A 113548-nucleotide genomic window follows, 5' to 3' on the forward strand; every position below is an offset into this window, starting at 1 on the left:
GAGGACGTCGTCGCCCGCCGACCACCGCGACGGCGTCGGCGAGTGCAGCCAGTCCAGCGGAGCGACTCCCCCGGGCGTGCCGCCGTCCAGCGCCAGCCGCAGCGCCTGCGCGAGGTCGGCGTCGACGGCGTCGGTCCGCGTCGCGGGATCGACGGAGACGAAGAGCGCGGTCCCGCTGCGGGCGATGAGGTCGAGGAACCGGCGGTTCAGCGCCCAGTCGGTGGCGGTCGTGCTGGGCACGCAGTCCGCGTCGAGGGTGAAGAACGCGTCGTGCTGGGCGAGGCGGAACGCCAGGGCGTTGACGCCGACGCGGCGGGTGCGGTCCCAGTGCAGGCCCGAGGTGTCGTCGCCGACCCGCTGGGCGTGCACGAGCCCGGCGGCGAGGTGCCCGACGACGTTGCAGCCCAGCACCAGCGCCTCGCCGGCGGCCGCGCGCACCGTCGCGTAGAAGCGCACGAGCGCCTCGGCCGTGGTGACGGAGGGGTCGTGCAGCGCGGGCCCGGAGCCGGGCGCCGCGCCGAAGTCCGGACCCCACGCGCCGAGGAGGTCGTAGGTCGAGAAGTCGTGCTTGATCAGCTCGAAGCCCCAGCCGCCGAGGCGCGCCGTGTCCTCCGCGACGAGCTCGAGGACGGCGGGCGAGCTGGGGTCGAGGGCGAGCGCCCCGTCCCGCCCGGCCCGCACTCCCTCGATCGGCTCCTCGCGCGTCAGCAGCGGCCGGAACCAGACGCCCGGCCGCACGCCCTCGGCGCGGACGGCCTCCGCCGCCTCGGCCATGTCGGGGAAGCGGTCCGGGCGCCCCGCCCGCCAGGGACCCGGTGAGGCCGCGAGGCCGTCGGCGGTCCCGGCGGAGCTCCAGCCGTCGTCGACGACTCCGAACGGGCGCACCGCGTGGTCGCCGACGAGGTCCGCGATCGTGCGCGCGTCGCGGACGACGGCGGCGAGGCCGAAGTCGCGTCCGTAGGCGTAGTACCAGTTGTTCGCGCCGACCAGGGGTCCGCCCGTCGTGAGCGGCTGCGGGCAGAGCCGGCGGAGGAGCGACCGCTGGACGGCGAGCGCCCCCTGACCGCCGGAGACGACGTGCACGATCGCCGCGGTCAGCACGCGGTCGCCGGGGACGACCGCCGCACCGCCGCTGCGCAGGTCGAGCGTCAGAGTGACTCCGCGCCGGTCGACCTGCCAGAAGGCGAGCGAGGCGCCGCCCACCTCGACGCCCCAGCCGTCGGTCCTGCCCGTGCGCGGGTGGTGCACGAGGGCCGTCCAGGGCAGGACCCGCTCGGCGCGGACGCCGCGCCACTCGAGCTCGCCGTAGGAGCGCTCCCACGCGTCCCCGAGCACCAGGCAGTCCTCGGGGATCGCCGCGGCCCAGCGCAGCCGCACCCGCGAGACGGCGGCGACGGCTCCGACCTCGACCCGCAGACCGCCGGAGCCGGTCTCGACGAGGTGGACGCGGACGCCCGAGCCTCGGACGTCGGCGAAGGCTCCGTCGGGGTCGATCTGCACGGCGATGCGTGCGGGATCCACGGGCGGAATCGTCATGATGCTCTCTCTCCGACCCGGCAGCACTGCTCGGAGCCGAGCCCGACTGTAGTTATGTAAGAACAATCATTCAACAGTTGAATTCCTCCCGGTTACTCGTGTAGCTTCCTTCGCAGCACGCTCCCCCGCACCGCGGAACGGGCGCCTCCTCACCTGCTCGGACAATGACGAAGGAGTCATCTCTTGCTGCTTTCACGACGGTCGAACGCGCGACGAACCGGGTGCGCACGATGACGGCTCTCCGCGAGGGGCGCACCCGCCAGGGCGCCGACGCGGTCCGGATCCGCCCGACGATGTCGCTCGGCCGGCGCCGGGCGCGCCGCTCCGAGCTGCTCGTCGCGCTCGCGTTCATCCTCCCCGCCGCCGTCGGCTTCGGAGCCTTCTACGTCGTCCCGACGATCCGCGGCATCTACCTCAGCTTCACGGACTACAACCTGATGAGCGCGCCGTCGTACATCGGCTTCGACAACTACCTCCGCCTGGCGAAGGACCCGCTGTTCTGGAACTCGGTCGGCGTCACCCTCGAGTACGTCCTGATCAACATCGTCGTCCAGACGGTCGTCGCGGTCGGCCTCGCCGTCCTGATGCACCGCCTCACCCAGTCCGTGGTGATCCGCGGGGCGATCCTGCTGCCCTTCCTGATCTCGAACGTCATCGCGGCGATGATCTGGTTCCTCCTGCTCGACTACCAGCTCGGCCTCGTCAACAGCGTCATCGAGAACCTCGGGCTCACCCGCATCCCGTTCTTCGCCGACTCGAACTGGGCGATCCCGACGATCGCGCTGGTCAACGTCTGGCGGCACATGGGCTACACCGCGCTGCTGGTCTTCGCCGGCCTGCAGCTCATCCCGAGCTACGTCTACGAGGCGGCCGCGATCGACGGCTCGAGCGAGTGGCGGTCGTTCTGGAAGATCACCCTGCCGCTGCTGCGGCCGGTGCTCGCGCTGGTCCTCGTGGTCACCGTGACCGGCTCGTTCCAGGTCTTCGACACGGTCGCCGTCACCACCCGGGGCGGCCCGGTCAACGCCACGAGGGTCATGCAGTACTACATCTACCAGGTCGGCTTCGGCGAGAACGACTTCGGCTACGCCAGTGCGATCTCGGTCGTCCTCCTCGTCATCCTCGCCGGCGTCGCGCTGATCCAGCTCCGGCTGCTGCGCGCCGACCAGTCCGACCTCGCGTAAGGAACGCCGATGTCCACTGCAGCTCCCGTCGCCCTCGATCCCGCCGCCGCCGCGTCCGCCGCGCCCGTCCCCGCGCGCACCCGACCGGCCCGCCGCCCCTCCCTCGGCCGCGTCGTCGCCTGGATCGCACTGATCCTCGCCCTCGTCGTCACCCTCTTCCCGTTCTTCTGGATGGTGCGCACCGCGTTCTCGACCGGGAACGCCCTCGCCAGCGACACGACCTCGCTGCTGCCCGTCGACTTCACCTGGGGCGCCTTCGCCCGCGTCCTGGGCTTCTCCACCCAGGAGCAGGCCCTCGCCGAGGGCGGGTCGGGCGCCTCCGTGAACTTCTGGCTCTACCTGCGCAACTCGGTCGCCTACGCGACCCTGGTCACCCTCGGCCAGCTGCTCTTCTGCTCCCTGGCCGCCTACGCCTTCGCGCGACTGCGCTGGCCCGGCCGCGACGCCGTCTTCTTCCTCTTCCTCACCGCGCTGATGGTCCCGCCGATCTTCACCGCCCTGCCCAACTTCGTCCTGATGCGCGATCTGGGGCTCCTCAACTCCTTCATCGGGCTCTCGCTGCCGACGCTGCTGATGACCCCCTTCGCGGTGTTCTTCCTCCGGCAGTTCTTCCTCGGCATCAGCCGCGAGATCGAGGAGGCGGCCGAGCTCGACGGAGCGGGCAAGCTGCGGATCTTCTTCCGCCTCATCGTGCCGATGAGCACGGCGCCGCTCGCGACGCTGGGCATCCTCACCTACATCAACACCTGGAACGACTACTTCTGGCCGCTGCTCGCCGGCAACACCGAGGACAGCCGCGTGCTCACCGTGGCCCTGGGCGTCTTCCGCTCGCAGACCCCGGGCGGCAGCCCGGACTGGGCCGGACTGATGGCCGCGACCGTCGTCGCCGCCATCCCCGTCCTCCTCCTCTTCCTCGCCTTCGGACGTCGCATCGTCGACTCCATCGGCTTCTCGGGCGTGAAGTGACCGACCCTCCCTCTTCTCCGCCCGCTTCCCCTTTTCCCTCTTTCTTCCCCTTCCCCTTCCCCTCTTTCCTCCCCTTCCCCTTCCTCCCTCTCCCTCTCCCTTCCCTCCCGTGCAATGAAGCAGCAGACAGGAACCAGCACCATGACCCGCATCCTCCGACGATCCGCCGCCGTCCTGGCCGGCACCACCGTCCTCACCCTCGGACTGACCGGCTGCGTCGGCGGCTCCGGCGGCGCAGCGAGCGGTGGCGGCGACAGCGCCGACATCGACACCAGCTCCGCCTCCGGCACCATCGACTACTGGCTCTGGGACAACAACCAGAAGGCCGCCTACCAGCAGTGCGCCGACGACTTCCACACCGCGAACCCGGACGTGAGCGTCACGATCTCGCAGTACTCCTGGGACGACTACTGGACGAAGCTCACCAACGGCTTCGTCGCCGGCACGGCCCCCGACGTGTTCACCGACCACCTCTCGAAGTTCGCGGACTTCGTGAACAACGGCCAGGTCGTCTCGCTCGACGGCGTCGTCGAGAAGGACGGCGTCGACGTCTCGCAGTATCAGAAGGGCCTCGCGGACCTCTGGGTCGGCGAGGACGGCGAGCGCTACGGTCTCCCGAAGGACTGGGACACCACCGCGATCTTCTACAACCAGGCCCTCGTCGAGGACGGCGGCTACACCGCCGACCAGATCGCCGGCCTGGACTGGAACCCGGACGACGGCGGCAGCTACGAGAAGGCCATCGCGCACCTCACCGTCGACGTCAACGGCGTCCGCGGCGACGAGGCCGGCTTCGACAAGACCCGCGTCGCCGTCTACGGCCTGGGCCTCGACGGCCAGTCCGGCGGCGGCAACGGCCAGACCCAGTGGTCGATGTACGCCGGCACCACCGGCTGGAGCTACACCGACAAGAACCCCTGGGGCACGAAGTACAACTACGACGACGAGCGCTTCCAGGCGACCATCGGCTGGATGGCGAAGGTCATCGACGAGGGCTACATGCCCTCCCTCGCGGCCGTCACCGGCAGCGACTCGACGCAGACCTTCGGCGCCGGCAAGTACGCGATGATCACCAACGGCTCGTGGAACATCAACTCCTTCTACGGCCTCAAGGACATCCAGGTCGGCACCGCCCCGACCCCGACCGGCCCCGACGGCAAGCGCGCCACGATGTTCAACGGACTGGCCGACTCCATCTGGTCCGGCTCGGACAACAAGGCCGCCTCGGCCAAGTGGGTCGAGTACATGGCCTCCGCCGACTGCCAGAACGTCATCGGCGCCGCCGGCGTCGTCTTCCCGGCCATCCCCTCCGGCTCGGACGCGGCCCAGGCCGCCTTCGCGGAGCGCGGGATCGACGTGACGGCGTTCACCGGCCAGGTCGACGAGGGCACCACGTTCCTCTTCCCGATCTCCGACAACGCGGCGAAGATCAACGGCATCATGCAGCCGGCGGTCGACGCGGTGTTCGAGGGCCAGGCCGAGCCGTCGTCGCTGTCGTCGGCGAACGATCAGGTGAACGCGCTGTTCCAGTAGCCCGTCGGCCAGACTGGCGGAGAGGGGGCGATCGTGTCCCCCTCTCCGCCGATCGTCGCTTACTCGAGGAGACCCCGTGCCGGACACCACCACCCCCCGCAAGCGCCCGACCCGCAACGACGTCGCGGAGCGAGCGCAGGTGAGCTCGGCCGTCGTCAGCTACGTGATGACGGGGGCGAAGCACGTCACTCCCGAGACGGCGAAGCGCGTGCGGACGGCGATGGAGGAGCTCGGCTACCGGCCGAACTCCACCGCCCGCGCCCTGCGCACCGGCCGGACGCACACCCTCGCCCTCATCGTCGCCGATGTGAGCAACCCGTTCTTCTCCGAGTACGCCCTCCAGCTCGAGATCGCGGCCACGGAGCGCGGCTACGCGCTGCTCATCGCGAACTCGCACGAGAGCCTGGAGACGGAGGTGCGGCTGCTCGACGAGATCGCGCAGCGCGGGGTCGACGGGGTGATGCTCTCGAGCGTGCGGCACGCGAGCGACCGCTCCTCCCTCGACGCGATCCCCGTCCCCGTGATGTGGATCGACGCCTTCCATCCCGCGGACGGCGCCGCCAGCGTCGGGGTCGACATCCGCCACAGCGCGCGCACCGTCGTCCAGCACCTCGCCGAGGTGCACGGCTGCCGCTCCGTCGGCCTCGTCATCGGCGCGAGCTCGCAGGACACCACCGACCCGCGGGTGCTGGGCTGGGCCGAGGCGATCGAGGAGATCGGCCTGGAGCCCGGACCGGTGGTCACCACCACCTGGACGCGCGAGGGCGGGATCGAGGCGGCGCGGATGCTCCTGGACACCCCGAACCGGCCCGACGCCGTCTTCGCCGGCTCGGACCTCCTCGGCATCGGCGTCCTCCGCGGCGCGGCGGACCTCGGGCTCCGGGTCCCGGAGGACCTCCGGATCATCTCCTACGACGGCACCGCGGAGTCCGCGTTCAGCGTTCCGCGGCTCACCTCCTTCAAGCAGCCGGTCCGCGAGATGGCCCGCGCTGCGATCGACACCATCATCGACTTCACACCCGACAAGGCGCACCACACGCTGTTCCGCGGGGAGCTGCTCCTCCGGGAGTCCTGCGGCTGCGCGTCGTCCGCGCCCTGACCGGGCAGAACAGCCCCGATCCGGGCAGAACAGCCCCCATCCGGGCAGAACAGCCCCCATCCGGGCAGAACAGCCCCCATCCGGGCAGAACAGGAACACTCACCGTGACACTCGCCACCTCCTCGACCGGAGTCGTCCTCCGCAGCGCCGGAGTCGCCCTCGTGCTGGACCTCAGCGACTCCCGGCTCCCGTCGGTCGCGCACTGGGGGGCGGACTGCGGGCCGCTCGATCGGGCGGCGTTCGACGCGCTGGTGCTCTCGGGCGTCGCCCCGGTCGGCCCGAACGACATCGACGAGCCGATCCGCCTCGCGGTGCTCCTCGAGCACTCCACCGGCTGGACCGGCCGGCCCGGCCTCAGCGGATCCCGCGCGGGGGCGGCCTGGTCGCCGGCTTTCCGCACCACGAGCCTCGAGCTCGACGGCGCCGCCCTCGCGGCCGGCGAGATCGCGGACGCCGGCGCGGGGACGCTCGTGGTCCGCGCCCGGGACGACGTCGCCGCGCTCGGACTCGAGATCGTGATCGTCCTCGACCCCTCCGGCGTGCTGCGGATGCGGGCGGCGCTCACCAACCTCGGCGAGGACGGCTACCAGGTCGACGAGCTGCTGCTCAGCCTGCCCACCCCGGCCTCGGCGAGCGAGATCCTCGACTTCGCCGGCCGCTGGGGCAAGGAGCGGGTGCCGCAGCGCTCGGCCGTCACCGTCGGCGCGCACCGCCGCGAGGGCCGGCACGGACGGACGGGGGCGGACGCCGCCACCCTGCTCAGCGTCGGCGAGCCCGGCTTCGGCTTCGCCCGCGGAGAGGTCTGGGGCGTGCACACCGCGTGGTCCGGCAACCACGTCCACCAGGTCGAGCGCGTGCACACCGGCGTGCAGACCCTCGGCGGCGGCGAGCTGCTGCTGCCCGGCGAGGTCCGGCTCGCCCACGGCGAGACCTACACCGGACCGTGGATCCACGCCGTCTACGGCGACGGACTGGACGAGGTCGCGCGACGCTTCCACCGCCAGCTGCGGGCGCGGCCCGGTCACCCGACGTCTGCGCGCCCGGTCACGATCAACGTGTGGGAGGCCGTCTACTTCGACCACGACCTCGGCGCGCTCGTCGAGCTGGCCGACCGCGCGGCGGACCTCGGGATCGAGCGCTTCGTGCTCGACGACGGCTGGTTCGGCAGCCGACGCGACGACCACTCCGGCCTGGGCGACTGGACCGTCTCGAGCGACGTCTGGCCGGACGGCCTGCACCCCCTGGTCGACCACGTGCGCTCCCTCGGCCTGCAGTTCGGGCTCTGGTTCGAGCCCGAGATGGTCAACCCGGACTCCGACCTCGCCCGGGCGCACCCCGAGTGGATCCTCTCGACCGGCGACCGGATGCCGCCCGAGTCGCGCTGGCAGCAGGTCCTCGACCTGGGCGATCCGGACTGCTTCGCCCATCTCCGCGACGCGATCCTCGCGATCCTCGACGAGTACGACATCGGCTACATCAAATGGGACCACAACCGCGACCTCACCGACGCGGGCCGGCGCCCCGACGGAGCGCCGGGCGTGCACCGCCAGACGCTCGCGGTCTACCGGCTGATGGACGAGATCCGGGCCCTGCACCCGGGGCTCGAGATCGAGTCCTGCTCCTCGGGCGGGGCGCGGGTCGACCTGGAGGTCCTGGAGCGGACCGACCGCGTCTGGGTCTCCGACAACAACGACCCGCTCGACCGCCAGCAGATGAACCGCTGGACCGGCCAGCTGCTGCCGCCCGAGCTGATGGGCACCCACATCGCGTCGGGGGCCTCGCACACGACGGGCCGCGTGCACGACCTTTCCTTCCGCGCCCTGACGGCGCTGTTCGGCCACCTCGGCGTCGAGTGGGACCTGCGCTCCGCCGGCGACGAGGAGCTCGAGGAGCTGCGCCAGTGGATCGCCCTGCACAAGCGGCTCCGGCCGCTGCTGCACGGCGGCGACCTCGTCCGCCTCGACCACCCGGACGAGACGATCGCGGTGCACGGCGTCGTCGCTCCCGACCGCTCGGCCGCCGTCTACGCGTACGTCTCCCTCGCGCGCGCCGGCGTCGTCTCCCCCGGGCGGGTCCGCCTGCCCGGCCTCGATCCGGAGTCGGTGTACCGGGTGGCCCCGATCGTCGTCGGCACGCGCGGCATCGCCGACCGCGAGGCGATCTGGTGGCCGCAGGACGGCGGGGCCTTCGAGCTGTCCGGCGCCCTGCTCGGCCGAGCGGGACTCGTCCCGCCGCTCCTGCACCCCGAGCGCGGGGTGCTCTACGAGGTGACGCGGGTCGGGAGCGTGCGGCCGCTCGCAAGCTGAGGCGGATGACTCCGGTCGTGCGGGCGCGGGCGGCACGGGCGCGGTAGGTTCGCTGCGATGAACACCTCGCGACGGGTCACTCGACGCGACGTCGCCCGCCTGGCCGGCGTCAGCGACGCCGTCGTGACGTACACGCTCACCGGCACCGCGCCCGTCGCCGAGGCGACCGCGGCGCGGGTGCGGGCGGCGATCGCCGAGCTCGGCTACCGGCCGAACGCCACGGCGGCCGCCCTCCGGACCGGGACCTCCCGGACCATCGCCCTGCTCGCCCCGGTCGGCAGCCGGCGGGTGTTCAGCAATCCGCTCTTCACCGAGCTGGCCAGCGCCGTCGAGGACGCGGCGCGCGCCCGAGGACTCGATCTGCTCGTGGTCACCTCGATCCCGGACGTCGACGCCCTGCACGCCCGCCTCCGCGATCTGACCGCGCGGCAGATCGCCGGGGTGCTCCTCCTGGCGGGCGGCCCCGTCGACCGGGGGTCGATCGACTCCTTCGGCGTCCCCTGGCTGCAGCTCAACAGCAGCGACGAATCGGGGGCGAACGGCGTCGGCGTCGACCTGGAGGCCGGCGCGGCGGCGGTGACCCGCCACCTTCTGGAGACGGGGCGGCGCCGGATCGCCTTCGTCGGCGACCTCGAGCGGGACGACCGCGGCCGCGTCGAGGCCCGTCGGCGCGGCTGGGAGTCGGCGTGCCTCGACGCCGGGCGAGAGCCGGGTCCCGCGCTCCGCAGCGACTACTCCCGCGAGGGCGGCCGGGCCGCCGGCCGGGTCCTGGCCGGCCTGTCGCCCCGGCCCGACGCCGTCTTCGCCGCCTCCGACCTGATCGGCATCGGCGTGCTCCGCGCGCTGCGGGACGCGGAGCTCCGGGTGCCGGACGACATCGCGGTCGCGAGCTTCGACGGCACCTGGGAGGGCGAGTACAGCGCTCCACCGCTCACCTCGCTGCGGCAGCCGCTCGATGCGCTGGCCGAGGCCGCCCTCGACCGTCTCGTCGGCGGCGTGACCGGCTCGACGCTCCTCGAGGGGACCCTCGTCGTGCGCGCCTCGTCGAGGTAGGCGGGACGCGCGCGGGCCGCTCCGACGGGTTCAGACGGCGCCCGTCGAGGCCCACAGGTGGAAGGCCGCGTGGGCGCGGTGCGGACGCCAGGCCTGCGAGGCCGCGTCGGCCGCCGCCGTGCTGATGCCGCCGAGGGCACGGCGCAGGACGAGGTCGCCCGCGGGGAACGCGTCCGGGTCGCCGAGCAGCCGGAGGCCGAGGTAGTCGGCGGTCCACGGGCCGATGCCGGGGATCGCGAGCAGGAGCCGGCGCTGCTCGGGCAGGTCGCCCGCGCGGTCGAGCACCAGTCCGTCGGCGAAGGCCGCCGCGACCGCGCGGACGGTCGCCGCGCGGGCCCGGGTCACGCCGATCGCGGCGCGCAGCTCCTCGATCGGTCCGGCGAGGAGGGCCTCGGGCGTGGGGAACGAGTGGAGGCCCCACTCGCCCTTACTGCCGAACGCTGTCACGACGCGCCCGCCGAAGGTCCTCGCCGCCGCGACCGACACCTGCTGGCCGAGGACCGCCATCACGGCGGCTTCGAACGGCGCGGGGTACTGCGTCGCCCGCAGTCCCGGCCGCGCGGCGACCATCGGGGCCAGCAGCGGATCGCGGGCGAGGGCGGCGCCGATCGCCTCGACGTCGGAGTCGAGATCGAACCAGGCGCGGACCAGCGGGAGGACGGCGGGGTCGGTCGTCGTGACCCGCACGCCGGTCGCGGTCAGCTCGAGCGCGAGCGGCACCGCCCGCGACCCGACGGTGACGAGTCGCTCGAGCCGCCGTCCGTCGTCGGAGACCCGCTCGACACCGGGCAGCGCGTGGTGCAGGAGGAGGTTCGCGGCGCCGACGACGTCGAAGGGGCCGTTCGCGACGAGGTCGACGGGGCGCGGGTCCACGGGTCGGGAGTGTGCGGCGCTGGGGTCGACGGCGTTCAGGGGAGGAGCACCACCTTGCCGCCGGCGCGGCCCGACTCGACCATCGCGAGCGCCTCCACGGCCGAGGCGAGCGGGAAGGAGGGGCCGAGCACCACCTCGAGCTCACCCCGGCCGGCCCGCTCGAGCAGCGGTGCCCGGGCGGCGTCGCGCAGAGCGGTGCCCGGGTCGGCCCCGGCCCCGCCGCCCAGCAGCAGGACGCCGAGTGCCGCGCCGCGCTCGAAGCCGGCGACGGTGGCGATCCGGGAGCGGTCGGCGACGAGCTCGACGGAGGCGTCGAGCGCCTCGTCGGTGCCCGCCGTGTCGAGCGCGACGTCGACGCCGTCGGGGGCGAGGGCGCGCACCCGCTCGACCAGGCCGGCGCCGTAGCGCACGGACTCTCCGCCGAAGCGCTCGACGACGGCGGCGCCCCGCTCGCTGGACGTGCCGATGGCACGGGCGCCGCGCTCGCGCACGAGCTGGACGAGGAGGCTGCCGACGGCGCCGCTCGCCCCGTGGATCAGGACGGTGTCGCCGGCGGAGACGTGCGTCGCCTCGAGCAGGTGCACCGCGGTCGTGCCGGTGAGCAGGAGCCCGGCCGCCTGCTCCCAGGCGAGGCCCGGCGGCTTCGGCAGCACCGAGGCGGCCGGGACGACCAGCTCCTCGGCGTAGCCGCCGGAGACGCGGAAGGCGACCACCTCGTCGCCGACGCGGACGTCGCCGAGCGGCCCCGTCGCTGCCTCTCCCACGGCGGTGACCACGCCCGCGACCTCGCTGCCGGGCCGGACGGGGGTGCGCCCACGACCGAAGAGACCGCGGAGGAGCTTCGCGTCGGCGGGGTTGACGCCCGCGGCGCGCACGCCGATCCGCACCCGGCCGGCGGCGGGCTCGCCGGGCTCGGTCGTCACCGCGTGGAGGGCCTCGGGCCCGCCGAAGTCGTCCGCCTGCATCGCCAGAACCACGGGGACCGCCTCTCGCGCGGGCCCCGATCGCCGGTGACGATCAGGAGGGGTCCGAGCGGGGCCGACGCTAGCAGCAGCCGCCGACACCGGGCCGGGCCTCGGGGCGCTGAGTGCCGAACGAGTGTCGGACAACTGAGAACGCGCGTTCCCTCAGCGCCTACGATGGAGGGATGACGCCGCCGACGCTCGAAGCAACGCCTCCCCGCGAGGCGATCCTCGCGGCGGCCGACCGCCTCTACTACGAGCGCGGGATCCAGTCGGTCGGGATGGACGCGCTGCGCACCGCCGCCGGCGTCTCGCTGAAGCGGCTCTACTCGGAGTTCCCGAGCAAGGAGGCGCTGGTCCTGGCCGTGCTCCAGGCCCGCCACGAGCAGTGGACGCTCGGCGTGCGCAGCCGGGTCGCCGCCGCGGCGGGCGCCCGCCCGAAGCTCCTCGCGATCTACGACTTCCTCTTCGACTGGTTCTCCGAGGACTCCTTCCGCGGCTGCAGCTTCATCAACGCCTTCGGCGAGTTCGGCTCGTCCAACCCGGCGGTCGCGCAGCTGGCCCGCGAGCACAAGGACACCTTCCAGCGCTTCCTCGCCGTGCTGACGGAGGAGGTGGGCGGCGGCCCCGAGCTGGCCCAGCAGCTCGCCATCCTAGCCGAGGGCGCGCAGACCACCGCCGCCATCTCGGGCACCCCCGAGTCCGCCCTGCACGCCCGCCGCGCCGCCGAGATCCTGATCGACGCCGCGACCCGCGCGTCCTGACGCCGCGCCGAATCCCCTGCTGATCGAGTCGCCCACAGGGAGACCCCTGCTCGTCGAGATGCCCGCAGGGCGTATCGAGACCCGCCGTCATCAGCAAGGCCGGTCCGCAGGCTCGTCCCTGTGACGCGAGTGGGTCTCGATACGCGCGCTGCGCGCACTACTCGACCAGCAAGAGAGGGGCCCCATGCCGGTCCGGCATCCCGCAGGGCAGCCGTTCATGCTGGTCGAGTAGCCGCCTCCGGCGGCGTATCGAGACCCACCATCGCCGAGAGATCCAGGAGCGAGCCTCCTCCACACTCGCGTTCCGACGGCGTTGTCCCCGATCAGCCCCTGGTTCCGACCATGCTGTCGGTGGCCCCCGCTTCACTACGCGTATGTCAGAAGATGAGAACGCGGCAGCACTCGCGGAGGTGCGGGACTGCTTCACCGACGCCGCGGCCGCCGAGCGCGCCGCGTCCCCGACGCGCCTGAGGGCCGCGGAACGCATCCACCGCGGCTACCGCGTCGCGCTCACCGTCCCGGAGGCGTTCGCCCGCGGCACGTCCCGGAGCGAGACCCGCGATCTCGTCGAGCGCTCGATCCGTGCCGAGCTCGCGGTGACGCTCGGCGTGTCCGAGCCGGAGGTCTGCCGACGGCTCGAGACCGCGGAGATGCTGATGGAGCACCTGCCGCTCACCCGTGCGCTGCTCCGCGACGGCCGGATCCTCTGGGAGGTCGGCGAGGCGATCTGCAGGACGGCGAGCAGTCTCCCTGAGGCCTCCCGCGTGGCCCTTGATGAGCGCGCAACCGACGCCGCGGTCACCATGACGACCACGCAGCTGCGCCGCGCCCTGAGCCGGTGGCGGGAGGAGCTGCACGAGCAGCCCCTCGCCGAGCGCCACGCCCGCGCGAAGGAGGAGCGTGCCGTCTGGGTCACCCCGGATGTCGACGGGATGGCGACGCTCTGCGTCCACGCTCCCGCGCCGGCGATGACGGGCGCGTACGACCGGTTGCGCCGCATCGCGCGCACCCTCCGCGACGACGGCGACCCCCGCACCCTCCAGCAGCTCAGCGCCGACGCCGCTGTCGACCTGCTCTGCGACGGCGACATCGCCGGCACGACCCCCGACCCCGAGAACCGGCCGGACCCGACGTTCGTCCCCGGCATCCGCGCCGAGGTCCGGCTGACCCTCGCCGCGTCGACGGCCGTGGGTCTGGACGACGCGCCCGCGGATCTCGACGGCTACGGACCGGTCCCCGCGCCGATCGCCCGCGAGCTGATCCGCACCGCAGCCTCCTTCACCCGCGTCCTCACCGACTCCGATACCGGCGCGGTCGTCTCCGTGGGCCGCACCCACCGCGTCCCGCCGCCGCAGATGCGCCTGCACCTGCAGCTGCGGGACCAGACCTGCCGCTTCGCCGGCTGCACCCGGCCCGCCGCCACCAGCGAGGCCGACCACACCCTCGAATGGCGCAACGGCGGAGAGACGTCCTTGGAGAACCTCGTCTCGCTCTGCACGTCCCACCACCACATCCGGCACGGGGACCAGTGGAGCTACGTCAGACACGACGACGGGACGATCGTCTGGACGACACCCACCGGCCGGCGGATCAGCATTCGGCCACCGGCACTCCCCGGGCGTCCGCCCGACCCGCCCCCACGGCCGTAGTTCGTCGATGTTCCCGCACCGTTCTGACGGTGGGGGGATCTCGATACGCCCGCTGCGCGGGCTACTCGATCAGCATGCATCGCCCGCAGGACGCGTCCGCGTGAGCCCGCACATGCTGCATGAACGGCGCACAGGGTGCGCCGGCGCACGTCCGCACATGCTGGTCGAGCAGCGCGCAGCGCGTATCGAGACCCACGATGCTCGGGCGGGCACCCGCCGACGTGCTGACGCGGGTCGATCTCGATGCGACCGCTCCGCGGGCGATCCGATCAGGCGCGTCAGGCCTCGCCACCGCCGGGCGGGCCGACGACGAGCAGCGCGGCGAAGACCGCGGCGACGGCGGCCAGGACCAGGGCGGCCGCGAGGACCGGGCGGCCGAGCGCCCAGCGCAGCAGCCGGCTCGGGAGCCTCCGGTCACGCGGGTCGGCGCCCGCCTCGCGGCGCCAGTCGCCCTCGAGGAGCCCGCGCCGCTCGAAGCCGCGCTCCAGCAGGATGGTCGTGTACGGCACCACGGCGCTGGCGAGCGCGAGCAGGGTCGCTCCGGCGGTCCAGCGCTGGTTCACCGCGAGGACGAGCGCGGCCGCCCCGTAGGCGAGGAACGCGAATCCGTGGATCGGGCCGGCGACGCTCACCGGCCAGTCGCCGACTCCGACGGCGTACTTGAGCAGCATGCCGACGAGCAGGAGCGTCCAGGTCACCGCCTCGAGGATCGACAGGATGCGGAAGAGGCGGCGCGGGCTCATGGGATCGGCTCCGTTCGGGTCCGCGGCGGTGCAGCGGACGGTCGGCGTCGGTCGACGGTCAGCGGGTCGACGGTCACCGGGAGACTACGACAGCACTCCTGCCCGCCACCTGGGCGGCGCGGGACCGGGGTCGACGCGTCAGCCGAGGCGACCGAGCAGAGCGAGCGTCGAGGCGACGCCGACCGCCACCGCCGAGAGCGCCGCGATCGCCCCGTGCACGCCGCTGCGCAACGGCGTGGCCTGCGGCTCGTCGCGCAGTCCCGACCACAGTCGGCGCGCGACCTCGTCGGCGCTCGGGCGGGCGGCGGGGTCGAGCCGGGTCATCTCGGTCAGCAGCCCGCGCCAGCGCTCGGGCACCGAGTCGGGGACGACCGGAGCGTGGTGCATCCGCTGCAGCGAGATCTCCAGGGTGGTGCCGGTGTAGGCACGACGGCCGGAGACCGCCTCGAGCAGCACCAGGCCGAGGGAGTAGACGTCGGACGCCGGACCGACCGTCCCGGAGCCGAGGCTCTCGGGGCTGAGGTACGCCGCGGTCCCCACCAGGACGTCCGAGCGGGTGAGCCGCGCGTCGTCGACGGCCCGGGCGATGCCGAAGTCGCTGAGCTTCGCCTCGTGCAGGGCACCGGCGGCGGCCACGGAACGCGTGCGGACCAGCACGTTCTCGGGCTTCACGTCCCGGTGGAGGACGTCCCGCGCGTGCAGGTGCGCCAGAGCGTCGGCGAGCTGAGCGCCGACCTCGGCGAGCAGCCGCTCGTCGCCCGAGGCGAACCAGCCGGCGGCGGGGTCGGCCGGATCGAAGTACTCGAGGACGAGGAAGGCAAGCGCGCCCTCCTCCGTCGCTATCTCGCCCTGGTCGAGGATCTCGACGATCGAGGAGTGGCGGGAATCGATCAGGAGACGCACCTCGCGCTCGCGCCGCGACCGCTCGTTCGGGGTGTCGGCGATCTCGCGGTAGACCTTCACGGCGACGGAGCGCGCCAGACGGACGTCGCGCGCCCGGAAGACCGTCGCGCTGCCGCCCTCGCCGATGCGCTCGAGCAGGAGGTAGCGATCGGCCAGAGTCGTGCCGAGCAGGGGATCCGAGAGCGGGAGGACCGGTGCAGTGTCGAGCATGCCGTCCTCCTCGTCCTGATTTCGCTAGCTCGTCTAACTAGCTTGTCCATTCGTACCGTCTGCGGTCGCCGAGGACAAGCACCAGGACGGGGTTGTACATGACTAGATCTTCTTGCTACATGACTGTCTAAGCTGTGGTGCATGGACGAGGTCGCGCTGACTCGACCGGCTGCCCTCCGGCACCCGGCCGTTCCGAGCGCGCCCGGGGCCGCCGAGGTCCTCGGCGCGATGCGGGCCTTCCGCACGGCCGAGAGCGCGATGCGCCGGCGCACCCGCGGATCGATGGGCATGGGCGAGAACGATCTGCTCGCGGTCCAGTTCCTCATGCGCCGGCAGCAGGGCGGCCAGCACGTCAGCCCGAAGGACCTCGCCGCCTACCTCGGCATCTCCTCCGCCTCCACCACCGTGCTGATCGACCGGCTGGTCAAGAGCGGCCACGTCCTCCGCCAGCCGCACCCGAGCGATCGGCGCGCGATCCGGATCGTCGCCACCCCCACCTCCCACCGCGAGGTGCGCGAGACGCTCGACGACATGAACCAGCGGATGCTCGCCGCGGCCGAGCAGCTCTCCCCCGAGGAGGCGAGCGCGGTGGTCCGCTTCCTGCAGACCGTCCGCGAGATCGTCGAGATCCCCGGCGAGCAGGGCGACGTCCTCGAGGACGACGCCGACCACGAGCTCACCGTCGAGCGACGCCGCGCCTGAGTCGCTCGGCTCCGCCGTACCCTCCGCGTTCTCTGCGGAACACGCGTCCTCGGCGTCGGCGCTCGGACGCTCCGGGCGTTACCGTCCGTTCACCCGGCCCGGCTTGACATCGTTAGTCAAACTAGTAGACAGTCTTTCTAGCGACAGGGACAGGCTCCTGTCTTCGTGCGAACGGGAGAAGACCATGGGCAGCATCATGTACGGCACTCCTCCGGCGGCCATCGAGGTCGACGACCGGACTCTGGCCCACCTGCAGATCGTCATCATCAACAAGTTCCGCCGGGACGAGCGCTTCCTGCTCACCCTCGACGCCAGCCCGAACGCCGGGACCGGCCGCCGCGGCGTCTGGATGCACCCCACCATCCCGCTGCAGTTCGACTTCAAGGGCAGCCGACAGCCCACGATCAACCCCGAGTGGATCGAGGCCCTGATGGAGCGCGCCAACAGCGGCGCCGGTCTGCGCATCGTCCCCGAGCCCGTCAGTGCGACCGCGGTGCCGCTGCGCCGCGCGGAGCCGGCCGCCTAGCGAACACCGCCTGGCGCACGCCGACTGACGCTCGCCGCCTGGCGCCGGCCGTCTCTCAACGACCGGACGGCATCGAGTTCGCCGATATCTGTCGGACTCTCCGAACTGCCTCGCAAGCGCTTGACATTCCGCGCCACGCCCAGGACACAGGCCTACACTTCGAGTGCGGTCCGGGTTCGTTCCGGCGGGCTCGACCCCGTGACCGCGCGCATGACCGGATGCCGGGTAGCGAGCTCCCCCTCTCGTGGGCCCGGCATCCGGGTGCGCGGCGCACCCGAAGCGCTTCCGCGAGGCCTGCCGACAGGAGTCGGCGCCATGCTCGACACGACCACCGCCCCGCGTTCCAGCACCGGGGCTTCCGGCACGGATCCCGGTGACGTCCGGCCCGGCGACGAGTTCACCGCCGTCGTCTCCGACGAGCTCGAGTGGTGGCGCGTCGTCGCCGTGCTCGGCATCCGCGTGCTGGCGGAGCGCCTCGGCAGCGGCGACCGGCACAGCTTCACTCTCCGCTTCGTCCGCTACCGCCTGGCCGTCGCGGCCGAGGGCGGCGCCTAGGCGGCCTGTCCCGCCTGCACCGGGCGCCCGAGCCGGGCGAACATCCGGTCGAACACCCGGCGGCGGTCGAACTGCAGGGCGTACTCGCGTGCCGCGACGGCCCGCTGCGCCCGGTCCTCGGCGGTCAGCTCGAGCACCGCGTGGTCGAGCAGCGCGGCGATCGTGTCCGGGGCGTCGACCGGGGTGATGAACGCGTGCTCGCCGACCGCTTCGCCGATGCCGCCGGTCAGGGTCGTGATGACGGGTCCGCCGCCCGCGAGCATCTTCTCCGCGAGCGCGATGCCGAAGGTCTCGACGAACTCCGGGCGCGGCTTGCTCGGCAGCACGAACGCCGAGCAGCCGGCCATCAGGTAGGGCTTCTCCGCGTCGCCGACGTCGTCGAGGAAGCGGATGCGGTGCGCCAGCGGCGACACGGCGGCGAGGCGCCGCAGCTCCGCCTCCTGCGGACCGCGCCCGGCGATGACGAGCTCCCGATCGGCATGCACGGCGCTGCGCTCGTAGCCGGCGATCAGATCCTCGACGCCCTTCGCCTCCGTCAGCCGGGAGAGGAAGAGCACGTAGCCGTCGGTGCGCAGCCCGCGCGCGCGCACCACCTCGTCGACCACGGCCGGGTCGAGCCCGGTGTAGGCGTCGGAGTCGATCGCCGGGTAGGAGATCTCGATGCGGGCCCGGCACTGCTCGGCGAAGCGGGTGCCGTGCACCGCGTCGATCCGCTCGGCCTCCTCGACGATCAGGTCGCGGGTGTACTCGGAGACGGCGACGCAGTGGTCCTGCGAGAGGTACGAGGCGAAGATGTGCGCGGCGGCGCCGAGGCGGCCCTCCTCGACCGCCCGGCGGACGACGTTGGTGACGTCGGAGCCGACCGCCTCGGCGATCGTCGTGACGTCGACCGGGAGGCCGGTGCTCCAGGCGGCGCGCAGGGCGTCCGCCACCGCGAGGGTGTGCGGGCTGAGGTAGAGGGAGAGGCAGACGGTGGGCACGCCGTCGGTGAACAGCTCGACCAGGCGGCCGACCATGCCGGCGAGGAAGCGGCCGTCCGGCACCTTGTAGTCGCCGACGGGCTCCGGGCGCTCGACGATGATGCCGTCGCTGTAGGGGAGGACGGCGTCGAGCGGCTTGAGCGGGAGGCCGGCGGCCTCGAGCCGCTCGATCGGCCAGGTGACGATCCGCACCTCGTCGAAGCCGCGCTCGAGGGCGGTCTCGGCGAGGTTGCGGGCCTCGACCGAGTGCCCGCAGATCACCGGATCCGCGCGGACCACGATGACGAGTCGGTTCTGCACGGTGTGGGCGTGCGTGCTCTGGTCCATGGTGCTCCTTCAGGGGTGATCGGTGCGGGTGGGTCGGGCGTGGTCAGGGCGTGCGGGGTGCTCAGTGCCGCGGGAACGACGGCGGGCGGTGCTCGGGGGCGCTCCCCCAGCCGGCCGGCTCGGGGCCGAGGTGCAGCGTCAGCTCGCCGCCGCGGTGCAGCTCGGCGGCGGTGATCCAGCTCGCGTCGAGCGGTGCGCCGTTCAGCTCCGCGGACTGCACGTACTGGACGGGGCCGCCCGGTACCGGCTCGACGAAGCCGGTCGTGCGCAGCTCGACGTCCGCCCCGCCCACCGCGATCGACGCCCGCGCGAAGGCCGGCGCGTTGACCAGGATCAGCCCCTGGCCGGCGACCGGGAAGAGCCCGAGGCTCGCCCAGACGTACCAGGAGCTCAGGCCGCCGGAGTCGTCGTTGCCGGGCAGACCGCCGCGGCCGGCGCCGAAGCGCTGGTGCAGCACGCCGTGCACGATCTCGGCCGTGCGGTCGGGGCGACCCGCGTAGTGGTACGCCCACGGCGCGTCCATGTCGGGCTCGTTGTTCAGCCCCTCGAAGCGGCCGAGGGCCGCGCCCGCGAGCATCTCCGCACGATCCGGGCGCAGTCCCGGCTGCACGACGGGCTCGGCGCCGTAGCCGAAGAATTCGTCCAGCTGCGCGATGAAGGCGTCGTCGCCGCCGCTGGTCGCGATGCGGCCGGCCATGTCGTGCAGCAGGCGGAAGGAGTAGTTGTGCCGGGTGCCCTCGTAGTAGGTGGAGTCCTTGAGCAGGCCCGAGCGCAGGTCGTAGGCGTTCACCCACTGGGCCGCCCGCTCCTCGAGCTGGTCGGCGAGGAGGTGGTCGCCGACGTGCCGCGCCACGACCGCGGTGCACCAGTAGCCGTGCGCGAGGTCGAGGGTGTGGCTGATCGGGTGCGCCTCCCCCGCCGCCAGGAACTCCTCGCCGTAGGTGCGCTTGAGGTCCTCGCCCATGTGCACGAGGGCCGCCTCCCAGTCGATGCCGGGCAGGCCGAGGCGGCAGAGATCGGCGAGGAAGGTGTGCGCGAGCGCGCTGCCCTGGCGGGAGAAGCGGTCGCTGCCCTTGGCCATCCGGTAGCCGATCGGGAAGTTGCCCTCCTCCTCGCAGATGGTGAGCAGCGCCGCGCCGATCTCGACCGCGCGCTCGGGCAGGAGGGCCGTGAGCAGCGGGAGCTGGGTGCGGTAGATGTCCCACATGGTGCTGAGGTCGAAGACGAACGGACCGTCGGTCGGCCAGAACGGGCTCTCGTCCGGCGCCAGGCAGGGCTTGATCAGCGAGTGGTAGAGCGCCGTGGCGAAGACGGTCTCGCGCTCGGGCGAGGGCGTGTCCACGGCGATCGTGCGCAGGCGCTTCCGCCAGGTCTTGCGGGTGCGGTCGCGGCGCTGGTCGAAGCCGCCGGTCGTCGGCGGCACGTCGCGGTGCAGGTTCTCGCGGGCGCGCTCGGTGCCGCGGAGGGAGAAGCCCATCCGCAGCTCGACGGTCTGGCCGGCCGTGCTCGGCCCGGCCCACATCAGCCCGAACGGGCGCAGGGTGGTCGGCCGGATGTGGTCGAAGTCGAGCCGGGTGCCGCCGGGCATCAGCCGGCGGTCGTACCAGAGCATCTGACGCCACTGCAGGGCGTCGCACTCGAGGTGGACGGCGAGCGGCGCGCCCTCCATGACGACCTCGCCGGCTGCGACGCCCGGCGAGATCGAGTGCAGCTGCGCGCGGAGCGGGATCGTGGCTCCGGACGGGATCGCCAGGCCGCCGAGCGAGAGGTCGACGACCACGCGGGCGCTGCGGTGCTCGGGGAAGGTGTAGCGGTGCACGACCGAGGCGGGGCCGACGGTGAGCTCGGCGCGGATCCCCGAGGAGAGGGTCGCGGCGTAGTAGCCGGGCTCGGCGACCTCGTCCTCGATGGCCCAGCTGCGGCCGAGCTCGTCGAGCGGCTCGAGCATCGGCGTGACGCGGAGGTAGTTGTAGTACTTGCGGATCGCGCCGGTGCCCGACTGCTGGAAGTGCGTGAAGCCGGAGGCGACGAGGCCGTCCTGGATCGTCGGCGGGACGCCCTCGAGCGCGAGGTCGTAGCGGCCGTAGCCGGTCGGGTAGGCGCCAGAGTAGGAGCAGGCGGACACCATCCCGAGCGGGAAGGTCGCGCCCGGGTGCGTGTTGCCGATCTGCGGCTTGGGTGACCACCAGGTCGCCGCGAGCCCGGTCGCGTCGGGGAGCCGGGTCGCCTCGGTGCCGAGGAACGGGTCCACCCGCTCGATCACCGGGTGCCCACCCGTCCGTACCCCGCCGCCGCCATGCCGTGACGCTAGGCAGCGCGGGGGGACGCAGGGTGTCGGCGGGGTGTCCGCCGGACGACGGGTCGGCGACCGGACGGGGCCGCCGACCCGACACGCTTACGGGATGAGGCGCTCGGCGCGGTAGCGGTCGAACAAGTCCGTGAAGGAGTCGACCGTGCGGTGGTGCACGCCGAAGCCGGCCAGGCGCGACTTGCTGATGTCGGTGACGACCTCGATCTGCCGGCCGAGGTCCGCGTCGGTGTGCCACCAGGAGGCGACGCGCTCGAGGTCGGGCTCGATCAGGTCGTGCTCGCGGACGAGGCGCTGCCAGACATCGTCGGCGCCGGCCATCTGCTGCTCGAGGGGCTGCGGCTCCTCGCCGGGGCCGACGGGCTCGACGCCGAAGTGCTCGGCGATCCGCGACCACATCCAGCGCCAGCGGAAGACATCCCCGTTGACGACGTTGAACGCCTCGTCGCGACCCGCCTCAGACGTCGACGCCCAGACCATCTGCTCGGCGAGGACGGTGGAGTCGGTCATGTCGGTGAGGCCGTTCCACTGCGTGAGCGAGCCGGGGAAGACGAACGGCGTGCCCTGCGCGCGGTGGATCGATGCGGCGACGGCCAGCGTGAGGCCCATGTTCATCGCGTTGCCGACCGCGTGGCCGATCACGGTGTGCGAGCGGTGCACCGACCAGGTGAAGCCGTCGCGCTCGGCGGCGGCGAACAGCTCGTCCTCCTGCGCGTAGTAGAAGTTGGGCGCGTCGAGGCGCTCCTCCTCCTCGTGGAACGGGGTGTCGGGCATCGCGCCCTGGCCGTAGGCCTCGAACGGGCCGAGGTAGTGCTTGAGCCCGGTGACGAGCGCGACGTGCTGGAGCGGCGCGTGCGAGAGCGCGGCGAGGAGGTCGCGGACCATGCCGCCGTTGACGGCGATGTTCTCCTCCTCCGTGGCCTGGCGTGACCAGGCGGTGAAGAAGACGTGGGTCGGCTTCTCGTCGGCGAGCACGCGAGCGAGGTCCTCGGCCGAGCGGAGGTCGGCGGAGAGCGGGGTGACGCCGGGGCGCTCGGCGATGGGCCGACGGGAGAGGGCGGTCACGGGCCAGCCGCGCTCGGTGAGCAGGTCGACGAGGGCGGAGCCGCCGATGCCGGTGGCGCCGACCACGAGGGCGCGCTGCTCAGGAGTGGGGGCCTCGGGAGCGGGGGTCTCGGGAGTGGGAACGGTGGACGGGTCTGCTGCGGAAGTCATCCCTGAGGACAACGCGCGTACCTGCCCGGCATTCCTGGGCGGGTCAGCCGACGGCGGGCAGCGGCTCGCCGTGGCCGTCGAAGGAGAGCTCGACACCGGCCTCGGAGCACTCCTCGGCGATCAGGTCGAGGGCGTTCCAGAAGGACGGATTGCGCACCGGCTTCCGGGCGAGGGTGTTCTGCAGCGCGGACTTCGCCGAGCGCGCCGCGTCGACCGCTGTCGAGGTGGCGTCCTCGTACTGGAGCGCGTCGAGGGCGGCTTCGAACGCCTCGCGGTTCGCCGTCGCGGGGTCCGCCGCGAAGGCGTTCCACGACTCCTCGACGGGCGGGCAGAGAGCCGGGTCCTGCGTCTGCCCAGGGAGAGCGCAGCCGGTGAGGAGGAGGACGGGCGCGACGAGGAGCACTGCCGCCACCCTGCTTCTCCACCTCATCCGAGTGAGGGTACCGTCCGTCCGGGATCGCAGTGTCGGGGGCACGGGGTAGCGTCGGTGGGTGCGTGCTCCGTGGAAGAACCGTGAACCCGGGGCGCGGCTCCCCCGCGACGTGAAGGTCCTCGGGATCGTGGCGTTCTTCGTGATGCTGGGGTTCGGGGTCGTCGTGCCGGTGCTGCCGGTGTACGTGCGGAGCTTCGGGGTCGGCTACGTCGAGGTCGGGGCGGTGGTGTCGGCGTTCGCGCTGATGCGGCTGGTCGCGAATCCGTTCGTCGGGCCGCTGGTCGACCGGGTCGGCGAGCGCATCGTGCTGGCCGTCGGCATCGGGATCGTCGCCGTGTCCAGCGCGCTCGTCGGGCTGGCCGGCGACTACGCGCACCTGCTGCTGCTGCGCGGGGCGGGCGGGATCGGCTCCGCGATGTTCTCGGTCGCGGCGATGACGCTGCTGCTGCGGACGGCGGATCCGGAGCGGCGCGGCCGGTCGATCGGCTTCTACCAGGGCGGGTTCCTGCTCGGCGGCATGGCGGGGCCGGCCGTCGGCGGCGTGCTGACGGCGATCTCGCTGACCGCTCCCTTCTTCTTCTACGCGGGCACGCTCGCGATCGCCGGGATCGTCGGGCTGGTGCTGCTGCAGCGGCCGGACCGGGACGCGGAGGCGGCGGCGACGACGGCCGTGGCGAAGCCGATGCGCGAGGTCGCGCGCGACCGGCGGTACCAGAGCGCGGTGCTGGCGAACTTCGCGCTCGGCTGGTCGGCGATGGGCGTGCGCGCGACGCTCGTCCCGGTGCTCGTCGTCGAGGGACTGGGCGACGAGCCGGCCTGGACGGGCATCGCCTTCGCCATCGCGGCGGTGGTGCAGACGATCGCGCTGGCGCCGGCCGGGCGGTTCGTCGACACGGTCGGGCGGCGGCCCGCGCTGATCGGCGGGTTCGCCGTCGCGGCGGTCGCGATGCTGGCGATGCCGCTGGTGCACGAGCTGTGGCTGCTGATCGCGCTGCTCTGCGTGTACGGAGCGGCGGCGGCGTTCATGGGGACGGCGCCGGGCGCGCTCGTGGGCGACGCGGCCGGCGAGCGCGGCGGGAAGCCGGTGTCGTTCTTCCAGGCGGCGTCGGACCTCGGCGGCGTCGTCGGGCCGCTGCTGGCGGGGGCGCTCGCGGACGCGGCGTCGCCGACGGCGGCGTTCGCCTCGGCCTTCGTGCTGCTCGGGCTGACCGCGGTGGTCGGGCTGCGGGTGCCGCGGCGCTGACCTGGCGGGATCCACTGGGAAGAGACGCCCGCAGGCATGGTGGTCGAGTAGCCGCGGAGCGGCGTATCGAGACCTGCCGTGACCAGCAGGCCGGGTCTGCAGACCATCCGCACGGCGCTGGTGGATCTCGATACGCCCGCTGCGCGGGCTACTCGATCAGCATGGGCGGCTAGGTGTTGTGGCCGCGGGCGTCGACGGGCCAGGTGGCGGTGGTGCCGTCGGCGAGGAGGACGCGGTAGTCGTCGGCGAGGTTGACGGCGACGCAGACGTGGTTGGGGGCGATGCGGATCCGGGTGCCGAGCGGCAGGTCGACGCCGGTGATGGTGGCGTGGTGCTCCGAGAGGACGGTGATGCGGGCCTCGGGGTGCTCGAGGAGGCGGCCGAAGCCGGTCGAGGCGGCGCCGCGGTCGGAGGAGAGCACCTTGCTGCCGGCGTCGGCGATCAGGTGGTCGTCGCGGCGGGCGACGATCGTCGCGAGCACGGTGACGGCGATCGACTCCGGGCCGATGGTGCCCATCTCCCACTGCTGCGCGTCGCCGAGCGCCGAGACGCCCGGGCGCAGCTCGGTGAGGACGCCGGTGTCCACGAACTCGAGGGAGGGGGTCGAGCCTCCGCTGATCACGCGGGCCGGGACTCCGGCGCCGGCGAGCGAGGCGGCGGCGGCCGTCAGCGCGGCGGCCTCGTCGCGGGCCGCAGCACGGCGGCCGTCGAGGGCGTAGCTGTGGCCCGGGAAGGTGAAGACGCCGACCACGTCGAGCCCGGCCTCGGCCGCGGCGGCGGCCACCGCGCCGGCCTCCTGCGGCGGCACTCCGCTGCGGTGGTGGCCGGAGTCGACCTCGACGACGACCTCGAGGCCGGCGGGGATCGCCGCGGCGAGGCGGCGCGCCGACTCCGCGGAGTCGACGCCGACCCGGACCCGCGCCCGCTCGAGCACGCCGCGCAGCCGGACCGCGCGCTCGGCGTCGAGCCAGAGCGGGTAGGCGATGAAGAGGTCCTCGACACCGCCGGCCGCGAACACCTCGGCCTCCGACACGGTCGCGACGGTGAGGCCGACCGCGCCGGCCGCCAGCTGCCGCTGGGCGATCTCGATCGACTTGTGGGTCTTGGCGTGCGGGCGCAGCGCGACGCCCCGCTCGCGGGCCGAGCGGGCGGTGGCCGCGATGTTGCGGTCGAGGATCGCCTCGTCGAGCACGAGCGCGGGCGTGGGGACGCTGTCCGGAATGCGAGGCATGGCGCGATCATAGGGCGGCTCTCCTCTACGGTGAAGGAGACGACGAGCGGCGGGGGCGGCGCCTCGACCGAGCCGGAGACGCGAAGGAGCGCCGCATGCGCGAGCAGGAAGCCCGATCCCACCACGAGGACTCCGCGGCGCGCGCGGCCTCCTTCGGTCGGGGCATGCTGACCGCGACGTACGCGCTCCGGCACGAGAAGGGGCTCGACGTCGTGTTCCTGCTCCGCGGCACCGGCCCCGACTTCCTGATCGGCATGGGCGCCGCCTCGGACGACTTCCGCTCCGTCCTCTCCATCGGCCTCGACAGCCGCGACGGCGTGCTCCGCCCCACCGCGAGCCACACGATCGACGGCCGCCGCCGCGGAGTCCCGGCGCGGGTGGTCTACCGGAGCGACGGAGCCCTGGTCGTCGAGGCGAACCCGCTGCCGTTGCGCGACCGGCCCGCGTCGCTCAAGTGCTGGTCGTTCGTCCGCTCGGGCGAGGAGGAGCACTACTCCGACGTGGTCGGCTTCGTCGCGCCGTCGCTCGCCGCTCTGCCGCCCGTGCCGCTGAAGACGCGGCCGCGGGCGCGCAGGCCCTAGGGTGTGGTCAGGCCGGTCCGCCCCCGGTCGCCCGCGCCCGACGGAAGGCCGAGCTCCATGGATCCCGACGACTCCCCGACCCTCGAGCAGGCGCCGCCGCAGCGGCGGATCGTCACCACCCGCACCGGCGCCGTGGTCGCGGTCGGCGTGCTCGGCGCGGTGATGCGCACCGAGGGTGCCATCTACGGCACGGTGCTCTCGATCACGCTGATCGCCGTCGGCTGGGACAAGGACACCGATCTCGACGTCCTGCTGTTCCTGCTCGGCTCGGTGACGGTGTTCTGGGTCGCGCACCTCTACTCCGGGACGATCGCGCGCCTGCCCGAGTCGGATCCGACTCCGCGCACGGTGCTCGCCGCCGTGCGGGACACCGCCCGGCACTCGATCGGGATGATCGCCGCGATGGTCGTGCCGGCACTGCTGCTCGCGCTCGGGCCGCTCGGGGTGCTGGACGAGTGGACGGCGTACTACCTGGCACTCGGAGCGGGTGTCGTGATCCTCGCGGCGCTCGGCTACCTGATGTCGGCGCGGCGCGGCAGCTCGTGGAAGCGGCGGGTGCTGAGCACGCTCGTGACGACGCTGCTCGGGTTCGTCGTGGTGTGGCTGAGCACGCTGGTGCACTGATCCCTCTGGTGCACTGAGCCCTCGACGCGCGACGGGCGCGGCTGCCAGGCTGACGGGATGACCTCTCAGCCCTCCGCGCTCCGCCCCTTCGGCCCCTCCGGCGCCCTGGTGACCCGGCTCACCCTCGGCACCTCCTGGAACCCCGATCGCGTCGGCTCGCTCGACACGGTGCCCGCGCTCGAGCGCGTGCTCGACTCCGGCGCCGGCCGCCCCGTCTCGGTGATCGACACCTCCAACGAGTACGCGCTCGGGCACAGCGAGCGGCTGATCGGCGAGGCGCTGCGGGCGCGCGGCGGGGTCCCGGAGGGGATCACCGTCGTCACGAAGCTCGACCGCGACCCGGAGACCGGCAGCTACTCGGCCGAGCGGATGCGCCGCAGCCTCGACGAGAGCCGCGAGCGCCTGGGCATGGACGTGCTGCCGCTGCTCTACCTGCACGACCCGGAGCGCATCTCCTACGACGAGGCCTTCGCCGAGGACGGCCCGGTGCGCGCGCTCGTCGCGATGAAGGAGGCGGGCGCCGCGCTCTCGATCGGCATCTCGGGCGGGCCGGCGCCGATGCTGCGGCACTACGTCGACACCGGGCTCTTCGACGCCGTGATCACGCACAACCGGTTCACGCTGGTCGACCGCTCCTCCGAGGAGCTGATCGACGCCTCCGTCGCGCGCGGCGTCGTCGTGGTCAACGCGGCCGTCTACGGCGGCGGGGCGCTCGCGCGCTGGCCCGAGCCGGTCCGCAGCTACGCGTACGCGCCGGCGCCGCAGGAGATCGTCGACGCGGTCGCCGCGATGGGCGAGGCCTGCGAGCGGGCGGGCGTGCCGCTCGCCGCCGCCGCCCTGCAGTTCTCGACCCGGGACCCGCGCGTGACGACGACGGTGGTCGGCGCGACGAGCGCCGAGCACTACGACGCGTTCGTCGCGGACGACGCGCTCGACATCCCGGACGCGCTGTTCGAGGAGCTGGAGTCGCTCGCGCCGCCGAGCTCGGTCTGGCAGGAGGCGCCCGGGGCGACCTGGCCGCGCTGAGCGACGGCGTGGGGCGTCCCTCGGAGGGCCGCGCCGGGCGTCGGCGGAGCGGCGGCGTCGCGTCAGGGGGACGGCCGCCGCGCGACAGCGGGCATACCCGGGCCGCTCCGTCGGTTGGCCCTGAGATGACCGACGCACCTCGCACCACCACCGACTCCCCCGCCCTCTTCCAGCCGCTGACCCTCCGCTCCCGCACGGCGCGCAACCGCGTCTGGGCCGCGCCGATGTGCCAGTACTCGGTGGAGGCGCAGGACGGCGTGCCGACGCCGTGGCACCTCGTGCACCTCGGCTCGCTCGCGCGCGGCGGGGCGGGGGTCGTGATCGTCGAGGCGACCGGCGTCGTCCCCGAGGGGCGGATCAGCCCCTGGGACACCGGCCTCTGGAACGACGAGCAGCAGGCGGCCTGGGCGCCGATCGTCGACTTCGTGCACGGGCAGGGCGCCCTCGCCGGCATCCAGCTCGCGCACGCCGGCCGCAAGGCGTCGACCTACCGCGAGTGGAGCGGGCGCGGCTCCGTCCCTGTCGACGAGGGCGGCTGGGAGACGGTCGCCCCCTCCGCCGTCGCGTTCGAGGGCTACGCGGTGCCGCGGGCGCTCGACGTCGAGGAGCTCCCGGGCCTCGTCGAGGCGTTCCGCGCCTCCGCCCGCCGTGCCGTGGACGCGGGCTTCGACGTGATCGAGCTGCACGCGGCGCACGGCTACCTGCTGCACCAGTTCCTCTCGCCGCTCTCGAACCACCGCGAGGACGCCTACGGCGGATCGCTGGAGAACCGCGCGCGGCTCCTGCTCGAGGTCGTCCGCGCGGTGCGGGCCGAGATCGGCGAGCTGCCGCTGCTGGTGCGCTTCTCCGCCACCGACTGGGCCGAGGGCGGCTGGACGCTCGAGGAGACGATCCGGGTCTCGGAGTGGGCGCGCGACGAGGGCGTCGACCTCTTCGACGTCTCGACCGGAGGGCTCGTGAAGGGGACCGACATCCCGGTGGCGCCGCTCTACCAGGTGCCGTTCGCGCGCGAGGTGGGCCGGGCGACCGGCGCTCCCGTCGGGGCGGTCGGGCTGATCACGACGGCGGAGCAGGCCGAGGGCGTGGTGGCCGGCGGCGACGCGGACGTGGTGCTGCTGGCGCGCGAGCTGCTGCGCGACCCGCACGCTCCGTCGCGGATGGCGCGCGAGCTCGGCGCTCCGCTCGGGCTGGTGCCGCCGCAGTACGCCCGGGCCTGGCGCTGAGACGACGAAGGGCCGGGGGCGTCGCCGCCTCCGGCCCTTCAGCTCGTTCTGCTACTTCTCGTCCGCCTCGCCCTCAGAGTCGCTCGGGGCGTCCTCCTCGGGGTTGAAGTGCGAGTCGCCCGAGACGCCCAGGGCGATCCCGTCCTCGGAGTCGGGGATGGTGCCCTCGGTGCCGAGGCCGCCCTCCTCAGGAGTGCCGGTGTCCGGGGTGCTGTCGTCCGACATCGGGCTCAGGCCTCGACGTCGCCGCGCCAGGCGCCGTCCGGCGAGCCCTTGGACTCGATGTACTCCTTGAAGTTCTTGAGGTCCTTCTTGACCGCGTGGCTGCCGGCGCCGACGAGCGAGCCGACGGTCTCGAGGAAGCCCTCGGGCTCCCAGTCGAGCTGCACGGTGACGCGGGTCTCGGTGTCCGAGAGCTTGTGGAAGGTGACGACGCCGGCGTGGTCGGTCTCGCCGCCGGTGCTGTTCCAGGCGACGCGCTCGTCGGGGTGCTGCTCGGTGATGTTTGCCTCGAACTCGCGCTCGACGGGGCCGACCTTCACCTTCCAGACGGTGAGGACGTCGGTGACCTGCTGGATGGACTCGACCTCGTCGAGGAACTTGGGGAACTCCTCGAACTGCGTCCACTGGTTGTACGCGACGGACACGGGGACGTTGACGTCGACGGTCTCGATGATCTGCGACACGGTAGTGCTCCTTGATGTCTCACTCGGTGTGCGGCAGGCCGCTGCTGCGGTCGCCTCCCTCGACGGTAGAGGCGAGCCGCCTGGGAGTTCACGTGGTTGCGGCTGGACGCAGACGTGGTACAACCCGGGAGCGGGTGGATCTCGATACGCCCTCTGCGAGGGCTACTCGATCAGCATGAGGCGCGGGCCGCTCCGCTTCATGCTGGTCGAGCAGCCGCGGAGCGGCGTATCGAGACCCGCGGGTCAGTCGTCGGTGCCGGCGTAGCGGTAGGCGGTGAACGTCGGGGTGCCGGTCGTCGCGTAGAGGCCGAGGACGCGGCCGGTGAAGGACGTGGCGGTCTCGGCGGTGAAGGAGCGGCCGTCGATGCGGGCGAGGGTGCGGGAGACGCCGCCGGCCTCCGCGCGGAGGACGAGGAAGTCGCTCGTCATCTGGCCGGGGCCGAAGCCGACGCCGGCGTCGCGCTCGGACTCCAGCATCAGCGTCACCGGGCCCTCGGGAAGCTCGGCGGTCCACTCCTGCTCGAAGGAGGGGATCACGGCGCGGGCGGTGACCCGCGTGCTGGAGCCGGTCGACTCCGCCTCGACGGACGCGAAGGTCGTCTCGTCGTAGCGGACGGCGAGCCCGCCGACGCCGGCCGAGACGTCGGCGACGACCGAGGCCTGCATGGTCTGGGTGAGCTGGCGGCGGCCGACGAACGTGGGCTGCGGGTGGCGCAGGGTGCGCCCCTCCCCCGGCAGCGACAGCCGGCCGTCCGCCACGGTGGCGAGCGCGGTCGGGAGGCGGCGGACGCCGATCCAGCCCGCGTCGAGCGGTCCGGAGAAGTCGACGTCGTCGCGCAGCGGACCGCGCGGCGAGAGCGCGACGGGCTCGGCGACCGGCCAGCCGTCCACCCAGGTCACCCGCGTGACGAAGGTCTCGCGGCCGAGCGCCGAGAAGGCGCGGGTCGCTCCGCGCGGGCGGACGCCGAGCAGCACGATCAGCGTCGAGCCGTCGGGGCCCTCCACCAGGTCGCCGTGGCCGGTGTTCTGCACCGGTCGGGTGGTGCCGCGGGCGGTGAGGAACGGGTTGCCGGGCGCGGTCTCGAACGGGCCGGTCGGCGCGTCGCTCCGGGCGATCGAGACGCCGTGGCCGCGCTCCGTGCCGCCCTCGGCGATGAGGAGGTACCAGACGTCCCGGCCGTCGACCGAGCGCCGGTAGAGGTGCGGCGCCTCCGGGAAGCCGCCGCCGGTGCCGGACCAGAGCGAGCGCGGCTGCTCCAGGATGCGGCCGGCCGCGAGGTCGACCCGCACCTGCTGGATGCCGAGGTGCGCGCCGGCCTCCTCGCCGCTCAGGATCAGGCCGGAGTAGGTGACGTACGCGGTGCCGTCCTCGTCCCAGGCGAGGTCCGGGTCGATGCCCTGGAGGGGGCCGCCGTCGGCGTCGGTCAGGACGGTGCCGTCGCTCCACTCGCCGGCCGGGTCCGCCGCGGTGAAGACGACGGTGCCGACTCCCGCGGGGACCGAGACGATCACGTGGAAGAGGCCGTCGTGGTGGCGGATGGTCGGCGCCCAGACGCCGAGGCCGGTGGGCACCTCCTCCACACCGATCTGCTCGGCGCGGGTCGCGACGTTGCCGACGCGCTCCCAGGTCTCGAAGTCGGTGCTGCGGTACACGGGGATGCCGGGCAGGTACTCGAACGTCGAGGTGACCAGGTAGTAGACGCCGTCGGCGCGGACGACGCTGGGGTCGGGGTTGAAGCCGGGGATCAGCGGGTTCGGGAACGGGGCGCCGACCCCGCCCTGCGCGACTCCGCCCGGCACGACGCCGCCGCTCATGCGCGCAGCTCCAGCTCGGTCACCAGCGGGACGTCCTCGAGCGAGGTGCCGAGGCGGATGGTGAACGCTCCGGCCTCGTACTCCCAGCCGTCGTTCCAGGTGGCGAGCAGGCGGGTCGGGACGGTCACGGCGATCTGCGCGCTCGCGCCCGCCTCCAGCGTGGCGCTCTCGAAGCCGACCAGCCAGCGCACCGGGCGCTCGACGGCGGAGTCGCGGCGCTCGGCGTAGGCCTGAAGCACCACCTTGCCGGCGCGCTCGCCGGTGTTGACGACGTCGACGAGGAGCGCGACGTCCTCGCCGCCGCGCACGGGCTCGGGGGTCGAGACCGAGACGAGCTCGAACGAGGTGTAGCCGAGGCCGTGGCCGAAGACGTAGGCCGGCTCGACCTCGCTGCGCAGCCAGGCGCGGTAGCCGATGTGGATGCCCTCGTCGTAGTGCAGCTCGCCGTCGGTCGGCAGCGTGGAGAGGACGGGGACGTCCTCGATCGCGACCGGCCAGGTGGTGGGCAGGCGCCCGCCGGGCTCGACCCGGCCGAGCAGGACGTCGGCGACCGCGTCGCCCATCTCCTGGCCGCCGAAGTAGCCGACCAGCACGGCCGCCACCTCGTCGCGCCACGGCAGCAGCACGGGGGCGCCGGCGTTCACGACCACGACGGTGCGCGGGTTGACCGCGGCCACGGCACGCACGAGCGCGTCCTGCTGGCCGGGCAGGTCGAGCGAGCTGCGGTCGTAGCCCTCGGACTCGACCGCGGAGTTGGTGCCGACGACCACGAGGGCGACGTCGGCGTCGCGGGCGAGCGCCACCGCCTCCGCGATCAGCTCGTCGGCGGGGGTGGCGTCGGGCTCGAGGCCGTAGGTGAAGCCGAGCGCACCCTCGAGGTCGCCCTCGGCATGCACGATGTCGTACTCGATCCGGATGTCGACGGGAGTGCCGGCGGTGACGGTCAGCGGCGCGGAGACCGACGGCGGGGCGAGCAGCGCGGCGCCGAGGTCGGAGCCGACGGCGGCGAGGGTCTCCTCGAGGAAGAGCGCGCCGTCGACGTAGACGCGGGCGGTGCCGGCGACGGCGAAGCCCAGGCGGACGGTCGCGTCGGCGGCGGGGGTGAGGATCGTCGAGAACTCGACGCGGGCCGACGCGGCGATCGGGGCGGTGCCGCCGAACCAGACCAGCGAGGTGGCGCGGCGGTCCTCGACGAACAGCTCCGCGCCGTCCTCGGCGAGGAAGCGGACGCGCTGGCCGGGCTCGCCGGTGATCGGGTTGGTGATCGTCTCGAGGACGAGCGGGGCGACGCCGTCCTGCACGACCGCGCCGAGGGCGTAGTCGACGCGGGCGTGCGGCAGGGCGGCGCGGACGCCGTCGAGCGGAGTGACGACCTTCTCGGGCAGGACCGTCGCGGATCCGCCGCCCTGGGTGCGCGCCTCGCGGGCGTTGTGGCCGATGACGGCGACGGAGGTGAGCGCCGAGGCGTCCCAGGGCAGCTCGCCCTCGTTGCGCAGCAGGACGCTGCCGGCGGCGGCGGCCTCGCGGGCGAAGGCCCGGCCGTCCTCGACGAGGACCGGCTCGGCGACGGCGGGCTCGAAGCCCTCGAGCGCGCCGACGCGGGCGGCGAGGCGGAGGATGCGGCGGACCTTGCGGTCGACGACGGACTCCTCGATCGAGCCGTCGCGGACGGCGGCGACCAGCGCGGCGCCCCACGGGCCGTCGGGGCCGGGCATCACGAGGTCCTGCGCCGCCCGGGCGCTGTCGACGGTGCGGACCGCGGTCCAGTCGCTGATGACGACGCCGTCGAAGCCCCACTCGCTGTTCAGCGGGGTCTCCAGCAGGTCGCTCTCGGTGGCGGTCGTGCCGTTGATCGAGTTGTAGGAGCTCATCACGAGCCAGGCGCGGGTCTCGACGATCGCGCGCTCGAAGGCGAGCAGGTAGAGCTCGCGGAGCGCGCGGTCGCCGACGCGGACGTCGACGGTGAAGCGGTCGGTCTCGGAGTCGTTGGCGATGTAGTGCTTGGGAGTGGCGCCGACGCCGTTCTCCTGCACGCCGGCCACGTAGGCGGCGGCGAGATCGGCGGTGAGCACCGGGTCCTCGCTGAAGCCCTCGAAGTGGCGGCCGCCGAGCGGGGAGCGGTGCAGGTTGATGGTCGGGCCGAGGACGACGTCGACGTCCTTGCGGCGCGCCTCGACCGCGGCGGCGGCGCCGTAGCGGCGGGCGATCGAGCGGTCCCAGGAGGAGGACAGCGCGGTGGCGGAGGGCAGGTTGAGCGAGGGCGAGCGCTCGTCCCAGACCTCGCCGCGGACGCCCGACGGGCCGTCGGAGACGAGCATGCGGCGCAGGCCGATCCTCTCGATCGGCCAGGTGGTCCAGAAGTCGCGGCCGGTGAGCAGCTGCACCTTCTCCTCGAGGTCGAGGCGCCCGATCAGCTCGGTGAGCAGGGCGTCGGCGTCGGGTCCCTCGGCCGGGATGCGGGGAGCAGTGGAGGTGTCGGTCACGGTGACTCTTTCTCTCTCGGGAGGCGACGTCGTCGTCCCTCAAAACCTAGCAGTAGTGGGTTTCTGACGGTGCACCCCGCCCGGCCCCCTCCGCGAGATGCCACTTATGACGCGACCGCGCGGCGTGTCGCGCTCATAAGTGGCATCTCGCGGAGAGGGGAGGGACGCGCGCGCGTCCGGGGGTGGGGGTGTCAGCAGGGGCGTCAGGGGTGGGCGGCCACGAAGGCGCGGCGCTCCTCGCGGCGGGTGGCCTGGCGGACCGGGTCGGCGACGGGGGCCGCCAGGAAGAGGCGCTGGGTGTAGGCGTGCTCCGGGCGGGAGGTGACCTGGTCGCCGTCGCCCCACTCCACGATCTCGCCGTGGTACATCACGGCGACGCGGTGCGAGAGGTGCCGCACGACGGCGAGGTCGTGCGAGACGAAGAGGTAGGCGACTCCGGTGCGCTCCTGGATCTCGGTGAAGAGGTCGAGGACGCGCGCCTGGGTGGAGAGGTCCAGCGCCGAGACGGGCTCATCGCAGACGATCAGCCGCGGCTCGAGGGCGAGCGCCCGGGCGATCGCGATCCGCTGGCGCTGACCGCCGGAGAACTCGCGCGGCAGGCGGTCGGCCGCGGACTGCGGCAGCCCCACCTGGTCGAGCAGCTCGCGCACCCGCTGGGAGGCGACCTTGGCGTCGACCTTCCGCACGGTGAGCGGCTCGACCAGGATCTGCTCGATCGTCAGCGACGGGTTGAGCGAGGTGTACGGGTCCTGGAAGACGACCTGGATCTCGGAGGAGAGCCCGCGGCGCTGACGCCGGTCGAGGTGCGCGATGTCGCGCCCGTTGTAGAGGATCTCGCCGCCGGTGACCGGGGCGAGCCCCAGCACCGCGCGGCCGAGCGTGGTCTTGCCCGAGCCGGACTCGCCGACCAGGCCGACCGTCTCGCCGGGGCGGATGTCGAGCGAGACGCCCTTGAGCGCCTGGAACGGCTTCGCGCGGAAGCCCTTGCCCGGGTACTCGACGACGACGTCCTTGACGTCCAGCAGCAGCTCGGACGGTGCGGCGGGTGCGGCGCTCATCGGCTCGACTCCTTCACGGCGGTGGTGGCGACGAGCGGTCCGCGGGCGGGCCCCTCCTCGAGGATCGCGTCGAACAGGGCGCGGGTGTAGGGGTGACGGGGGTCGGCGAAGATCGAGCGCACGGGCCCGGTCTCGACGATCCGGCCGTCGCGCATGACCGAGACGCGGTCGCACAGGTCGGCGACGACGCCGAAGTTGTGCGTGACGAGGATCATGCCCATGTTCAGCTCCGACTGCAGCTCGCGGAGCAGGTCGAGCACCTCGGCCTGCACCGTGACGTCGAGCGCGGTGGTCGGCTCGTCGGCGATCAGCAGGTCGGGGTCGCAGGAGACGGCGCCGGCGATCAGCACGCGCTGGGCCATGCCGCCGGAGACCTCGTGCGGGTAGGCGTCGAACGTGCGCTGCGGGTTGGGGATGCCGACCCGGGCGAGCAGGCCGAGCGCCCGCTCCTTCGCCGCCGCCTTCGAGAGGCCGAGGCAGATCCGCATCGGCTGCACCAGCTGCGTGCCGATGGTGAAGGAGGGGTCGAGGTTCGACATCGGCTCCTGCGGGATGTACGCGATGCGCTTGCCGCGGAGCTTGGTCATCTCCTTCTCCGACAGGTGCGCGAGGTCCTTGCCGTCGAAGACGATCGAGCCGCCGGTGATCCGGCCGCCCTCGGGCAGCAGGCGCAGCACCGACCAGGCGGTCTGCGTCTTGCCCGAGCCGGACTCGCCGATCAGGCCGTGGATCTCGCCGCGGCGGACCGCGAGCGAGACGTCATGGACGACCGTCTTCACCGAGCCGTCGTTCTGGCCGTAGCCGACCGAGAGGTTCGTGACGCGGAGGATCTCCTCGGCACTGCGGGCGCCGGCCTCCTCCTCGTGGACGACGGTCTTGGGCGCCGCGGCGTCCTCGTCGAGCATCGTCTGGATGCCGATGGTGGAGAGGCTGGTCGGCACCGTCGCGGGCGCCGAGGCCGACTTGCGCTTCTTCGAGCGCTTGGCTCCGGAGGCGCTGCGCTCGAGCTCGTCGCGCATCGCGTTGCCCAGCAGGGTCAGCGCGATGGAGGTGAGCGCGATCGCGAGGCTCGGCCAGAGCATCAGGATCGGGGCGTTGAAGACGTTGGAGAAGCCGTCGTTGAGCATCGAGCCCCAGGTGGGGATCGACAGGTCGCCGAGGCCGAGGAACTCGAGTCCCGCCTGGATCGCGATCGCGATGCCGGCGACCAGCGAGGCCTGGATGATGACGGGAGCGCGGACGACGGTGAGGATGTGCCGGGCGATGATCCGGCCGTTGCTGAGTCCGGAGACCCGGGCCGCGTCGACGAAGAGCTCGCCGCGCACCGCGGTGACGGAGGCGTAGACCAGCCGGTGGAAGGCCGGCGAGAGCAGGACACCGAAGATGGCCATCGAGAGCCACATCGACGGGCCGATGACGGCGCGGGCCGCCAGCAGGACGACGAAGCCGGGCAGCGCCATCACGAGGCCTGAGGTCCAGGCCGAGACGGAGTCGAACCAGCCGCCGAAGTAGCCGGCCAGCAGTCCGCTGGTGACGCCGATGACGACGGCGACCGCGAGCGCGACCAGGGCGCCGGCGAGGCTGAACTGGGTGCCGAAGAGCAGTCGCGAGAGGACGTCGCGGCCGGCGCTGTCGGCGCCGAGCAGGTGCGCGGCGCCGGGCTCGGCGAGCACGTCCTGCAGCGAGGCGCGGTTCGGGTCGGCCGGGGCGAGCAGCGGCGCGAAGATCCCGGAGAGGACGACGATCGCGAGGAAGACGAGCGAGACGAGCCCGACCGGGTTGTGCAGCAGGCGGCGGAAGAGGTGCGTGCGGGCGGCGCGCTCCTCCACTCCGACCGACGGGGTGCTGGCGGGCAGCGGAGTCGTGGCGGTCATGAGAGTCGCACCTTCGGGTTGAGCCAGCCCTGGAGCAGGTCGATGAGCAGGTTGACGATGACGACGATGATCGCGGTGATCAGCACGAGGCCCATCACCAGCGGGATGTCGCCCTGGGTGGTCGCGGTGACCGCGACCTGGCCGAGGCCGGGGATCGCGAAGATCTGCTCGACGATGACGGCGCCGCCGAGGAGGCCGATGAACTGCACGGCGAGGACGGCGAGCGCGGGGCCGCCGGCGTTCCGCAGCACGTGCTGGAAGACGATCCGGTTGGCGGGCAGGCCGCGCGAGCGCAGGGTCCGCACGTAGTCCTGGCGGAGCGCGTCGATGACGGAGCCGCGGACCTGCTGGGCGACGCCGGCGATGCCGCCGATCGCGAGGGCGATGATCGGCAGGGTGACCGTGGCGATCCAGCCCGAGAACGAGTCGGTGAGGTTGACGTAGCCGGTGGGCTTGAACCAGCGGAGGTTGATCGCGAAGACGGTGACGAGGCCCAGTGCGATCAGGAAGCCGGGGATCGCGAAGCCGAGGATCGACACCAGCTGCACGAGCTTGTCGGCCCAGCCGCGGCGGACCGCGGCCCAGACGCCGAGCACGACCGCGACGATCGCGGAGATGATCGTGGCGCCGATGACCAGGGAGAGCGTGACGGTGACGCGGGTGGAGATGGCGGTGGTGACCGCCTGCCCGGTGAACCAGGAGCTGCCGAGGTCGCCGGTGACGGCGTGGCCGAGCCAGCCGAGGTACTGCGACCAGATCGGCTGGTCGAGGCCGAGCTGCGCGGCGCGCTGGGCGACCGCCTCCGGCGTCGCGTTCTGCCCGAGGATGCGGCGGGCGATGTCGCCGCCGCCGAGATAGAGGAGTGCGTAGGCGACGACGGAGATCAGCACCACGAGGATGATCCCCGAGACGACGCGTCGCAGGATGAACCTGGTCATCAGTGGTCCTTCGAACGGAGGAGGGCGCGGGCCTGATCAGCGGATCGGGCGGCGCGAAGAGAGGGAGCGGGCGGGTCGACCGGAGCCGACCCGCCCGCTGATCCGGATCAGGCCGGGGTGATGTTCCAGAGGTACGGGTAGGCGTTGCCCGTCTGGGTCTCGACCTTGGTGTTCGCGTCGGTCACGAAGCTCGACTGCTGGCGGTACCAGGGGGCGAACCAGGCGTTCTCGACCGTGTAGGCGTTGACGGCCTGGACGGCGGCGGCGTAGCCGGACTCGTCCGCGGTGCGGACGGCCTCGATCAGCGTCTCGAGCTCGGGGTCGGCGTTCTTGAAGGGGTTGAAGATCGCGTTGGGGCTGAGCTCGAAGTTGATCAGGGCCCAGTCGGGGTCCTGCTGCAGCGTGAGCCAGGTGGCGGCGTACTTCGGGGCGAGGACGTCGGCGATGAAGTTGTTGCCGGCGTCGGTGTAGGTGACGGTGATGCCGACCTCGGAGAGCTGCTGCTGGATCAGCGTGAAGGTCGAGGAGCCGACGAGCGAGCTCGAGGGCATATTCAGCTCGAAGCCGTCCGGGTAGCCGGCCTCGGCGAGGAGCTCCTTGGCCTTCTCGGGGTCGTAGGGGTAGTCGTCGTCGAGCGACTCGTCGTAGCCCTCGGAGGAGGTCGGGAAGATCTGCGTGGTCGGGGTGCCGTAGCCCTGGCCGATGGCCTTCAGCAGCGACTCCTTGTCGAACGCGTAGTTGATGGCCTGGCGGACGCGGACGTCCTTCAGGGCCGGCGCGATGGTGCCGTCGCGGTCGAGCAGCAGCAGACCGGTCCAGTTGAGCTCGAAGGCGTTGACGGTGAAGCCCGACGCCTCGATCTCCTTGAGGTCGTTGTTGTCGACCGTGTTCGCCGCGTTGACCTGACCGCCCTTGATCGCGTTCACCAGAGCGGTGGAGTCGCTGTAGACGTTGATGTTCAGGTTGTCGTAGTGGACCGAGTCCTCGTCCCAGTAGCCGTCGCGCTTGGTGAAGGCGTAGGAGGTGCCGATGACGGTCTTCGCCGCGTCGAGCTCGTAGGGGCCGGAGCCGACCGGGACGGTCTGGATGTCGGCGGACTCGAAGGCGGAGGGCGCCTCGACGAGGCCGGCGTTCTGGGTCAGGTAGAAGAGGAACGTCGGGTTGGCCTGCTTGAGGGTCACCGTGACGGTCGAGGCGTCGGTCGCGACGGCGTCGGCGAGGTCGGCCATCTTGTTCGTGTCGGGCGAGTTGCCGTCGCGGAAGCGGATCAGGTTCTGCGCGACGGCGTCGGCGTCGAGCGTCGATCCGTCGGAGAAGGTCACACCGTCGCGGATCTTCAGGGTGAGGACCGTGTTGTCCTCGTTGTAGGTCCACTCCGAGGCGAGGCCCTCGGTGATGGTGCCGTCGGGCTCGGCCCGCAGCACGCTGTCGTAGACGGCCTGCATGTACGGCGACTCGTTGGCCCAGTACGAGTCCGCCGCGGCGAACGTCGACAGGGTCTGGATCGCACCCAGCGTGAGCGTCTCGCTCGAGCCGCCGGAGGCGCCTCCGCCGGAGTCGGCCGCGCAGCTGGTCAGGCCGACCATCGTGGTGACGGCGATCGCAGCGGCCGCCAGCCTCTTCCATCGGAACATCTTCGGTCTCCAGGTTCTCCCGGTTCTCCCATGAACCGGTGCCGAGGAAGCTAACACGAAAAACAGACGACCCCTAGGTTTTGGGAAGAAAAACTTCGGCCCGTTAGGTTTTCGTGATTCTCGTGACCGTTCACGTCTCGCGAGGCGCTTGGAACTGGGCGCTGACGGGGAGCTTTCCGAAAGCCGACTCGGCACCAGGTTTTTGACTCGGAAACCTCTAGCGGCTAGGTTTCTCGCACCGGAGGCTCCGTGCCCCCTCGCAACGATGCGCCTGGAGGCACTTCATGGCACTCCCCACCTCTCCCCCGCGGCGACCGCGCGGGCAGTACGCCAAGACCGCCGCCCGGCGTGCCGAGATCGTGGCCGCGGGCCTGGAGGTCTTCTCCGCGAGCGGCTACCACGCCGCGTCGCTGCGCGAGATCGCCGAGAAGGTCGGGCTCAGCCAGGCCGGCGTGCTGCACCACTTCGCCAACAAGTGGGAGCTGCTCTCGGCGGTGCTCACCCTCCGCGACGACCACTCGATCGTCCGGGTGCCCAGCGGCGACGCCGTGCCCGGCATCGACACGGTCCGCGCGCTGATCGACCTGGTCGCCTACAACACCGAGATCCCCGGCCTCGTCGAGCTGCAGTGCGTGCTCTCGGCGGAGGCGACCCACGCCGACCACCCGGCGCACGAGTACTTCGCGAACCGCTACCGCTTCATCGTCGACCTGTTCACCGGCGCGTTCGGCGACATGCTGACCCGCGGGCAGCTGGTGCCGGGCGTGGATCCGCGCAGCGCCGCGATCCGCGTCATCGCGACCATGGACGGGCTGCAGGTGCAGTGGCTCCTCCAGCGCGACTCCCTCGACATGCAGGCCGAATTCCGGCGCACCGTGCAGACCCTGACCACCGTGGAGGTGTGACCGTGGGCTTCTCCCGCGAATCGACCCTGGCCGCCGTCCTCGACCACGGGGAGGCGGGCGACGTCGTGCGCCGCTTCGTCCCGGGTGTCGTCAACTCGCCGCTGCTGGTGCAGCTGCGCTCCGCCCCCGTCGGACTCGTCGTGGGGATGGATCCGCTGCTGAAGGCGGACCCCGAGCGCGAGGCCTCGTTCTGGGCGGCGCTCGACGCTGTCGACGACTCCGGAGTCGCGGCGCCGCGGCCGGAGCGGGTGGCGGTGCTGCCGCGCGCGGACTACGAGGGCGAGGACGTCGCTGTCGCGTCGGCCGTTGTGCGACCTGTCGCGGTGGGGACCGTGTGGGCGCCCGCCGAGGTCGTCGTCGACGGGCCGGCGCACGGCAACCCGTTCGTCGACGTCGAGTTCTCGGCGGAGTTCTCGCTCGGCGACGAGACGGTGCGGGCCGGCGGGTTCTACGACGGCGACGGGGTGTACCGGGTGCGGTTCCTGCCTCCTGCCACCGGCGTCTGGAGCGTGACCACCGCGTCCACCGCGCGCTCGCTCGACGGGCTCACCGCCTCCATCACCGTCGAGGCCGCCCTGCCCGGCGCGCACGGGCCGGTGCGGGTCGCCGACACCTTCCACTTCGCGCACGAGGACGGCACCCGGCACCTGCCGCTCGGCACGACCGCGTACGCCTGGACGCACCAGAGCGAGGCGCTGCAGGAGGCGACCCTCGCGACGCTCGCGGACGCGCCGTTCACCAAGGTGCGGCACTGCGTCTTCCCGAAGGCCTACCTGTACAACACGAACGAGCCGGAGCTGTACCCGTTCGAGCGCGACGGCGACGGCTGGGACTTCGACCGCCCGGTGCCCGCGTTCTTCCGCCGGCTGGAGGAGCGGGTCGCGGATCTCGACGGGCTCGGCATCCAGGCCGACGTGATCCTCTTCCACGCCTACGACCGCTGGGGCTTCTCGGACATGGGCCGGGCCGCCGACGACCTCGTCACCCGGTACGTGGTCCGGCGCCTGGCCGCCTCGCCGAACGTCTGGTGGTCGCTCGCCAACGAGTACGACCTGCTCTGGTCGAAGAGCGTCGACGACTGGGAGCGCCTCGCCGCGCTCGTCGTCGCCGAGGACCCGGTGGGCCACCTGCTCTCCATCCACAACTGCTTCGGCTTCTACGACTACTCCCGGCCCTGGATCACGCACGCGAGCGTGCAGCGGATCGACGTGTACCGGACCGCCGAGAACACCGACGCCTGGCGTGAGCAGTGGGGCAAGCCGGTCGTGATCGACGAGTGCGCCTACGAGGGCGACATCGACCAGGGCTGGGGCAACATCACCGGCGAGGAGATGGTCCGGCGGTTCTGGGAGGGGGCGGTCCGCGGCGGCTACGTCGGCCACGGCGAGACGTACCTCAACGACCGCGAGGAGCTCTGGTGGTCGAAGGGGGGCGAGCTCGTCGGCGACAGCCCGGCGCGCATCGCCTTCCTGCGGCGGATCACCGCCGAGATGCCGGACGGGCGGATCGACCCGCTGCCCTCCGACTGGGACGCGCCCTGGGGCGGGGGCGGCGGCGTGCAGCTGGTTTACTTCGGCTTCAACCGGCCGCGGTTCCGGCAGATCGTGCGCGACCCCTCCGACTCCTGGATCGTCGACGTGATCGACACCTGGGGGATGACCGTCTCGCGGGTGCCCGGGGTGTTCTCCGGGTCGTTCCGGGTGGAGCTGCCGGCGCGGCAGTTCATGGCCGTGCGGCTGACGAAGGTCGTGTCGTGAGCGGGGTGCCGCCGCGGGTGCGGGTGATCTCGGACAACGACTACTCCGGCGACCCGGACGGGCTGGTGCAGCTCGCGCAGCACGCGCTGTCGGAGTCGGTCGAGCTGGCGCTCGTCGTCGGCTCGCGGCTGCGGCCGGGCGACCCGTTCGACGCCTCCGACCGGACCGCCGACAACGCGGCGGCGGCGGCGCGCGAGGTGCTCGCGCTCTGCGGGCGCCCGGACGTGCCGGTGGTGGCGGGGGCGAACACTCCTGATGCTGATGTCTCGGACGCGGCGCGCGCGATCGTGGCGGAGGCGCTGCGGGACGACCCGCGGCCGCTGTACCTCTGTGCCGGCGCCGGGCTGACCGAGGTGGCGGCGGCCCTGCGCCTCGAGCCGTCGATCGCCGCCAGGATGACGCTGGTCTGGATCGGCGGGCCCGAGCACCCGGGCCTGGCCGTCCCTCCGCCCGGCGCGATGCCGATCGAGTACAACCTGCTGATCGACGTGCCCGCCGCCGCCGAGGTGTTCGCGTCCGCGCTGCCGATCGAGCAGTTCCCGCGCGACGCCTACCGGCAGCCGCTCGCCTCCGTCGCCGAGCTGCGCGTGCGGATGCGCACCGCCGGCGAGCTCGGCCGGCACCTCTTCGACGCCCTCGACGGCGTCTTCCGCATGGGCGCCGCGCACGGCCTCAGCTTCGGCGAGACCTACGCCCTCGGCGACAGCCCGCTCGTCCTCGCGACCGCCCTGCTCTCCGCCTTCGAGCCCGACGCCTCCTCCAGCCGCATGGCACGGGTCCCCCGCCCCTCGATCACCCCCGACGGCCAGTACGGCCCCCGCGCCGGCACCGGCCCGGACCTGCGCGTCTACACCCACGTCGACACCCGCCTCCTCCTCGAGGACCTCTACGCGAAGCTCGCCCTCCGCGCCGCGGAGGCCTGAGCGCGGGGCGAGCCCGCCGGACGCGAGTGGACGCGCACCGGGCTCTGCGCAGGCCCGTACGCCGGTCCGCGTCCACTCGACGCACCCGGAGTCACCGACTGGACACTTCTCGGGTCCCGAGCGGCAGCTGGAGCCCGAAACGCGTTCACTCGTGGAACGCACCCACCCCTGCTGGTCGAGCAGCCGCGCGGCGGCGTATCGAGACCGACGTGTCCGAGCGCCGGCCGCACGTGTCGGGCTGGATCCGGCGCGCGGTTCGACACTTTCTGTGGTTTCGAGCCTGCGGAACCAGCAGAAAGTGTCGAATCGGGATGACCGGCGCACGTGGTCCGGCGCAGACGGTCGTCTGCGTGCGTGGCGGACGACCGTTCGTGACGGATCGAGGCGGGCGCGGCTCAGCGCTGGGGGTCGCCGCCGAGCTGGCCGATGGGGGGCAGGGGGCCGCCGTCGTCGGCGCCGGTGCGGCGCCAGCGGGCGACGGCGTTGCCGAGGTGGTAGATCACGAGGGCCGCGGCCGCGCCGAGGACGATGCCGCCGAGCTCGAAGCCGCCGGAGCTGAAGGAGAAGCCGGCGATCGCGATCACGAGGGAGACGGCGGCCGTGTACTGGTTGACCGGGCGGGAGAAGTCGACGCGGTTGTCGATCCAGATCTTGATGCCGATGACGCCGATGAGACCGTAGAGCGCGGTGGTCGCGCCGCCGAGGACGCCCGCCGGGATCGAGTTGAAGACCGCGCCGACCTTGGGCGAGAGGCTGAGCAGCACGGCGGTGACGCCGGCGACCCAGTACGCGGCGGTCGAGTAGACGCGGGTCGCGGCCATCACGCCGATGTTCTCGCCGTAGGTGGTGGTGCCCGAGCCGCCGAACGCGCCGGAGACGGTGGTGGCGATGCCGTCCGCGATCAGGGCGCGGCCGGTGTGCTGGTTGACCGAGGAGTCGGTCATCGTCGCGACGCCGCGGACGTGGCCGACGTTCTCGGCGATGAGCACGAGCACGACGGGCAGGAACATCGCGATGCCGGACCACGTCGATCCGGACGCGAAGTCGGGGAAGCTGAACGGCGGCAGGCCGACCCAGGCGGCGTCGGCGACGGCGGAGTAGTCGATCTCGTTGCGGATCAGCGCGACGACGTAGCCGATGACGACACCGACGAAGATCGAGACGCGGCCGAGGAAGCCGCGGAAGAAGACGCTGCCGAGGATGATCGCGGCGAGCGTGACCGTCGCGGTGACCGGCGCCTGCTGGAAGCTCGACCAGGCGGTCGGGGCGAGGTTGAAGCCGATCAGCGCCACGATCGCGCCGGAGACGACCGGGGGCATCAGGCGGTCGATCCAGCCGAGGCCGGCGAACTGCACGACGAAGCCGACGAGCGCGAGCAGCACGCCGACGGCGACGACTCCGGCGAGCGCCGATCCCGTCCCGCCGACCGCCGTCGCCGCGGTGACCGGGGCGATGAAGGCGAAGCTCGAGCCGAGGTAGCTGGGCAGCTTGTTGCGGGTGATCAGGAGGAACAGCAGCGTGCCGACGCCGGAGAAGAGCAGGGTCGTGGCGACGGGGAAGCCGGTGAGCACGGGCACGAGGAAGGTCGCGCCGAACATGGCGACGACGTGCTGGATGCCGATCGCGACGGTCGCGGGCCAGTTGAGCCGCTCGGCGGGGCCGACGACGGCTCCGGGCGCGACGGTGCGGCCGTCGCCGTGCAGGGACCAGATGGGCATGGGGCTCCTCGGCGGGAAGGGGGATGGGGGCGCTTCAGAGTAGCGAGGCGGCGGGCGGGCGACGGCGGCGGTCCGGCGGACCTTTGGTACGCGGAATCGGCTCCGGCACGCGGGAAGCCGCCGGAACCACGAGCCGGAGCTCGAATCACGAGCCAGAGGTACGCGGGGCGACCGGTGGCGCAGCTCCGGCACGCGGAATCGGCTTCGGCACGCGGGAATCCAGAAGAACCGCGAGCCGAAGCCGGAACCGCGAGCCGGAGGTTCGCGGCGCGGGCGGAGGCGCAGCTCCGGCACGTGGAAACGGCTCCGGCACGCCGGGATCCGGCAGAACGACGTGCCGGAGCCGGAATCGCGAGCCGGAGGTGCTCCGAGCAGGCGGCGCCGCCCTCCCGTGACGCAGCCGGGAGCCGAGTCGGCGCGCCGGTGAAAGAACGGCGGGCGTGCCGGACAGGAGGGAGCATGAGGCACATGCCAGCTCCCCTCGCGGGTCCCGACCGCTTCGCCGCGCTCGCCGGCGTGGTCGCCGACCCCGTCCGCCGCTACCTCTGGCGCCGCACCGACGAGGCCACGGCCGACGACGTGCTCGCCGCCACCCTCGCCGTGCTCTGGCGCCGCGTCGCCGACGTGCCGGAGGACGACCCGATCGCCTGGTCGATCGGCGTCGCCCGGCTGCAGCTGCAGAACGCGCGCCGGATGCAGCGGCGCCAGGTCCTGCTCACCCACCGCATCGCCGTCGTCGACCCGCCGCAGGAGGTGCGCGGCCCGGACGGGCCGTCCGCCACCGACGACGCCGTGCGCTTCGTGCTCTCGCGGCTGCGCGAGTCCGACGCCGAGCTGCTGCGGCTCTGGTCGTGGGAGGAGCTCGACGCCCGCGGGATCGGCGAGGTCCTCGGCATCACGCCGAACGCCGCGTCGATCCGGCTGCACCGCGCCCGCCAGCGCTTCGCGGAGCTCTACGAGAGCCGCGCCGCCCAGGACCCGACGACCTCAGAAGGAGGAGCACGATGACCGCGATCGAGGACTCGGAGCTGCGCCGCCTGGTGCGCTCGACCGACCCGGCGGAGGGGCTCGCCCCGCTCACCCGCGCGCAGCTCGCCGAGCACCGGGAGCGGGCGACGGGCGGGCAGGCGACAGGCGGGCCGGCTGTGGGCGGGCCGGGCACCGACCCCGGCGACTCCGACCCCGCCGCCGTCCGCCGCCGCCGCTCCCCCTGGCTGATCGTCGGGGTCGGCGCGCTCGCGGTGGGCGCCGCCGCGTCGCTCCTGCTCCCCTTCGCCCTCGGCGTCACCACCGGCGGCTCCGCCTCCGCGCTGCGGCTGCCCGCGACCGGCGGGCCGATGGACCAGTGCGCGCCGGTCACCGCCGAGGCGCTCGCGCCGTCGCAGCTCGCCTTCCGCGCCGAGGTCGCCTCGATCGACGACGGCACCGTCACCCTGCGCGTGATCGACCGCTTCGCCGGCGATGTGGGTGACGCGGTGACGGTGACCCAGGCGGCGGAGTCGGCCGTCGACGGCGCCCCGATCGTCTTCGAGCGCGGCATCGACTACCTGATCGCCGCCGACGGCGACACGATCCTCACCTGCGGGCTGAGCGCGGCCGACTCCCCCGAGCTGACGAGCCTGTACCGGGAGGCGTTCGCGCAGCGGTAGTCGCGGATCTCAGGCGAACAGCCCGAGCACCCACCCGAGCACGAGCGGGCCGAAGGCCACGGCGAGCACCCCGAGCCCCAGCACGAAGCCGACGAGGCTCACGCGCGCGCCGCGGAGCGTCTCGTCCGCGCGCAGCCGGTTCCGGGCGCCGAGCGCCAGCACGATCGCGACGACGGCGAGCGCCGACGCGAGCAGCGGGACGCCGACCAGCAGCGCGCCGAGCACCGCGACGCCCGCGCTCGCGAGCGCGCGGGAGTCGACCGGTCGCGGAGTCGTGCGGGTCTGCTCGGTCATGCTCCGAGCCTCGCACAGGGCGGCGAACCGGGGCGAACCACCCGCCCGGTCGCACGCGCACCCCCTCGGTGGCAAGGGGCTCTGCAAACGCCAGGAGCGCGGCGGAGGGTGGGAACACCGACGATCCTTCTGGAGGCAATGGTGTACTTCCACGTTCAACGACTCATCAACGACATCGAGCAGGACGAGCCGGATCCGGCCGCCGCGAACGCGCTGCAGGAGGGCCTCGGCGGGCAGTTCGGCGAGATGCGCACGATGATGCAGTACCTCTTCCAGGCGATGAACTTCCGCGGCGCGGACGCGAAGCCGTACCGCGACCTGATCCAGGGCATCGGCACCGAGGAGATCGGCCACGTCGAGCTGATCGGCACGACCATCTCGCGCCTGCTCGACGGCTCGCCGCGCTACCAGGGCAAGCCGACCGACCCGTTGGACACCCCCGGTGCCGGCGGAGCGACCCCGCTGAACATCGCGCTCGACACGGGCAACATCCACCACTACCTGGTCGGAGCGCAGGGCGCCCTGCCCGTCGACTCGGTCGGCAACCCGTGGAGCGGCAGCTACGTCTACAACTCGGGCAATCTCGTGCTCGACCTGCTCTACAACCTCATGCTCGAGTCCACCGGACGCCTGCAGAAGTGCCGCATCTACGAGATGACGCAGAACAAGACCGCGCGCTCGACGATCGCCTACCTGATCGTCCGCGACCAGGCGCACGAGAACGGCTACGCCAAGGCGCTGGAGACCCTCGGGATCGACTGGAAGAAGACCCTGCCGATCCCGAAGACGAACGCCGAGAAGTTCCCCGAGGTGAAGAAGCTGGTCGACCTCGGCCTGCAGAGCAAGCAGTTCACCTTCGACCTCGAAGGCGCGTCCGAGGCGGGCAAGATCTTCCGCGGAGCCTCCCCCTCGAACGACGGCACCGACCTCTCGGCGAACGAGCAGGCTCCCGAGGGCGTGCCGTCGACGATCGCGCCGGAGCGCTTCGAGGAGTTCTCGCCGGGCCTGGACCCCGAGCTGCTGAAGCTCATCCAGACCACCGCCGAGATGGAGCTGGACGAGATCACCTCGTTCTACGGCCCCACCGCGAAGTAGCACGACCCCTCCGGTCCCGCGCGGTCGCTTCCGCGCGGGACCGGTCCGTTCCCAGGAGACAGGCCCATGCCGACGTTCCGGCTCCTCGAACCCCACCGCGTCGCGGGCGTCCCGCTGCGCGACCTCGGCGACGGACTCGCGCTGATCGGCGACGGCGACGTCCTGATCCGCAGCGTCGCCCTCGCGCACCGCGAGATCTCCCCCGGCGCGCTCTTCGCCGCGCTGCCCGGCCGGCGCCGCCACGGGGCGGACTTCGCCGACGAGGCCGCCGCGGCCGGAGCGGTCTCCGTCCTCACCGACGAGGCCGGGCTCGCGGCCGCGCGGGCGAGCGGCCTGCCGGTGCTGGTGTCCGCGGATCCCCGGGCCGCCCTCGGCGCGATCGCCGCCCGCGTCTACGGCACCGACCGCGACCGCCCGCAGCTGCTCGGCGTCACCGGCACCAACGGCAAGACCAGCACCGTGCACCTGCTCGACGCGGTGCTGCGCCGGCTCGGCGTGCCCTCCGGCCTCAGCTCGACCGCGGACCGCCGCAGTCGCGACACCGTCGTCGCCAGCCGACTGACCTCGCCCGAGGCGCCCGAGCTGCACGCGCTCCTCGCCCGGATGCACGAGGACGGAGTCGCGTCCGCCGCGATCGAGGTCAGCGCGCAGGCGCTCATCCGCTCGCGCGTCGACGGCCTCGTCTTCGACGTCGCCGGCTTCACCAACCTCAGCCACGACCACTTGGACGACTTCGGCGACCTCGGCGCCTATCTCCGGGCGAAGCAGCGGCTCTTCCGCCCCGACCGCAGCCGGCGCGGCGTCGTCGTCGTCGACACTCCGGAGGGGCGGACGGTCGCCGCGGAGGCGGAGGTCCCGGTCGTCACCGTCGGCTCCACCACCGAGGCGGACTGGCACGTGGACGTCCTCGCGCTGAGCGCCGACGCGACCCGCTTCCGCCTGACCGCGCCCGACGGCTGGACCGTGACCACCTCCGTCCCGCTGATCGGCCGGCACATGGCCTCGAACGCGGCGCTGGCCCTGGTGATGCTGATCCAGGCGGGGCACGACCGGGACGCGCTCGCCCGCGCCGTCGCCGACGGCATCGACGTCGCCGTCCCCGGTCGCACCCTGCTCGTCTCCGGCGAGGCCGGACCGCGGCTCTACGTCGACTTCTCGCACACCCCCGACTCCGTCGCCCGCACGGTCGACGCCCTCCGCGAGGTCACGCCGGGCCGGGTGCTGGTGATCCTCGGCGCGGACGGCGACCGCGACCCGAGCAAGCGCGCGCCGATGGGCCGCGCCGCCGCCGAGCGGGCGGACCTCCTGATCGTCACCGACCACCACCCGCGCTTCGAGGACCCGGCGCGGATCCGCCGGGCGCTGCTCGACGGCGCCCGCGACGGCCGCTGCGAGGTGCAGGAGATCGCCGAGCCCGCGCAGGCGGTGCGCGCCGCCGTCGGCCGGGCCGGGGCGGACGACTCGATCCTCTGGGTCGGCCCGGGCGACACCGACTACCGCGTGGTGCTGGACCAGGACCTGCCGTATTCGCCGCGCGCCGATGCGGCGCTCGCTCTGGCGGAGGCGGGCTGGGCGGTCTGAGCCGCCGGCTCCCGCGGCCCCGTGCTTGACTGGCCGGGTCGTCGCGACCGGAGGGGGTGCAGGTGTTCTCCTCCCTCCCCGTGCGCCGGGTGCAGAAGCACCCCTCCGCGCTGGAGTCCGTCGTCTGGCCCGCGACCCTGCCGGCGGTGCGCCAGGTGCTCGACGAGGGCTGGGACCTCGGCCCCGTCTCGGTGATCACCGGTGAGAACGGCTCCGGCAAGTCGACGCTGCTCGAGGCGATCGCGCTCTCCTACGGGCTGAACGCCGAGGGCGGCTCGACCGGCGCGATGCACTCGACCCGCGTCTCGGAGTCCGACCTCTCCCAGCAGCTGCAGCTCGTGCGCGGAGCGGGCGCCTCGAAGCGCGGCTTCTTCCTCCGCGCGGAGACGATGCACGGCTTCTTCACCTACCTCGAGGACATCGGCCTCGGCGATGCGGACTACCACGAGCGCTCCCGCGGCGAGTCGTTCCTCGACATCGTCGTGAACCGCTCCCGGATCCGCGGGCTCTGGCTGCTCGACGAGCCGGAGTCGGCGCTCTCGGTCTCGGGCTGCCTGGCGCTGATCGGGCAGCTGCGGTCGCTGGTCGCGGGCGGCTCGCAGGTGATCCTCTCGACGCACTCGCCGGTGCTGGCGGCGCTGCCGGGCGCGGACCTCTACGAGCTCGGCGAGTGGGGCCTTCGCCGCGCGGAGTACGACGCCCTGGACCTCGTGCGGACCTGGCGGGGCTTCCTCGGCGACCCGCAGCGCTACCTCCGGCACCTGGACTGACCGGGGCCGCGCACAACATCAGCCGAGAAGGGTGGGCCTCCTCTGTGGGGGGAGGGACCCCCTTCTCAGCTGATGTCGTGCGCGGCTCACCGGCAGGCCGGCGCGGTCAGGCCGTTGAAGGCGAAGCTCTCGCCGGGATGGGCGGGGCGGATCGACGTGCGCAGGTGCTCGAAGGCGGCCTGCGTCGTCGCGCCCGCTCCGGGCGTCGCCGCGCACTGCAGCGACGACGAGGCGAAGGAGTCGACGACCGGCCCGGAGCCGTCGGCCGCCTCGGCAGCGATCTCGGCGCCGATCGCGTAGCCGCTCCCCCGGCCGGTCAGCGCCGTCATCGTGCCGAGCACGCGCGGCCAGACGACGGAGTCGCGGAGCGAGCGCGGGGCGGACGCCCCCGGCGACCCCGTCAGCTCGACGTTGAGCACCGCACCGTTCAGGTGCACCGTCGACTCCCGGACCCCCGAGAAGGCGCCGTCGATCTCGTGGGCGAGGCGGACGATCTCCTGGGCCGGGCGCTCCTCTTGCACGCGGATCACGGCGCCGCCGCGCGAGTCGGTCGCGGGCTGCTCGATCGTCCAGTCGAGGTCGCCCTCCGTGAGGGCGGAGCGCTGCTCGAGGAGGAGATCGAGCGCGTCGAGTGCGGTCGCCGCACTGGTCGGGGCGAGGACGATCGCGAGGACGGGGTAGCTCTCGACCGTCCGCACCGAGAGGCTCCCGTCGATGCCGCGGCGCAGGGCGTCCCAGGCCTCGACCGGTGCTGTGCGCTCCCGCGGATCCGCGATCGACAGGACGTCGTCGCCGACCCGCAGCACCAGCTCGCTCGAGCGCCGCCCCGCCGGAGCCGCGCCGAACGCCGCGTCGATCGCCTCGGATGCCGTGGCGGCGACGGCGACGAGGCGCTCCGCCGGGCAGTCCTCCCGGGCGGTGACCTCGACGTCGAAGACCGCCTGCTCACCGCGCACGAGGAGCGGCGCCGGCCGCCAGTCCGCCCTCGCGCTCTCGACGCAGTCGTCGGCCGACAGCGCCAGCTCGAGTCCCTCCGCCGGCCCCGTGCCCGTCGCGACGACCGCGATCGTCAGAAGTACCGCCGCGCCCGTGAGCGCTCGTCCCCGTCGTCCCACGCCGTTCCCCCGCCTTCGCTTGCTGCTCTGTGATGACGGTGACAGTATCGACTTTCGATAGGAAACGCACGTTATTCGATATGCTCGCCTCTCGACACGCACCCCTCACGACCCAGGAGCCCCGCATGCCCCGACCCGTCCTCCTCGCGCTCCGCACCCTCCTGCTGGTGCTGCTGCTCGGCTGCGTGCTCGTGCAGCTCGCCGTCGGCCCGGTCGCCCGGGAGGCGCTCGACGGCGGGCCGGTCGACGCGGTGCTCGTCGCGGTCGTGGTCGCCGGGCTGCTCTGCGTCGAGGCCGTGCTGATCGCGGTCTGGCGGCTGCTCAGCCTGGTCCGCGACGACACGCTCTTCGCGGGCGACCACCGCTCCGACCTCTGGGTCGACCTCGCGATCGGCGCCTTCATCGCCGGCGCGGTGCTGGCCGTCGTCGGCGCCGTCGCCTCGCTCACCGCGGTGCCCGCGCCCCTGCCCGCCCTCGCCTTCGGACTCGTCGCCGTGGCGAGCGCGACCACCGCGCTGATCGTCGTGGTGATGCGGCGCCTCCTGCACCTCGCGGTGGCGCAGCGCAGCGAGCTCGCCGAGGTCGTCTGATGGCGATCGTCCTGCACCTCGACGTCGAGCTCGCCAAGCGCAAGATGTCGGTCACCGATCTGGCCGCCGCGGTCGGCATCACCACCGCGAACATCTCGATCCTCAAGAACGGCCGCGCCAAGGCCGTCCGCTTCTCCACCCTCGACGCGATCTGCGCGGTCCTCGACTGCCAGCCCGGCGACATCCTGAGTCGCGTCCCGGATGAGGAGGGGAGCAGCACAGCGCTCGTCGGTGACGCCTCCCGCTGAGAGCGCTCCCTCGGCACCCCGCGAAGGGGGACACGGCGCGCGCTCGATCGTCTCCGCGCCGAAACAGGCGTGCAACATCCGGCTCCGAGACTGGGGAGGCTCCAAGCCCCCTCCCACTCGATCCGAAGGTTGTCGCTTGTCCACCACCCCCTCGTTCCGGAGGGTCGTCCGACTCTCCGCCGCCACCGCCCTGTGCACCGGACTCGCACTCGGCACCGCTCTCGCCGCCCCCGCGGCGCTCGGCGCGACCACTCCCCCCGTCGACGCGGCCGCCCCCGCGGTCGTCGACCTCAGCATCACCGACGCCCTGGCACTCCTGCAGTCCGGCGCGACGACGTCCGTCGCCCTGACCCAGCGCTACCTCGACCGCATCGCGGCCTACGACGACCCCTACGGCGACCAGCCCGGACTCGCCGCGGTCATCCTGGCCAACCCGGACGCGCTCGCCACCGCGGCCGAGCTCGACGCCGAGCGCGCGGCCGGCACGATCCGCGGACCGCTGCACGGCATCCCGATCCTGGTGAAGGACAACTACGCCACGTTCGACATGCCCACCACCGCGGGCAGCGCCTCGCTGCACACGTACCAGACGAAGCTCGACTCGACGGCCGTGCAGCGCCTGCGCGACGCCGGCGCGATCATCCTCGCGAAGACCAACATGGCGGAGTTCGCCTGGCACGGAACCTACACACTCAGCTCCGAGCGCGGCCGGACCAACAATCCCTACAACCAGGCGAACAGCGCCAGCGGTTCGAGCGGAGGCACCGGCGCGGCCGTCGCCGCCGGCTACGCCCCCGCGGGCCTCGGCACCGACACCTGCGGCTCGATCGTCGGACCGAGCGCGCACCAGAGCCTCGTCGGCTACCGGCCGACCATGGGCCTGACCAGCGTCACGGGCATCGTCCCGCTGTCGCCGCGCCAGGACGTCTCGGGCCCGATGACGACGACCGTCACCGACGCGGCCCTCCTGATGGAGGTGCTCGCGGGCTACGACCCGACCGACCCGCTGACCGTCATCGCGGACCAGCAGGACAGCTCCACCTACGTCGAGGGGCTCAGCGACACCGCGCTCGAGGGCAAGCGCATCGGCTACGTGCGCTGGGACTACGAGGAGGACCCGGCCCGTCCGGGCCTCGCCGAGACCACCGGGCTCGTCGATCAGGCGGTCCTCGACCTCGCCGCGCAGGGCGCCGAGATCGTGCCGGTGCCGACCTTCACCCGCGAGTTCGTGGCGAACACGCTCGTCAGCGGCGGCTACCTCGACCTGCGCCCCGGCATCGACGCGTTCTTCGCGGACACCGAGGCGACCTGGCCCGAGGGCCTCGCGGGTCTCACGGAGCCGGCCGACGCGCTGACCTTCTCGGACGTCATGGCGGACGGGAAGACCTCGCTGCTGCCCGACGACGTCGCGTTCTTCAACAGCAACGCGGACATCCCGAACCCCGCGTACGACGCGGCGATCGCGGCTCAGGACGCGGGCAAGCTGGCGATGGACCAGTTCTTCATCGACAACGACCTCGACGCTCTGGCGATGCCGACCAGCGCGACGGCGGCGACCCCCGACTGGGCGGGCACGACGTTCTGCGACGTCGGCGCGAACACCGGCGTCCCGACGGTCTCGCTGCCGGCCGGCTTCACTTCGACCGGAACCGCCGCCGGCCTCGAGCTGGCCGCCCCGCGCAGCCAGGACGCGGCACTGCTCGCGATGTCGTACGACTACGAGCAGGCCACGCTGAACCGCGTCGCCCCGGCGTCGACCCCGGAGCTGGCCGCCGCACCGACCCCGGAGCCGACGGCCACACCGACCGCGCCGCCGGTCGAGCCGACGGCGGAGCCCACCGTGGCGCCGACGGCCGAGCCGACCGTGGCGCCGACCGTGGCGCCCACCGTCGCGCCGACCGCTGAGCCGACCGCGACCGCCGGTCCCGTCGCTCCGGCGCCGACCGCGACGCCGAAGCCCACGGCGAAGCCCGGTGCCGCGCTCGCGCACACCGGCGCCGAGGGCACGACCGGCCTGGCCGCGCTGGCCTTCGCCCTGATCGCCGGCGGCGCGGGAGCACTCGCGCTGACCGCGACGCGCAGGCGCACCGCCCAGAAGTAACCACCGCACGGCAGGCGGGGTCGGCGGGTTCCGCCGGCCCCGCTTCCGCGTCTCGGCCGCGCAACATCAGCTGAGAGCGCGTCTCATCGCCGATGAGCGACGAGGCCCACTCTCAGCTGATGTTGCGGAGAGCTTCCGCGGCTCGGGCGGCGCTCCATGCTGATCGAGTAGCCCGCCTAGCGGGCGTATCGAGATCCACCACCGCCGGACGTCGAGTCAGCAGACCCCGCACGCTCAGGCGGCCACCGCGACCGGCTGGATCCGCGCCCGCGGCGCCCAGCCGACGGCGATCGCCGCGACGGCGAGCGAGAGCTGCCCCACCCACGGCAGCACCGCCGAGACGACCGACGCATCGCCACCGCTGGTCGCGAACGAGTCGGCGATGGACATCCCGATGCCGAAGCCCGTGAAGAAGCGGAAGAAGATCGCCGCGCCGACCAGCGACAGCATCACGATCACGAGCCGCCGCGGCGTGAGGGCGTCGCCCGCGCGGTGCACGGCGAGCGCCGCCACGAACAGCGCGGGCACCGTCCAGAAGGCCGCCCAGATCGCGGTCGCGACGAGCGTGCCCGTGATCGAGAAGCCGTCGCGCTCGGCCAGCAGCCGGTAGATCGTGGCGAGATCGGTGCCCGGCACCTTGGTGAGCGGATTCCAGACCAGCAGGTCGATCCCGCCGACCACGACCACGGCGACGACCAGCGCCGCCCCGCCCAGCGCGATCGGCGCCCGCCGCGCCCGCGACGCGGTCCGGTGCTCCCACGCGATCGGCCGCGTCCCGCCGATCACCGCGACACCCGTCGCCAGCCCCGCGCTCGACACCAGGAAGCCCAGGAGCGGCAGCCACCACGGCGCCCCCGGCACCAGCACGCCGCCCGCCACCATCGCCGGCCCCGCGATCGCCGCGAGCAGCGACACCCGCGCCGTCCGGGTCTCGGCGGCCCGCGCAGCCCCCGCCATGTGCGCGGCGCCGACCAGCCCGACGACGAGCGCCAGCCCGATCAGCACCCGGCCCGTCGCCTGCATCACCGTGAGCACCCCCGCGGAGACCCCCTCCGGCACGACTCCTCCGCCGGTCAGGTACCCGCCGATCAAGATCACCGCGGCAGCCGTCAGCAGCCCGAGCCCGCGCCGCGCCAGCCGTCGCGGCCGGAGGAACCGCGGCTCCCCGGAGTGCACCGGCAGCCCGCGGTCGAGCGTCGCGCTGAGCACGAGCGCGCCGAGCACCACGTCGCGGCGCCGCAGCCCCGCCTCGCCAGCACCGGCGACGTCGGCCCGCCACTCCTCGAGGTAGCGCTCGCGGGCGAGCGGCGGGAGCAGAAGGGCCAGGAGTCGCAGCAGCAGGTCGATCACGCGCGGGCCTCCGCTCCGGAGAGCCGGACCGGCCGGGCCGCGACCGCCTCGAACCGCACCACGGCGGTCGCCGCCGCCTGCGCCCCCTCGCTCGTCAGCTCGTACAGCCGGCGCCGCGGACCGCTGCGCTCCGTGTCCGCCTCCCACGCCGACGACACCCAGCCGGCCCCCTCGAGCCGCTCCAGGATCGGGTACACACTGCCCGCCGGTCGCCCGGTGCCCTTGATGACGAGCATCCCCCAGGTCGGCCCGGAGGCGTCGAGGAGCGCGCGGAGCACGTCCGCGGTCGCGGCGGTCATGCGGCTGAGCGGAGTCATGCGCCGAGGCTACCTATATAGAGATAGGACGGTCAACCGCGCTGCTGCGATACTCGCGGCATGACCGCCTACAACCCCGCCGTGTATCCCGAGCCCACTCCCGGCACCGGCCCGCAGCCCCCGAAGACCGGGAACGGCCTCGGACTCGCCTCGCTGATCATCGGCATCGTCGCGCTCGTCGGCGCCGTCATCCCGATCGTCAACTACGTCTCCGGCTTCGTCGCCTTCGTCGGCCTGGTGCTCGGCGTGATCGCGCTGTTCCTCAAGGGCAGGAAGAAGGGGACGGCCATCGCCGGCGTGATCCTCAACGCCCTGGCGATCGTGCTCGCGATCATCCTGGCGATCGTCTACACCGCCGGATTCGCGAGCGGCATCTCGAACGCGATCGCGACCGCGCAGGCCTCGGCGACGTCCGGGACTCCCCAGACCCTCGTCTACGAGGTCACCGGAGCGGGCACGAGCACGTCGATCGTCTACTCCACCCTCGACGGCGCGAACTCCGGCGTCGAGCAGGCCGCCGCCCAGCCCCTCCCCTTCACCAAGGAGCTGCAGGTCGACAGCACCGCCTTCCAGGCGTTCTCCGTCACCGCGACGAACGGCGCCGACGACGAGGGCGACATCACCTGCCGGATCACCCTCGACGGCGAGGTCCTCGCCGAGGAGACCGGCACCGGCGCCTTCGGCTCGGCCGTCTGCATCGCGACCCCGCAGTAGGGGCCCGCTGCGCATTCGTCGTCGGTCATCAAGGCGGCGGCTGCCTCGACACTTTCGAGGACGACGGCGACCGCAGCGACGCGACGGCGGGATTCGAACCCGCGTCAGCGGTGTTGCAGACCGCTCCCTGGCCTCTCGGGCACGCCGCGATGGCGGCGGGAGCCGGTGTTCACGCACCGGATCCCGCGTCCATCCAGGGTGCTGCCCGGACGCTCGCGAGCGAAGTCCACTACCCCCGATGACGGGGTGTTTCGCCGTGTGACCCGGTGAGCTGCACGCTCGCAGGCCGGCGGGGGCCTAGCCTCCGAGCGTGAGCGAACGACCCGAAGCGGCGACCAGGACCGGGACATCGAGACACCCCCGGCGCCGTGCCCTCGTGATCGGCGGCGTCCTCGCGGTGCTGATCGCGATCCCGGCCGGGCTCGTGGCGCTCGCGCTCAGCGACTGGGGCGACCCGACGGCCGGCACGGTGCCGCCGGAGGGCGACGGCCGGGTGCTGGTCGCCCGGCTGCTGCCCGTGCTCGACGACGACGCGGCCATCGCCGAACTCGTCCCCGCCGACACCGCGGAGCAGCGGGCGACGATCACGCGGTTCTGCTCAGACCTGGTCGGGACCGATCCGGTCGTGACGATCTACGACGCGATCGTGCCGACGCCGTTCAGCGTCTCCCTGCACACGGTGCCGGAGCCGGGAGTCGTCCCGCACCAGTGCGCGCTCGGGTTCAGCTGGGTGAAGGACGAGGGCTGGCACGTCGGCGCGGAGGCGAGCCGCCTGGACTGACCCCGCGCCGACGCGGAGTGCTACTTGCGGAACATCCGGGCGGTCGTCTCGAAGAGGCCGGCGACCGGGCGCTGCTGCTCGCCCTGCTGGGCGCCGAGGATGATGATGACGGCGGTCAGCACCGGGATCGCCCACTGGGTGACCTTCTGGACGCGGAGCGCGGTGGTCAGCTCGTCGGAGTTGCTCGAGGACGCCTCGGTGACGCCCTTCGCGCCCTCGTCGGCGTGCTTGGCCTGGGTCGCGCCGGCGATCGCGGCGGTGACGGAGGCGGCGCCCGCGAGACCGGTGACGATCGTCTTCACGACCGTGTTGGTGCGGCTCTCCTGCTGGTTCGCCAGGCGGGTCTTGTTGGCGAGGATCAGGCCGATGCCGCCGACGCCGTGGGCGGCGATCGCCGCGAGCTGCACGGGGGTCCAGCGGGCCCAGCCGTTCGCGGCGAGGCGCAGGCGCTCGGACGGGTCGGAGGAGGTGGACGCAGCGCCGTTCAGGCCGACGGCGCCCATCAGGGAACCGCCGAACCAGGCGGCGGCGCCGAGGTCGTGGAGGCTGCGGACGAGCGTGTTGCGTGAGGGCATGGAGGCCTCTTCCTGTGCGGGTCGTCTGAGGGTGGCTGGCTCCTGACGGTACGCGCGTGCCCGCGAAACGAACGGGGCTTGACCTCTCGCCCGCGGCGCGCTCGAGTGGAGCGGTACCGACCCGAGGAGCGAGCACGATGAGCGACGACACGACCGACGACGAGAAGCGCGGGATCCGCGACGACTTCCACGACGCCGTGAACATGACGGCGAAGGAGATCGAGGGGTGGCTCGAGAAGGACGAGTCGAAGGAGGTCGGCCAGAAGCCGGCGAGCGGCGGCGAGTCCGTCGGCCACCACAGCGGGCGCCGGATCATCGACATCCTCGGCACCAAGCAGGCCGACCTGAGCGAGGACGATTACGCGCACATGAAGAAGGTCACCGGCTACGTCGCCCGGCACTCGAAGCAGCGGCCCTCCGGCGACGTCACCGAGACGAAGTGGCGCTACTCGCTGATGAACTGGGGCAACGACCCGCTGAAGGGGTGACCGCGACCCTCGCTGCCGAGGCGTCCCCGAACCGTCGAGACGTCCCTGTACAGCGGGACGCCACGACGGGAGCGGGACGCCTCGGCGGCCGACGTGCCTGCGGTGGGGGATCTCGATACGCGCGCTGCGCGCGCTACTCGATCAGCAAGATGGGGGCGCCCGCCGAGCATGCTGGTCGAGCAGCCGCCGCAGGCGACACCATGCTGGTCGAGTAGCCGCCGGAGGCGGCGTATCGAGACCCGCCCCCTCAGCACCCCCGCCGCAGGCGTCCGCCCGGCGGCCCCGCCGTCAGTCGACCGCGCAGCTCGCGTCGATCGGGCCGATCACGCCGTCGGTCACCGGGACGATGCCGCAGTTCGGGAAGCCCGCGCGCGGCCGGTGCGCGGGGTCGATGGCGCGCAGGAGGCTGCCGAGCACCGTGCCGTGGGTGACGACCAGCACGTCGCCGTGCTCGGCCGCCGGCAGGATCAGCGCGAGCGCCGCCTCCACCCGCTCCCGCACCGAGGCGGCGGTGTCCGCGCGGCCGGACGGGTCGTGCCGGTGGATCGCGTCGATGACGCTGTCCAGGCCCGCGTCGGTCATCCGCGGCCAGTCCGCCGAGGCCGGCACGTACGAGTAGCCGTGGTCGGCGAAGACCGGCTCCCAGAGCGACGCGTTCGGCTGCCCCTCGAAGCCGCCGAAGTGCCACTCCCGCAGCGTCGACGTCGGCACCGGCTCGATCGACGGATGCCCCACGAGCGCCGCCGCGGCCGTGGTCCGCGTGCGCGTCAGGTCGCTCAGGAACGCCGCGACCAGCGGCACCCCGCGCATCCGCTCGCCGAGGACCGCGATCTGCCGCTCGCCCCGCGCGGTCAGCGGCGAGTCGCACCAGCCCTGCAGCTGGCCGTTGACGTTGAAGAGCGTCTGGGCGTGCCGGACGAAGTGGACGGTGCCGCGGGTCATGGTGCTCTCTCCGTAGTGACTGACAGGACTGACAGGACTGAAGGGCGCCTTACTCCGGCGCCGCCCGCGCGATGTGCAGCGCCAGGAACGCCACCTCCTCGTTCGGCAGCTCCGCACCGTACTCCGCCCGCACGAACGCGCGGACCCGCTCCGCCGTCGCGACGGCCCGCGGATACCGCGCGCTCAGGCTGGTGAAGAGGAAGTCGTCCGAGCTGACCAGCAGCCCGCCCGAGAAGAACCGCTCGGCGAAGTACTGCAGGTGCGCCACGAAGCGCGCCGAGCGCAGGTCCTCGCGGTCCAGCGCCGCTCCACTCGTGTGCTGGATGATCGCGGTCACCGAGCGGATGAGCTGCACGATCCGCAGCGAGTCGATGCCGACCTTGCCGAGCTCCGCATTGGCGAGGTGGAAGGCCACGTTCGCCGCCTCGTCGTCCGGCACGTCCACTCCGAGCCGCTCGCGCATCGCCGCGACCGCCCGCTCCCCCACCGCGTACTGCACGGGATAGACGGAGCGCATCTCCCAGGCGAGCCGGTTCGCGACCGCGAGCCCGCGCCGCTGCCGCTCGACCGCGAAGTGCAGGTGGTCGGTGAGCGCGAGGTACACGTGCGGGTCGACCTTCAGCCCCTGCTCCTCCGCGTCGGCGACGACCGCCCGGGTCAGCTCGACGAACTCCGGCGGGATCTGCGCCAGCAGCTCGACGAGGTTGCGCTGGTCGGCGTCGTCGAGCGCGACGAACACCTGGTCCACCGCGGACGCCTCGATCACCTCGCCCGCCTTGGCGCCGAAGCCGATCCCCTTGCCGAGCAGCACCCGCTCGGCGCCGCGCTCGTCGACGACGAGCACGACGCTCGAGTTGAGCACCTTCTTGATGGTCTGCATGCGTGTCTCCGTCGACGGCGTCTGCGCGGCCCGGCGGGCAACTGGAGCGAGGAGGGTCATCCCAGGTCGGAGCCGTTGGACGCGATGACCCGCTGGTACCAGGAGAAGGAGTCCTTCCGGTACCGGTTCGTGCTGCCGTGGCCGAGGTCGTCCATGTCGACGTAGACGAACCCGTAGCGCTTCGAGATCTGCGAGCTGGAGGCGCTGATCAGGTCGATCGGCGCCCAGCTCACGTAGCCGAGGAGCTCCACACCCTCGTCCACCGCCTGGATCATCTGCTCGAAGTGCGCGCGGAAGTAGTCGATCCGGTAGGGGTCGTGGATGCGGGGATCCTCCCCCTCATTGTCCGATGCGACGAGCTCGTCCCGCATCCCGAGCCCGTTCTCGACGATGAACAGCGGCTTGCCGTAGCGGTCGTAGAGATCGATCAGCGAAATCCGCAGGCCGACCGGGTCGATCTGCCAGCCCCACTCGCTCGACTCGAGGAACGGGTTCTTCACCCCGAGCACCGTGTTGCCGGGGGTGCGCTCGGCGTCCGGGCGCACCGACTCCGTCATCGACATGTAGTAGCTGAACGAGATGAAGTCGACGGGATGCTCGCGCAGCAGCTCGGCGTCCCCCTCCGCGAACGGGATCTCGACCCCGCGTGCCCCGAGCGCCCGCAGGGCGAGGCGCGGGTAGGCGCCGCCGGCCTGGACGTCGGTGCAGAGGTAGAGCATCCGCTCCTTGGCCTGGGTGGCCGCGACGTCGTCGGGGTGGCAGGTGTTCGGGTAGGTCGTCAGCATGGTGAGCATGCAGCCCATCCGCGCCTCGGGCCAGAGCTCGTGCAGTGTCTTCGTGACCGACGCCGAGGCCACGAACTGGTGGTGCAGCGCCGTGTAGCAGGCCTGCTCGACGCTGCCCTCGACGGTCTCCTCGATGATGCCGCCCGAGGTGAACGGGTGGCGGATGATCCCGTCGATCTCGTTGAAGGACAGCCACATGTCGACCAGGTGGCCGAAGCGCTCGAAGCAGGTGCGGGCGAAGCGCTCGAACAGCTCGATCGTCCGGCGCTCGACCCAGGCGTTGTGCTTGAGCGCCAGGGCGAGCGGCGGGTCGTAGTGCGAGAGGGTGACCAGCGGCTCGATGCCCAGGCGCCGCATCTCGGTGAAGAGCGCGAGGTAGTAGGCGATGCCCTCCTCGAGCGGCTCCGCCTCCTCCCCCGTCGGGTAGAGCCGGGTCCAGGCGATCGAGACGCGGAGGGTGGTGAAGCCCATCTCCGCGAAGAGCGCCAGGTCACCGGGGTAGCGGTGGTAGAAGTCGATGCCGCGGCGCTTGGGGTAGTACTCGGTGTCGTCGTCCGCCATCGCCGCGGTGATGCTCGCCACCGTGTTCTGATGGTGGATCGCGTACTCCTTGGGGTCGGCCTTCGGCTTGTAGGAGGCGACGTCACTGACGGCCGGCCCGCGCCCGCCCTCGCGCCATGCGCCCTCGACCTGGTTGGCGGCGAGTGCGCCGCCCCAACGGAATCCCTCAGGCAGCGCCATCGGCGAGCTCCTTCTCTTTCTGGGTGACGGTGATGATCGCATCCCCCGCCGACACTCGGTCGGCGGCCTCGATGAGCACGGTGTACTCGGCCGAGTTGGTGATCAGCACCGGGGTGGTGGTGTCGTAGCCGGCGGCGGTGATGGCCACGAGGTCGGCGGTGAGCAGCAGCTGCCCGGCCTCGACGCGCTCGTCGACGGCGACGTGCACGTCGAAGGGGGCGCCGTCGAGCTGGACGGTGTCGAGTCCGACGTGGATGAGGGCCTCGACCCCGTCGTCGCGCCGCAGGCCGATGGCGTGCTTGGAGCTGAGGACGGCGATGACCGTCCCGGCGAACGGCGAGCGGACGACGCCGTCGGTCGGGCGGATGGCGATGCCCTCGCCGAGGACACCGGCGGAGAAGACGGGGTCGTTCACCTCGCTGAGCGGGATGACGTCGCCGCTGAGCGGGGCGGTGAGGGCGGTCACATCGTCGGCGTCCTTCGCGACCACGTCGCCGAGGGCCTGGACGCTGGCGGAGGCGTCGTCGCGCCAGATGATGAAGGAGACGACGAACGAGACGGCGACCGAGATGAGCAGGCCGATGACCGCGTTGAGCAGGTTCCAGGGGTTGAGCCCGTCGATGAACATCGAGATGCTCGCGACGCCCGGGCTGACCAAGGCGAATGCGGCGACCTGGGTGGCGCCGATGTAGGCGCCGCCGACGACGCTGCCCGAGATGACGGAGATCAGCGCGCGCTTGTTCTGCAGGGTGACGCCGTAGAGGGCGGGCTCGGTGATGCCGAAGAGGGCGGAGAGTCCGCCGGAGAAGGCGGTCGCGCGCAGCGCCGCGCTCTTGGTGCGCAGGGCGATCGCGAGGCTGGAGCCGGCTTCCGCCGCGTTGTGCGCGAGGGAGGAGGCGAGGTAGAAGGTGTCCTTGCCCGCGCTGGCCATCGTCGCGATGGTCGGCGGGATGAAGGCCTTGTGCATGCCGACCGAGATGATCAGCGGCAGCACGCCGGCGAGGAGCGCGACGGCCACCCAGCCGAGCGCGCCGTAGAGGCCGATCAGGGCGCCGGTGAGCATCGAGCCCAGCCAGTAGCCGAGCGGGCCGAGCAGGAAGATCGTGGCCGGAGCGACGATGACCAGGCACATCAGCGGCACGTAGAAGGTGCGGATCGGTCCCCAGGAGTGCTTCGTGAAGAAGCGCTCGACGACCGAGAGGAGGAGGACCGCGAGGATCGCCGGGAACACCTGCGCGTTGTAGGCGATCACCGGGACCGGGATGCCGAAGAGGGCGACGCCGCCCTCCTGGTTGAGCAGCGTGGTGAAGGCCGGGAAGACGAGCACCCCGACGAGTCCGAGGGCGAGCGGTCGGTTCACGTCGAGCTTCTTGGCGCTGGTGTAGGCGACGAGGAGCGGCAGGAAGCCGAACACCGCGTCCGGGATAGCGGACAGCAGCTTGAAGTTGTCACTCGCGGGGTCGAGCCAGCCCACCGCGGAGGCGAGGACGAGGAACGACTTGAAGATGCCGGCTCCGGCGATGGCCGGGATGATCGGCGTGAAGACGCTGACGACGAAGTCCATGACCGTCGCGCCGAGGCGCTTGAGCGAGCGCGGCTGCTTCGCCTTCGGGGCGGTCGCCTCGGTGCCGCCGCGCAGCTTCTCGACCGCCGCGTACATCTCGGCGACGCCGTTGCCGACGATGACCTGCGTCTGCGGCCCCATGACGACGCCGATCACGCCGGGCACCGCCTTGAGGGCGTCGACATCGGCCTTCTGGTCGTCCGCGAGCGCGAAGCGCAGGCGGGTCGAGCAGTGCTGCAGCTTCGAGACGTTGCCGGCACCGCCGACGTGCTCGAGGATCGCCTTCGCGCTGTCCTGGGTACTCATCGGTACTCCTTCGGGTGTGTGGGGGACGCGCGCTTCCCTGCGCTGTGCTGCGTCGTGTTCTTGTTGCTTCCGTCGCTGTCCCCGCACCGTCATCGGCGCGTCAGGAGGCGTCCGGGCACAAAAAAAGGACCCGACGACGCTTCGTACGCGTTTCGTCGGATCCTGCCTGCACGACCAGTCACATGTCCGAGAGCGAACATAACACGGGGGTGGCGGGGGCGTCAAAGTGTGGGCGGAGGCGCAACATGCCGGGCGGCTCGGCCTCGGAACTGAGTCTGAGTACCCGAAGAGCTACACACTTCGGCGATTAGCGCCCCTCAGCCTTGGTTGTGAGGGTGCCGCATGATGGAGTCGTGGATGTCCTCGAGGTTGTTGCCGCTGTCATCGAGAGCGACGGCCGCATCCTGGCCTGCCGCCGCCGACCCGAGAAGGACGCCGGCGGCAAGTGGGAGTTTCCAGGCGGCAAGGTCGAGGCCGGCGAAACGCACGAACAGGCGCTCGCCCGAGAGATCAGCGAGGAGCTCGGCGTCGAGATCGAGGTGGGCGAACTCTTGACCGTCGACGACACCGCAGGCTCGACGCGCGTGATCCGGCTCTCGTGCTTCTGGGCGACGCTCTCCTCGGAGAGTCCTACGTCTAGCACCGACCACGACTCGATGCTGTGGGTCACGCGCGCTGACCTCACACCACTGGAGTGGGCACCCGCCGATTTACCTGCGGTCGCTCTCCTGACCGCCTAGGGATCGACGAGGACGAAGCCGTCATCGGTGCGAATTGCGGTGATGATCCCGAGCTTCCTGATGAGGTCAACGAGATCTGCTTCGGGACGACCAGGGAGGAGGATGACCGGTACGGCCGCCCAGCCGAGCCGATTCGCGACGTGTGCATAATCGAGCACCTGCCCGATAGCCGTGCGTACGTAAGAGCGCGCAGTGGACTTTTTTGCCTCCACGATCCAGCCACTGGATTTGACGTACAGGTCCGGCTCGATTCGCGTCGCGCCAACCGGAAGGGGGAGCCGGCTGGGAGGCGTGCCGTTCTCCGTCAGCCACTCGCCGAAGGCAGCCTGAAGCTCAAATTCCACTCGAGACACGACCCGCTCCTCGATGGGGCTGAGATCAGCACCGGCGATAACAACGTCTGAGTACTCCGGTGGCGACCACGCGGCGAGTTCGGCGGTTGTAACTTCGTGACCACCGTAAGCGGGCAGGGTAGAGACGTCCGCGCTGATGGGAACAAGAGTGAAGATAATACCTCGACGCAGCGTTCCCTCGGTGTCAGGAATCGTCTCGTAGCGGTAGGTCGGATCGCCCGTGGTGAAAGCTCCGATGTAAGTGACGCTGGTCCCCTGAACCGTGAACAGTCGAATCACCCGGTTGGTCACCGCCGCATCACGGAGAGCGAGGTTTCCGCGGAGAAACACCTGATCGCCGATCTGACCCTCGCCGGTGTAGGAGTAGGAGCCGTCCTCGCGCAGGCCCTCGAAGCGGTCGTACCCGTAGCGAGCTCCCTTAGCCGGATCAGTGAAGATGAAGATTTCGCCGAGGGACTTCGGAGTCGCAATCCCGCCCTGCTGCTGGCCACCGTACGCTCTGTGAACGGCCCGCCTCAGGACCTGGTCGCCCTCAACGAGAGTGAATCTCGTGCCATTCGCCCCACGCCGTGCAATGCGCGTGCGAACGAAGTCGGCCTGCTCCTCGCTCAGACTCCAGCGCGTCGTCGACGGATCGAGAGTGCCGAATTGTTCGCGCAAGACAGAGCGAATTCGCTTCTGCGAGACGCCCAACTCGAGGGAAAGGGTTGCGGGAGTCAAATCGGGCATGGCCCGAGAGTAGAAATCTCCACGCCATTTATTGGCGAGGTACGCTCGTGTCTCTTTAGTGAAGAGTTGTCGCCATTTCTGACCTGACCTGAGGCGCCGTGCGGCAGTACCCAGCGAGGAGGAAGGCGACGGTTGTGAAGTCACTCAAAACGAGCCTCTTGACCCGCTCCACCATTCAGTGCACCGCCACGAAAACGAGGCCCGACGCGAGCAGGAATGCGAGGACGGCGGCCACTGTGCCGATCGCAGGAATCCACCAGATCCGACGCGACCTGTTCGGTCGGACGAGTGCGACGACCGTCACGAGGAAGGTCAGAGCGACGGCCCCGGGCACCAGAACTGTCGTGGTGTTCAGGAGCCCGTAGTCGCATTCGCCGGGGGCTCCGCCGCACCGATCGGCCGCGAGGTGCTCGATCAGGACGAAGAAGGACAGGACGACGCCGAGGACCAGCAGGAGGACGAGCAGCAGGAGCGCTGTAGCGCGGTCCGCCCGGGCGGAGAGGCGACGGCGGGGCGGCGGAGGAGGTGCCCACTGATCGAACGGGTCGCCTTCACCCCAGTCGGAATCCGAGTCGAAGGCCATGGTGCCGCTCAAGATAGCGGAGCAGGGCGGATGAGCATCGTCGGTCACTTGGCACCAGTGCTCGTCAGCACCCGACCAGCACCGCCTCCGCCGCCTCCCGATCCTCCGCCCCGATCGCCAGCCGGTACGAGCCCAGCACACCCACGAACTGCTCCACGTACCCGCAGCGCAGCTCCGGGGCCGGCGGCAGCCACTCCCCCGGGCCGGCGTCGCTCTTGGACTGGTTCGTGTCGTCCGTGGCGGCGACGAGGTTCGCCGGGTCGTTCGCGAACAGCAGGCGCTGCTCGTCCGTCCACGCCCACGCCTCGTGGTGCCAGGCCCAGCCGAGCGCGACGACGTGGTCGATCTGCACGAGCCGGGACGTGTCGCTCCCGGAGACGAAGGACACCTCGGTGCCGTCGTACGGGTCCACCAGGGTGCCGGAGAGCACCTTGCAGTCGCGGGTACCGGGCTTGAAGACCGGGTCGAGCAGGTCGCGGCCGAGGATGTCGTTGCGGGTGTCGCAGCCGTTGCGGTCGACGTCCTTCCAGGACTCGCCGAAGAGGTCGCGGTCGTAGGGGACGTCGGCGCGGCCGTCGTCCACGGGCAGCGCGGCGAGGGTCGCCAGCGCGAGCGCGGCGGGGTCGGCGGGATCCGCCGTCGGTGACGCGGGGCGGGACGCGGACGCGGACGGCGCGGCCGTCGCGGCAGCGGCGGACGGAGTGGCCGTCGCGAGAGGGGTCGAAGCAGGAGCGGTCGACGCAGGACCAGCAGGGACGCCGGACACAGATCCCGCACCGGGAGCCCCGACCGTCTCCCCCACTCCCACCACCGCGAACGCGACCGCAGCGACACCGACGGCTGCGACGATCCACACCCACCACGGCGCCCGCCGCACCCGCCGATACCGGGCGGGAGCCCCCGGCCGCCCAGCACCGCGCGAGAGCCCAGGAGCCCCCACCCGCCGCACCCCACCGGGTCGCGGCGGCGGCGGCCTGCCGACCACCGACTACACCCCCGAGTCGCCGTCAGCCGGGACGACCGGCGCCGAAGCCCGCACCGCCCCGTCCCACAGCCGGATCGCCGCGCGCGGCACCGGCCCGACCACATCGACCCGCCACACCAGATCCACCGGCGACCCGGTCGACGCCTCGAACGGCACGACATGGATGGGCGCCGACGGGTCGAAGCGCAGCCGCTCCTGCAGCCGCGACGGCGCGACGAGGAAGCTCGTCACGCGCTCGTGGTAGCGCTCGCCGACCTGCAGCTCGGTCAATACCGTGGCGCTCACCGGGGTCATCGGGTCAGCGCGGGTCAGCGAGTCGAGCAGGAAGTCGTCCCACGGCACGTCGAGCTCGACGCCCTCGAAGTCCTCGGGGCGGCGCAGCGCGTTCAGCGGATTCGTGCCCATCGGGCGGACCCGCGGGCGGGCGATCGCCTCCTCGTCGCGCTGCACGGACGCGACGATGTCGGCCAGGCGCGGAGCGGCGATCCGGGTGAGCAGCGACTCGTCGTCGAGGGCGCGCAGCAGCATCCGCCGCGTGTGGTTCGACGAGTGCGGGAGGTCCTCGTCCAGCGCCGACAGGCCGAAGCCCTGGCCGGCGCCGTAGTCCGCGGCCATCTCCTGCACGAGCGACTCGAAGGCCTCGTGCCGCCAGCCGCGGCGGACGAGCTTGGACGTCATCGCGGCGCGCATGCGGGCGACGGCCGCGGTCTCCTCGCCGCTGACGGTCGCGAGGCGCACGGCGAACGGCATGGCGCCGCGCTCCACGTCGAAGGTCTCGTGCTGGAGCCAGACGGGCGGCACGTGCCACGGACGGTGCACGGCCTTGGACAGCAGCACCAGCCACTCGACGGCCTGGCGGTGCACCGAGCGCAGGCGCGCGGCCTCCTCGCGGGCACGGCGGGCACTGCGGCCGTAGTGCGCGAGTCGGGTGCGCTCGAGCTGGATCCGCCGCTCGAAGCGCGACCAGCCGGCGTGGTACCGGACGAGCGACACCAGCGTGATCAGCACCCCGGCGCCGGCCAGACCCACGAGCACCCAGAGCAGGATCGAGGTGATCAGCCCGGGATCGAAGGTGCCGGCGGGCTGCCGCGAGGCGTAGTCGTTGACGAACCAGATGCCGACGCCGACCACGATCGCGAGCGCCAGCACGGTGACCCAGCCGACGAGCAGCGTGCGGTGGAACTCGCGGCGCAGGCCCAGCAGCTCGCCGGGGCGCTGCGGGCGGATCGCGTCGATCTCGCCCTTGAGGTACGCGACCTCGTCCTCGGCGCGGCGGCGCTCGGCGCCGATCCGGTCGAGGAAGCGCCAGACGAACGAGGAGCTCTGCCGGCCGGCCCACAGGTCGTACTCGCCGAGCGCCTGCAGGCGGCCGGAGCGGCGCGCCTCGGCGTCGTACGCGGACACGGGCGGCTCGACGGGCTCGGGAGCCTCCTCCGCGGGGACCTCGATCTGCACGACGGTCCGCGGCTCGGCGGCCTCGCCCTCGACGAGCGTCTCCTGCGCGGGCGGCGCGAACGCGGCGGACTCGGACGGCGCGGGCTCGGGCTCGGGCTCGGGCTCGGGCTCGGACGACTCGGGCTCCGAAGCGACCGGAGCGTCCGCCTCCTGGACCGTCGGCACCGCCGCGGCCGCGACGGCCGCCTCCGACGCCGACACCCAGTTCTGCAGCCTCTCCCGCGGATCCGCGAGCGCCAGCGCGTACCAGTCCACCCGCTCCGGGAACCCCGGCGGCACGTCGTACCCGCTCGACACCCACGGGTCGTCCGGCAGCGCGAGCACGTCGCCCACCCGGCCGAAGACCGGCACGGCCCCCTCGACGGGCGCGAAGCCCGCGTCGCGGAGGTCGGCGCTGCCGTCGAGCGCGCCGAAGACCAGCTCGCGCAGGCCCGCCCAGAGCTGCGGCGTGGTGCGGACGTGCGCCATCGCGGCGGGCGCGTCGGCCTCGGCGCGGGCGCGGCCCTCGTCGTCGCGGAGGTGCTCGAGGTCGGCGACCAGGAGCCGGTCGCGGACGTCCAGCACCTCGTCGTAGTCGGCCCCGACCACGGCCGAGCCCTGCGAGGTGTGCAGGGCGCGGGTGACCGAGCGGTTCGCGCTCGAGGTGATCCAGAGCACGGCCCAGCGCGGGATCTGCACGAGCTTGCCCGCCGAGAAGGCGAAGAAGCGGCCGATCTGCGCCCAGAAGCCGATCCGCTCGGGCTCCGGCACGTCGAGCGAGCCGGCGGAGTCGTAGGTGAGCGCGCCGCCGTCCAGGCGCAGCGCGCCCGCGACCATGCTGTCGACGTAGCCGGCGATCTGGCCGTCGTCGATGTAGGCGGTGCCGGGCGGCGGCGGGCTGACGCTGGGGTCGATCAGCAGCGAGTCGGGGCGGGCGGCGTTCTCGAGCACGCCGGCGGCGACGCGGCGGCCGAGCGACTCGGTCAGTACCGCGTTGAGGAACACCCGCGAGATCCAAACGGAGTCGCCGCCGTCGGACTCGCGGCTCATCAGCTCGACGCTGCCGTCGGTGACGCCGTTCCACAGCCCGGCGACGCTGGCCAGGTGGGTGAGCGTGAAGCCGGTGAAGCGCTCGTCGTCGCGGACGAAGGCGTCGCCGGACCACGGGCTCGAGCGGTCCTCGGGCGAGGCGATGACGACGAAGCCGTGCTCGTGCGCCTCCACCCGCTCGCGCAGCTGGAACGCGGTCGGCGCGCAGATCAGCGTGACCCGGCGCAGCTCGGTGGTCTGGTCGGCGAGGGTCGCCGACGGATTCGGCAGCGGCATCGAGGTGCGCACCCAGCGGCTGACGAGGTCGGCGACCGCGTCCTGCGCCTCGTCGGTCTCACGCTCGGGCAGGGCCGAGCGGAGGGTGACCAGGCGGACGAGGGCGAGCGGCTCCTCCGCGAGCGCCTCGAACAGGTCGACCGCGATCGCGACCGACTCGAGGTCGGCGCCCACGCCGAGCACCACGGCCTCGATCTGCGGCGGCGCGTAGGGCGAGGTCTTGACGTGCTCGGGCAGCACCCAGAGGGCCCGGCCGAGCAGGCCGGTCTTCGTCCACTGCGCCGCCAGCTCGAGCAGGGTCTCGCCCTGCGCGCCGCTGGGCAGCAGGACGATCGCCGCCTTGCCGTCGGGCCAGAAGCCGGCGTGCCCGTAGCCGTCCGGGCGGATCTCCGGGGGCACGCTCAGACTCCGGAGTCGCGCGGACCGGTCGAGACGACCGACGACACCAGGCCGAGCAGCGCCTCGCGGAACTGCTCGCGCATCTCCCAGGTGACCGGGTAGTCGTAGACCGAGACCATGTCGTCCTGCTGCACGATGTCGCTGTCGAAGCGGGCGAGCTCGGCGGTCAGGTAGGCCTGCACGGCGGAGCGGCGCGACGCGAGGTCGCCGTCCGCACTGCCGGCCCGGGACGACTCCGGCACCGGAGCGCCGGTCGGCAGCGCGCCTGTCTGCAGCCACTCGGCCAGCTCGGTCTCCTCGCCGCGGCTGCCGCCGAGCGAGATCAGCACCCGGTAGGCGGCGAGCGGCGCCAGCGTCCCGTCGACGTTGCAGAGCGCCATCGCGATGGCGAGCGACTGCAGCACGACGCCCGGGAAGTCGGCGGGCCGGGCGTTGCGCTCGCTCAGCAGCGGGTGCGGGAAGTCGGCGAGCGCGCGGGTCGACGGGTCCCAGACGGAGAGCTTGGGGCCCTTCTCGCCCTGCGAGGCGTCGACGGCGAGGCGGCCGAGGGCCTTGGCGACGTACCAGCCGCGGATCATCGACTCGATCGCGCGCGGGTCCGCGGGGATGCTCTCGCCGAGCAGGCGGGCGCGCTTGAACTTCCAGAACGCCTCGCGGCTGTCCTGGGTGTTCGACTGCGCGAGCCAGCCGCGGGCGATCGGCTCCATCACGGAGTCCATCACGATGGGCTCGTAGGGGAAGCCGGACATCGCGAAGACCTCGATGCCGTCGACCTTCTGGTCCTGGAACCACGACTCGCTGGTCGCGTCGTCCCAGACGCCCATCTGGCCGAGCACGCCCTTCGTCACCTCGTACATCTCGGTGCCGGCGCGGAACGGGATCGAGCTGAAGACCAGCGAGGTGTCCTCGTTGATCGCCTTGCCGTGCACGGCGCGCAGCAGCGCCGGGTTGAGCTTGACCAGCGGCTCGCTCGCGCCGAGGGCGGCCTGGAGCTGCTCGCGGTAGCGGTCGCGGCGGGCGGCGAAGACGTCGGGCGGCAGCACCTCGGAGTCGAAGAAGCCGAGCAGGTCCTCGCCGATGTAGGCGGCGAACGGGGTGCCGTCGCGCTTCATCCAGGCGCGGGCGCGGCCGACGTAGACCTCCGGGTCGGTCGCGAGCTCGAAGGAGGCGCGCTGGGCCGGGTTGGCGACGGCCGGGTCCGCGGTGACGGTCGGCTTCCAGGTGCGCGGATTGCCGACGAGCGACCAGGCGCCCGCGTCCGACTCGCTGTCCGGGCTGACGCCGACGAGCTGGTCGGCGAGCACGCGCAGGACGGCGTCCTGGTACTTGGCGTCGCCGTCGACGGAGGCGCGCACCAGCTTCTGGAACTCGGCCGGGTACTTCTCCGGCTCGACGAGCATCCGCTCGTTGGGCGCCGGCGAGTACTTGCGCGGCACGGTCTCGTCGACGCGGCGGGGCCAGAACTCGTAGGCGTTCTCGCGGTCGTCGCTGGTCTTCCGCGAGTGCACGCGCTGCAGCAGCGCGGTGCGCGAGCCGTCGAGGTAGTCGGCGAGCGGGCCGAGGAAGGTTTCGCGCAGCTCGGCGAGCAGCGCCCAGGCGGAGTCGCGCAGCGCCGCCTCGGAGGACCACTCGAGCGCCTGGCCGAGCCGCTGGATGGCGAACTGCACCGCCTCCTGGTCCGGGCGGATCGACTGCTGGTTGGCCGAGGTGCGCAGCTCGTCCGAGACGAGCGAGCTGAGGGTGCCCACCCACTCCTCGTGCTGGCGGGCCTCGACGCGCAGCGCGTCGACGGTGCCCTTGAGGCCGCGCTCGAGGCGGCGGAGCATCGCGGTGACGACGGGCAGGCCGTCCTGGGCGACGTAGCGCGAGACGGTCTCGAGGATGTGGCCGGGCATCGTGCGCGTCCAATCGTCCAGACGGCGCTGGCGGGCCTCGCGGTCGCGCTGGAGCAGGCGCGGGCTGTGCCGGGTGAACTCGTTGACGAGCCGGTCGGTCCAGGTGGTGATGTCGGTGCCGCCCTGGCGGTCGAGCGACTCGGGGCGGGCCAGCTCGTCGTCGGCGCCGCGCTGCAGCTCGGCCTTGATCAGGTCGAGGGTGCTCTGGTCGCGCAGCGCGTCGGTGACGTCGTTGTGCTCGGCGGTCTCCTCGTTCAGGCGCAGCTCGCGGAGGAAGCGCTGGTACTCGCTGTCCGCCGACTTCTCGATGTACTCGCGCTCGGTCATCCGCTCGAACTGCGGGTCCTCCTCGGCGTGCGCGAAGAGCATCCGGTCGATCGCGGAGCGGGCGAAGCGCTCGGCGGAGTACTCCAGGAAGCGCTCGCGGCCGAGGGTGACCCGGCCGAAGCCGATCGAGGAGAACGGCGGCGAGTGGTGCGCCGGGCTCATCAGGCCGGAGTTGTCGGGCAGCACGTTGGCGGCCGAGCGGGCCTGCCAGTTGCCGGACGAGTAGGCGATCATGTCGTCCTGCACGCGCTCGTCGATCATCCACGCGGTGAGGCTGGTGGCGACGGCGTCGTAGACGGCGTTCTGGTCCTCGAAGGTGACCTTGCTGTTGCTGCGGCCGACGATGAACGGGTACGCGGCGCCGACGCGGTCCATCGCGGCGCCGTAGGAGGGGGCGACGCCCTTGGTGCGCAGCAGCTCGAGGGTCGCGGCGGAGGGCGTGTCGGTCCAGAAGCCGTTCATCGTCTCGGAGATCGCGGCGAGCGCGTTGCCGGGCATGCCGGCGGTGACCGAGAGCTGATCGAAGACGTCGGGCGCGTAGAGCATGCTGAAGAACTGGTTCGACCACGGGTACTGCTTCGCGGTCGACTTGATGATCTCGATGATGTCGAGGAACTGGCCGGCTCCCGAGCCGCCGGCGACCGACGAGATCACGATGACGATCGGGCTGCCGTCTCCGCCGTCGTCGCGGGCGCGCAGGCGCTGGCCGAGGGTCTGCAGCTCGGCGAGCGACTCGGCGTCGTTCATCTTCCCGATCGCGAGGCGCGCGGCCTGGGCGATCTCCTTGGTGGCGGCGAGCGCGACGGCGCGGCCGACGGCGCGGTACTGGCCGGCGCCCTTGGTCACGTCGACCTTGACCAGGCGCGGGTCGGGCAGCTGGCGCTCGATGTCGTGGCGCATCGCGTTGTTGGTCGCGTGGGCGCTCGTGATCGAGCCGTGCACGATGTCGAAGGTCGCCGCGGTGCTGACCAGGCCGCGGTAGTCCTGCCGGGGCAGGAACGGCGCCTGGTACTCCATGCCGTCCTGGACGGTGGGGGTGTCGAAGTGCAGGAAGCGCCAGGCGGCGGGGATGCCGCCCTCCCAGCCGAGCTGCTGGAGCTTGAGCTCGAGCTGGTACTTGATGCCGCGGAGGGTCTTGCCGCCGGAGCCGCCGACTCCGATCAGGAGGAAGGGTCTGAGCATGAGGTCCTGCTTTCGTCTGGTCGCGCGGTGTTCCTGCGGTAGCGCGGTGTGTCGTGTGTCGTCGTGCGGGCGGTGCTGGGAGGCGGAGCGCCGTCAGCGACTGCGGGGCGGAGGGGTGCGGGGGCCGGCCCGGCCGGGCGGCGGCGGGGGCGGGGTGGAGCCGCCGGGCCGCGGGGGCGGCGGTCCGCCGGGGCGGCCGGGCGCTCCCTGCGTCCGGGGCGGCGGGCCGCCGGGGCGCGGGGGCGAGGAGGGGCGGGGCGGAGTCGCGGTCGGAGTGCCGCTCTGGGCGCTCCGCGGCGGGGCGGAGGAGCGGACCTCGGCGGCCGCGGGCGGGGCGGCGGACACGGGCTGCTGCGGCTCCCGGCGCTCGGGGCGCTTCGCCGCCCGCTCGCGGCGGAGCACGTCGACCGTCTTCCAGGCGGGCTCGCCGGAGTCGCGCAGCAGGTCCTCGAGGCGTCGCTCGTACTGGCCCTCGTCGTCGCGGTCGACGCGGTGGTAGAGCACGGCCGTGGCGCGGACGGGCTCGTCGCCGCGGGGGCGCTCGAGCTCCTGCTCCGAGACCACGATCGCCCAGAAGACGTCGAGCGGGAGCGCGGAGAACTCGACGCCGCCGTTGCCGAGCGGGCGTCCCGCGGAGGTGCCGCGGGTGCCGGTGCGGGAGGCGACGATCTCGCCGCCGGCGGGCGGGCCGACGCGGTAGCTCGGCGCCTTGAGCGGCCACCACGGCACGTGCGCGCGGAGCCGGCCGAGCTCGGGGTCGGGCAGCTCGCGCACGCCGGTCTCGCTGCGGAGGTAGCGGAAGCGCTCGTCGAGGCGGCCGTGGGTCAGCGCCGAGCGGACGCCCTCGGGCGTGATCTCGACGGGGATCGTGCCGCGCTGGAACGAGCCGTTCATCGCGATCTTCGCCTTCGCCCGGTTGAAGAGGTACAGGCCGAGCAGCGGCAGGAGCACGCCGAGCAGCAGGAGGACGAGCGCGACCAGGCCGATCGCCGCGGCGTTCACCGGGAAGGTCGACGGGAAGGACAGCGCGACGGTCTGCGGGGCGCTGCTGCCGCCCGCGGTGCGCACGTCGAGCGGGAGGGTCGCGGCGACCGACGAGTCGGCGGCGACCGGGTTCTCGGCCGAGACGGTCACGGTGCGCGAGGCGCCTTGCGCGACGTCGAGGCAGGCGCCCGGCGCGAGCGCGGTGCCCGACTCGTCGGTGAAGCTCCACTGCCAGGCGTCCGCGCGGTCGGCGTTGTCGCTGGTGACGGTCGGCGCGGCGGAGAGGCAGACCTGGCCGTCGCCGCCCGCGGTCGGCCCCTGGATCGCGAGAGTGCCCTCCGCGCGGCCGTCGGCGCCGGTCAGCTCGCTGAGCACGAGCGGCGAGGCGACGCTCGGGAAGGCGGCGGGCAGCACGGTCGTGATCCGCTGCTGCGTGGTGACCGGGGCGAGCTCGATCGCGTGCTCCGCGGTGGTCAGCGGGTCGAGCGAGGCGGTGACGAGCAGCTCGGAGGCGGTGACGTCGGAGGGCAGCGGGATCGTGATGACGCCGGAGGCCGCGTCGATCGCGGCGCCCGGCAGGTCGGCGGTCGCGCCGTCGGCGGTGCTGGTCGCGGCGAAGTCCGCCTGCCCGAAGACGGAGAGGTCGACCGGCTGGCCGTCCGGGTCCTGGACGCGGGCGGTGAGGGTCGCGGAGAGCGTGCCGTCCTCGCCGCGCTGCACCTGGTTGGCCTCGTCGAAGACGATCCGCAGGTCGCTGAAGGCGAAGACCTCGGTGGTGCCGGGCGAGGTCAGCGTCCACTGCCCCTGGAGCTCGGGCCGGTCGACGCTGATCTCCAGGCGCGAGACGCCGGAGGACTGCGTGACGGTGACCTCGGGGGCGGTGGCGGAGGCGGAGAGGGTGCCGAGGCCGGAGGCGGCGGGCGCCTGCAGTGTCCAGCCGTCCTTCACGACGGCCTGGATGCGCGCGACGCCCGGGTCGATCCAGAAGGAGCCGTTCGCGTCGAGCGCCTCGGACGCGCCGCCGGCGATGCGCGCGCCGAGCTGGAGGAAGACGGAGGCGAGCGCGTCGGGGTCGGAGGCGTCGACCACGGCACCGCGGACGGAGCCCTCGGGGATCGTCGCCGGTCCGCAGGTGGCGGTGCCGCCGCCGTAGGCGCCGCTGCCCTCGACCAGCGGCCACATCACGCGGGCCTCCTCGCGCTGCTCGCCGTCGGCCAGGAGCGTGCCGAGGACGACGACGCCGGCCTGGCGGAGCGCCGCGAGCAGCCCGTTGCCCTCGGGCTCGTCGCCGTCGGGGTCGATCCGCACGCCGCAGAGCGCGTTGGTCGCGTCGGCCGTGGCCTGCGCGGAGCCGAGATCGATCTCCCCGTCGGTCAGCCAGATCACGAGCTGGCAGGCGGAGCCGGCGCTCGGCTGGCTCTGCAGCGCGGTCTGCACGCCCTGCAGTCCGGCCAGCCAGTTGGTGCCGCCGCCGGGCGTCTTGTCGCGGATGACGCCGGCGAGGGCCTCCGGGCTCTCCTGCGACCAGGGCCGCCAGTCGACGGCCGGCTCGAAGGCGCGGCTGAAGAAGGCGGCGCCCCAGTTGACCGTGAGCGAGTCGCGCAGGCCGCCGAGCTCCTGCAGGCTGCCCGCGAGGATGCCGGCCCGCTCGACGTCCGGGTCGGAGCCGCGGCCGTCGTCGCCGCCGGTGTTGAGGGAGCCGGAGCTGTCGACGAGGTAGTAGACGTTGAGGACGTCGGAGGAGGAGAGGCAGGTGCGCAGGTCCTCGATCGCGCCGCGGCCGATGTCGGTGAGCGAGGCGGTGCTGGTGGCGGTGCCCGTGGTCGCCGCGCTCGCCGGCTGCGCCGCCGCCCCGAGTCCGAGGACGAGCAGGAGCGCGGTGACCGCGATCGCGAGGGCGCGGCGGATCACGTGCCCAGCCACTCGGAGATCGGGACGCTGATGTTGAGGACGTGCCAGGCGCCGAGCACGAGCGCCGCGGCCGACAGCCAGTAGAGGGCGCGGGTGAAGCGCGCGTCGGGCACGAAGCGGCGGGCGTCGCGGAGGGAGTGCGCGCGCTGGGAGGAGAGGTCCCAGCCGGTCGCGAGGAAGACGAGCAGCGGCGTCAGGACGTAGCCGGCGACGCTCAGCCAGACGGCGCTGCCGCGCACCAGCGGCAGCGGCAGACCGAGCACGCGGACGGGGGCCGAGGCGACGGAGGCTGCCACGACGGCCAGCGCGAGGCTCACCACGAGCCCCGCGGCACCCACTGCGAGAGGCAGGATGCTGGCGGTTCGTCGGGCCGCGGGGGCTCGGTCACGCACGGTCGACACCGCTCCACCCTCCGCTGTCGCAGCTGAACGCTCCCTGTTGGGGGCGGTCCTCCAGTATGCGGACCCCGCCACGAGCCGCCAAACCCCGCGCTGGGCCGCCCGGGTGCCGAGCATGCTGATCGAGTAGCGCGCGGAGCGCGCGTATCGAGATCCACCACCCCCTGCACGCCGGGTCTCGATACGCCGCTCCGCGGCTACTCGACCACCATGGCTCCCCCACCACTCGACCAGCGCGCGCAGCCCATGCTGATCGAGTAGCCCGCACAGCGCTCCCTCCATGCTGATCGAGTAGCGTGCGAAGCGCTCCTCCATGCTGATCGAGTAGCGCGCCCCGCGCGCGTATCGAGATCCGCCCCGCCCGCACCCCCGGCCGCACGCCCCCGCCCGGATGGTTGACTGGCCCCATGGAGATCGTTCTCGGAGTCGTCGGCCTGCTCGGCGGCCTCATCGTCGCGGCTGCCGCCGTGGTCGCCGTCGTCATCGGGCAGCGCCGCGCGAAGCCGGCCTCGCTGGTCGACATCGACGTGCGCCTCTCGCACGCGGGCGACGACTGGTGGCGGGTCACCGCGACGGTCCGCAACCTCGGCCGCACCGACCTCCCGCCGACGACCTTCGTCGCCGACCGCCCGATCTCCTTCGTCCTCGCCGGCTCCTCCTCCGCCGAGTGGTACGGCGCCCCGCCGCAGACCCCCGAGTGGTCGATCGACCCGTCCGGCTCCCTGCTGCTCGCGCCGCTCCTCCTCTCCCGCGGCGTCCCCGTCAGCGCGACGGCCGTCGTCCGCGGCCGGCCGGAGGTGCGCATCGACGCCCCGCTGCGCTACATCCCGGTCCGCGAGAACGTGGTCGAGACGACGGGGGCAACGCCCGCGTGGGGCGAGCCCGCCGCCGCCTCCGCCACCCCTTCTCCCGCGTCCCCCGCCCCGCCCGCTCCGCAGCGCCTCGTCGACGCCCCCCTCGAGCCGCGCCCGGAGCGCGAGAGCGTGCTCCGCGGCGGCTTCGGCATGTGGTCGGCGATGGCGGCGGGAGGGCTCGGCGCCGTCTTCATCGGCGTCGGGATCGCTCTGTCGCTGGCCGGCCTGAACTCGACGCCCCTCGGCTCCTCCGGCGTCGTCCTGATCGGCGCCGGCCTGACCGGCCTCGTCGGCACCCTCGTCGTCCGTCTGCTCCGCCGCTGGCTCGAGCCGCCGGCCCTCTGGCGCACCCCGCGGCAGCGCCTGCGCCGCCCCGGCACGATCATCGTGCTCGTCCTCGCCTACGCCGGCCTCGCGCTGTTCTGCCTCGAGTTCCTGGTCGAGAACGTCAGCGGCGACACCACCTGGGTCGCGGGAGTCGCCGTGCTGCTGCTCCTCGCCGCGCTGCTGGGCACGGGCCTCGTCGGCTTCCTCCGCCTGGTCGTGCTGCTCGGCGTGCGGCGCGCCTCGCGGGGCGCGACGGCCTGACCGCCGCCCGCACCGAGCAGGGGTCTAGGCGCGCGGCGGGGCGGTCGACTCGCGGACGACGAGGCTGGTGGCCAGCTCGATGCGGTGCGAGAGCGGGGGGATGCCGTCGTGCATCCGGACCAGGGTCTCCAGGCCGAGACGGCCGAGGTCGTGCATGGGCGTGTGCACGGTCGAGAGGAGCACGGCGGTCGGCAGCGCGGCGAAGGTGTCGTCGTAGCCCATCACGCTCAGGTCCTCGGGGACGCGCAGGCCGGCCGCGATCGCGGCGCGGATCGTCTGCAGGCCGTCGATGTCGTTCGTGGCGACGACGGCGGTCGGCGGATCGTCCAGAGCCAGGAGCTCCGGCACCACGTGCTCGGCGGATCCCATCCCCCGCTCGGAGACGAGGGCCGGGTCCTCCGGCAGGCCGGCCGCGGCGAGCGCCTCTCGGTAGCCGCCGTAGCGGGCACGGAGGCCGGGGTTGCCGGCGTCGCCGCCGACGAAGGCGATCCTCCGATGGCCGAGCGAGACGAGGTGCTCGGTGGACTGCTGCCCGCCCACCCAGTGGTTCGAGCCGACGCTGACCACGGACGGGTCGAGCGGGTTCGGTGCGTCGACCGCGACGAGCGGCAGCCCTGCCTCGGCGGCGGCCGCCACGATCTCGGCGTCGATGGCGGTGGTCACGGCGAGGATCCCGAGGTGCCCCTTCGCCGCGACCGAGCGGACGAACGCTGCGTCGAAGCGCAGCGTCTCGTCGGCGGAGCCGCTCGGCGCGAGGACGCCGGTCGTGACGTCGACGCGCTCGCTCTGCGCACCTCCGACCACTCCCTCGAGGACGCGCAGCGAGTAGACGCTGAGCAGGGTGTCGAAGACGACGGTGACGCCGCCGCCGACCCGGGGCGCCCGGGTGCTCGGGCTGTAGCCGAGCTCGCGGAGGGACTGCTCGACCCGCGCGCGCGTCGCCGCCGACGCGCCGGGCCGCCCGTTGAGCACCTTCGACGCGGTCGCCTTCGAGACGCCCGCATGCGCCGCGACGACGTCCAGCGTGACGCGCGTGTCCGGCGTGCGGGCCACAGGCCCTCCTCTCAACGGTGCCCCGACCCTACCGAAACCGTTTCCTCCCCGCCCCCTGACCTGGTGCGTGCCCCGTCGCGCGCCGCGAGATGCCTCTTGTGCACGCGACACGCCGTAAGAAGCGTGCACAAGTGGCATCTCGCGGAGGGGAGGGGAGGACTCGGGGCGTCATATCGATTCGACCGGCAGGGGCCCCGCTGGTTGGATACCGAGTATGAGTAGGCATGTCGTCGTCGTCGGGGCCGGTCTCTTCGGGGCCGCCACTGCGCTGCACCTCGCGCGCGGAGGCGCCCGGGTCACGCTGGTCGAGTCGGGGGACGCGGCGCGCGGCACCACGGCGGCCGGCGCCGGCTTCGTCGGCCTGTGGGCCGCGGGCTACGCCTGGTACTGGAACGAGTCCGAGCGCGACCTCGAGCAGTACGGCCTCGACTTCTACCGCGCCCTCGCCGTCGATCCCCACCGCGGCGGCGTCGACATCCTCCTCCGCGAGACCGGCAGCGCCTGGCTCGCCGTCACCGAGGAGGGCGTCCGCGACCACCTCGGCCCGCTCGTCGAGCACCCGCTGCGCCCGGAGGGCTCCCGCGAGCTCTCGCCGCAGGAGGCCGCCGAGCTCGTCCCCGGCCTCGACGCGACGGCCGTCACCGGCGGCTTCCTCCAGCCCGACGGCATCCAGATCAGCGCCCCCGACGCCGGGCTCGCGCTGATCGCCGCGGCCCGCGCGGCCGGAGTCGAGATCGTCGAGCACGCGCCCGTCACCGAGGTCCTCGCGATCGACGGCCGCGCGAGCGGCGTCCGCACCGCCGACGGCCGCACCTTCTCCGGCGACAGCGTCGTGCTCGCCGCGGGCTCCTGGACGAACGAGCTGCTCGCCCCGCTCGGCCGCCGCCTCCCGCTGGCCCGCGTCGTCGCGAGCCGCCTCACCACCGCGCCCTTCGGGCTCCCGCACCTGCCGACGCTCATGCTGCCCGAGCTCGGCGGCCTCTGGGTCCGCGAGCACCTCGGCGGCCTCACCTACGGCAACGGCGTCGGCTACGAGCCGCTCGGCGAGTCCGCCGCCGACCGCCGCCCGCAGCGCACCGACCTCGTCGAGGCGATGGACGCGCACCTCGCTCCGCAGATCTCCCGCCTGATCCCCGCCTCCGCCGACGCGCTGCGCGAGACCGAGTGGACGCAGGGCGTCGTCTCCTACACCGCCGACCGCCGCTTCCTGGCCGGCCCCGTCCCCGAGCTGCCCGGGCTGTTCGTCGCCGCGGGCGACAACGAGTCCGGAGTGACGCACGGGCCCGGTCTCGGCCGTCTCGTCGCCGAGCTGGTCCTCCACGGCACCACGACCCTCGGCGACGCCGAGCTCTACGCCCCGGCCCGCTTCGCCGCTCAGCAGTACCCCGACGAGGCCGCCGTGCGCGCGGCGATGCCGGCCCGGCGCCTGGTCGACGCGGTGACCGCCCGATGACAGGCCGCGACGTCGTCGTCGTCGGCGCGGGCCTCGTCGGCGCCGCCGCCGCGCGCTCCCTCGCCGAGCGCGGCGACCGGGTCCTGCTGTTCGAGCGCTTCGAGCGCGGCCACGACCGCGGCTCCTCGCACGGCGAGACCCGCATCTTCCGCCGCGGCTACGCGGAGGACGACTACCGAGCGCTGACCGGACGGGCGGCCGCCGAGTGGGCGCGGCTCGAGCGGGAGTCGGGCCGGAGCCTCTTCACCGCGACCGGAGCGATCGACCACGGCGACGCCTCCGCGCTGCTCGCGATCGAGGAGGCCTTCGCCCGCGACGGCATCCCCTGCGAGCGCCTCGACGCGGCCGAGGCCTCCGCACGCTGGCCCGGCCTGCGCTTCGAGACCGACGTGCTGCTGCATCCCGAGGGCGGCCGGCTCGACGCGGCCGCCGCGATCGAGGCGCTGCTCGCCTCCGCGGAGTCGCGCGGGGCCGTCGTCCGGGCGAGCACCGGCGTCCGGGCGATCGAGGAGCGCGAGGGCGGCGTCCGCGTCGTCACCGACGAGGGTCCGCTGCTCGCCGACGCGGTCGTCGTCGCGGGCGGCTCCTGGACGCCGGGACTCGTGGGCGGGCTGGTGGCCGCGGCCGGCCGCTCCCTCCCTCCGCTGCGGATCACGCAGGAGCAGCCCGCGCACTTCACGACGGACCTGCCGCTCAGCGCCTGGCCGAGCTTCGTGCACCACCGCGGCGACGAGCCGACGATCTACGGCCTGGCGACCCCGGGCGTCGGCGTGAAGGTCGGCGAGCACGGCACCGGGCGCGTCGTCGATCCGGACCACCGCGACTTCCGCGCGGAACCCGAGCGGCTCGCCCGGCTCGTCGAGTACGTCGCCGACTGGCTGCCGGGCGTCGACGCGGCGAGCGCCGACCCGATCTCCTGCCTCTACGACATCACGCCGACGGAGGACTTCGTGCTCGACCGCGTCGGCCGCGTCACCCTCGCGACCGGCTTCTCCGGCCACGGTTTCAAGTTCGGGCCCGTGCTCGGCGAGCTGCTGGCCGACCTGGTCGACGGCGCCGACGCGCTCGACCGCTTCCGGCTCGCAAGCCTCTAGATCTCCACCACTCCCCCGCACCACGGACGAAAGCAGCAGCATGCAGACACTCCGCGCCCTCGGCGCCCTCGCCGCCCTCGGCACCGCCGTCGCCCTCGCCGGCTGCACCGCCCCCGGCAGCTCGAGCGACTCCGCCTCGGGCGAGCGCCTCGTCATCGGCACGACCGACTCGATCGTCTCGCTCGACCCGGCCGGCGCCTGGGACCGCGGCAGCTTCACGCCGCAGAACCAGATCTACCAGCACCTCCTGAGCTACGCGGACGGCTCGACCACACCCGTCCCCGAGGCCGCCGAGGAGTGCGGCTTCGACGACGCGACGACGTACCGCTGCTCGATCGCGCCCGGCCTGACCTTCTCGAACGGCGACGAGCTGACCGCGTCGGACGTCGTCTTCTCCTTCCAGCGCGTCGTCGACATCGCCGCGGACAACGGCCCCTCGCCGCTGCTCGCCAACATGGAGTCGGTCGCGCAGGACGGCGACGACGTCGTCTTCACCCTCGCGGTGCCGAACGACCAGACCTGGCCGTACGTGCTCTCCAGCATGGCCGGACCGATCGTGGACGAGGAGGTCTTCCCCGCCGACGCGCTGCTCGACGACGCCGATGTGATCGGCTCCGGGCCGTACTCCGTGCAGAACTACGAGGCCGGCGGACTGCTGCAGCTCGCGGCGAACGAGTCGACCTCGAGCCCGGCGCCGAAGACCGCCGACGTCGTGCTGCGGCCGTACACCTCGTCGACGAACCTGCGCCTCGACGTGGAGAACGGCGCCGTGGACGTGGCCTACCGCTCGCTCACCGCGACCGACGTCGAGGACCTGCGTGGCAACTCCGACCTGCAGGTCGTCGACGGCCCCGGCGGCTCGGTGCGCTTCCTCACCTTCAACGTGAACACCCAGCCCGGCGGCACTCCCGAGCAGAAGCTCGCGATCCGCCAGGCCATCGCCTCGCTGGTCGACCGCGACGAGCTGTCGGAGCAGGTCTACCGCGGCACCTACACGCCCGCCTACTCCGTCGTGCTCGACGGGCAGACCGGCGCGACGCAGGCCTTCGCCGACGCGTACGGCACGACCCCCGACGCGGACGCCGCCGCCGCGATCCTCAGCGCCGCCGGCGTCTCGACCCCGGTGACCCTGCCGCTGCAGTACACCTCCGACCACTACGGCCCCGACTCCGACCAGGAGTACGCGCTGATCAAGTCGCAGCTGGAGTCGTCGGGCCTGTTCACCGTCGACCTGCAGTCGACCGAGTGGACCAGCTACGTGAAGCAGCTCTCGCCGGACGCCGGCTACCCGGCCTACCAGCTCGGCTTCTTCCCGGACTACCCGGACCCGGACAACTTCCTCCGCTCGGCCTACTCGACCACCGGCGCCTCAGTCGCGAACGGCTACTCGAACCCGGCCGTCGACGCCCTGATCGACACCGAGGCGACCGCGACCGACCCCGCCGCGCGCGCCGCCGCGATCGAGGCCATCCAGGCCCAGACCGCCGCGGACGCCCCGATCGTCCCGCTGCTCCAGGGCCGCGAGACCGTCGTCGCCGCCTCGGGCGTCACCGGCATCGAGGACACCCTCGACGCGACGTACCTGTTCCGCTTCGGAGCCCTCGCGAAGTAGGAGCGGAGCGACCGCTGCATGCTGGTCGAGTAGCCGCGGAGCGGCATATCGAGACCCACGCTCCGGCAGACGGCGGATCTCGATACGCGCCCTCCGGGCGCTACTCGATCAACAGGATTCGCCGTCAGCGGTCGACGAGCTCGGCCTCGGACCAGCCGTCGGGGGCGTCCTGGCCGTCGGGCGCTGCGGGCCGCCTCCGGCGATGCTGCGCCGCCGCGACCGCGAGCACCACGAGCAGCCCGAGCGCCGCGGTCATCACCGGCCCTGCCGCCTGGGACAGCGCCGCCCGCCAGACGATCTCGATCGGGGCGGTCAGCGAGTCGCCCTGCCACTGGTTCGGCAGCACGAGGATGATCGCCGGGATCGCGAGCAGCGCGGCCCAGAGGACCAGATCGAGGACGACCGCCCCGATCCACCAGGCGCGACCCGGCGTCATGCGCGCGACCGCCGGACGGCCTGCACGACGACGGCGGCGGCGAGGGAGGCGAAGCCCACGGTCAGCAGCGGTGTGGCGCTGAACTGCAGCAGCAGCCGGACGTACTGCTCGTACTCCAGCCGCTCGTAGACGGTGCTCGTCGTGTAGATGGCGAGCGTCGACCACCACAGCGCGGCCAGCCCGAGCGGGATGAGCGCGACGCCGGCGATCGCGAGCGTCAGCGGGACCCGGCGGCCCAGAGGACGCACCGCCGTCGGCGCCTCGGGCTGCGGCGTCTCCGCGACGTCCTGATCCTCGGCGGCCTCGACAGCGGCGGGCTCCGGTACGGAGGAGAGGGCGGCGAGCGGCGACTCCGGCTCGGCCGCCTCCACGCGCGGGCTCGGATCCACGTGCGGCACTCGTGCGCCCGCACGCCGCGGACGCCGGTACGCGTCTTCCTCGCGGCGGCGCACCTCCGGCGCCGGCCCCTGGTACCCGCGCTGATAGGCGGCGTGGAACCGCGGATCCGTTCTGCTGCTGTCGACCATGACCGCCCCCGCCTCGTGCACTCGGAGTTCCATCCTGTCGCACGGCCGCCTGTGGAGGGGACCGCATCGTCAGGAGGGTCCGCGACCGCCTCCCGCGGGCAGCAGCTCGACGAGCACACCCTCGCCGAGCTCGACGTCCTCCTCCGCGTCACCGTCGACATCCTCGGCGATGGCACCCCGGCCGGCGCGCAGGAGCCCGATCGCGAGGGCCGTCGCTGTCATGGCGAAGGCCGCTGTGCCGAGTGCCGGCGCACCGGGCCAGAGCAGAGTGGACACGATCGCGGCCAGCGGAACCTGGTCGCCCTCGGTGTAGCTCCAGTTGTCGGGTTGCACGGCCGAGACCCAGCAGGCCCCGAGCGCCAGCGCCCAGAGCAGGGCGGTGTAGCCCAGGAGCAGGGGCCACCAGCCACCGCGGCCGCTCATGAGCGTGCCGCCCGCAGCGCGATCGCCGCGCCGATCGAGAGCAGCCCGATGGTGATGGCAGGGCCGGCCAGGTAGTTGGTGATCGCGCCGACGAACTGATCGAACTCGTTCGGCTGGACTCCGATGCTCCCGTAGATCGACGACGTGGCGGACCAGATCAGACCCACTCCGGAGACCAGGAAGAGCACGCCCAGCACAGCGAGCGCGATCGGGATCCGGCGATCGAGCGCGGACGGCCTTCGCGGCGATGCCGGACCGGACTCCGTCGCGACGTCGTCGATCGGCACCTGCTCGCCGTCCCCCACGACCGCAGCGGAGGTACTCGGCAGCGGCGGGGCGGCCGACGGAAGGACGGGCTCTGGACGCAGCGCGGAACTCGGTCGCCGCACTCGAAGCGGTCGAGCGTCCTCCACGGTCGTCGAGCGGCGCCGGCCCTCGGTCGTATCGCCTCCGCGCGGCCGGCGGAACCGCTCCTCCGCCGGCGCCACGGAGGCGCTCGGCGCCCCCTGCCCCTGATACCCCCGCTGATAGGCGGGATGGAACCGCGGATCCGTCCGGGTGCTGTCGGTCATGAAGTCCCCCACTCCGTGCGCGAGCCCCCATCCTGTCGCAGACCCGCGACGAACGGCGAGCGCGGCGCTCAGCGCACGGAGACGACGCTCGCGCGGCTCGGCAGGCTCACGCAGCCGGCGCCGACGAGCAGCAGGGCGATCATCACCGCGGTCAGCGCGCCCCAGCCACCCGCCTCGACCACGAAGCCGAGCAGCCAGCCGCCGACGCCCGAGCCCAGGTAGAAGGCGATCGTGTAGACGGCGCCGGCGTGGCCGCGGAGGGCGGGGGCCGCTCGCGCGCCGGTCCAGGCCGCGCCGGTGGCGTGCACGGCGAAGAAGCCGGCCGAGAAGAGGACGAGCCCGATGACGACGACCACGATCAGCTCGGAGAGCATCACGAGCAGCCCGACGATCATCGCGGCGACGCCGATCCGCATCACGACTCGCGGGCCCAGGCGCGGCGCCCAGACACCGGCGAGCCGGGAGGTCGCGGTCCCGGCGAGATAGGTGAGGAAGAGCAGCGAGACGAGCGCCGGCGGCAGCGCGAACGGCGCGGCCTCGAGCCGGAACGCCAGGTAGTTGTACACCGCGACGAACACGCCGACGACGAAGAACGTCTGCGCGGCGACCGCGAGCAGGACCGGGTCGCGGAGCACCTGCGCGATCTTCCCGCGCCAGCCGCCCTCGCTCCGCGGCGCCCGCACGACACCGCCTCTGGGAGCGAGCAGGACGAACGCGACGGCAGCGAGCGCGCAGACGATCGTGACGGCGAGCAGCGCGCCCCGCCAGCCGACCGCGCTCGCGAGCGGACCGGCGAGGAGCCGTCCGGCGGCTCCGCCCAGCGTCGTCCCGGAGACGTAGGCCGCCGCGGCGGCGGTCGCGCCCGCCCCGCCGACCCGGTCGTGGATCGCCGCCACGGCGAGCGCCGGCACCGCGCCGAGCGCCGCTCCGCTGAGGAACCGCAGCACGAGCAGCACCTCGAAGGACGGTGCGACGCAGGCGAGCAGGGCGAGCACCACGGAGGAGAGCACCGCGATCCGCATGGACTCCAGCCGTCCGATCCGCTCGGCGATCGACGCCCAGGGCAGCACCATGAGCGCGAGCCCGACGGTCGCCGCCGAGACGGTCAGCGCGGCGTCCGAGGCGGAGATCCCCCACTCGCGCGAGAACTGCGGGAGCACGCCCTGCACGGCGTAGAGCTCGGCGAAGGTCGCGAGCCCCGCGGCGAGGAGGGCGATCGTCAGCCGGCGCTGGGAGACGGGAGGAGCGTCGACGGCGGGGCGGACGCTGGTGCTCATCCTCCGAGGCTAGAACCGCGGCGAACGCATGACCAATGCCTGTCGCGTGCCGACCTATACGCTGGAAGCATGGATGAGCCCGCGATCCTCCGGTTGCTGCCGACGCTCGTCGCCGTCGCGCAGACCGGAAGCGTCACCGCCGCGGCCGCCGAGCTCGGCGTGCCGCAGCCCACCGCGAGCCGCTCGCTCGCGCGCCTGTCGGAGCTGGTCGGCGCTCCCCTGGTCCGCCGCGAGGGCCGAGGCGTCGTGCTCACCGAGGCCGGCCGGCGGCTCGCGGACGTCGCGCAGGACGGCCTCGCGCTGATCCGCGCGGGCCTGACCGAGGTGCAGCAGGCCCGCGACCTCGAGGACGGCCGCATCGCGATCGCCTTCCAGACCCTGCTCGGCGAGACCTTCGTGCCCGACGTGATCCGGCGCTTCCGCCGCCGCTGGCCGCGCGTCGGCTTCGGCCTCCGCCACGGCTCGCGCGCGCTGTGCCTGCGGGCGGTCGCCGACGGCGAGTCGGAGCTGGCGATCGTCGCCGACCCGCCGGAGCTGCCGGGCACCACCACGACCACGCTCTACATGGAGCCGCTGCTCGCCGTCGTCGACGACCGGCACCCGCTCGCCTCCCGCCGCTCCGTGACGGTGGCGGAGCTGCGCGGCCTCGACCTGATCATGCTCTCGCCCGGCTACGGACTGCACGAGTCGGCCCGGCGACTGCTGACCTTCGAGGGGCGCGATCCCGAGCCGGCCTTCGAGGTCGGCGACTACCGGGCCGCGCGCGGGCTGGCCGCGGCGGGCCTCGGTCTGACGATCCTGCCGCCGAGCCCGTCGTCGATCGAGGACGGCGTGCGCGAGATCCCGATCGACGACCCGCGGGCCGTCCGCGAGATCGGCGTGCTCGTGCGCGACACCGGGAATCCGGTGGTGCCGGAGTTCGTCGAGGCCCTGCGCGCGGCGGCCGGTGCGCGCGCCCGGGTGCGCTGACGCGCGAGGACTCTTCTGTCAAGCACAGGCGCACGGGGCTCCTGTGCAGGATGCTCGGAGAGGATCCACTTCCCCCCCTCACCGCGCACCACCAGCAGCCAGGACGGTCCCGGTCATGATCCTTCTCCGCACCCACTCCAACCGCTGGATCGCCCGCGCCCGCCGCACCGGTGTCGTCCACGGCCTGATCACCTTCGCCGACGACCTGCCGCAGCCCGTCTTCCGCACCCTGCGCCTGGACGCCGCGACCGGCGAGCGCGTCCTGCTGCGCGACACCGACACCCTCGAGGTCGCCTTCGCCGTGCTGATCGCAGCGGTCGAGCGCGTACGCCTGGCGGAGGTCGCGGCACCGGTGCGGGACGACGCGGACTCCGAGGCTATGGCCCCTCTGGCGCCGGTCGCGGTCCTCGCCGAGCCGGACTCCTTCGAGCCGGACGAGCCTACCGACCCGCTGGAGGACGCCGTCGCGGCGTGACGCGCGACGCGTTGAGGACTACCCAGCAAACAGTCAGATATAATCTTCTGAACAGAATCGTTCAAACGGTTATATCCTGCCTTCATGACCCGAGTCGACGCTGCGATACCGCTCCAGGAGCTGCTCTCGGACGCAGGAGCAGCAGCGCGCATCCTCAGCCCGCGCGACGTGCAGATCACCCCTCCCTCCGGAGCGCGGATCGATGTGCGCCTCGTCTTCCTGTCCCGTCCCCCCACCGCGCGCGAAATGCGCCAGCAGGTGGCGGCGGCGGCTGCAGGAACGACGATCGGATTCGTGACCCCCCGGATCAACAGCATCAGCCGACGTGTCGCGCTCGCCGATCCTCGAGTGGCGCTCTTCGGCACCACCGATGGAGTCGTCATCCTTCGCGGAGAAGAACTCACCCCGGCAGCGGACGATCGGCAGCCGAACAGCGGGCACCGGCGCGTGTCCTCCGCGCTCTTCGCGCTCCAGCGAGTCCTGACCAGGACGCCCGAACCTCGGTTCCAGACAGACCTGGCGCGCGAGTGCGGCGTCTCGCAGGTGACCGTCTCGAATCTGCTCGCAGCCGACTCGGGCCTGGCGGAGAAGACCACCCGAGGATGGATCGCGCGCGACCCCCGCTCACTCCTCGACCGGTTCCTCACGGACTATCCGGGCGCAGGCGGCCTCTCGCAGCTCTGGTACTCGAGCCGGCCGGTGATCGAACAGGCTGAACGCGCTTGGAAGTCGGGCCCGAGGGCACTGCTCTCCGGCGACAGCGCCGCCGACGCGATCGCCCCCTGGAGGATCCCGACGTCCGCCGTCCTGTACGCGGAGAGCAGCCTCCCGCTGGAGTCGTCGGGCTTCGCGGAGACGGATTCCCCTGAGGCCACGCTGCGGGTCGTCGTTCCGGCGGACCGGACTCTCTGGGCGACGGCGACCGCGTGGTATCCGACCGGGAGGACGGTCGACCCGCTCATCGCCGCCTGGGATCTGAAGCGGACCGGCGGTTCCGACGTGGACGAGGCCGTTGATCGCCTCCTCGACAAGGAGCTGGCGTGGTTCAGATGAGGTCCGTCGTCCTTCCCTCGACGTCCGGAGCCGATGACGCCGCGCTCCACGCCCTGAAGGACGCGTCGCTCGCGATCGCCGACATGGAAGACGCTTGCATCGTCGGCGGGCAGATGGTGGCACTGCTCTGCGGTGCGTACCCGAGTCCGGGATCGATCGCGCGCCGGACCGCCGACGCGGATGCCGCCGTGTCCCCGCTCATCGCCGCCCAGGGGACGCTGCACGACGTGCTGATCGGGCTCGGGTACACGCCAGGTGCAGGCAACCACTACACCTCGGGTGCGCGGGTGATCGATGTCCTGGTGCCGTCCCTGACGGGAAGGTTCGAGAGCACCGAGCACGGCGGCCGGGGATTCGACAGCGCGCCCGGTCTGGATCTGGCACTGCACGGAACGCTCGAACTCGGCGTGACGGCAGTCCTGCTCGACGAGACGCACCTCGCGTTCTCGACTCGGGTCCCCGGCGTCGAGCGAGCGCTGATCATCAAAGCACTCGCCTACGAGTCGCGCCGCGCCCAGAAGGATCTCGTCGACATCTACAACCTGATGGAGATCAGAGATGCGCACCGAGCGGAGGACATCGGCGGGTGGAGGATCGGCGAGGATGCGCAGTCCGGGGCGCGGCGCGATGCGGCAGTGGCACTCCGGCGCATCGCCGGATCGCCCGGGCTCAAATTGATGCTCCGCGGTTCTCCCGTTCCGAGAGGGCGATTCGGCACCCTCGTCCGCGACCACATCGCGGAGGTCTGAGGGAGAAGGGCCCGACGCTCGGAAGCGTCGGGCCCTTCGCACTCAGAGCGTCAGCGTGTGCGCGCCCGAGGCGAGCTCGCGGTCCTCGGTGCCGGCCGTGCGGACGACGGCGGTCGCGCCCTCCGGGACAGTGACGGCCAGCTCGATCGCGTCTCCGCGGCGGTCCCAGCGGACCGAGGCCAGGCCGTGCGGGGTCTCGAGCGTGGACTCCGCCCAGTCGAGGTCGGTGCCGGGCTGCGGTGCGACCAGCAGGCGGGAGTAGCCGGGCTCCAGCGGCGCCAGGCCGCCGACAACGCGGTGCAGCCAGTCGGCGACGGCGCCGAGCGCGTAGTGGTTGAAGCTCGTCATCTCGCCGGGGTTGATGGTGCCGTCGGGCAGCATCGAGTCCCAGCGCTCCCAGACCGTGGTCGCGCCCATCGTCACCGGGTACAGCCACGACGGGCACTCGCGCTGCAGCAGCAGGCGGTAGGCGGCGTCGATGTGCCCGGTCGAGGAGAGCGCGTCGGTGATGAAGGGCGTGCCCGCGAAGCCGGTCGAGATCGTGTAGCCGCTTTCGGCCACCAGCTCGGCGAGGCGGACGCCGGCCCAGCCGAGCTCGTCGTCGTCGAGCAGGCCGAAGACGATCGCGAGGGAGTAGACGGTCGTGCAGTCGCTGAAGACGCGCTGATCGGCGACGTACTTCGCGCGGAAGGCCGCACGCAGCTCGGCCGCCATCTCGGTGAACTCCCGCTCGTCCTCGGTGCGGCCGAGCACGGCGGCGCTCTCGGCGACGATGCGAGCGGTGCGGTAGGCGCAGGCCGTGGCGACGACGCCGGTGTCGGCCTTCGCGTCGGCGGGCTTGTCGGGCGCGGCGTCGGGGTCGAGCCAGTCGCCGAACTGGAAGCCGGTGTCCCAGACCCCCGAGTCGGAGAGCTTCGAGCGCACCCGGCGGGCGTGCGAGGCCATCGACGCGAACGACTCCTCGAGCACGACCGGGTCGCCGTAGGCCTCCCAGACCGCCCACGGCACCCAGGCCGCGGCGTCGCTCCACAGCGCGGTGGAGTCCATGGGCGGGAAGCTGGTCTCGGCCGCGCGGCGCTTCAGCACGTCCGGCACGACGAACGGGACGGCGCCGTCGTGGTGCGCCTGCTCGAGGGCGAGGTCGCGGAGCCAGTCGCGGAGGAAGTCCTCGGCGTCGGCGAGGTAGACGGCGGTCGAGGCGAAGGCGGCGATGTCGCCGGTCCAGCCGAGGCGCTCGTCGCGCTGCGGGCAGTCGGTCGGCACGTCGAGGAAGTTGCCGACCATGCCGCGGTAGACGTTGTCGTGCAGCTGGTTGACGAGGTCGTCGGAGCTGCGGAAGGTGCCGATCCGGCGCAGGTCGCTGGAGACGACGACCGCGGTGAGGGCGCCGTCGGCGATCTCCGCTCCAGGCCAGCCCTCGACCTCGGCATAGCGGAAGCCGTGGAAGGTGAGGGTCGGCTCGAAGACGTCCGCGCCGCCCGAGAGGGTGAAGCGGTCGGTGGCCTTCGCCTCGCGCAGCGGGCGGACGCCCAGCTCGTCGTCCTCGAGGACCTCGGCGTGGCGCAGCGTGACGACGCTCCCCTCCGGGCCGGTGACCTCGACGCGCAGCCAGCCGACGAGGTTCTCGCCGAAGTCGACGAGGGTGCGGCCGGACGGGCTCGTCCAGATCTTCTGCGGCGCGACCTCGCGCAGACGGCGGACCGGCGGCGCGATGTAGGGCTCGAGCGTCGACAGGTCGACGTCGAGCTCGCGGGTGGGCGTCCAGGCGGAGTCGTCGAAGCCGGCGCTCCTCCAGCCCTGCGGCTCGAGGCGGGCGTCGATGTCCTGGCCGTCGTAGATGCTGTCGGCGGTCGTCGATCCGGTCGCGGCGCGCCAGGAGTCGTCGGTCGCGACGACCTGCTCGGCGCCGTCCGCGAAGGTGATCCGCAGCTCGGCGAAGCCGGCGATCTCGGTGCCGTAGGGCTCGGCACCCTCGCCCCAGGTCAGCCGGCCGCGGTACCAGCCGTCGCCCAGCGCGAGGGCGAGCACCACGGAGTCGCTGGAGATCAGGCTCGTGACGTCGTGCTCGGAGTAGCGCAGGCGCCACTCGTAGCTCGTCCAGCCGGGAGTGAAGAGCTCGTCCGAGACGGGCTCGCCGTCGATCCAGGCCTCGACGATGCCGAGCGCCGAGAGGCGGAGGGTCGCGGAGACGACGTCGCCGTGCCCGGTCTCGAGGGCGGTCTCGCGGCGGAGCAGCGGGGCGGCGTCCAGGGCGGCGGCGGGCGCCGTGAAGCGGGCGGTCCAGTCGATCATCATCGTCCTTCTGTCAGGAGTGGTCGGGGTGGTCGGGGTGGTCGGAGTGGTCGGAGTGGTCGGGGTGTCAGGGGTGGTCGTGGGCGGTCGGCCGGTGGCGCGGGGCGCCCGGCGCGGAGGAGGAGCGGATGCGCAGCACGGGGGTGAGCTGGAAGTGCACCGGCTCGGTCCGGCCCTCGAGGCGCTCGAGCAGGAGGCGCACGGCGCGGTCGCCGAGCTCCTCGCCCGACTGGTCGACGGTCGTCAGCGAGATCCCGGGGTGCCCGGCGACCTCGATGTCGTCGTAGCCGACGATCGCGACGTCGGCCGCGGTGAGCCCGAGCTCGTCGCGCGCCCAGAGCGCGTCGAGCGCGAGCGCGTCGTTGCCCGCGAAGACGGCGGTCGGCCGGTCGGGCGAGCGGAGGAGCTCGAGCGAGCGCTCGTAGGCGTCGAGGCGCTCCGTGCCGAGGTGGACGACCTGCAGCTCGTCCGCGAGACCGGCCGACACCATCCGCTCGCGGTACCGGACGAGGCGCACCGAGTGCGGCGCCGCGGCGACCCGGCTGGTGATGTCGTCGCTGATGGTGAGGTGCGCGATGCGGCGGTGCCCGAGCTCCAGTAGATGATCGAGGACGAGGTCGGTCCCCGCGACGTCGTCGTTGGTGACGGTGTCGTAGCCGGTGGAGTCGTCGTGCCGGCCGAGCATCACGATCGGCGTGCGGGCGGCCAGCCGCTCGAGCCAGGCGGGCTCGACCATCGGCGAGACGGCGATCATCCCGTCGACCTGGCGGTCGAAGAGCGCCTCGATCGCGCGGAAGCCCTCGCCGGAGTCGCTCTGCGCGGGAGCGACGATCAGCTGGTAGCGGCTGCCCTCGAGCGCGGCGGAGGCGCCGGTGACGATGCGGTTGAAGAAGGAGTTGCCGAGCGAGGGCACCTCGACGCCGATGGTGAAGCTGGCCCCGCGCATGGCGCGAGCCGCAACGCTCGGCCGGTAGTCGAGCTCCTCGATCGCGGCGGTGACCCGCTCCCGCATCGAGGCGCTGACGCCGTAGGCGTTGCGGATGACCTTGGAGACCGCTGCCCGCGAGACGCCGGCGTGCAGCGCGACGTCCTGGATGGTCGCGGGGCCGGTGTGGCCGGTCTCGATCGAGCTCATCATCGCCTCCTCGCGCTGCCTGTCGTGCTGTGCGTGCCGTGGCGGACGCGCCCCGATCGGGGCCTCCGCGAACGCCACTGTAACGGTTCATTCTCGATCGTGTAGATCGATCCACGAATTTGCCCGATTTCGTTGACACGTTTCACGACACGGACGTAGGTTCTCCCTGCGTCGCCCCGCGGCCCGGCCTTCCGAACGGCCCGGCGAGCAGGACGACAGCCCCCGGGCACCCCCGCAACGAAGAAGTTGTCCCTACATGGAGGTAGTGATGTCGACCCGACAGAACCGGCGAGCAGTGCTCGCCCTCGGCGCAGGAGGAGCGGCTCTCGCTCTCGCGCTCACCGGCTGCAGCACCGGAGGAGGAGGCGGCGATTCCGCCGACGGCTCCACGCTGAGCGTGCTCATCGACAACCAGACGGCGACCGTCGAGCTCTGGGACGCGCTGAAGACGAAGTTCGAGGAGGAGAACGACGGCATCACCCTCGACATCGAGACCCGGCCGCAGGGCAGCGAGGGCGACAACCTGATCAAGACGCGCCTCGCCACCGGCGAGATGAACGACGTCTTCGCCTACAACTCGGGCTCGCTGTTCCAGGCGCTGAACCCCGACCAGAACCTCGCGCCGCTCTCGGACGAGCCCTGGGTCGACTCGCTCGACGAGGGCTTCCGCACCGTGGTCTCGACCGACTCGGACCTCTACGGCATCCCGCTCGGCCAGGCGATGGGCGGCGCGGTCCTCTACAACAAGGACGTCTACAGCTCGCTCGGCCTGACCGTGCCGAAGACCTGGGACGAGTTCATCGCGAACAGCGAGAAGATCAAGGCCGCCGGCGACGTCGCGCCGATCATCCAGACCTACGGCGACACCTGGACCTCGCAGCTCTTCGTGCTCGGCGACTTCGCCAACGTGCTGGAGCAGGACCCGGAGTGGGCGACCCAGTACACGGCCAACGAGGCCAAGTATGTCGACGAGCCGGCGCTGGCCGGCTTCGAGCACCTGCAGCAGGTCGCCGAGTCAGGGCTGGTGAACGAGGACTACGCCTCGGCCACCTACGACGACGGCGTCCGCATGGTCGCGACCGGCGAGGGCGCGCAGTACCCGATGCTGACCTTCGCGGCCGGCCCGCTGATCCAGAACTACCCGGACTCGCTCGACAAGGTCGGCCTCTTCCCGCTGCCCGGCGAGTCCGCCGACTCCAACCCGCTGACCGTCTGGCAGCCCAACGCGGTCTACGTGCCCAAGTCGACCGAGGGCGCGAAGCTCGAGAGCGCCAAGAAGCTGATGGCCTTCCTGGTCACCCCCGAGAGCTGCGACATCCAGAGCGAGATCGCGGCGCCCCAGGGTCCGTTCGTGATCGACGGCTGCACGCTGCCCGACGACGTGCCCGCCCTCGTGTCGGACATGCAGCCCTACTTCGACAGCGGTGACACGGGCCTCGCGCTCGAGTTCCTCTCGCCGATCAAGGGACCGGCGCTCGAGCAGATCACCGTCGCCGTCGGCTCGGGCATCACGCCCGCCGCGGAGGGTGCTCAGCAGTACGACGACGACGTCACGAAGCAGGCCAAGCAGCTCGGCCTCGACGGCTGGTGAGCCGCGGGGGCCGGGAGCGGAGGCAGCCCCTCCGCTCCCGGCCCCTTCCCCCGGGCGCACCGCCCTCCCACCCCTCCCCCGGCCGATCGACGGAGATCTGATGACCGCAACGATGGAGAAGCGCCCGGCCCGGCGCTCCGAATCCTCCCGCTCCCCCGAGCCGCCGAAACGGCGCAAGGCCATGAAGAGCCCGTACCCGACGTGGTTCTACCTCCCGGCCGGGGTCTTCTACGTGGTCCTGTTCCTCGTCCCGACGGTCGCCTCCCTCTACTTCTCCCTCACCCGCTGGACGCTCTTCGACTCGACCTTCATCGGCTTCGAGAACTTCGTCGAGTTCTTCCAGGACCCGGCGCTGACGACCGGCTTCGTCAACACCTTCATCTACGCGGCGATCACCTCTGGCCTGAAGATCGTGCTCGGCATGGCCCTCGGCGTGCTGCTGAGCTCGCAGATCATCGGCCGCGGCTTCCTCCGCAGCGTGGTGTTCTTCCCGGTGCTGGTGTCGACGATCGGCATCGGCATCACCTTCAAGGTGCTGCTCGACCCGTTCGACGGCCTCATCAACCAGGGCCTCGCGACGATCGGCCTCGCCGGCCCGGGCTGGCTCACCGACCCGCAGTGGGCGCTCTTCTCGGTCGCACTCGTCGACGTCTGGAAGGGCGTCGGACTCGCGACGCTCATCTACATCGCCGGCATCGTCGCGATCCCGCAGGACTACTTCGAGGCCGCCCGCGTCGACGGCGCCGGCGCCTGGCACAACTTCCGGCACATCACGCTGCCGCTGCTGCGCCCCGCCACCGTGACGGTGATCCTGCTCTCGCTGATCGGCGGGCTGCGCTCGTTCGATCTGATCTGGGCGATGACCAAGGGCGGGCCGGGCTTCACCAGCGACGTGGTCGCCTCGGTCATCTACAAGCAGTACCAGGCCGGCTTCTACGGACTCTCGACCGCCGGCAACGTCATCCTCTTCCTCGTCGTCGCAGCGCTGATCTTCCCGCTGTCGGCCTGGCTCAACCGGAAGGACAAGGAGCTGTGACCACCACGCCGCTCACGCCCGCCCCGCTCTCGCCGACCCCGCTCCAGGACGACCCGTTGCGCGCGAAGGTGCGCCAGCGCGGTGTCGGTCGCGGCTCCCGGACCTGGCGCTACGGCGGCGGGATCCTCGCCATCGTCCTCGCCGTCCTCGTCTTCATCGTCCCCTTCCTCTTCATCGTGCTCACCGCCGCGAAGACGCAGCAGGAGTCGTCGCTGCTCGGCTTCACCCTGCCGACGCAGTGGGTGTTCCTCGAGAACCTGCAGGAGGTGGTCTCGGCGCGGAACTTCGTGCTGCTGCGGGCCTTCGCGAACAGCGCGATCCTGACGATCGTCTCCGTCACGGTGATGGTGGTCCTGGCCGCGATGGTCGGCTACGTCCTCCAGCGCCGCCGCTCGAAGTGGAACCCGCTCGTCAACGGCTTCGTCCTGGCCGGCCTGATCATCCCGCCCGCCGTCGTCCCGACGATCTGGGTCCTGCAGGGCCTCGAGCTCTTCAAGACGCTGCCCGGCCTGATCGCGGTGCACGTCGCGTTCGGCCTCTCCTTCTGCATCCTCCTGTTCCGCGCCTTCGTCTCGACGATCCCCCGCGAGCTGGACGAGGCGGCGACCATCGACGGCGCCGGTCCCTTCCGCCTCTTCTTCACGGTGGTGCTGCCGCTGCTGAAGCCGGTGATCGTGACGGTGATCGTCGTGCAGGCCGTGACGGTCTTCAACGACTTCACCTACGCGCTGTACTTCCTGCCCGGCGACGACAACGCGACCGTGCAGCTCACGCTCTACAACTTCTCGTCGCAGTCGGTGTCGTCCTGGAACCTCCTCTTCATGGACGTGCTGCTCATCACCATCCCGCCGCTGGTGATGTACATCTTCTTCAACCGCCAGATCGTCGCCGGCATGACGTCCGGAGCGGTCAAGGGCTGAGCGGGGCCGGCTTGCCCTCACCTCCGTCCCGCCGCCGCCGGACTCCCTTCGGAACCCCGAGGAGGCGTCGGGCGGCGGTTCTGCGCGCGTTCCGCGCCGCGCCGACGAAGCGCCCTGCTCCAGCGACACTCGCCGCCTCCGATGTCCGCTGGACAGTGACGACCGCCGTCGGCCTCCCTCCCGATGACCTCCCTGCCGCATCCTGCGCCGCCACCTTCCGTGGCGCGAAGTATCGGGCCCGTCTCGACGCGCCGCAGCACCGCCTTCAAGCGAGGGGGCCTCGCCACACTCGAGACCCGCCGATGCCCGCGGTCCTGCGGATTCCGCCGGCACTGCGTCGACGGCGACGACTGCGTGGCGGAGAGATCGACCACTGCGCGGGAGGCCTCGGTCGCCTCGCAGATGCACGAATAACCGGCGGAGCATGATCACGGCCGCACAAGGCGAAACATCCTCGTATTCTTCCTGATCAACCGCGAAGGGCGGGACCGAAGTCTCTTCGCAGGCTCGAAGACCTCGGTCATTCAGTCACGAAGGAGTGCAGCTAATGGTCATGCAGAAGAATCACAGAACGGTCTTCACCGTCGTCATGTCGAGTGTGATCGCGGCAGCGGTCGTCCTCGCCGCAGCGAGTCCAGCGCAGGCGATCCCTAGAGTCGAGAGAACTGAACCATCTCCGGCGGCCGACTTCTCGACCGAGGTCGTTCCCGCGACCACCACTGTGGTGACCGACGCCGGAGCGGTATCCGTGGGCATCACCCTCCCCGGCGCGGTGTCGTCCTCCGCGGTGGTCGACCCGGGCACTCTCCCGGACGGTCTCTTCGACGGAGCAGGCGAGCCGGTGCTGACGACGACCCTCGGTGACGCAGCGATCAGCAGCTATGCGACGGAGAAGGGCACGCAGACGCTGATCCAGGTGGACTCCGCCGATGCGGCCCACGATTACCGCTTCCCCCTCTCGCTTCCCGCCGGCGCCAGCGCGACCGTCGAGCCCGACGGGTCGGTCGCCGTCCTATCGGCCGCGGGTGATCTGCTCGGTGGCTACGAGATCCCCTGGGCCTACGACGCCCTGGGCAGTCCTGTCGGCACGAGTTTCACCCTGGACGGGAACACCCTCGTCCAGACGGTGGAGTTCGACGAGGCGACTGCCTTCCCCGTGATCGCCGACCCGAGCGACGCCTGGGGGTGGGCCGCGTGTGTGGCCGCAGTGGCCGGTGCCGTGGCAGTGAACGCGAACATTGCGAACAAGGTCGCCTCCCTGGTGTCCCGGTTCGGAAACATTCAGAAAGCCTTCGAGGTGATTTATCGCGCATGGAAGACCACCTCCAACGCGGAGAAGCGGCGGCAGGCGATCATCAACGCCGCCGGCGATCTGGTCCTGGAACTGGCCGGGGTGATCTCGATAAAGCAGGCCTGCTTTGACTCCTGAGAAGAGGAACAGTTCGCCGTTCGCTCTCACCATGTTCGCGATCGGCAGCCTGTTCGTCTTCCTCGCCGCCGCCGAGAACCGACCCGCGTGGTGGATCGTTCTCTTCGGGATCATGCTGCTCACGACCGGGTACAGCGCTTTCGTCGAATTCCGTCGGCGTGGGCAGTAGAACCGGAAGAGGGTTCATGTTCTCCGCCGCCGCGGAGTGCAAGCCGAGCTGGTGGATCTTCCTCACCGCCGTAGGCCTCCTCGGGACCGGCGTCGGCGCTTTCGGTCACTTCAGGCGGTGGGGACGCTGAAGACACTGTCACCTCCTTGCTCAAGTAGGCCACGGTTCGAGTGAGACATTCCACCCAGGCCCCACGAGAGCGGGCAGAGCGAGCCGATCTTGACGGCCGCTCTGCCCGCTCTTCGCGTCGGGCCACTCCGCCTGTCGGCGCCACACGGTCGGCGAAGCGAGCATGGCGAAGCGTACGAACTCCGGGGCGGTCAAGGGCTGAGCGGGGCCTCCTCTCCGTCGGCCGGGTGCTCCCCCGGCGGGCGCCGCTCGGTCCAGCGGGCGACGTCCGACGGGGGCTCGGTCGTGGGGAGGTCACGGGGGCCGACGAGTCGGCGCAGCCGGGCAGGTCGACGCGAGCGGGTCAGCGCCGTGCGCCAGCGGACGTCGACCACCGCGCGCTGCAGCGGGTCGATCGGCTGGAGGACGCCGTCGATCCGCTCCTCGATGCGCACGAGCGGCGGGCGGACGAGGTGCAGGCGTCGGCCGGGCTCGCGCTCCGGATCGGCGCGGCCGGCCCGGGTACGGAGCTGCTGCTCGAGCTGCTCCGGGTCGCTCGCCGACCAGGCGCTGACGCCGACGCGGCCGTCGGGCAGGGCGAAGCGCTCGGTGATCCGCAGCGGGAGCTCGTCGTGGGGGTGGGTCATCGTTCGTGCCTTTCCGAGGGAGGGGGTGCCGACCCGGATCAGCGCCGGAGGACGTGGCGTGGGGCCTGCGCCGGGGCGGTGGTCCAGCCCCATCGGGAGGAAAGTACTGCTCGCCTCCACACGGCAGAGGGCCACGGGAGCGAACTGTGGAGAGCTCCGCGATCCGCACCGTTGGGGAGGAGTGGCGTCTCCTGCGCCGGACGGCGACGGCGCGCGGGATCCGTGGCACGCTCGTGGAGACCGAAAGGCCGTGATGACCACCGCACCTCCCTCCGCTCCGACTCCCTCTCCCGCTCCGCTCGCCGGCGTCCGCGTGCTCGAGCTGGGCAACTTCATCGCCGCCCCCACCGCGGGCCGCCTTCTCGCCGACTTCGGCGCCGACGTGATCAAGGTCGAGCGCCCCGGCACGGGCGACGAGCTGCGCAAGTGGCGGCTGCACCCCGGATCGACGACGTCGATGCTCTTCCACACCCTCAACCGCAGCAAGCGCTCGGTCGCGCTCGACCTGCGCACGGAGGAGGGCCGCGACGCCGTCCGCGGGCTCGCCGCCGAGTGCGACGTCGTCCTCGAGAACTTCCGTCCGGGCACCCTCGAGCGCTGGGGCATCGGACCGGACGTGCTGAACGAGGCGAACCCCGAGCTGGTCATCGGCCGCATCTCGGCGTTCGGCCAGACCGGTCCGCTCTCCAGCCGGCCGGGCTTCGCGGCGGTCGCCGAGGCGATGGGCGGCTTCCGCGAGCTGGTCGGCGATCCGGACCGCCCGCCCGTCCGCGTCGGCGTCTCGATCGGCGACTCCATCGCCGGCCTCTACGCCGGATACGGGGTGATGATGGCGCTCTTCCAGCGCGAGACCCGCCGCGCCGCCGGACTCGGCCCGGCACCGCTGGTCGAGCGGGTGATCGACGTCGCGCTCAACGAGGCGATGTTCTCGATGATGGAGTCGCTCATCCCCGACTACCAGGCGCACGGCATCGTCCGGGAGCGCGTCGGCGGCCGGATGGAGGGCATCGCGCCGACGAACGCCTACGTCTGCGGCGACGGCTCCAGCATCGTCGTCGCGGCCAACGGCGACGCGATCTTCCAGCGCCTGATGGCGATCATCGACCGCGCCGACCTGGCCGAGGACCCGGACCTGCTCACCAACGACGGCCGCTGGCGCCGCCGCGACGAGCTCGACGCCGCGATCGCCGCCTGGACCGCCACGACGACCTCGGACGCGGCGCTCGCGATCCTCGACGAGCACGGCGTGCCCTCGGGCCCGATCCTCACCGCCGCGGACATCAGCACGAACGAGCAGTACGCGGCCCGCGGCATGATCCAGAAGTTCGACGTCGACACGGGCGCCGGGACGATCGAGGGCGTGGGCTTCCCCGGCATCGTCCCGGTGCTCGGCGACCGCTCGCTCCCCATCCGCACGCTCGCGCCCGCGCTGGGCCACGACACCGAGGAGGTCCTGGCGATGCTCGGACGGAAGCCGATCGACGACGCGGTGGCGGAGGAGACCCGATGACCGCCACCGACCGCACCGTCCGGCTGCGCGACGTCACCCTCCGCGACGGACTGCAGCTGACCGGCAAGCTCCTCTCGACCGAGCGCAAGGTCGAGCTGGTCCGGGCGCTCCTCGCGGCGGGCGTCCCCGAGCTGGAGATCGGCTCGCTCGCGCGGGGCGATCTCGTGCCGCCGATGGCCAACACCCTCGAGGTCGTCGCGGCGCTGACCGCCGAGGAGCTCGAGCACTGCTGGGTCTGGGTGGCGACCCCGCGCCACATCGAGCGAGCGGCAGCGGCCGGCGCGCGCAACTTCCAGTACTGCCTCTCGGCCTCCGACTCCCACAACCGGGCGAACATCGGTCGCAGCACCGAGGCCAGCCTCGAGGCGATGCCCGACGCCGTCGCCCTCGCGCACGCGGTGGGCGGGCGCATCCAGCTCTGCATCGCCACGTCCTTCACCTGCCCCTTCGAGGGCCCGGTGCCGGAGGAGCGGGTGCTCGCGATCGCGAACGACCCGCGTGCGGCGGGCGCCGAGGACGTCGTGATCTGCGACACCCTCGGCCAGGCCCACCCCGAGCAGGTGTTCTCGCTCGTCTCCCGGGTCGCCGCCGAGACGCCGCCGCGCGAGATCGTCTTCCACGGTCACGACACCTGGGGAGCCGGCGTCGTCAACGCGCTGAGCGCCGTCCGCGCCGGCGCGACCGTCGTCGACGGGGCGCTCGGCGGTCTGGGCGGCTGCCCGTTCGCTCCCGGCGCGAGCGGCAACACCGCCACCGAGGACCTCGTCTTCGCGATGCGCCCGGACTGGCTCGACACCGAGCGCTTCGCCGAGCTCGTCCGCCAGTCCGAGCGGTTGCTCGCGGACGTCGAGGAGCCGAACCGCTCGAAGGCCCGCCAGGGCGCCCGCTCGAAGGCCGAGGCCTTCCCCTGGGTGGTCGCGGACGCGACGGCCTGAGGCCGGGCCTGCCGGCGGATCCACTTGGAAGAGCTGCCCGCAGCCTTTGCTGGTCGAGTAGCCCCGCAGGGGCGTATCGAGACCCGCCGTCACCGGCAGGGCGGGTCTGCAGACTCAGGTGCTGACGGTGGTGGATCTCGATACGCCCGCTCCGCGGGCTACTCGATCAGCATGGGCAGAGCCGCTCGGCGGGCTGGTCGATCAGCATGGGCAGGGCCGCTCGGCGGGCTGGTCGATCAGCATGGGCGGGCCCGCTGCGCGGGCTCCTCGGTACGCATGCGCGGGCCCGGTCCGCTGGCTGCGCGATCGGCAGGGTTCGCGGAGCGATCGGCGGCCGAGGGCGCGCCGGTCAGGCCGGGACGGGCTCGCGCGGGACGCGGGGCTTCGCGGCCGAGGTGAGCAGCGAGGCGAGGGCGACCAGCACGAGGACGACGGCCATCGCGCCGCGGAGGCCGAAGTGCTCGCCGAGGAAGCCGAGCAGGGGCGGGCCGACGAGGAAGGCGATGTAGCCGGCGGTCGCGACGGCAGCGACGGCGGAGGTCGGGTCCTCGCTCTCGCCCGCGGCGGAGAGCGTGACCGGGAAGCCGAGGGCCGCGCCCAGGCCCCAGAGGACGACGGCCGCGCCGGCCACGACGGCGTTGTCGGCGAAGACGACGATGCCGATCCCGACCGCCGAGACGAGGGTGCTCGCCAGCAGCACGGTCGCCTTGCCGAAGCGGGCCAGCAGGGGGGTGCCGAGGAAGCGGCCGACGGTCATCGCCGCGGCGAAGGCGGTGAACACCACGGTGCCGACGGTGGCGGAGACGCCGTGGCCGTCGACCATGAGCAGCGGCAGCCAGTCGGTCGCCGAGCCCTCGGCCAGCGCCAGGGCGAGCACGATCAGGCCGAGCATCAGCACGCGCGGCTGCTGCCAGACCGGCGTCGAGCGGACCTTCTCGCGGGGAGCGCCGGCGACGGCGCGCTCGACCCGACCGGTCTCGACCGGGATGGAGCGGATGACGGTGAGCAGCAGCGCGAGCGCGACGACCGCGACTCCGACGAGCTGCCAGACCACGGGGAAGTCGATCGCCGTCAAGCCGATGCCCGCGACCGCGCCGGTGACGGTGCCGAGACTGTAGAAGCCGTGCAGCGCAGGGAGGACCGAGCGGCCGGTGAGCGTCTCGAGCGCCGCTCCCTCCACGTTGAGCGCGATCTCGGAGATGCCGATCCCGAAGCCGACGAGGGCGAGGCCCGCCGCGACGCCGAACGGGGTGGAGAGCTCGGCGAAGACGCCGGTCAGCGCGATGCCGGTGACGAAGGAGGCGCCGCCGATCACGACGGTGAAGCGCACCCCCTGCCGGCGGACGACGGCGGCGGAGGACAGGACTCCGCTCATCGAGCCGACCGAGAGGCCGAGCAGGACGAGCCCCATCTCGGCGGTCGACGCGGCGAGCAGGTCGCGGACCGCCGGGGTCCGCACGACCCAGGAGGCCATCCCGATGCCGAAGACGAGCATGAAGGCCGAGATGGCCAGGCGGCGCTTCGCGGCGGAGACGGGGCGGGACGGCATGACTACGACCGTATCGCCCGGGGGTGGACGGCAGACGCCGCAGTACGACTAGGGCGGCCGTCAAGCTCCTCCGCCGGCACGCGGGCCGCGGCTAGCGTCGAGGAGGGCCGGTGCCGCGGAACGACGGCGCCCCGCCCGCTCGACGACCCCGGAGGACCCCATGCCCGACCAGTACACCTTCACCAACCCCGCCACGCAGTACCCGAACGTCACGCCGCCGGTGCAGCAGCAGCCCGAGCCCGGCCTCCAGTCGCGGATGACCCCGGTCCCGGACCTCGGCGAGGACAGCTACCGCGGCACCGGCCGCCTGACCGGGCGGCGCGCGCTGATCACGGGCGCCGACTCCGGCATCGGCGCGGCGGTCGCGATCGCCTTCGCCCGCGAGGGCGCGGACATCGCGCTCGCCTACCTCCCCGACGAGGAGGAGGACGCGCAGCACGTCGTCGAGCTGATCCGCGCGGCCGGCCGCACCGCCGTGACGATCCCGGGCGACCTGACCGACGCGCAGTACTGCCGGGACCTCGTGGCGAAGGCCGTCGAGGGGCTCGGCGGCCTCGACACGGTCGTCAACGTCGCCGGCAAGCAGGTCTGGCAGGACGACGTCCTCGAGCTCAGCGACGAGCAGTTCGAGACGACGTTCGCGATCAACGTCTTCGCGCCGTTCCGCATCATCAAGGCGGCGCTCCCGCACCTCCCCGCGGGCTCCACCATCATCAACACGGCCTCGGCCGAGGCGCACAAGCCCGCGCCCGACCGCCTCGACTACGCGATGACCAAGGGCGCGATCAACAACCTGTCCAAGGGGCTCGCCCAGCAGCTCGCGTCGAAGGGCATCCGCGTGAACGTCGTGGCGCCGGGGCCGACCTGGTCGGTGCTGCAGGTGACCGCGGGCGTCGACCCGGAGAGCCTGCCCGAGTTCGGCTCGAGCGAGGCGCCGATGGGCCGCGCCGCGCAGCCGGCCGAGCAGGCGCCCGCCTACGTCTTCCTCGCGTCGGCGGAGTCGAGCTACGTGGTCGGCGAGACGCTGAACGTCAATGGCGGGATGGTCTCGCCGTAGCCGGTGCCGCCGGGGCAGCGCCCGCCCCCTACCGTAGGGAGCATGAGGACGAGGCGGTGGCTCCTACCGGCGGCGGGCGCGCTGCTCGTCGTGAGCGGGATCGTCGTGGCGGCGACCACTCCGCGCGAGGTGTCGTTCGGCTGGTTCGCGTACGCCCCGCTCTCGGAGACGATGTTCTCGCCCGGGACGATGGTCGTCACTCCGGGCCTGGCGACCGCCGCCGCGCTGATCGTGCTCGGGCTGCTCGTGCTGGCGTTCTGCGCGGGCTGGCTTCTCGCCCGACGGCGACTGCGTACCGCGAGTGGAGCATCGAGACAGGGCTCCTGACGCCTCGGTCCGCGCGCCTGCGCTGTGACGCGGTGACGATGCAGCGCGAGTCGGCGACGGACCTCGGGCTGGCGAAACGCAGTCCGGCTCGCTGAATCGGGAGGATTCCACGAGCCGAAGGTGATTCCGCGAGCCGGAGCTGGGCATCGGCGGTGGCGCTCGTGACGTTCGGCACGTGGATCCGGGTCCGGCTCGTGGGATCGGCCGGTTCTCACGAGCCGAGGCTGTTCCTGCGAGCCGAGGCCGATGCGGGTGGACCTCCGGCACGTGGAACGAGGCTCGGCTCGCCGGATCGAGTCGATTCCACGAGCCGGAGCAGATCCCACGAGCCGGAGCAGATCCCATGAGCCGCCGCTGAGCAGGGGAATCTCACGCGAACGGACCCGAACCGGGCCCTGTGCCCGGAGCAGAGCCCGATCCCCGTCCACTCGCGCGCGGCTCCGACTGCGAGTGGACGGGAGACGGGCCCCGCGTGGGTGCCAGGGCCCGTTCCGCGTCCGGTCGCGGAGCCGCCCCGGGAACCGGCGCGCCGCTAAGGTGAGCGCACCCGCCGCCGCTGCGATCCCCGCGCGACCGGGACACCGAGAGGCGGCCGCCGTGGTCCCCGACATCAACCCGTGGGCGGTCGGACTCGCCACCCTGTCGACGATGCTCGTCGGCTCGATCTGGTACACCCCGAAGGTCTTCGGCACGCTCTGGATGCGGCTGGCCGGCATCAGCCGGGAGCAGATGAGCAGCCGCAGCGCGGTCGTCCCGATCCTCGTCACCGTCGTGGTCAGCCTCGTCACCGCGCTCGTCCTGGCCGGCTGCGTCGACATCGCGCACGCCTTCTACGGCGGCAGCTGGTTCGCGAACTCGCTGATCACCGGGCTGTTCCTCTTCGCCGGCTTCACCGCCGCGCGGATGATCACCCACGACGCCTTCGAGGGCCGCCCGGCCAAGCTGACGATCCTGAACATCACGCACGAGCTCGTCACGATCCTCGTGATGGCCGTGATCATCGGCCTGCTGCCCGCCTGACGCCGGGTCGACCCCGGCGCCGGCAGGGTCAGCCCTCGGGCAGCTCGGCGAACGTGCGCTTGGCGCCGTTGTACCAGCCCATCGACTGCACGGGGTGGCGCCAGCGGTTCTTCATGTCGTTGCGCGCCTCCTCGTGGACGGCGTCGCCGGCCTTCACCGCGTCGCGCAGGTGCCGGTCCTGCAGGTTGATGACGACGTCGGCCGAGTCGCCGCGGTGCTCGAGATCGCAGGGTCGGCCGAGCTGGCGGCAGGTCATGGTCTTCATCGGGTGCTCCTTCTGTCGTGGCCCGGGTGGGCCTCTCTCCTGTTCGACGGCCGGGGAGCCGCCGATGTGACACGACACGCCGGAGCGCGTCAGCCCGCGTCGCCTGCGGCGCCCTCGCGCCGGACGATCGACGCCAGCACGGCCGGGTCCGCCCGGAAGACGACGCCGGCGACCCGCCCGTCGAGAACGGTGAAGTCGAACGCGACCTGCGGGGCTCCGCGGTGGAACCAGGCGGCGCCCGGCCGCCCGTCGACGATCGCGGCGAGCGCCGCATGAGCACTGCCGTCGAAGAAGGCGGCCACGGCTTCGCGACCGTCGATCCGCTCCGGGGTCCCCGCGGCGAGCGCGTCCGCATCCGCGCGGATGCTCGCGCCCGGCGCCAGCAGCTGCAGCAGTCGCGCCAGATCGCCGCCGCGCGCCGCCGCCATGAAGGCGTCGACCACCTGCCAGTCGGCGACCGGCCCGTCCGCGGGTCCTGCCGTCGTCTTGGCGCGCGCCCGCGAGGCGAGCTTGCGCGCCGAGACCGCGCTGCGGCCGAGGATCTCGCCGATCGTCGCGAAGTCGACCCCGAAGCTGTCCGCGAGCACGAACGCGACGCGCTCGTTCGGCGTCAGGGTCTCGACGACGACGTGCAGGGCCTGGCCGACGGCCTCGGCGCGCTCGAGGTCGGCACTCCCCGTGCCCACGCCTTCCACGCCCGTGCCGGTCTCGACGAGCTCGGCGGGCTCCGGGATGCGCGCGCGCAGCCGGTCGAGGCAGAGCCGGGTCGTGACCGTCGTCAGCCAGGCCGGCAGGTTGTCGATCGCGGCCGTCGTGCCGTGCAGTCGCAGCCACGCCGACTGCACCGCATCCTCGGCCTCGTGGTGGTCGTCGAGCAGCCGCGAGGCGAGCCGGGTGAGCCGGCCGCGCTCCGCCTCGAAGGCGACGGCCTGCTCGTCGACGGTGTGGGACACGCGTCCTCCTGACCGGACGTGCGGCGGGGACAGCGCGACAGGGACGCCCCCAGTGTCGCGGCCGACCGACGCCGCGACAAGAGCGACGGCGGCCGGCCCCCGCATCAGCGGTCGGCGCGCGCGTCCTCCGGAGCCTCCGACCGCACCTCGGCGGCCGGCGCCGCGAGGCTCTCGCGGTGCAGGCGCTCCGCCTCCTCGCCGCCGACGGCCTCGCCGCGGGCGACCATGCCGGACTGGTCCGACAGCGGGATCTGCTTGAGCAGCAGCGCGAGGACGAAGGCGATCGCAATGAAGGGCAGCAGGTACCAGAACACCGGCGCCAGCGACTCGGCGTAGGCGCGGACGACGCCGTCGCGGACCTCGTCCGGCAGGGCGCTCAGCGCCTGCGGGTCGAGGGTCGCGGTGGCCGCTCCGACGTCGGCGACGCCCGCGTCCGTGAAGACGCCGGTCAGCTTCTCGGCGAGGGAGTTGGTGAAGATCGTGCCGAACACGGCCACGCCGAGCGAGGCGCCCACCTCGCGGAAGTAGTTGTTCGTGCTGGTCGCCGTGCCGATCATCTCAGGGGCGACGGCGTTCTGCACGACGAGGACGATGACCTGCATGATCAGGCCGAGCCCCGCGCCGAAGAAGAAGAGGTAGACGCAGATCAGCGGGATCGGGGTCTCGGCGGTCAGCGTCGTCATCGCCGCCATCGCGAGGCCGGTGAGCAGGGCGCCGACGATCGGGAACGCCTTGTAGCGGCCGGTGCGCGAGATCGCGATGCCCGAGTAGATCGACGTGCCCATCAGGCCCGCCATCATCGGCAGCATCAGCAGGCCCGACGCGGCGGCGGAGGTGCCGGACGCCATCTGCAGGAAGGTCGGCACGAAGGCGATGGCGGAGAACATGCCGAGGCCGAGCGTGAGGCCGATCGCCGTCGCGTTCACGAAGATCGGGTTGCGGAAGAGGCTGAGCGGGATGATCGGGTCTTCGGCGCGCGACTCCACCCAGATGAAGCCGGCGACCGCGGCGATCAGCCCGGCGCCGAACGCCCAGGTCTCGAGGGCGCCCCAGCCGTGCGCGGCGTCGCCGCCGAAGTCGGTGAAGAAGATCAGGCAGGTGGTGGCGATCGAGAGCAGCAGCACGCCCGGGATGTCGATCCGCTTGGTCGCGCGCTTGCTCGGCAGCGTCAGCGCGAACCAGGCGATGGCGAAGGCCGCGATGCCGACCGGGATGTTGATGTAGAACGCCCACTGCCAGGTGAGGTGGTCGACGAAGAGGCCGCCGAGCAGCGGGCCGGCGACGGCGGAGAGGCCGAAGACGGCGCCGAGCGGGCCCATGTACTTGCCGCGCTCGTTGGCGGGCACGATGTCGGCGATGATCGCCTGCGACAGGATCATCAGCCCGCCGCCGCCGAGGCCCTGCAGGGCGCGGAAGACGACGAACGACCAGAAGTCGCCGGCCAGCGCGCAGCCGACCGAGGCGAGGGTGAACAGCGCGATGGCGATCAGGAAGAGCGTGCGGCGGCCGAGGACGTCGCCGAACTTGCCGTAGATCGGCATCACGATCGTGGTCGCGAGCAGGTAGGCGGTGGTGATCCAGGCCTGGTGCTCGACGCCGCCGAGCTGGCCGACGATGGTCGGCATCGCGGTCGAGACGATGGTCTGGTCGAGGCTGGAGAGGAGCATGCCGGCGATCAGCGCGGAGAAGATGATCCAGATCCGGCGCTGCGTGAGCAGGAGCGGAGAGGCGGTGGCGGGGGCGGTCATGGTGTCCTCGGGGTCGGGTGGGGCGAGAGGGAGCGGGTCGGCGCGGCGGGGGCCGGGTCAGCCCAGGAGCAGGCGCGTCACGGCCGCGATGCGGTCCTGGGCGAGGCGCTCGAGCGGCACGGAGCCGTCGGAGTCGAGGTAGGCGCCGACGGCGCTGCGGACGACGGTGCCGGCCGTCTGCACGGCGAGCAGCACGGACGGGTCGGCGGGGTCGAGGCCCTCGCGCCGCGCGACGAGGTCGGCGACGAGCAGGTCGCGCTGGGTGCCGACGTCGAGCAGGGCCTGCAGGAGCTTCGGCTCGCGATCGGCGACGGCGACGAACTCGCGGACGCTGTCGGCGTTCAGGCCGATCGCGGCGAAGTGCACCGCGCCGAGGGCGACGAGGGCCTCGAGCAGCGAGACGCCCGGGCGGCGGGTCAGGAAGTCCGCGACGCTGTCGTCGTCGAGGCCCTCCTCGGGCCGGCCGACGATCGCGTACTCCTTGCTCGGGAAGTAGTTGAAGAAGGTGCGGCGCGAGATGCCGACCTCCTCGCAGAGCTCCTCGACGGTGAAGCCCGAGAAGCCGTGGCGGATGGTCAGCTCGCGGGCGGTGCGGGCCAGCTCGCCGCGCCGCTCGGCCGCGCGCTGGTCGCGCCGGGTCGCGGTCGCATCTGCTTGCATACTGTGCATCATTGCACCATCGGGGTCAGGGTGCAACGCTACCGGTGTCGCGCAGCCGTGACCCCCGTCCGGGTGACTAACGGCCCTCAGCGGCGACCGGGGGCGCACCGTTCGATACCGTCATCGCGGAGGCGAGACACCGTCTCCGCACGCAGACTCGGGGGGACGATGTCGCAGCAGACCAGCCAGGACCCGGCGATCGGCGCCGACGCACCGCTCGGGGCGACCGACGACCGGGACCGCCGCGCCGCCGTGATCGAGGCGCTGGGCCTGATGGGCTCCGGCCCCGAGGAGCGCTTCGACCGGATCACCCGGATGGCGCAGGAGCTCTTCCAGGTGCCGGTGGCGGAGATCCACATCCTCGACGAGACGACGCTCTTCACGAAGTCGCCGCAGCCCGAGGGGCCGGTGTCCTACCCTCGCGCGGGGACGTTCTGCGACGCGACGCTCGCCCAGCGGAGCACGCTCGTCGTCCCCGACCTCGGCGCCGACGGAGCCTGGGCGCAGCACGTGCACGTCTCCGGACCGCCGCACGTGCAGTTCTACGCCGGCCGCCCGCTCACGGTGGACGACGGCCTGCAGCTCGGGACGCTCTGCCTGCTCGACTTCGTCCCCCGCGCGCTCAGCCCGGAGGAGGAGCTGCTCTTCGAGGAGTTCGGCCAGTGGGTCGAGCGCGAACTGCGCGACACCGCGGAGTGGGACCGCGCCGCCGACGTGCAGGCCCGCCTCTCCCCCACCGCGTTCCGCCACCCCGCCGGCTACGACCTGGCCGGCGCCTCGCTGCCCAAGTGGCAGATCTGCGGCGACTTCTACACCTGGACCGCGACCGAGGCGGTCGTCGACCTGACTCTCGTCGACGTGATGGGCAAGGGCACCGGCGCCGCGATCCTCGCCGCCGGCATCCGCGCCGCGTTCCGCGCCCGGGCCGGCGGCGCTCCGGACGCGGTGGTCGCCGCGGTCAGCGAGCAGCTGCAGCCGGACTTCTCCGCCACCGAGACCTTCGCGACGCTCTTCCACGGCCGGCTCGACACCGCGACCGGTCGGGTCGACTTCGTGGACGCGGGCCACGGGCTCACCGTCCTGCTCCGCGCCGACGGGACCTTCCACCGCCTCGCCGCGCTCGGCCTCCCCCTCGGCATCGCGGAGGACGGCGGCTGGGTCACCCAGACCGTCGATCTCGCCGTCGGCGACTCCCTGGTCTCCTTCACCGACGGGGTGCTCGACCTCTTCGACGGAACCCTGCAGTCGCTCGTCCTCGCGGCCGACCTCGTCCGCACCTCCGAGGGCGCCATCGGCTTCCTCACCGCCCTGACCGCGCTCGCCGGCTCCGGCCGCGCGCTCGACGACATCACCGCGCTCCTCGTGACGCGGACCCACGACACCCCGCGCCCCGCCGCGGACACCGACCAGGAGCAGGCATGACCTTCAGCACCGAGACGATCGCTCCCGGCGTCGCCGTGATCACGGCGGCGGGCCGGCTCAATCTCGCCGCGGCGCGGGATCTGCGGACGGAGGTGCGCGGCGCTCTCGACGAGGGCAGCAGCCGCATCGTCGTCGAGCTGAGCGAGGTCACCTTCATGGACTCGTCCGGGCTCGGCGCGCTCGTCGCCTGCCTGAAGAGCGCCCGCCAGGCCGGGGGCGACCTCCGGATCGCCGCCCCGAGCGAGCAGGTCACCATGGTGCTCGAGCTCTCCAACCTCGACCGCGTGCTCGTCGGCTACGCCTCGGCCGGCGACGCGTACCGTGACTGAGCGCACCCTCGCCTTCCGGACGCCGCCCGACGACATCGAGCTCGTGCACGACCTGCTCGACTCGCTCTTCGGCGAGCGCGCCGACGTCGGTGCCCGCGACCGGATGGAGTTCGAGACGGCGCTCGTCGAGCTCGTCTCCAACGTGATCCAGCACGCCGTCTCGACCACCGCGGTCCTCTGCCGCCTCGTCGTCACCGTCGACGACGAGGCGCTCCGGGCCGAGCTGGTCGACACCGCGGACCCGCCCGGCGTCGACACCGGCCCGCGGGAGATGCCGGACGCGTTCGCCGAGTCGGGTCGCGGGATCGCCCTCATCCAGGCACTGGTGACCGACTTCGACTACGAGCGCACGGCGAGCCGCAACCTCTGGTCGATCCGCAAGGACCGCGCCCTGCAGGCCTGACGCGCCGGGTCGCTCGCGCTCAGCCGATCGTGTGCGCCGTGATGACCGCCGCGGCGCGCGCGAGGTCCTCGACGACCTCCTCCTCGCCCAGGCGCGGGGACGCCCGCAGCACCTCGACGCTGACCGCGCCGTAGCGCTCGTCGACCGCTGCGAGCAGCGCGGTGCCGGAGTCGGTCAGCCGGAGCAGGACGCTGCGCCGGTCCTGCGGGTTCGAGACGCGGTCGAGGTGGCCGGCCTTGGCCAGGCGGTCGAGCAGCGCGGTCACCGCTCCGGTCGTCAGCGACAGCTCGAGCCCCAGCCACTTGGGCGTCAGCCCGGGCGACTCGGCGAGCGCCTCCAGCGCACTCAGCTCCGAGATCCCGATCCCGGCGTCGAGGGCGACCGCGGTGCGCAGGTGGCGCTGCGCCGTCTCGAGCTGCCGCATTACCTGCCGGAGGGCCGCGCCGGCGGGCTGCGCGCCGCCGTCGGCGGGGGGCGTGTTCTCGGGATCCATGCGGCCTTCTCGGGTGTCGGAGCGGGGTGGGAGCGGGTATCGGAGCGGCGAATGTCGCCGTCGAGATGGCTGTCCCCACAACAGGGGGTAATGGAACGATTGCAAAGTATCTTCGCCATCAAGTAACTTACTCGACAAGCCAGAAAACACCCCACAGCGAACTGCACGGCAGTTCACCTTCTACCCGATCAGGAGTCCTGTCATGTCGAACCACACCGCAAAGCGCAAGCGCGTCCGTTTCGCCCCCCTCGTCCTCGCCACCAGCGTCGCCGCCGCCGCGCTGCTGTCGGTCTCGATGTCCGGAACCCTCTCCGGCTTCGTCGCCAGCATCACCAACACCAACAACACCGCCGCCTCCGGCTCGCTCGTCATGGAGGAGAAGTCGACCGGCACCACGCCCGTCACCTGCCTCAGCACCGACGGCGGCTCGGTCAGCACCAACACCGCGACCTGCTCGACCATCAACAAGTTCGGCGGCTCGACCACCATGGTCCCCGGCCAGACCGTCAGCACCGCGATCACCATCAAGAACGCCGGCACCGTCTCGGCCAACACCTTCACGCTGACCCCGGGCGCCACCTGCGCCCAGTCGGTCAACACCGCCGCCGGCTCCTCGGGCACCGCGACCGACTTCTGCTCCAAGCTGAACGTCGTCATCACCTCCGGCAGCACCACCGTCTACAGCGGCACCGCCGCCGCGCTCGCCGGCACCGCCGCCAAGTCGCTCTCCGCCGCCCCCGTCACCGCCGGCACCAGCACCCCCTTCACCATCGCCGTCACGCTCGACTCCTCCGCCGGCAACACCTACCAGGGCCTGTCCGCCTCGCTCCCCCTCACCTGGACCTTCGCCAGCTGATCGAGCCTCCCCGGCTCACGCCGAGCGAGATGCACGCGCGGTTCATGCTGATCGAGTAGCCCGCAGAGCGGGCGTATCGAGATCCACCACCGAAGACCGCTTCCCCCGAAGCACCGCCCCACCCCGAGAAACGCCCCCGCAACACCCGACACCCGCACCCCGGGGGCCGCCGCCCAGGCGGCCCCCACCCCGCCGAGGAGGTGGACCCGTGACCACGCTGCAGACCCGCCCCGCCCCCGCGCTCCCCGGATCCACCGCCGTCCCCGCCGGCACCGCCTCCCCCCTCACCCCCGCCACCACCGCCACCCCCGTCTCCACCCCCGAGCCCCGCTCCCCCCGCTCCCGCCTGCGCACCGTCGCGACCTGGACCGTCACCGCCCTCGTCGCCGCCCTGGTCGTCGCCGCCTTCCTCTTCCACGCCTCCGGCGGACGCTGGTTCATCGTCCAGACGCCGTCGATGGGCACCGCCGCTCCGGTCGGCACCCTGGTCCTCACCGCCCCGACGCCCCTCGAGGACATCCGGGTCGGCGACGTCGTCAGCTTCCACCCCACCACCACCCCCGACGAGACCTACACGCACCGAGTGGTCGACCTCGCCGACGACGGCACCTTGGTCACCCGCGGCGACATCAACGGCGCGACCGACCCGTGGGCGACCGGCGCCGAGCAGCTGATCGGCAAGGTCGTCGTCGCGCTCCCCGGCGCCGGCTGGCTCGCGAAGGGCCTGCCGATGCTCCTCGCCGGCACCGTCCTCGTCCTGCTGCTCACCCGCCTGCTCTCCTCCCCCACCCACCGCGCCGCGATGCGGGTGCTGGGGATCTCGCTCGTCGCCTCCTTCACCGTGTTCGTCCTCCGCCCGTTCGTCGGCATCGTCGTCCTCG

At 72.6% G+C, this 113548-nt stretch carries 104 protein-coding genes and 1 tRNA gene (2 of these 105 only partly in view); 54 read left to right on the top strand and 51 right to left on the bottom strand.

The features are described from left to right. On the bottom strand, nt 1-1521 hold the 5' portion of the coding sequence (locus tag MT353_RS06560; RefSeq protein ID WP_243623898.1) for a hypothetical protein. 78 nt of this gene lie to the left of the window's left edge; 1521 of the gene's 1599 nt are visible here — the first part of the coding sequence; its start codon is at nt 1519-1521; the stop codon falls past the left edge of the window. Nucleotides 1522-1829: 308 nt separating this feature from the next. Here MT353_RS06560 and MT353_RS06565 point away from each other — a divergent pair, with 308 nt between their 5' ends. From MT353_RS06565 to MT353_RS06590, 6 genes are all read left to right on the top strand, one after another. Then, complete coding sequence (locus tag MT353_RS06565; protein WP_123732896.1) at nt 1830-2720, top strand: carbohydrate ABC transporter permease; 891 nt, start codon at nt 1830-1832, stop codon at nt 2718-2720. 9 nt (nt 2721-2729) lie between these two features. Then, nucleotides 2730-3686: a carbohydrate ABC transporter permease gene (locus MT353_RS06570; protein WP_243598267.1), complete on the top strand. Its 957-nt coding sequence runs from the start codon at nt 2730-2732 to the stop codon at nt 3684-3686. 141 nt (nt 3687-3827) lie between these two features. Beyond that, a complete protein-coding gene (locus MT353_RS06575) occupies nt 3828-5219 on the top strand; it encodes a sugar ABC transporter substrate-binding protein (protein WP_123736733.1) in 1392 nt (463 codons plus the stop codon). A gap of 76 nt (nt 5220-5295) precedes the next feature. Beyond that, on the top strand, nt 5296-6318 hold the full coding sequence (locus tag MT353_RS06580) for a LacI family DNA-binding transcriptional regulator (RefSeq protein WP_243623899.1): 1023 nt from the start codon (nt 5296-5298) through the stop codon (nt 6316-6318). Nucleotides 6319-6422: 104 nt separating this feature from the next. Continuing rightward, nucleotides 6423-8624 (top strand): alpha-galactosidase, encoded by a 2202-nt coding sequence (locus tag MT353_RS06585; RefSeq protein WP_243623900.1) that lies wholly within the window; start codon nt 6423-6425, stop codon nt 8622-8624. A gap of 57 nt (nt 8625-8681) precedes the next feature. Next, on the top strand, nt 8682-9677 hold the full coding sequence (locus MT353_RS06590) for a LacI family DNA-binding transcriptional regulator (protein WP_243598264.1): 996 nt from the start codon (nt 8682-8684) through the stop codon (nt 9675-9677). 30 nt (nt 9678-9707) lie between these two features. Here the strand turns inward: MT353_RS06590 and MT353_RS06595 are convergent, their stop codons facing one another. Together MT353_RS06595 and MT353_RS06600 are read right to left on the bottom strand one after the other, a co-directional pair. After that, the gene (locus tag MT353_RS06595) at nt 9708-10550 is read right to left on the bottom strand and encodes an AlkA N-terminal domain-containing protein (protein ID WP_243623901.1); all 843 of its coding nucleotides are present in this window, start codon (nt 10548-10550) and stop codon (nt 9708-9710) included. Nucleotides 10551-10585: 35 nt separating this feature from the next. Further along, nucleotides 10586-11527, bottom strand: coding sequence for an NADP-dependent oxidoreductase (locus MT353_RS06600; protein ID WP_243598262.1), 942 nt, complete (start codon nt 11525-11527; stop codon nt 10586-10588). Nucleotides 11528-11697: 170 nt separating this feature from the next. On the opposite strand from MT353_RS06600, the gene MT353_RS06605 reads away from it, so the two are divergent. Continuing rightward, nucleotides 11698-12276 (top strand): TetR/AcrR family transcriptional regulator, encoded by a 579-nt coding sequence (locus MT353_RS06605; protein ID WP_132437484.1) that lies wholly within the window; start codon nt 11698-11700, stop codon nt 12274-12276. 374 nt (nt 12277-12650) lie between these two features. Continuing rightward, nucleotides 12651-13925 (top strand): HNH endonuclease signature motif containing protein, encoded by a 1275-nt coding sequence (locus MT353_RS06610; RefSeq protein ID WP_243623902.1) that lies wholly within the window; start codon nt 12651-12653, stop codon nt 13923-13925. Between the two features lie 278 nt (nt 13926-14203). Here MT353_RS06610 and MT353_RS06615 read toward each other — a convergent pair whose 3' ends face one another. Together MT353_RS06615 and MT353_RS06620 are read right to left on the bottom strand one after the other, a co-directional pair. Beyond that, the gene (locus MT353_RS06615; RefSeq protein ID WP_243623903.1) at nt 14204-14668 is read right to left on the bottom strand and encodes a DUF3817 domain-containing protein; all 465 of its coding nucleotides are present in this window, start codon (nt 14666-14668) and stop codon (nt 14204-14206) included. A 138-nt stretch (nt 14669-14806) separates the two neighbouring features. After that, nucleotides 14807-15781 carry a serine/threonine-protein kinase gene (locus MT353_RS06620; protein ID WP_243623904.1) on the bottom strand — a complete coding sequence of 325 codons (975 nt, stop codon included), beginning with the start codon at nt 15779-15781 and terminating at the stop codon, nt 14807-14809. 141 nt (nt 15782-15922) lie between these two features. Here MT353_RS06620 and MT353_RS06625 point away from each other — a divergent pair, with 141 nt between their 5' ends. From MT353_RS06625 to MT353_RS06635, 3 genes are all read left to right on the top strand, one after another. Beyond that, nucleotides 15923-16483, top strand: a complete 561-nt coding sequence (locus MT353_RS06625) for a MarR family winged helix-turn-helix transcriptional regulator (protein ID WP_123705406.1) — start codon at nt 15923-15925, stop codon at nt 16481-16483. Between the two features lie 184 nt (nt 16484-16667). Next, a complete protein-coding gene (locus tag MT353_RS06630) occupies nt 16668-17009 on the top strand; it encodes an ATP-dependent DNA ligase (RefSeq protein WP_243598257.1) in 342 nt (113 codons plus the stop codon). Nucleotides 17010-17324: 315 nt separating this feature from the next. Further along, on the top strand, nt 17325-17564 hold the full coding sequence (locus tag MT353_RS06635) for a hypothetical protein (protein ID WP_243615997.1): 240 nt from the start codon (nt 17325-17327) through the stop codon (nt 17562-17564). On the opposite strand, the gene MT353_RS06640 is transcribed toward MT353_RS06635, so the two are convergent. The 4 genes from MT353_RS06640 to MT353_RS06655 form a co-directional block, all read right to left on the bottom strand. Then, nucleotides 17561-18871: a glycosyltransferase gene (locus MT353_RS06640; RefSeq protein WP_243623905.1), complete on the bottom strand. Its 1311-nt coding sequence runs from the start codon at nt 18869-18871 to the stop codon at nt 17561-17563. The two genes, MT353_RS06635 and MT353_RS06640, sit on opposite strands and share 4 nt — an antisense overlap. Nucleotides 18872-18932: 61 nt before the next feature. Continuing rightward, entirely contained in the window at nt 18933-21134 is a 2202-nt protein-coding gene (locus MT353_RS21905; protein ID WP_243623906.1) for a glycoside hydrolase domain-containing protein, read from the bottom strand. Between the two features lie 132 nt (nt 21135-21266). Further along, nucleotides 21267-22394: an SDR family oxidoreductase gene (locus tag MT353_RS06650; protein WP_243623907.1), complete on the bottom strand. Its 1128-nt coding sequence runs from the start codon at nt 22392-22394 to the stop codon at nt 21267-21269. Nucleotides 22395-22437: 43 nt separating this feature from the next. Beyond that, nucleotides 22438-22806 (bottom strand): hypothetical protein, encoded by a 369-nt coding sequence (locus MT353_RS06655; RefSeq protein ID WP_243623908.1) that lies wholly within the window; start codon nt 22804-22806, stop codon nt 22438-22440. 79 nt (nt 22807-22885) lie between these two features. On the opposite strand from MT353_RS06655, the gene MT353_RS06660 reads away from it, so the two are divergent. Next, nucleotides 22886-24070: an MFS transporter gene (locus MT353_RS06660; protein WP_243598251.1), complete on the top strand. Its 1185-nt coding sequence runs from the start codon at nt 22886-22888 to the stop codon at nt 24068-24070. Between the two features lie 169 nt (nt 24071-24239). Here MT353_RS06660 and MT353_RS06665 read toward each other — a convergent pair whose 3' ends face one another. Further along, entirely contained in the window at nt 24240-25301 is a 1062-nt protein-coding gene (locus tag MT353_RS06665) for an alanine racemase (RefSeq protein ID WP_243623909.1), read from the bottom strand. A 95-nt stretch (nt 25302-25396) separates the two neighbouring features. Here MT353_RS06665 and MT353_RS06670 point away from each other — a divergent pair, with 95 nt between their 5' ends. From MT353_RS06670 to MT353_RS06685, 4 genes are all read left to right on the top strand, one after another. Then, the gene (locus MT353_RS06670) at nt 25397-25882 is read left to right on the top strand and encodes a hypothetical protein (RefSeq protein ID WP_243623910.1); all 486 of its coding nucleotides are present in this window, start codon (nt 25397-25399) and stop codon (nt 25880-25882) included. 57 nt (nt 25883-25939) lie between these two features. After that, on the top strand, nt 25940-26506 hold the full coding sequence (locus tag MT353_RS06675; RefSeq protein WP_123705415.1) for a hypothetical protein: 567 nt from the start codon (nt 25940-25942) through the stop codon (nt 26504-26506). A gap of 57 nt (nt 26507-26563) precedes the next feature. Further along, nucleotides 26564-27532: an aldo/keto reductase gene (locus tag MT353_RS06680; protein WP_243598248.1), complete on the top strand. Its 969-nt coding sequence runs from the start codon at nt 26564-26566 to the stop codon at nt 27530-27532. 125 nt (nt 27533-27657) lie between these two features. Further along, complete coding sequence (locus MT353_RS06685; protein ID WP_132437472.1) at nt 27658-28755, top strand: NADH:flavin oxidoreductase/NADH oxidase; 1098 nt, start codon at nt 27658-27660, stop codon at nt 28753-28755. A 51-nt stretch (nt 28756-28806) separates the two neighbouring features. Here the strand turns inward: MT353_RS06685 and MT353_RS06690 are convergent, their stop codons facing one another. From MT353_RS06690 to MT353_RS06725, 8 genes are all read right to left on the bottom strand, one after another. Continuing rightward, nucleotides 28807-28980, bottom strand: a complete 174-nt coding sequence (locus MT353_RS06690; RefSeq protein ID WP_167306092.1) for a hypothetical protein — start codon at nt 28978-28980, stop codon at nt 28807-28809. 5 nt (nt 28981-28985) lie between these two features. Further along, nucleotides 28986-29441, bottom strand: a complete 456-nt coding sequence (locus MT353_RS06695; RefSeq protein WP_123446671.1) for an SRPBCC family protein — start codon at nt 29439-29441, stop codon at nt 28986-28988. 243 nt (nt 29442-29684) lie between these two features. Beyond that, on the bottom strand, nt 29685-31256 hold the full coding sequence (locus tag MT353_RS06700) for a glycoside hydrolase family 43 protein (RefSeq protein WP_243623911.1): 1572 nt from the start codon (nt 31254-31256) through the stop codon (nt 29685-29687). Further along, entirely contained in the window at nt 31253-33739 is a 2487-nt protein-coding gene (locus MT353_RS06705) for a glycoside hydrolase family 3 protein (RefSeq protein WP_374204689.1), read from the bottom strand. The genes MT353_RS06700 and MT353_RS06705 overlap by 4 nt, the downstream gene beginning before the upstream one ends. A gap of 203 nt (nt 33740-33942) precedes the next feature. Next, nucleotides 33943-34797 (bottom strand): ABC transporter ATP-binding protein, encoded by an 855-nt coding sequence (locus MT353_RS06710; RefSeq protein WP_127887476.1) that lies wholly within the window; start codon nt 34795-34797, stop codon nt 33943-33945. After that, nucleotides 34794-36671 carry a dipeptide/oligopeptide/nickel ABC transporter permease/ATP-binding protein gene (locus MT353_RS06715; protein ID WP_123705419.1) on the bottom strand — a complete coding sequence of 626 codons (1878 nt, stop codon included), beginning with the start codon at nt 36669-36671 and terminating at the stop codon, nt 34794-34796. The genes MT353_RS06710 and MT353_RS06715 overlap by 4 nt, the downstream gene beginning before the upstream one ends. Next, on the bottom strand, nt 36668-37609 hold the full coding sequence (locus MT353_RS06720; RefSeq protein ID WP_123736712.1) for an ABC transporter permease: 942 nt from the start codon (nt 37607-37609) through the stop codon (nt 36668-36670). The genes MT353_RS06715 and MT353_RS06720 overlap by 4 nt, the downstream gene beginning before the upstream one ends. A gap of 107 nt (nt 37610-37716) precedes the next feature. Further along, entirely contained in the window at nt 37717-39243 is a 1527-nt protein-coding gene (locus MT353_RS06725) for an ABC transporter substrate-binding protein (protein ID WP_243623912.1), read from the bottom strand. A 284-nt stretch (nt 39244-39527) separates the two neighbouring features. Here MT353_RS06725 and MT353_RS06730 point away from each other — a divergent pair, with 284 nt between their 5' ends. The 3 genes from MT353_RS06730 to MT353_RS06740 are packed head-to-tail and all read left to right on the top strand — an operon-like array spanning nt 39528 to nt 42828. After that, nucleotides 39528-40148, top strand: a complete 621-nt coding sequence (locus MT353_RS06730; protein ID WP_132437468.1) for a TetR/AcrR family transcriptional regulator — start codon at nt 39528-39530, stop codon at nt 40146-40148. A gap of 2 nt (nt 40149-40150) precedes the next feature. Next, a complete protein-coding gene (locus tag MT353_RS06735) occupies nt 40151-41905 on the top strand; it encodes a DUF5605 domain-containing protein (RefSeq protein WP_243623913.1) in 1755 nt (584 codons plus the stop codon). Further along, nucleotides 41902-42828: a nucleoside hydrolase gene (locus MT353_RS06740; RefSeq protein ID WP_243623914.1), complete on the top strand. Its 927-nt coding sequence runs from the start codon at nt 41902-41904 to the stop codon at nt 42826-42828. The genes MT353_RS06735 and MT353_RS06740 overlap by 4 nt, the downstream gene beginning before the upstream one ends. A gap of 395 nt (nt 42829-43223) precedes the next feature. Here MT353_RS06740 and MT353_RS06745 read toward each other — a convergent pair whose 3' ends face one another. Next, complete coding sequence (locus MT353_RS06745) at nt 43224-44546, bottom strand: uracil-xanthine permease family protein (protein ID WP_243623915.1); 1323 nt, start codon at nt 44544-44546, stop codon at nt 43224-43226. 468 nt (nt 44547-45014) lie between these two features. Between MT353_RS06745 and MT353_RS06750 the strand changes: the two genes are divergently transcribed. Then, entirely contained in the window at nt 45015-45554 is a 540-nt protein-coding gene (locus MT353_RS06750) for an RNA polymerase sigma factor (protein WP_243623916.1), read from the top strand. Continuing rightward, nucleotides 45551-46195: a hypothetical protein gene (locus MT353_RS06755; RefSeq protein WP_243623917.1), complete on the top strand. Its 645-nt coding sequence runs from the start codon at nt 45551-45553 to the stop codon at nt 46193-46195. The genes MT353_RS06750 and MT353_RS06755 overlap by 4 nt, the downstream gene beginning before the upstream one ends. A 9-nt stretch (nt 46196-46204) precedes the next feature. Here MT353_RS06755 and MT353_RS06760 read toward each other — a convergent pair whose 3' ends face one another. Beyond that, a complete protein-coding gene (locus MT353_RS06760) occupies nt 46205-46489 on the bottom strand; it encodes a hypothetical protein (protein WP_132437903.1) in 285 nt (94 codons plus the stop codon). Between the two features lie 141 nt (nt 46490-46630). Between MT353_RS06760 and MT353_RS06765 the strand changes: the two genes are divergently transcribed. From MT353_RS06765 to MT353_RS06775, 3 genes are all read left to right on the top strand, one after another. Further along, nucleotides 46631-47584: a manganese catalase family protein gene (locus MT353_RS06765; protein WP_127888570.1), complete on the top strand. Its 954-nt coding sequence runs from the start codon at nt 46631-46633 to the stop codon at nt 47582-47584. Between the two features lie 66 nt (nt 47585-47650). Then, on the top strand, nt 47651-49165 hold the full coding sequence (locus MT353_RS06770) for a Mur ligase family protein (RefSeq protein ID WP_243623918.1): 1515 nt from the start codon (nt 47651-47653) through the stop codon (nt 49163-49165). Nucleotides 49166-49227: 62 nt separating this feature from the next. Next, entirely contained in the window at nt 49228-49935 is a 708-nt protein-coding gene (locus MT353_RS06775; RefSeq protein ID WP_308197511.1) for an AAA family ATPase, read from the top strand. A gap of 86 nt (nt 49936-50021) precedes the next feature. Here MT353_RS06775 and MT353_RS06780 read toward each other — a convergent pair whose 3' ends face one another. After that, nucleotides 50022-51050 (bottom strand): hypothetical protein, encoded by a 1029-nt coding sequence (locus tag MT353_RS06780; protein ID WP_243623920.1) that lies wholly within the window; start codon nt 51048-51050, stop codon nt 50022-50024. A gap of 125 nt (nt 51051-51175) precedes the next feature. Between MT353_RS06780 and MT353_RS06785 the strand changes: the two genes are divergently transcribed. From MT353_RS06785 to MT353_RS06795, 3 genes are all read left to right on the top strand, one after another. Further along, nucleotides 51176-51640 (top strand): DUF2975 domain-containing protein, encoded by a 465-nt coding sequence (locus MT353_RS06785; RefSeq protein ID WP_243623921.1) that lies wholly within the window; start codon nt 51176-51178, stop codon nt 51638-51640. Next, the gene (locus MT353_RS06790; RefSeq protein WP_173251434.1) at nt 51640-51888 is read left to right on the top strand and encodes a helix-turn-helix transcriptional regulator; all 249 of its coding nucleotides are present in this window, start codon (nt 51640-51642) and stop codon (nt 51886-51888) included. Before MT353_RS06785 ends, MT353_RS06790 begins: the two co-directional genes overlap by 1 nt. A 136-nt stretch (nt 51889-52024) precedes the next feature. After that, on the top strand, nt 52025-53989 hold the full coding sequence (locus MT353_RS06795; protein WP_243623922.1) for an amidase family protein: 1965 nt from the start codon (nt 52025-52027) through the stop codon (nt 53987-53989). A 234-nt stretch (nt 53990-54223) separates the two neighbouring features. Here MT353_RS06795 and MT353_RS06800 read toward each other — a convergent pair whose 3' ends face one another. Both MT353_RS06800 and MT353_RS06805 read right to left on the bottom strand, forming a co-directional pair. After that, complete coding sequence (locus tag MT353_RS06800; protein WP_243623923.1) at nt 54224-55339, bottom strand: hypothetical protein; 1116 nt, start codon at nt 55337-55339, stop codon at nt 54224-54226. Next, on the bottom strand, nt 55336-55656 hold the full coding sequence (locus MT353_RS06805; protein WP_243623924.1) for a PadR family transcriptional regulator: 321 nt from the start codon (nt 55654-55656) through the stop codon (nt 55336-55338). The genes MT353_RS06800 and MT353_RS06805 overlap by 4 nt, the downstream gene beginning before the upstream one ends. Before the next feature lie 60 nt (nt 55657-55716). Here MT353_RS06805 and MT353_RS06810 point away from each other — a divergent pair, with 60 nt between their 5' ends. Then, the gene (locus MT353_RS06810; RefSeq protein ID WP_243623925.1) at nt 55717-56370 is read left to right on the top strand and encodes an MmpS family transport accessory protein; all 654 of its coding nucleotides are present in this window, start codon (nt 55717-55719) and stop codon (nt 56368-56370) included. 78 nt (nt 56371-56448) lie between these two features. Here the strand turns inward: MT353_RS06810 and MT353_RS06815 are convergent. Further along, nucleotides 56449-56519 (bottom strand) — tRNA-Cys (locus tag MT353_RS06815). Between the two features lie 161 nt (nt 56520-56680). On the opposite strand from MT353_RS06815, the gene MT353_RS06820 reads away from it, so the two are divergent. After that, complete coding sequence (locus MT353_RS06820; protein ID WP_243623926.1) at nt 56681-57151, top strand: hypothetical protein; 471 nt, start codon at nt 56681-56683, stop codon at nt 57149-57151. A gap of 20 nt (nt 57152-57171) precedes the next feature. Here MT353_RS06820 and MT353_RS06825 read toward each other — a convergent pair whose 3' ends face one another. Beyond that, nucleotides 57172-57726 (bottom strand): hypothetical protein, encoded by a 555-nt coding sequence (locus MT353_RS06825; RefSeq protein ID WP_123446696.1) that lies wholly within the window; start codon nt 57724-57726, stop codon nt 57172-57174. Nucleotides 57727-57863: 137 nt separating this feature from the next. Between MT353_RS06825 and MT353_RS06830 the strand changes: the two genes are divergently transcribed. Beyond that, on the top strand, nt 57864-58214 hold the full coding sequence (locus MT353_RS06830; RefSeq protein WP_123736695.1) for a DUF3140 domain-containing protein: 351 nt from the start codon (nt 57864-57866) through the stop codon (nt 58212-58214). A 288-nt stretch (nt 58215-58502) separates the two neighbouring features. On the opposite strand, the gene MT353_RS06835 is transcribed toward MT353_RS06830, so the two are convergent. The 4 genes from MT353_RS06835 to MT353_RS06850 are packed head-to-tail and all read right to left on the bottom strand — an operon-like array spanning nt 58503 to nt 63432. Then, nucleotides 58503-59156, bottom strand: coding sequence for a histidine phosphatase family protein (locus MT353_RS06835; RefSeq protein WP_243623927.1), 654 nt, complete (start codon nt 59154-59156; stop codon nt 58503-58505). 49 nt (nt 59157-59205) lie between these two features. Further along, complete coding sequence (locus tag MT353_RS06840; protein ID WP_243623928.1) at nt 59206-60036, bottom strand: PRD domain-containing protein; 831 nt, start codon at nt 60034-60036, stop codon at nt 59206-59208. A gap of 56 nt (nt 60037-60092) precedes the next feature. Then, on the bottom strand, nt 60093-61562 hold the full coding sequence (locus MT353_RS06845) for a glycoside hydrolase family 1 protein (RefSeq protein WP_243623929.1): 1470 nt from the start codon (nt 61560-61562) through the stop codon (nt 60093-60095). Next, nucleotides 61549-63432: a beta-glucoside-specific PTS transporter subunit IIABC gene (locus MT353_RS06850; RefSeq protein ID WP_243623930.1), complete on the bottom strand. Its 1884-nt coding sequence runs from the start codon at nt 63430-63432 to the stop codon at nt 61549-61551. Before MT353_RS06850 ends, MT353_RS06845 begins: the two co-directional genes overlap by 14 nt. Nucleotides 63433-63785: 353 nt before the next feature. On the opposite strand from MT353_RS06850, the gene MT353_RS06855 reads away from it, so the two are divergent. After that, nucleotides 63786-64172, top strand: a complete 387-nt coding sequence (locus MT353_RS06855; RefSeq protein WP_243623931.1) for a (deoxy)nucleoside triphosphate pyrophosphohydrolase — start codon at nt 63786-63788, stop codon at nt 64170-64172. Here MT353_RS06855 and MT353_RS06860 read toward each other — a convergent pair. The 7 genes from MT353_RS06860 to MT353_RS06890 form a co-directional block, all read right to left on the bottom strand. Further along, nucleotides 64169-65254 carry a YDG/SRA domain-containing protein gene (locus tag MT353_RS06860; RefSeq protein WP_243623932.1) on the bottom strand — a complete coding sequence of 362 codons (1086 nt, stop codon included), beginning with the start codon at nt 65252-65254 and terminating at the stop codon, nt 64169-64171. The genes MT353_RS06855 and MT353_RS06860 overlap by 4 nt on opposite strands. A gap of 175 nt (nt 65255-65429) precedes the next feature. After that, complete coding sequence (locus MT353_RS06865; RefSeq protein ID WP_243623933.1) at nt 65430-65837, bottom strand: hypothetical protein; 408 nt, start codon at nt 65835-65837, stop codon at nt 65430-65432. Nucleotides 65838-65901: 64 nt separating this feature from the next. Next, nucleotides 65902-66603: an HNH endonuclease family protein gene (locus MT353_RS06870; protein WP_243623934.1), complete on the bottom strand. Its 702-nt coding sequence runs from the start codon at nt 66601-66603 to the stop codon at nt 65902-65904. Nucleotides 66604-66825: 222 nt separating this feature from the next. Next, on the bottom strand, nt 66826-69981 hold the full coding sequence (locus tag MT353_RS06875) for a hypothetical protein (protein ID WP_243623935.1): 3156 nt from the start codon (nt 69979-69981) through the stop codon (nt 66826-66828). Nucleotides 69982-69983: 2 nt separating this feature from the next. Beyond that, entirely contained in the window at nt 69984-73385 is a 3402-nt protein-coding gene (locus tag MT353_RS06880) for a tubulin-like doman-containing protein (protein WP_243623936.1), read from the bottom strand. 93 nt (nt 73386-73478) lie between these two features. Next, nucleotides 73479-76280 (bottom strand): hypothetical protein, encoded by a 2802-nt coding sequence (locus tag MT353_RS06885; RefSeq protein ID WP_243623937.1) that lies wholly within the window; start codon nt 76278-76280, stop codon nt 73479-73481. Then, nucleotides 76277-76618, bottom strand: a complete 342-nt coding sequence (locus MT353_RS06890) for a hypothetical protein (protein ID WP_243623938.1) — start codon at nt 76616-76618, stop codon at nt 76277-76279. The genes MT353_RS06885 and MT353_RS06890 overlap by 4 nt, the downstream gene beginning before the upstream one ends. Before the next feature lie 467 nt (nt 76619-77085). Here MT353_RS06890 and MT353_RS06895 point away from each other — a divergent pair, with 467 nt between their 5' ends. Then, entirely contained in the window at nt 77086-78120 is a 1035-nt protein-coding gene (locus MT353_RS06895) for a hypothetical protein (protein ID WP_243623939.1), read from the top strand. Nucleotides 78121-78144: 24 nt separating this feature from the next. Here MT353_RS06895 and MT353_RS06900 read toward each other — a convergent pair whose 3' ends face one another. Continuing rightward, entirely contained in the window at nt 78145-79173 is a 1029-nt protein-coding gene (locus MT353_RS06900) for a LacI family DNA-binding transcriptional regulator (RefSeq protein ID WP_243623940.1), read from the bottom strand. Nucleotides 79174-79387: 214 nt separating this feature from the next. On the opposite strand from MT353_RS06900, the gene MT353_RS06905 reads away from it, so the two are divergent. From MT353_RS06905 to MT353_RS06915, 3 genes are read left to right on the top strand one after another with little or no spacing between them, the layout of a single operon-like run. Next, nucleotides 79388-80626 carry an FAD-binding oxidoreductase gene (locus tag MT353_RS06905; RefSeq protein ID WP_243623941.1) on the top strand — a complete coding sequence of 413 codons (1239 nt, stop codon included), beginning with the start codon at nt 79388-79390 and terminating at the stop codon, nt 80624-80626. After that, nucleotides 80623-81720 (top strand): FAD-dependent oxidoreductase, encoded by a 1098-nt coding sequence (locus MT353_RS06910; RefSeq protein WP_243623942.1) that lies wholly within the window; start codon nt 80623-80625, stop codon nt 81718-81720. The genes MT353_RS06905 and MT353_RS06910 overlap by 4 nt, the downstream gene beginning before the upstream one ends. Nucleotides 81721-81760: 40 nt before the next feature. Further along, nucleotides 81761-83332 carry an ABC transporter substrate-binding protein gene (locus MT353_RS06915; RefSeq protein ID WP_243623943.1) on the top strand — a complete coding sequence of 524 codons (1572 nt, stop codon included), beginning with the start codon at nt 81761-81763 and terminating at the stop codon, nt 83330-83332. Between the two features lie 124 nt (nt 83333-83456). On the opposite strand, the gene MT353_RS06920 is transcribed toward MT353_RS06915, so the two are convergent. From MT353_RS06920 to MT353_RS06940, 5 genes are all read right to left on the bottom strand, one after another. Further along, nucleotides 83457-83768: a hypothetical protein gene (locus MT353_RS06920; protein WP_243623944.1), complete on the bottom strand. Its 312-nt coding sequence runs from the start codon at nt 83766-83768 to the stop codon at nt 83457-83459. Further along, the gene (locus tag MT353_RS06925; protein ID WP_243623945.1) at nt 83765-84157 is read right to left on the bottom strand and encodes a hypothetical protein; all 393 of its coding nucleotides are present in this window, start codon (nt 84155-84157) and stop codon (nt 83765-83767) included. The genes MT353_RS06920 and MT353_RS06925 overlap by 4 nt, the downstream gene beginning before the upstream one ends. Nucleotides 84158-84364: 207 nt before the next feature. After that, the gene (locus tag MT353_RS06930; RefSeq protein ID WP_243598202.1) at nt 84365-84718 is read right to left on the bottom strand and encodes a hypothetical protein; all 354 of its coding nucleotides are present in this window, start codon (nt 84716-84718) and stop codon (nt 84365-84367) included. Then, the gene (locus MT353_RS06935; protein WP_243623946.1) at nt 84715-85023 is read right to left on the bottom strand and encodes a hypothetical protein; all 309 of its coding nucleotides are present in this window, start codon (nt 85021-85023) and stop codon (nt 84715-84717) included. The genes MT353_RS06930 and MT353_RS06935 overlap by 4 nt, the downstream gene beginning before the upstream one ends. 335 nt (nt 85024-85358) lie before the next feature. Further along, on the bottom strand, nt 85359-86567 hold the full coding sequence (locus MT353_RS06940) for an MFS transporter (protein WP_243623947.1): 1209 nt from the start codon (nt 86565-86567) through the stop codon (nt 85359-85361). A gap of 69 nt (nt 86568-86636) precedes the next feature. Here MT353_RS06940 and MT353_RS06945 point away from each other — a divergent pair, with 69 nt between their 5' ends. From MT353_RS06945 to MT353_RS06960, 4 genes are all read left to right on the top strand, one after another. Continuing rightward, on the top strand, nt 86637-87536 hold the full coding sequence (locus tag MT353_RS06945) for a LysR family transcriptional regulator (protein WP_243623948.1): 900 nt from the start codon (nt 86637-86639) through the stop codon (nt 87534-87536). A 115-nt stretch (nt 87537-87651) separates the two neighbouring features. Further along, nucleotides 87652-88011 (top strand): hypothetical protein, encoded by a 360-nt coding sequence (locus MT353_RS06950; RefSeq protein WP_243598199.1) that lies wholly within the window; start codon nt 87652-87654, stop codon nt 88009-88011. 204 nt (nt 88012-88215) lie between these two features. Next, nucleotides 88216-89064: a hypothetical protein gene (locus MT353_RS06955; RefSeq protein ID WP_243623949.1), complete on the top strand. Its 849-nt coding sequence runs from the start codon at nt 88216-88218 to the stop codon at nt 89062-89064. Then, nucleotides 89061-89813 carry a hypothetical protein gene (locus MT353_RS06960; protein ID WP_243623950.1) on the top strand — a complete coding sequence of 251 codons (753 nt, stop codon included), beginning with the start codon at nt 89061-89063 and terminating at the stop codon, nt 89811-89813. The genes MT353_RS06955 and MT353_RS06960 overlap by 4 nt, the downstream gene beginning before the upstream one ends. 42 nt (nt 89814-89855) lie before the next feature. Here the strand turns inward: MT353_RS06960 and MT353_RS06965 are convergent, their stop codons facing one another. Together MT353_RS06965 and MT353_RS06970 are read right to left on the bottom strand one after the other, a co-directional pair. Further along, nucleotides 89856-92108 (bottom strand): alpha-L-rhamnosidase, encoded by a 2253-nt coding sequence (locus MT353_RS06965; RefSeq protein ID WP_243623951.1) that lies wholly within the window; start codon nt 92106-92108, stop codon nt 89856-89858. Between the two features lie 64 nt (nt 92109-92172). Continuing rightward, the gene (locus MT353_RS06970; RefSeq protein ID WP_243623952.1) at nt 92173-93240 is read right to left on the bottom strand and encodes a LacI family DNA-binding transcriptional regulator; all 1068 of its coding nucleotides are present in this window, start codon (nt 93238-93240) and stop codon (nt 92173-92175) included. A gap of 268 nt (nt 93241-93508) precedes the next feature. Between MT353_RS06970 and MT353_RS06975 the strand changes: the two genes are divergently transcribed. The 5 genes from MT353_RS06975 to MT353_RS06995 all read left to right on the top strand — a co-directional run bounded on the left by MT353_RS06975 (nt 93509) and on the right by MT353_RS06995 (nt 98385). Further along, nucleotides 93509-94831, top strand: coding sequence for an ABC transporter substrate-binding protein (locus tag MT353_RS06975; RefSeq protein WP_243623953.1), 1323 nt, complete (start codon nt 93509-93511; stop codon nt 94829-94831). A 100-nt stretch (nt 94832-94931) separates the two neighbouring features. Further along, nucleotides 94932-95867: a carbohydrate ABC transporter permease gene (locus tag MT353_RS06980; RefSeq protein WP_243623954.1), complete on the top strand. Its 936-nt coding sequence runs from the start codon at nt 94932-94934 to the stop codon at nt 95865-95867. Nucleotides 95868-95989: 122 nt separating this feature from the next. Next, a complete protein-coding gene (locus tag MT353_RS06985) occupies nt 95990-96787 on the top strand; it encodes a carbohydrate ABC transporter permease (protein ID WP_372487890.1) in 798 nt (265 codons plus the stop codon). A 547-nt stretch (nt 96788-97334) separates the two neighbouring features. Beyond that, on the top strand, nt 97335-98216 hold the full coding sequence (locus tag MT353_RS06990; RefSeq protein ID WP_243623955.1) for a hypothetical protein: 882 nt from the start codon (nt 97335-97337) through the stop codon (nt 98214-98216). Nucleotides 98217-98247: 31 nt separating this feature from the next. Next, nucleotides 98248-98385: a hypothetical protein gene (locus tag MT353_RS06995; RefSeq protein WP_243598191.1), complete on the top strand. Its 138-nt coding sequence runs from the start codon at nt 98248-98250 to the stop codon at nt 98383-98385. Between the two features lie 320 nt (nt 98386-98705). Here MT353_RS06995 and MT353_RS07000 read toward each other — a convergent pair whose 3' ends face one another. Beyond that, nucleotides 98706-99140, bottom strand: a complete 435-nt coding sequence (locus MT353_RS07000) for a hypothetical protein (RefSeq protein ID WP_243623956.1) — start codon at nt 99138-99140, stop codon at nt 98706-98708. 253 nt (nt 99141-99393) lie between these two features. On the opposite strand from MT353_RS07000, the gene MT353_RS07005 reads away from it, so the two are divergent. Both MT353_RS07005 and MT353_RS07010 read left to right on the top strand, forming a co-directional pair. After that, entirely contained in the window at nt 99394-100650 is a 1257-nt protein-coding gene (locus MT353_RS07005; protein WP_243623957.1) for a CaiB/BaiF CoA-transferase family protein, read from the top strand. Continuing rightward, nucleotides 100647-101585, top strand: coding sequence for a hydroxymethylglutaryl-CoA lyase (locus MT353_RS07010; protein ID WP_243623958.1), 939 nt, complete (start codon nt 100647-100649; stop codon nt 101583-101585). The genes MT353_RS07005 and MT353_RS07010 overlap by 4 nt, the downstream gene beginning before the upstream one ends. Before the next feature lie 349 nt (nt 101586-101934). Here the strand turns inward: MT353_RS07010 and MT353_RS07015 are convergent, their stop codons facing one another. Beyond that, a complete protein-coding gene (locus MT353_RS07015) occupies nt 101935-103134 on the bottom strand; it encodes an MFS transporter (protein WP_243598187.1) in 1200 nt (399 codons plus the stop codon). Nucleotides 103135-103294: 160 nt separating this feature from the next. Between MT353_RS07015 and MT353_RS07020 the strand changes: the two genes are divergently transcribed. The 3 genes from MT353_RS07020 (at nt 103295) to MT353_RS07030 (ending at nt 105538) form a co-directional block, all read left to right on the top strand. Then, entirely contained in the window at nt 103295-104191 is an 897-nt protein-coding gene (locus MT353_RS07020) for an SDR family oxidoreductase (protein ID WP_127887522.1), read from the top strand. A 42-nt stretch (nt 104192-104233) separates the two neighbouring features. Beyond that, on the top strand, nt 104234-104518 hold the full coding sequence (locus MT353_RS07025; RefSeq protein WP_243623959.1) for a hypothetical protein: 285 nt from the start codon (nt 104234-104236) through the stop codon (nt 104516-104518). A gap of 597 nt (nt 104519-105115) precedes the next feature. Beyond that, nucleotides 105116-105538 carry a DUF1761 domain-containing protein gene (locus tag MT353_RS07030; RefSeq protein ID WP_123736655.1) on the top strand — a complete coding sequence of 141 codons (423 nt, stop codon included), beginning with the start codon at nt 105116-105118 and terminating at the stop codon, nt 105536-105538. 28 nt (nt 105539-105566) lie between these two features. On the opposite strand, the gene MT353_RS07035 is transcribed toward MT353_RS07030, so the two are convergent. The 4 genes from MT353_RS07035 to MT353_RS07050 form a co-directional block, all read right to left on the bottom strand. Next, nucleotides 105567-105803, bottom strand: a complete 237-nt coding sequence (locus tag MT353_RS07035; protein WP_243623960.1) for a hypothetical protein — start codon at nt 105801-105803, stop codon at nt 105567-105569. Between the two features lie 89 nt (nt 105804-105892). Further along, complete coding sequence (locus tag MT353_RS07040; RefSeq protein ID WP_243623961.1) at nt 105893-106756, bottom strand: sigma factor; 864 nt, start codon at nt 106754-106756, stop codon at nt 105893-105895. Nucleotides 106757-106860: 104 nt separating this feature from the next. Then, entirely contained in the window at nt 106861-108504 is a 1644-nt protein-coding gene (locus MT353_RS07045; protein ID WP_243598183.1) for an MDR family MFS transporter, read from the bottom strand. Between the two features lie 57 nt (nt 108505-108561). Further along, nucleotides 108562-109164: a TetR/AcrR family transcriptional regulator gene (locus MT353_RS07050; RefSeq protein ID WP_243623962.1), complete on the bottom strand. Its 603-nt coding sequence runs from the start codon at nt 109162-109164 to the stop codon at nt 108562-108564. A gap of 168 nt (nt 109165-109332) precedes the next feature. Here MT353_RS07050 and MT353_RS07055 point away from each other — a divergent pair, with 168 nt between their 5' ends. From MT353_RS07055 to MT353_RS07065, 3 genes are read left to right on the top strand one after another with little or no spacing between them, the layout of a single operon-like run. After that, nucleotides 109333-110586: a PP2C family protein-serine/threonine phosphatase gene (locus tag MT353_RS07055; protein ID WP_243616037.1), complete on the top strand. Its 1254-nt coding sequence runs from the start codon at nt 109333-109335 to the stop codon at nt 110584-110586. Further along, complete coding sequence (locus tag MT353_RS07060) at nt 110583-110915, top strand: STAS domain-containing protein (protein WP_243581192.1); 333 nt, start codon at nt 110583-110585, stop codon at nt 110913-110915. Before MT353_RS07055 ends, MT353_RS07060 begins: the two co-directional genes overlap by 4 nt. Beyond that, nucleotides 110908-111318, top strand: a complete 411-nt coding sequence (locus MT353_RS07065; protein ID WP_123732725.1) for an ATP-binding protein — start codon at nt 110908-110910, stop codon at nt 111316-111318. The genes MT353_RS07060 and MT353_RS07065 overlap by 8 nt, the downstream gene beginning before the upstream one ends. Nucleotides 111319-111337: 19 nt before the next feature. On the opposite strand, the gene MT353_RS07070 is transcribed toward MT353_RS07065, so the two are convergent. Further along, on the bottom strand, nt 111338-111811 hold the full coding sequence (locus tag MT353_RS07070; RefSeq protein WP_243623963.1) for a MarR family winged helix-turn-helix transcriptional regulator: 474 nt from the start codon (nt 111809-111811) through the stop codon (nt 111338-111340). 202 nt (nt 111812-112013) lie between these two features. Here MT353_RS07070 and MT353_RS07075 point away from each other — a divergent pair, with 202 nt between their 5' ends. After that, nucleotides 112014-112667, top strand: a complete 654-nt coding sequence (locus MT353_RS07075) for a hypothetical protein (RefSeq protein ID WP_123736647.1) — start codon at nt 112014-112016, stop codon at nt 112665-112667. Between the two features lie 208 nt (nt 112668-112875). Next, nucleotides 112876-113548: the 5' portion of a signal peptidase I gene (locus MT353_RS07085; RefSeq protein ID WP_308197512.1), read on the top strand. It continues 362 nt past the right edge of the window; the window shows 673 of its 1035 coding nt (coding positions 1-673); its start codon is at nt 112876-112878; the stop codon falls past the right edge of the window.

The sequence above is a fragment of the Rathayibacter sp. VKM Ac-2927 genome, assembly GCF_022815525.1.
Classification (GTDB): domain Bacteria; phylum Actinomycetota; class Actinomycetes; order Actinomycetales; family Microbacteriaceae; genus Rathayibacter; species Rathayibacter festucae.

Bases quoted from the DNA above. Each gene is read 5' to 3' on its own strand.
- MT353_RS06565 (WP_123732896.1), top strand. From the start codon at position 1,830: ATGTCGCTCGGCCGGCGCCGGGCGCGCCGCTCCGAGCTGCTCGTCGCG.
- MT353_RS06570 (WP_243598267.1), top strand. From the start codon at position 2,730: ATGTCCACTGCAGCTCCCGTCGCCCTCGATCCCGCCGCCGCCGCGTCC.
- MT353_RS06575 (WP_123736733.1), top strand. From the start codon at position 3,828: ATGACCCGCATCCTCCGACGATCCGCCGCCGTCCTGGCCGGCACCACC.
- MT353_RS06590 (WP_243598264.1), top strand. From the start codon at position 8,682: ATGAACACCTCGCGACGGGTCACTCGACGCGACGTCGCCCGCCTGGCC.
- MT353_RS06605 (WP_132437484.1), top strand. From the start codon at position 11,698: ATGACGCCGCCGACGCTCGAAGCAACGCCTCCCCGCGAGGCGATCCTC.
- MT353_RS06610 (WP_243623902.1), top strand. From the start codon at position 12,651: ATGTCAGAAGATGAGAACGCGGCAGCACTCGCGGAGGTGCGGGACTGC.
- MT353_RS06615 (WP_243623903.1), bottom strand. From the start codon at position 14,668: ATGAGCCCGCGCCGCCTCTTCCGCATCCTGTCGATCCTCGAGGCGGTG.
- MT353_RS06620 (WP_243623904.1), bottom strand. From the start codon at position 15,781: ATGCTCGACACTGCACCGGTCCTCCCGCTCTCGGATCCCCTGCTCGGC.
- MT353_RS06625 (WP_123705406.1), top strand. From the start codon at position 15,923: ATGGACGAGGTCGCGCTGACTCGACCGGCTGCCCTCCGGCACCCGGCC.
- MT353_RS06630 (WP_243598257.1), top strand. From the start codon at position 16,668: ATGGGCAGCATCATGTACGGCACTCCTCCGGCGGCCATCGAGGTCGAC.
- MT353_RS06635 (WP_243615997.1), top strand. From the start codon at position 17,325: ATGCTCGACACGACCACCGCCCCGCGTTCCAGCACCGGGGCTTCCGGC.
- MT353_RS06640 (WP_243623905.1), bottom strand. From the start codon at position 18,871: ATGGACCAGAGCACGCACGCCCACACCGTGCAGAACCGACTCGTCATC.
- MT353_RS06650 (WP_243623907.1), bottom strand. From the start codon at position 22,394: ATGACTTCCGCAGCAGACCCGTCCACCGTTCCCACTCCCGAGACCCCC.
- MT353_RS06665 (WP_243623909.1), bottom strand. From the start codon at position 25,301: ATGCCTCGCATTCCGGACAGCGTCCCCACGCCCGCGCTCGTGCTCGAC.
- MT353_RS06670 (WP_243623910.1), top strand. From the start codon at position 25,397: ATGCGCGAGCAGGAAGCCCGATCCCACCACGAGGACTCCGCGGCGCGC.
- MT353_RS06675 (WP_123705415.1), top strand. From the start codon at position 25,940: ATGGATCCCGACGACTCCCCGACCCTCGAGCAGGCGCCGCCGCAGCGG.
- MT353_RS06680 (WP_243598248.1), top strand. From the start codon at position 26,564: ATGACCTCTCAGCCCTCCGCGCTCCGCCCCTTCGGCCCCTCCGGCGCC.
- MT353_RS06685 (WP_132437472.1), top strand. From the start codon at position 27,658: ATGACCGACGCACCTCGCACCACCACCGACTCCCCCGCCCTCTTCCAG.
- MT353_RS06690 (WP_167306092.1), bottom strand. From the start codon at position 28,980: ATGTCGGACGACAGCACCCCGGACACCGGCACTCCTGAGGAGGGCGGC.
- MT353_RS06700 (WP_243623911.1), bottom strand. From the start codon at position 31,256: ATGAGCGGCGGCGTCGTGCCGGGCGGAGTCGCGCAGGGCGGGGTCGGC.
- MT353_RS06710 (WP_127887476.1), bottom strand. From the start codon at position 34,797: ATGAGCGCCGCACCCGCCGCACCGTCCGAGCTGCTGCTGGACGTCAAG.
- MT353_RS06715 (WP_123705419.1), bottom strand. From the start codon at position 36,671: ATGACCGCCACGACTCCGCTGCCCGCCAGCACCCCGTCGGTCGGAGTG.
- MT353_RS06720 (WP_123736712.1), bottom strand. From the start codon at position 37,609: ATGACCAGGTTCATCCTGCGACGCGTCGTCTCGGGGATCATCCTCGTG.
- MT353_RS06725 (WP_243623912.1), bottom strand. From the start codon at position 39,243: ATGTTCCGATGGAAGAGGCTGGCGGCCGCTGCGATCGCCGTCACCACG.
- MT353_RS06730 (WP_132437468.1), top strand. From the start codon at position 39,528: ATGGCACTCCCCACCTCTCCCCCGCGGCGACCGCGCGGGCAGTACGCC.
- MT353_RS06745 (WP_243623915.1), bottom strand. From the start codon at position 44,546: ATGCCCATCTGGTCCCTGCACGGCGACGGCCGCACCGTCGCGCCCGGA.
- MT353_RS06750 (WP_243623916.1), top strand. From the start codon at position 45,015: ATGCCAGCTCCCCTCGCGGGTCCCGACCGCTTCGCCGCGCTCGCCGGC.
- MT353_RS06755 (WP_243623917.1), top strand. From the start codon at position 45,551: ATGACCGCGATCGAGGACTCGGAGCTGCGCCGCCTGGTGCGCTCGACC.
- MT353_RS06760 (WP_132437903.1), bottom strand. From the start codon at position 46,489: ATGACCGAGCAGACCCGCACGACTCCGCGACCGGTCGACTCCCGCGCG.
- MT353_RS06770 (WP_243623918.1), top strand. From the start codon at position 47,651: ATGCCGACGTTCCGGCTCCTCGAACCCCACCGCGTCGCGGGCGTCCCG.
- MT353_RS06785 (WP_243623921.1), top strand. From the start codon at position 51,176: ATGCCCCGACCCGTCCTCCTCGCGCTCCGCACCCTCCTGCTGGTGCTG.
- MT353_RS06790 (WP_173251434.1), top strand. From the start codon at position 51,640: ATGGCGATCGTCCTGCACCTCGACGTCGAGCTCGCCAAGCGCAAGATG.
- MT353_RS06805 (WP_243623924.1), bottom strand. From the start codon at position 55,656: ATGACTCCGCTCAGCCGCATGACCGCCGCGACCGCGGACGTGCTCCGC.
- MT353_RS06810 (WP_243623925.1), top strand. From the start codon at position 55,717: ATGACCGCCTACAACCCCGCCGTGTATCCCGAGCCCACTCCCGGCACC.
- MT353_RS06825 (WP_123446696.1), bottom strand. From the start codon at position 57,726: ATGCCCTCACGCAACACGCTCGTCCGCAGCCTCCACGACCTCGGCGCC.
- MT353_RS06830 (WP_123736695.1), top strand. From the start codon at position 57,864: ATGAGCGACGACACGACCGACGACGAGAAGCGCGGGATCCGCGACGAC.
- MT353_RS06835 (WP_243623927.1), bottom strand. From the start codon at position 59,156: ATGACCCGCGGCACCGTCCACTTCGTCCGGCACGCCCAGACGCTCTTC.
- MT353_RS06840 (WP_243623928.1), bottom strand. From the start codon at position 60,036: ATGCAGACCATCAAGAAGGTGCTCAACTCGAGCGTCGTGCTCGTCGTC.
- MT353_RS06845 (WP_243623929.1), bottom strand. From the start codon at position 61,562: ATGGCGCTGCCTGAGGGATTCCGTTGGGGCGGCGCACTCGCCGCCAAC.
- MT353_RS06850 (WP_243623930.1), bottom strand. From the start codon at position 63,432: ATGAGTACCCAGGACAGCGCGAAGGCGATCCTCGAGCACGTCGGCGGT.
- MT353_RS06860 (WP_243623932.1), bottom strand. From the start codon at position 65,254: ATGCCCGATTTGACTCCCGCAACCCTTTCCCTCGAGTTGGGCGTCTCG.
- MT353_RS06865 (WP_243623933.1), bottom strand. From the start codon at position 65,837: ATGGCCTTCGACTCGGATTCCGACTGGGGTGAAGGCGACCCGTTCGAT.
- MT353_RS06880 (WP_243623936.1), bottom strand. From the start codon at position 73,385: ATGCTCAGACCCTTCCTCCTGATCGGAGTCGGCGGCTCCGGCGGCAAG.
- MT353_RS06895 (WP_243623939.1), top strand. From the start codon at position 77,086: ATGGAGATCGTTCTCGGAGTCGTCGGCCTGCTCGGCGGCCTCATCGTC.
- MT353_RS06905 (WP_243623941.1), top strand. From the start codon at position 79,388: ATGAGTAGGCATGTCGTCGTCGTCGGGGCCGGTCTCTTCGGGGCCGCC.
- MT353_RS06910 (WP_243623942.1), top strand. From the start codon at position 80,623: ATGACAGGCCGCGACGTCGTCGTCGTCGGCGCGGGCCTCGTCGGCGCC.
- MT353_RS06915 (WP_243623943.1), top strand. From the start codon at position 81,761: ATGCAGACACTCCGCGCCCTCGGCGCCCTCGCCGCCCTCGGCACCGCC.
- MT353_RS06920 (WP_243623944.1), bottom strand. From the start codon at position 83,768: ATGACGCCGGGTCGCGCCTGGTGGATCGGGGCGGTCGTCCTCGATCTG.
- MT353_RS06930 (WP_243598202.1), bottom strand. From the start codon at position 84,718: ATGAGCGGCCGCGGTGGCTGGTGGCCCCTGCTCCTGGGCTACACCGCC.
- MT353_RS06940 (WP_243623947.1), bottom strand. From the start codon at position 86,567: ATGAGCACCAGCGTCCGCCCCGCCGTCGACGCTCCTCCCGTCTCCCAG.
- MT353_RS06945 (WP_243623948.1), top strand. From the start codon at position 86,637: ATGGATGAGCCCGCGATCCTCCGGTTGCTGCCGACGCTCGTCGCCGTC.
- MT353_RS06950 (WP_243598199.1), top strand. From the start codon at position 87,652: ATGATCCTTCTCCGCACCCACTCCAACCGCTGGATCGCCCGCGCCCGC.
- MT353_RS06960 (WP_243623950.1), top strand. From the start codon at position 89,061: ATGAGGTCCGTCGTCCTTCCCTCGACGTCCGGAGCCGATGACGCCGCG.
- MT353_RS06965 (WP_243623951.1), bottom strand. From the start codon at position 92,108: ATGATGATCGACTGGACCGCCCGCTTCACGGCGCCCGCCGCCGCCCTG.
- MT353_RS06970 (WP_243623952.1), bottom strand. From the start codon at position 93,240: ATGAGCTCGATCGAGACCGGCCACACCGGCCCCGCGACCATCCAGGAC.
- MT353_RS06975 (WP_243623953.1), top strand. From the start codon at position 93,509: ATGTCGACCCGACAGAACCGGCGAGCAGTGCTCGCCCTCGGCGCAGGA.
- MT353_RS06980 (WP_243623954.1), top strand. From the start codon at position 94,932: ATGACCGCAACGATGGAGAAGCGCCCGGCCCGGCGCTCCGAATCCTCC.
- MT353_RS06990 (WP_243623955.1), top strand. From the start codon at position 97,335: ATGGTCATGCAGAAGAATCACAGAACGGTCTTCACCGTCGTCATGTCG.
- MT353_RS06995 (WP_243598191.1), top strand. From the start codon at position 98,248: ATGTTCGCGATCGGCAGCCTGTTCGTCTTCCTCGCCGCCGCCGAGAAC.
- MT353_RS07000 (WP_243623956.1), bottom strand. From the start codon at position 99,140: ATGACCCACCCCCACGACGAGCTCCCGCTGCGGATCACCGAGCGCTTC.
- MT353_RS07005 (WP_243623957.1), top strand. From the start codon at position 99,394: ATGACCACCGCACCTCCCTCCGCTCCGACTCCCTCTCCCGCTCCGCTC.
- MT353_RS07010 (WP_243623958.1), top strand. From the start codon at position 100,647: ATGACCGCCACCGACCGCACCGTCCGGCTGCGCGACGTCACCCTCCGC.
- MT353_RS07015 (WP_243598187.1), bottom strand. From the start codon at position 103,134: ATGCCGTCCCGCCCCGTCTCCGCCGCGAAGCGCCGCCTGGCCATCTCG.
- MT353_RS07020 (WP_127887522.1), top strand. From the start codon at position 103,295: ATGCCCGACCAGTACACCTTCACCAACCCCGCCACGCAGTACCCGAAC.
- MT353_RS07025 (WP_243623959.1), top strand. From the start codon at position 104,234: ATGAGGACGAGGCGGTGGCTCCTACCGGCGGCGGGCGCGCTGCTCGTC.
- MT353_RS07035 (WP_243623960.1), bottom strand. From the start codon at position 105,803: ATGAAGACCATGACCTGCCGCCAGCTCGGCCGACCCTGCGATCTCGAG.
- MT353_RS07045 (WP_243598183.1), bottom strand. From the start codon at position 108,504: ATGACCGCCCCCGCCACCGCCTCTCCGCTCCTGCTCACGCAGCGCCGG.
- MT353_RS07050 (WP_243623962.1), bottom strand. From the start codon at position 109,164: ATGCAAGCAGATGCGACCGCGACCCGGCGCGACCAGCGCGCGGCCGAG.
- MT353_RS07055 (WP_243616037.1), top strand. From the start codon at position 109,333: ATGTCGCAGCAGACCAGCCAGGACCCGGCGATCGGCGCCGACGCACCG.
- MT353_RS07060 (WP_243581192.1), top strand. From the start codon at position 110,583: ATGACCTTCAGCACCGAGACGATCGCTCCCGGCGTCGCCGTGATCACG.
- MT353_RS07070 (WP_243623963.1), bottom strand. From the start codon at position 111,811: ATGGATCCCGAGAACACGCCCCCCGCCGACGGCGGCGCGCAGCCCGCC.
- MT353_RS07075 (WP_123736647.1), top strand. From the start codon at position 112,014: ATGTCGAACCACACCGCAAAGCGCAAGCGCGTCCGTTTCGCCCCCCTC.